83 protein-coding genes and 1 pseudogene (1 of these 84 running past the window's edge) are annotated in these 115343 nt (G+C 73.2%); 47 read left to right on the top strand and 37 right to left on the bottom strand.

From position 1 onward, the window contains the following. Together ABZS58_RS10685 and ABZS58_RS10680 are read left to right on the top strand one after the other, a co-directional pair. On the top strand, positions 1–688 hold the final stretch of the coding sequence (locus ABZS58_RS10685; protein WP_354779877.1) for a long-chain fatty acid--CoA ligase. The gene continues 797 nt to the left of window position 1, outside the view; only the last 688 of its 1485 coding nucleotides appear in the window; the start codon falls outside the window, past its left edge; the stop codon is at positions 686–688. A 700-nt stretch (positions 689–1388) separates the two neighbouring features. Beyond that, on the top strand, positions 1389–4115 hold the full coding sequence (locus ABZS58_RS10680; protein ID WP_354779875.1) for a LuxR C-terminal-related transcriptional regulator: 2727 nt from the start codon (positions 1389–1391) through the stop codon (positions 4113–4115). Positions 4116–4165: 50 nt separating this feature from the next. Here the strand turns inward: ABZS58_RS10680 and ABZS58_RS10675 are convergent, their stop codons facing one another. The 4 genes from ABZS58_RS10675 to ABZS58_RS10660 all read right to left on the bottom strand — a co-directional run bounded on the left by ABZS58_RS10675 (position 4166) and on the right by ABZS58_RS10660 (position 6652). Continuing rightward, a complete protein-coding gene (locus ABZS58_RS10675) occupies positions 4166–4384 on the bottom strand; it encodes a hypothetical protein (protein ID WP_354779873.1) in 219 nt (72 codons plus the stop codon). 140 nt (positions 4385–4524) lie between these two features. Next, the gene (locus ABZS58_RS10670; protein WP_354780167.1) at positions 4525–4746 is read right to left on the bottom strand and encodes a hypothetical protein; all 222 of its coding nucleotides are present in this window, start codon (positions 4744–4746) and stop codon (positions 4525–4527) included. A gap of 526 nt (positions 4747–5272) precedes the next feature. Then, positions 5273–5665, bottom strand: a complete 393-nt coding sequence (locus tag ABZS58_RS10665) for a DUF2267 domain-containing protein (protein WP_354779871.1) — start codon at positions 5663–5665, stop codon at positions 5273–5275. 147 nt (positions 5666–5812) lie between these two features. Then, complete coding sequence (locus ABZS58_RS10660) at positions 5813–6652, bottom strand: alpha/beta hydrolase (RefSeq protein WP_354779869.1); 840 nt, start codon at positions 6650–6652, stop codon at positions 5813–5815. Between the two features lie 138 nt (positions 6653–6790). On the opposite strand from ABZS58_RS10660, the gene ABZS58_RS10655 reads away from it, so the two are divergent. The 4 genes from ABZS58_RS10655 (at position 6791) to ABZS58_RS10640 (ending at position 12612) form a co-directional block, all read left to right on the top strand. After that, the gene (locus ABZS58_RS10655) at positions 6791–7960 is read left to right on the top strand and encodes a hypothetical protein (protein WP_354779867.1); all 1170 of its coding nucleotides are present in this window, start codon (positions 6791–6793) and stop codon (positions 7958–7960) included. A 307-nt stretch (positions 7961–8267) separates the two neighbouring features. Beyond that, positions 8268–9458: an FAD-dependent oxidoreductase gene (locus ABZS58_RS10650; protein ID WP_354779865.1), complete on the top strand. Its 1191-nt coding sequence runs from the start codon at positions 8268–8270 to the stop codon at positions 9456–9458. Then, complete coding sequence (gene sigJ, locus ABZS58_RS10645; RefSeq protein WP_354779863.1) at positions 9455–10351, top strand: RNA polymerase sigma factor SigJ; 897 nt, start codon at positions 9455–9457, stop codon at positions 10349–10351. The genes ABZS58_RS10650 and sigJ overlap by 4 nt, the downstream gene beginning before the upstream one ends. Before the next feature lie 200 nt (positions 10352–10551). Continuing rightward, positions 10552–12612 carry an MMPL family transporter gene (locus ABZS58_RS10640; RefSeq protein ID WP_354779861.1) on the top strand — a complete coding sequence of 687 codons (2061 nt, stop codon included), beginning with the start codon at positions 10552–10554 and terminating at the stop codon, positions 12610–12612. Between the two features lie 106 nt (positions 12613–12718). Here ABZS58_RS10640 and ABZS58_RS10635 read toward each other — a convergent pair whose 3' ends face one another. Then, the gene (locus ABZS58_RS10635; protein ID WP_354779859.1) at positions 12719–12973 is read right to left on the bottom strand and encodes an acyl-CoA-binding protein; all 255 of its coding nucleotides are present in this window, start codon (positions 12971–12973) and stop codon (positions 12719–12721) included. Positions 12974–12983: 10 nt separating this feature from the next. Continuing rightward, positions 12984–13331 (bottom strand): MmcQ/YjbR family DNA-binding protein, encoded by a 348-nt coding sequence (locus ABZS58_RS10630; protein ID WP_354779857.1) that lies wholly within the window; start codon positions 13329–13331, stop codon positions 12984–12986. Between the two features lie 128 nt (positions 13332–13459). Between ABZS58_RS10630 and yicI the strand changes: the two genes are divergently transcribed. After that, positions 13460–15796: an alpha-xylosidase gene (gene yicI / locus ABZS58_RS10625; RefSeq protein ID WP_354779855.1), complete on the top strand. Its 2337-nt coding sequence runs from the start codon at positions 13460–13462 to the stop codon at positions 15794–15796. Between the two features lie 103 nt (positions 15797–15899). Here yicI and ABZS58_RS10620 read toward each other — a convergent pair whose 3' ends face one another. Then, a complete protein-coding gene (locus ABZS58_RS10620) occupies positions 15900–16943 on the bottom strand; it encodes a LacI family DNA-binding transcriptional regulator (RefSeq protein WP_354779853.1) in 1044 nt (347 codons plus the stop codon). Between the two features lie 338 nt (positions 16944–17281). Here ABZS58_RS10620 and ABZS58_RS10615 point away from each other — a divergent pair, with 338 nt between their 5' ends. The 7 genes from ABZS58_RS10615 (at position 17282) to ABZS58_RS10585 (ending at position 26064) form a co-directional block, all read left to right on the top strand. Then, the gene (locus ABZS58_RS10615; RefSeq protein ID WP_354779851.1) at positions 17282–18622 is read left to right on the top strand and encodes a condensation domain-containing protein; all 1341 of its coding nucleotides are present in this window, start codon (positions 17282–17284) and stop codon (positions 18620–18622) included. Between the two features lie 105 nt (positions 18623–18727). Then, on the top strand, positions 18728–20380 hold the full coding sequence (locus ABZS58_RS10610; RefSeq protein ID WP_354779849.1) for a methyl-accepting chemotaxis protein: 1653 nt from the start codon (positions 18728–18730) through the stop codon (positions 20378–20380). Positions 20381–20598: 218 nt separating this feature from the next. Beyond that, complete coding sequence (locus ABZS58_RS10605; protein WP_354779847.1) at positions 20599–20940, top strand: PadR family transcriptional regulator; 342 nt, start codon at positions 20599–20601, stop codon at positions 20938–20940. Further along, positions 20930–21814, top strand: a complete 885-nt coding sequence (locus ABZS58_RS10600) for a hypothetical protein (protein WP_354779845.1) — start codon at positions 20930–20932, stop codon at positions 21812–21814. The genes ABZS58_RS10605 and ABZS58_RS10600 overlap by 11 nt, the downstream gene beginning before the upstream one ends. Before the next feature lie 104 nt (positions 21815–21918). Then, on the top strand, positions 21919–23166 hold the full coding sequence (locus tag ABZS58_RS10595) for a family 16 glycosylhydrolase (protein ID WP_354779843.1): 1248 nt from the start codon (positions 21919–21921) through the stop codon (positions 23164–23166). 259 nt (positions 23167–23425) lie between these two features. Further along, entirely contained in the window at positions 23426–24898 is a 1473-nt protein-coding gene (locus tag ABZS58_RS10590) for an NAD(P)/FAD-dependent oxidoreductase (protein ID WP_354779842.1), read from the top strand. Between the two features lie 62 nt (positions 24899–24960). After that, entirely contained in the window at positions 24961–26064 is a 1104-nt protein-coding gene (locus tag ABZS58_RS10585; protein WP_354779841.1) for an alpha/beta fold hydrolase, read from the top strand. Here the strand turns inward: ABZS58_RS10585 and ABZS58_RS10580 are convergent. Continuing rightward, positions 26031–26894, bottom strand: coding sequence for a glycosyltransferase (locus ABZS58_RS10580; RefSeq protein WP_354779839.1), 864 nt, complete (start codon positions 26892–26894; stop codon positions 26031–26033). The genes ABZS58_RS10585 and ABZS58_RS10580 overlap by 34 nt on opposite strands. A 45-nt stretch (positions 26895–26939) precedes the next feature. On the opposite strand from ABZS58_RS10580, the gene ABZS58_RS10575 reads away from it, so the two are divergent. Next, positions 26940–28205 (top strand): MFS transporter, encoded by a 1266-nt coding sequence (locus tag ABZS58_RS10575; RefSeq protein WP_354779837.1) that lies wholly within the window; start codon positions 26940–26942, stop codon positions 28203–28205. Between the two features lie 170 nt (positions 28206–28375). Here the strand turns inward: ABZS58_RS10575 and ABZS58_RS10570 are convergent, their stop codons facing one another. From ABZS58_RS10570 to ABZS58_RS10560, 3 genes are all read right to left on the bottom strand, one after another. Further along, positions 28376–29419 carry a glycosyltransferase family A protein gene (locus ABZS58_RS10570; RefSeq protein ID WP_354779835.1) on the bottom strand — a complete coding sequence of 348 codons (1044 nt, stop codon included), beginning with the start codon at positions 29417–29419 and terminating at the stop codon, positions 28376–28378. Continuing rightward, complete coding sequence (locus ABZS58_RS10565) at positions 29413–30513, bottom strand: hypothetical protein (RefSeq protein WP_354779833.1); 1101 nt, start codon at positions 30511–30513, stop codon at positions 29413–29415. The genes ABZS58_RS10570 and ABZS58_RS10565 overlap by 7 nt, the downstream gene beginning before the upstream one ends. 91 nt (positions 30514–30604) lie before the next feature. Continuing rightward, positions 30605–32182: a DUF4139 domain-containing protein gene (locus ABZS58_RS10560; protein WP_354779831.1), complete on the bottom strand. Its 1578-nt coding sequence runs from the start codon at positions 32180–32182 to the stop codon at positions 30605–30607. 194 nt (positions 32183–32376) lie between these two features. On the opposite strand from ABZS58_RS10560, the gene ABZS58_RS10555 reads away from it, so the two are divergent. Then, a complete protein-coding gene (locus ABZS58_RS10555) occupies positions 32377–34170 on the top strand; it encodes a TerD family protein (protein WP_354779829.1) in 1794 nt (597 codons plus the stop codon). Between the two features lie 18 nt (positions 34171–34188). Here the strand turns inward: ABZS58_RS10555 and ABZS58_RS10550 are convergent, their stop codons facing one another. Continuing rightward, positions 34189–34791, bottom strand: a complete 603-nt coding sequence (locus tag ABZS58_RS10550; RefSeq protein WP_354779827.1) for a TetR family transcriptional regulator — start codon at positions 34789–34791, stop codon at positions 34189–34191. 111 nt (positions 34792–34902) lie between these two features. Between ABZS58_RS10550 and ABZS58_RS10545 the strand changes: the two genes are divergently transcribed. From ABZS58_RS10545 to ABZS58_RS10535, 3 genes are all read left to right on the top strand, one after another. Then, positions 34903–36393, top strand: a complete 1491-nt coding sequence (locus tag ABZS58_RS10545; RefSeq protein ID WP_354779825.1) for an MFS transporter — start codon at positions 34903–34905, stop codon at positions 36391–36393. 119 nt (positions 36394–36512) lie between these two features. Next, positions 36513–36926: a membrane protein insertion efficiency factor YidD gene (gene yidD, locus ABZS58_RS10540; protein WP_354779823.1), complete on the top strand. Its 414-nt coding sequence runs from the start codon at positions 36513–36515 to the stop codon at positions 36924–36926. Positions 36927–37211: 285 nt separating this feature from the next. Continuing rightward, positions 37212–38312, top strand: a complete 1101-nt coding sequence (locus tag ABZS58_RS10535; RefSeq protein WP_354779821.1) for an RNA ligase RtcB family protein — start codon at positions 37212–37214, stop codon at positions 38310–38312. Here the strand turns inward: ABZS58_RS10535 and ABZS58_RS10530 are convergent. Further along, entirely contained in the window at positions 38302–38661 is a 360-nt protein-coding gene (locus tag ABZS58_RS10530; protein WP_354779819.1) for a hypothetical protein, read from the bottom strand. The two genes, ABZS58_RS10535 and ABZS58_RS10530, sit on opposite strands and share 11 nt — an antisense overlap. 49 nt (positions 38662–38710) lie before the next feature. Then, positions 38711–39505, bottom strand: coding sequence for a sterol desaturase family protein (locus tag ABZS58_RS10525; RefSeq protein ID WP_354779817.1), 795 nt, complete (start codon positions 39503–39505; stop codon positions 38711–38713). An 85-nt stretch (positions 39506–39590) separates the two neighbouring features. Between ABZS58_RS10525 and ABZS58_RS10520 the strand changes: the two genes are divergently transcribed. The 5 genes from ABZS58_RS10520 (at position 39591) to ABZS58_RS10500 (ending at position 45096) form a co-directional block, all read left to right on the top strand. Then, positions 39591–40085 (top strand): hypothetical protein, encoded by a 495-nt coding sequence (locus tag ABZS58_RS10520; protein ID WP_354779815.1) that lies wholly within the window; start codon positions 39591–39593, stop codon positions 40083–40085. Positions 40086–40184: 99 nt separating this feature from the next. Then, a complete protein-coding gene (locus ABZS58_RS10515; RefSeq protein WP_354779813.1) occupies positions 40185–41525 on the top strand; it encodes a condensation domain-containing protein in 1341 nt (446 codons plus the stop codon). A 63-nt stretch (positions 41526–41588) separates the two neighbouring features. Next, the gene (locus tag ABZS58_RS10510; RefSeq protein WP_354779812.1) at positions 41589–42440 is read left to right on the top strand and encodes an alpha/beta hydrolase; all 852 of its coding nucleotides are present in this window, start codon (positions 41589–41591) and stop codon (positions 42438–42440) included. A gap of 72 nt (positions 42441–42512) precedes the next feature. Further along, positions 42513–43775, top strand: coding sequence for an Nramp family divalent metal transporter (locus tag ABZS58_RS10505; protein WP_354779810.1), 1263 nt, complete (start codon positions 42513–42515; stop codon positions 43773–43775). Between the two features lie 184 nt (positions 43776–43959). Further along, positions 43960–45096 (top strand): cupin domain-containing protein, encoded by a 1137-nt coding sequence (locus ABZS58_RS10500; RefSeq protein WP_354779808.1) that lies wholly within the window; start codon positions 43960–43962, stop codon positions 45094–45096. Positions 45097–45145: 49 nt separating this feature from the next. Here the strand turns inward: ABZS58_RS10500 and ABZS58_RS10495 are convergent, their stop codons facing one another. Together ABZS58_RS10495 and ABZS58_RS10490 are read right to left on the bottom strand one after the other, a co-directional pair. After that, the gene (locus tag ABZS58_RS10495; RefSeq protein ID WP_354779806.1) at positions 45146–47728 is read right to left on the bottom strand and encodes a glycosyl hydrolase family 18 protein; all 2583 of its coding nucleotides are present in this window, start codon (positions 47726–47728) and stop codon (positions 45146–45148) included. A 110-nt stretch (positions 47729–47838) separates the two neighbouring features. Beyond that, complete coding sequence (locus ABZS58_RS10490) at positions 47839–48792, bottom strand: hypothetical protein (RefSeq protein WP_354779804.1); 954 nt, start codon at positions 48790–48792, stop codon at positions 47839–47841. Positions 48793–48855: 63 nt separating this feature from the next. Between ABZS58_RS10490 and ABZS58_RS10485 the strand changes: the two genes are divergently transcribed. Then, entirely contained in the window at positions 48856–49188 is a 333-nt protein-coding gene (locus ABZS58_RS10485) for a putative quinol monooxygenase (protein WP_354779802.1), read from the top strand. Positions 49189–49266: 78 nt separating this feature from the next. Further along, complete coding sequence (locus ABZS58_RS10480; RefSeq protein WP_354779800.1) at positions 49267–50868, top strand: TerD family protein; 1602 nt, start codon at positions 49267–49269, stop codon at positions 50866–50868. Here ABZS58_RS10480 and ABZS58_RS10475 read toward each other — a convergent pair. The 3 genes from ABZS58_RS10475 to ABZS58_RS10465 form a co-directional block, all read right to left on the bottom strand. After that, on the bottom strand, positions 50865–51959 hold the full coding sequence (locus ABZS58_RS10475) for a crosslink repair DNA glycosylase YcaQ family protein (RefSeq protein WP_354779798.1): 1095 nt from the start codon (positions 51957–51959) through the stop codon (positions 50865–50867). The genes ABZS58_RS10480 and ABZS58_RS10475 overlap by 4 nt on opposite strands. A gap of 109 nt (positions 51960–52068) precedes the next feature. After that, positions 52069–57564 carry a biotin carboxylase N-terminal domain-containing protein gene (locus ABZS58_RS10470; protein WP_354779796.1) on the bottom strand — a complete coding sequence of 1832 codons (5496 nt, stop codon included), beginning with the start codon at positions 57562–57564 and terminating at the stop codon, positions 52069–52071. 283 nt (positions 57565–57847) lie between these two features. Beyond that, entirely contained in the window at positions 57848–58315 is a 468-nt protein-coding gene (locus ABZS58_RS10465; protein WP_354779794.1) for an Lrp/AsnC family transcriptional regulator, read from the bottom strand. Positions 58316–58446: 131 nt separating this feature from the next. Here ABZS58_RS10465 and pdhA point away from each other — a divergent pair, with 131 nt between their 5' ends. From pdhA to ABZS58_RS10445, 4 genes are read left to right on the top strand one after another with little or no spacing between them, the layout of a single operon-like run. Then, positions 58447–59541, top strand: a complete 1095-nt coding sequence (gene pdhA / locus ABZS58_RS10460) for a pyruvate dehydrogenase (acetyl-transferring) E1 component subunit alpha (RefSeq protein WP_354779792.1) — start codon at positions 58447–58449, stop codon at positions 59539–59541. A 23-nt stretch (positions 59542–59564) separates the two neighbouring features. Then, a complete protein-coding gene (locus ABZS58_RS10455) occupies positions 59565–60539 on the top strand; it encodes an alpha-ketoacid dehydrogenase subunit beta (RefSeq protein ID WP_354780153.1) in 975 nt (324 codons plus the stop codon). Next, positions 60539–61777, top strand: coding sequence for a dihydrolipoamide acetyltransferase family protein (locus ABZS58_RS10450; RefSeq protein WP_354779790.1), 1239 nt, complete (start codon positions 60539–60541; stop codon positions 61775–61777). Before ABZS58_RS10455 ends, ABZS58_RS10450 begins: the two co-directional genes overlap by 1 nt. Further along, a complete protein-coding gene (locus ABZS58_RS10445) occupies positions 61774–62433 on the top strand; it encodes a hypothetical protein (RefSeq protein ID WP_354779788.1) in 660 nt (219 codons plus the stop codon). The genes ABZS58_RS10450 and ABZS58_RS10445 overlap by 4 nt, the downstream gene beginning before the upstream one ends. Here ABZS58_RS10445 and ABZS58_RS10440 read toward each other — a convergent pair. Then, positions 62412–63164 (bottom strand): IclR family transcriptional regulator, encoded by a 753-nt coding sequence (locus tag ABZS58_RS10440; protein WP_354779786.1) that lies wholly within the window; start codon positions 63162–63164, stop codon positions 62412–62414. The two genes, ABZS58_RS10445 and ABZS58_RS10440, sit on opposite strands and share 22 nt — an antisense overlap. Positions 63165–63210: 46 nt before the next feature. Between ABZS58_RS10440 and eda the strand changes: the two genes are divergently transcribed. Next, positions 63211–63840: a bifunctional 4-hydroxy-2-oxoglutarate aldolase/2-dehydro-3-deoxy-phosphogluconate aldolase gene (gene eda, locus ABZS58_RS10435; protein WP_354779784.1), complete on the top strand. Its 630-nt coding sequence runs from the start codon at positions 63211–63213 to the stop codon at positions 63838–63840. Next, positions 63837–64937, top strand: a complete 1101-nt coding sequence (locus ABZS58_RS10430) for a sugar kinase (RefSeq protein ID WP_354779782.1) — start codon at positions 63837–63839, stop codon at positions 64935–64937. Before eda ends, ABZS58_RS10430 begins: the two co-directional genes overlap by 4 nt. A 146-nt stretch (positions 64938–65083) precedes the next feature. On the opposite strand, the gene ABZS58_RS10425 is transcribed toward ABZS58_RS10430, so the two are convergent. The 11 genes from ABZS58_RS10425 to ABZS58_RS10375 all read right to left on the bottom strand — a co-directional run bounded on the left by ABZS58_RS10425 (position 65084) and on the right by ABZS58_RS10375 (position 76969). Then, positions 65084–66121 (bottom strand): hypothetical protein, encoded by a 1038-nt coding sequence (locus tag ABZS58_RS10425; RefSeq protein WP_354779780.1) that lies wholly within the window; start codon positions 66119–66121, stop codon positions 65084–65086. Next, complete coding sequence (locus tag ABZS58_RS10420; RefSeq protein ID WP_354779778.1) at positions 66121–66609, bottom strand: SigE family RNA polymerase sigma factor; 489 nt, start codon at positions 66607–66609, stop codon at positions 66121–66123. The genes ABZS58_RS10425 and ABZS58_RS10420 overlap by 1 nt, the downstream gene beginning before the upstream one ends. 65 nt (positions 66610–66674) lie before the next feature. Beyond that, positions 66675–68528: a M14 family zinc carboxypeptidase gene (locus ABZS58_RS10415; protein ID WP_354779776.1), complete on the bottom strand. Its 1854-nt coding sequence runs from the start codon at positions 68526–68528 to the stop codon at positions 66675–66677. A gap of 133 nt (positions 68529–68661) precedes the next feature. Further along, a complete protein-coding gene (locus ABZS58_RS10410) occupies positions 68662–70095 on the bottom strand; it encodes an MFS transporter (RefSeq protein ID WP_354779774.1) in 1434 nt (477 codons plus the stop codon). Between the two features lie 32 nt (positions 70096–70127). Continuing rightward, a complete protein-coding gene (locus ABZS58_RS10405) occupies positions 70128–70544 on the bottom strand; it encodes a hypothetical protein (RefSeq protein ID WP_354779772.1) in 417 nt (138 codons plus the stop codon). A 290-nt stretch (positions 70545–70834) separates the two neighbouring features. After that, the gene (locus ABZS58_RS10400; RefSeq protein WP_354779770.1) at positions 70835–71836 is read right to left on the bottom strand and encodes a sulfate ABC transporter ATP-binding protein; all 1002 of its coding nucleotides are present in this window, start codon (positions 71834–71836) and stop codon (positions 70835–70837) included. Continuing rightward, positions 71833–72693 carry a sulfate ABC transporter permease subunit gene (locus ABZS58_RS10395; protein ID WP_354779768.1) on the bottom strand — a complete coding sequence of 287 codons (861 nt, stop codon included), beginning with the start codon at positions 72691–72693 and terminating at the stop codon, positions 71833–71835. The genes ABZS58_RS10400 and ABZS58_RS10395 overlap by 4 nt, the downstream gene beginning before the upstream one ends. After that, positions 72686–73543, bottom strand: a complete 858-nt coding sequence (gene cysT, locus ABZS58_RS10390; RefSeq protein WP_354779766.1) for a sulfate ABC transporter permease subunit CysT — start codon at positions 73541–73543, stop codon at positions 72686–72688. The genes ABZS58_RS10395 and cysT overlap by 8 nt, the downstream gene beginning before the upstream one ends. Beyond that, a complete protein-coding gene (locus ABZS58_RS10385; RefSeq protein ID WP_354779764.1) occupies positions 73540–74577 on the bottom strand; it encodes a sulfate ABC transporter substrate-binding protein in 1038 nt (345 codons plus the stop codon). Before ABZS58_RS10385 ends, cysT begins: the two co-directional genes overlap by 4 nt. Further along, positions 74574–75038, bottom strand: a complete 465-nt coding sequence (locus ABZS58_RS10380; RefSeq protein ID WP_354779762.1) for an Rrf2 family transcriptional regulator — start codon at positions 75036–75038, stop codon at positions 74574–74576. The genes ABZS58_RS10385 and ABZS58_RS10380 overlap by 4 nt, the downstream gene beginning before the upstream one ends. Positions 75039–75157: 119 nt before the next feature. Then, positions 75158–76969, bottom strand: a complete 1812-nt coding sequence (locus ABZS58_RS10375; protein ID WP_354779760.1) for a serine/threonine-protein kinase — start codon at positions 76967–76969, stop codon at positions 75158–75160. A 417-nt stretch (positions 76970–77386) separates the two neighbouring features. Between ABZS58_RS10375 and ABZS58_RS10370 the strand changes: the two genes are divergently transcribed. From ABZS58_RS10370 to ABZS58_RS10325, 10 genes are all read left to right on the top strand, one after another. Next, positions 77387–78436 (top strand): hypothetical protein, encoded by a 1050-nt coding sequence (locus ABZS58_RS10370; protein WP_354779758.1) that lies wholly within the window; start codon positions 77387–77389, stop codon positions 78434–78436. Positions 78437–78494: 58 nt separating this feature from the next. Continuing rightward, positions 78495–80213 (top strand): Ig-like domain-containing protein, encoded by a 1719-nt coding sequence (locus ABZS58_RS10365; RefSeq protein WP_354779756.1) that lies wholly within the window; start codon positions 78495–78497, stop codon positions 80211–80213. Between the two features lie 98 nt (positions 80214–80311). Continuing rightward, positions 80312–81394 carry a DUF916 domain-containing protein gene (locus ABZS58_RS10360; protein WP_354779754.1) on the top strand — a complete coding sequence of 361 codons (1083 nt, stop codon included), beginning with the start codon at positions 80312–80314 and terminating at the stop codon, positions 81392–81394. After that, on the top strand, positions 81391–82218 hold the full coding sequence (locus ABZS58_RS10355; RefSeq protein ID WP_354779752.1) for an LPXTG cell wall anchor domain-containing protein: 828 nt from the start codon (positions 81391–81393) through the stop codon (positions 82216–82218). The genes ABZS58_RS10360 and ABZS58_RS10355 overlap by 4 nt, the downstream gene beginning before the upstream one ends. Then, positions 82215–83177 (top strand): phosphate ABC transporter ATP-binding protein, encoded by a 963-nt coding sequence (locus ABZS58_RS10350; RefSeq protein WP_354779750.1) that lies wholly within the window; start codon positions 82215–82217, stop codon positions 83175–83177. Before ABZS58_RS10355 ends, ABZS58_RS10350 begins: the two co-directional genes overlap by 4 nt. A gap of 5 nt (positions 83178–83182) precedes the next feature. After that, positions 83183–84184: a phosphate ABC transporter permease subunit PstC gene (gene pstC / locus ABZS58_RS10345; protein ID WP_354779748.1), complete on the top strand. Its 1002-nt coding sequence runs from the start codon at positions 83183–83185 to the stop codon at positions 84182–84184. Positions 84185–84219: 35 nt separating this feature from the next. Further along, positions 84220–85332: a phosphate ABC transporter permease PstA gene (pstA, locus tag ABZS58_RS10340; RefSeq protein ID WP_354779746.1), complete on the top strand. Its 1113-nt coding sequence runs from the start codon at positions 84220–84222 to the stop codon at positions 85330–85332. A 50-nt stretch (positions 85333–85382) separates the two neighbouring features. Continuing rightward, on the top strand, positions 85383–87038 hold the full coding sequence (locus ABZS58_RS10335) for a substrate-binding domain-containing protein (protein ID WP_354779745.1): 1656 nt from the start codon (positions 85383–85385) through the stop codon (positions 87036–87038). Then, entirely contained in the window at positions 87035–89803 is a 2769-nt protein-coding gene (locus tag ABZS58_RS10330; protein WP_354779743.1) for a hypothetical protein, read from the top strand. Before ABZS58_RS10335 ends, ABZS58_RS10330 begins: the two co-directional genes overlap by 4 nt. After that, complete coding sequence (locus tag ABZS58_RS10325; protein WP_354779741.1) at positions 89800–90750, top strand: sortase; 951 nt, start codon at positions 89800–89802, stop codon at positions 90748–90750. Before ABZS58_RS10330 ends, ABZS58_RS10325 begins: the two co-directional genes overlap by 4 nt. A 270-nt stretch (positions 90751–91020) precedes the next feature. Here the strand turns inward: ABZS58_RS10325 and ABZS58_RS10320 are convergent, their stop codons facing one another. Then, positions 91021–91245 (bottom strand): hypothetical protein, encoded by a 225-nt coding sequence (locus ABZS58_RS10320; protein ID WP_354779739.1) that lies wholly within the window; start codon positions 91243–91245, stop codon positions 91021–91023. Positions 91246–91451: 206 nt separating this feature from the next. Here ABZS58_RS10320 and ABZS58_RS10315 point away from each other — a divergent pair, with 206 nt between their 5' ends. From ABZS58_RS10315 to ABZS58_RS10305, 3 genes are read left to right on the top strand one after another with little or no spacing between them, the layout of a single operon-like run. Then, complete coding sequence (locus tag ABZS58_RS10315; RefSeq protein ID WP_354779737.1) at positions 91452–96095, top strand: amino acid adenylation domain-containing protein; 4644 nt, start codon at positions 91452–91454, stop codon at positions 96093–96095. Then, the gene (locus ABZS58_RS10310; protein ID WP_354779735.1) at positions 96088–99369 is read left to right on the top strand and encodes an amino acid adenylation domain-containing protein; all 3282 of its coding nucleotides are present in this window, start codon (positions 96088–96090) and stop codon (positions 99367–99369) included. The genes ABZS58_RS10315 and ABZS58_RS10310 overlap by 8 nt, the downstream gene beginning before the upstream one ends. Beyond that, positions 99366–104627 carry an amino acid adenylation domain-containing protein gene (locus ABZS58_RS10305; protein WP_354779733.1) on the top strand — a complete coding sequence of 1754 codons (5262 nt, stop codon included), beginning with the start codon at positions 99366–99368 and terminating at the stop codon, positions 104625–104627. The genes ABZS58_RS10310 and ABZS58_RS10305 overlap by 4 nt, the downstream gene beginning before the upstream one ends. Positions 104628–104651: 24 nt before the next feature. Here ABZS58_RS10305 and ABZS58_RS10300 read toward each other — a convergent pair whose 3' ends face one another. Further along, a complete protein-coding gene (locus ABZS58_RS10300; protein ID WP_354779731.1) occupies positions 104652–108374 on the bottom strand; it encodes a hypothetical protein in 3723 nt (1240 codons plus the stop codon). A gap of 406 nt (positions 108375–108780) precedes the next feature. Here ABZS58_RS10300 and ABZS58_RS10295 point away from each other — a divergent pair, with 406 nt between their 5' ends. After that, positions 108781–109584 carry an SDR family NAD(P)-dependent oxidoreductase gene (locus tag ABZS58_RS10295; protein WP_354779729.1) on the top strand — a complete coding sequence of 268 codons (804 nt, stop codon included), beginning with the start codon at positions 108781–108783 and terminating at the stop codon, positions 109582–109584. A gap of 17 nt (positions 109585–109601) precedes the next feature. Here ABZS58_RS10295 and ABZS58_RS10290 read toward each other — a convergent pair whose 3' ends face one another. Further along, positions 109602–110150, bottom strand: a complete 549-nt coding sequence (locus ABZS58_RS10290; RefSeq protein ID WP_354779727.1) for an NUDIX domain-containing protein — start codon at positions 110148–110150, stop codon at positions 109602–109604. 115 nt (positions 110151–110265) lie between these two features. Continuing rightward, entirely contained in the window at positions 110266–112458 is a 2193-nt protein-coding gene (locus ABZS58_RS10285; protein WP_354779725.1) for an esterase-like activity of phytase family protein, read from the bottom strand. Between the two features lie 269 nt (positions 112459–112727). Here ABZS58_RS10285 and ABZS58_RS10280 point away from each other — a divergent pair, with 269 nt between their 5' ends. After that, a complete protein-coding gene (locus tag ABZS58_RS10280; RefSeq protein ID WP_354780165.1) occupies positions 112728–112949 on the top strand; it encodes a hypothetical protein in 222 nt (73 codons plus the stop codon). Here the strand turns inward: ABZS58_RS10280 and ABZS58_RS10275 are convergent. Beyond that, positions 112924–113136 (bottom strand): annotated as a pseudogene (locus ABZS58_RS10275) (response regulator); the annotation flags it as partial. The gene ABZS58_RS10280 and the pseudogene ABZS58_RS10275 overlap by 26 nt on opposite strands. After that, the coding region (locus ABZS58_RS10270; RefSeq protein WP_354779723.1) for an ATP-binding protein at positions 113133–115343 on the bottom strand (2211 nt) is incomplete at its 5' end. The gene ABZS58_RS10270 and the pseudogene ABZS58_RS10275, both read right to left, overlap by 4 nt.

Below are 115343 nucleotides of genomic sequence, written 5' to 3'. Positions count from 1 at the left end.
CTCCGGCGGCGCCTCGCTGCCCGTCGCCGTCCTGGAGCGGTTCAACGCGGCCTTCTCGACGTCGATCTACGAGGGGTACGGCCTGTCCGAGACCTCACCGACCGCCACCACCAACCAGCCGCACTTCGGCACCCGCCCCGGCACCGTCGGCCACCCCGTCTGGGGCGTCGAGGTGTCGGTCGCGGACGCCGCCGTGGACGAGCGGATCGCGCTGCTGCCGCCCGGCGTCCTGGGCGAGATCGTCGTCCGCGGGCACAACGTCTTCGCCGGCTACCTGAACCGCCCCGCGGACACCGCGCTCGCGGTGGTGGACGGCTGGTTCCGCACCGGCGACCTCGGCACGATCGACCCGGACGGCTTCGTCACGATCGTCGACCGGAAGAAGGACCTCGTGATCCGGGGCGGCTTCAACGTGTACCCCCGGGAGGTCGAGGAGGTCCTGGCCCGCCACCCCGGGGTCGCGCAGGTCGCGGTGATCGGCGTCCCCGACCCGGTGCACGGCGAGGAGATCTGCGCGGTGGTGGTGCCGTCCGGGTCGCCTTCGGCGGAGGAGCTCATCGCCTGGTCGAAGGAGCGCCTCGGGCGGCACAAGTACCCGCGCCAGGTCCGGTTCGTCGACGCCTTGCCGCTCGGCCCGAGCCACAAGGTGCTGAAGCGTGAGCTGCGAAGGACCGTCATGTCACCCTGAACCCCTTCCATTGGTGTTACCGACGCGTAACACTGGCGACATGGTTAGTGCATCGACCGTGCAGAAAGTTTCGTTGCGAGGCCGCGACGCCGACCGTGCCGCCATCGCCACCCTGCTCACCGCCGCCGCGACCGGCCACGGCGGCGCCCTCGTCGTCACCGGCCCGGTCGGCATCGGCAGGACCACCCTGCTCACCGCCGCCCCGCACGACACCGCCGGCCCCGCTCCGGCCCGCGCCGCCGTGCCCGTCGCCACTGGCCGGCACCCCGCTGAACCCGCAGCCGCCGGCCGGGACCCTGCAGCGGCTGCCGCTTCGGGTCGGGGCCCTGTGGGGGTTGTCGCTTCGGGTCGGGGCCCTGTGGGGGTTGTCGCTTCGGGACGGGACCCTGTGGGGGTTGCCGCTTCGGGACGGGTCGGGACGGGGGTTGTCGCTTCGGGTCGGGACGGGACGGGGGTTGCCGCTTCGGAACGGGATGCTGCGGCGGCCACTGCTTCGGGCCGGGACGCTGCGAGGTTCGGCGCTTCGGGGCGGAATGGTGCGGGGGTTGCCGGTCCTGGGCGGGACGCGGTGGAGGTTGCCGCTCCGGATCGCGGCGCCGCGCCCGCCGCTCCGGGCCGGAGCGCCGCGGGGCTCGCCGGTCCGGGCCGGGACGCCGCGGGCCGGAGCGGTTCGGCCGCCGCCGCGGGGCGGAGCGCGGCCGTGTGCGCCGGTCCGGGGCGGGACGCCGGCGTCGAGCTGACGGTGAGCGGCTGCCCGGCGGAGGCCGGACTGCCGTACGCCGCGCTGCATCGCCTGCTGCCGCACCTCGACGACCTGCCGTTGGGCGGCGGTCACGGCGGTGCGGTGCCCGACCGGCTCGCCGCGGGGCTTGCCGTCCTCGGTGCCCTGCGCGCCCTGGCCCGGAAGTCCCGCGGGCCGGTGGTGTGCCGCATCGACGACGCGCAGTGGCTGGACCGGCCCTCCCTGGACGCCCTGGCCCTCGCCGCCCGGCGGATCGGCGGCGACCGGATCGCGATGCTGTTCGCACTGCGCGACACGCCCGCCTGCCCGGGCAGCGAGGAGGCCCTGGCCGGCCTGCCGGTGCTCAGGCTCGCGCCGCTCGACCTGCGCGACAGCCGCGACCTGCTCACCGCCGTCGTGCCCGACCTCGCCGGCGACGTCGCCGGGGTCCTCGCCGGCATGGCGGGCGGCAACCCGCGCGCCCTCGTCGAACTCGCCGCCGCCCTCACCGCCGAGCAGCGCCACGGCCAGGCCGCCCCGCCGGTGACCCTGCCCCGCGACAGTCCGCTGCGCCGCGACTACCGCGCCGTGCTGTGCTCCCTGCCCGCCCCGACCCGCGGCGCCCTGCTCCTCGCCGCGACCGCCGCCCTCACCGCCACCCACGACCTGGACGGCGGCGCACCAGGCTGCCCGGCCGCCGTGCTCCTCCGCGCCGGCCACCCCGCCACCGAACTCACCCCCGCCGAACAGGCCGAGCTGATCCACGTCGACGACGACCAGGTCCGCTTCGTCCCGCCACTGTTCGCCCCGGTCCTCTACGCGGAGGCCCCACTCGCCGACCGCCGTGCCGCCCACCGCCTCCTCGCCACCCCACCCTCCCGGTCCGAGCACAAGTGCGTGCCAGGCGACGAGGCCGTGCCAGGCAACGCCGGGTCTCCGTCATGCCCGACACGCTATCGCCGGGGTACGACACTTCCCGGCCCGTCGGCCGCGCCGCCGAGCCGGGAGCCCAGGGCAGTGCTGACCGCCGCGCTGCACCGGGCCGCTGTCGCGGACGGGCCTGACGACGGGCTCGCCGGGACGCTCGCCGCGGCGGCGGACGGTGTGCCGCCCGCGCTGGCGGCGACCGCCCTGCGGCAGGCCGCGGCGCTGACCAGCGAGCCCGTCCTGGCCGCGGACCGGACACTCGCCGCGGCCAGGCTCGCGTGGCGGGGTGGGGAGCCGCACCAGGCGAGGATGCTGCTGCGGTCGGTGTTCGCGCCCGGCGTACCGGAGCATCTGCACGCGGAGCGGGAACTGCTGCTCGGCGAGATCGACCTGCGGACCGGCGCGAGCGGCGGGGAGCAGCACACGCTCATCGCGGCCGCCGGGCGGCTGATCGTCAAGGACCGGCAGCGCAGCCTCGGGGCGCTCACGCTCGCCGGGGAGGCGCTGCTCGCGACCGGGCGGCACGACCAGTTCGTCGCGCTCGCCGGGCGGGCGCTGCGGCTGCGCAGACCCGGCGACACAGCCGGCGCGGTGCTGCTGTTCGAGCATCTCACCGGGCTGAGGGCGCTGTTCTCCGGGGAGCCGTCCCGGGCGGGCGAGCCGATGCGGCGGGTCCTGCGTCTCGCGGCGGGCATCGACGACCCGCAGGCGCTCGTCCGGGCCGCCGGCGCCGCGATCCTCATCGGCGAGGACCAGCAGGCGTACCGCCTCGCGGTCCGCGCCGCACGGCTCGCCGGTGGGGAAGGCGACCGGGCCACCGTGCCGCGCGCCCTCGACCTCGCCGCGACGGCCGCGTTCGCGCTCGGCGACCTGGACCTCGCCGTCGCGACCGCCACCGAGGGGCAGCGCCTGGCCGCGGCGACCGGGCAGGACGCGGTCGCCGACAACTGCCGCGGCATGCTCGCCGTCGTCCTCGGCATGCTCGGCGACGGGCCCGCCAGCCAGGCGTGGGCGCGCCGGTGCCGGGCGAGGGCCGGCGTCGACGTCGACAGCCAGGCCCGCGCCATGTGCGTGTGGGCCGCCGCGCTGCTCGACGTCGCCGAGGGCCGCAACGCAGACGCGGCCGGCCGGCTGTGGGGCGTGATGCGCACGGCCGGCGGGCGCGGGCACCTCGGGGTACAGATCCCCGCGACGCCGACCCTGGTCGAGGCCGTCGCCCGGTGCGGGGACCGGGCACCCGCCCGGGAGATCCTGGGGGCGTACGACGTCTGGGCGTCCAGCACCGCCAACCCGACGTGGCTCGCCCTGTCCGCCCGGTGCCATGCGCTGCTCGCCGACACCGAGGACGAGGCAGACGCCCGCTTCCGGGAGGCGATCCGGCTGCATCTCGCCGGGGACTCACCGTTCGCCCGGGCCCGCACCGAGCTGCTCTACGGCGAGGAGCTGCGCCGCCGCCGGCACCCGGCCGCCGCCCGCGAGCACCTGCGCCGCGCCCTCGCCACGTTCGAGCAGTTCGGTGCGGCACCATGGGCGCAGCGCACCGCCGCGGAGCTGCGGGCCGCCGGCGACCACGTGAGCCCGACCCCCGTCGAGGAGGCCCGGCCCGCGTTGACCGCGCAGCAGGCCCGCATCGCGGAGCTCGTCGCCGGCGGCGCCACCAACCGTGAGGTCGCCGAGGTCCTGTTCCTCAGCCCCCGCACCGTCGATCACCACCTGCGCAACATCTTCACCCGCCTCGGCGTCCGCTCCCGTACCGAGCTGGCGAAGGTCGTGTCATGACCGGACTGGAGCGCAGCGGAGGGGCCGGTCATCATGGGCTCAGTGTTTGGTCAGGTCGGCGCCGGAGCGTAGCGGAGGTGACGGCATGACCGGCACATGACGTCGTCGACGAGCCGCATGACCCGGCCGTCCAGCGCGTCGCCCGAGGTGAGCCCCGTGGTGCGGTACACCACGACGGCCTTCGAACCGGAGTCGTCGACGCCGTTGAAGGTGCTCGTGCCGGGCACGTCGCCGGGGTGGCCCCAGTATCCGCCGCAGCGGTTCGGCACGTGGAAGACGCCCAGCCCGTACGCGATGCTGGCCCTAACCCCCTACACCGGTGATTCCGCCGATGCGTGCAGCGTGCCCCGGGCGGCAGGCTGACGGTCGCGGCCGGGGTGCGCACATCGAGGTGCGCGCCCGGACCGTTTCACGGGACGGTGCGTTCGATCGCCGCCGGTCCGAGCTCCTCCAGGGCCCGCCGGCTGCGCTCGACGTTGCGCGGGGTCGGGTCGCGGCCCTCCGCCACGGCCAGGTCCTCGGGGTCCCATGGCTGGTCCGCCCCGGTGCGGACGATGACGGGCCGCCCGTCGCCCGGCTCGGCGTTGCGCGCGGCGGCCGGCACGCCTGAGATGATCGGGTCGTCATTCATGCGCCACCCCTACCCTCCGATGCCGCCCTCACACGACCTGGTGAGCACGGCTTGCGCGGCGCCGGATCCGCGGCAGGACCGGACCGGTCGACGGGCCGCGCTCCGGCGGGCCGGGAGATCCGTCACGGCGACGGGATGGCGATCGTGCGGGACCTGCCGGCTGTCCCCTCCGTCCGGGGTGCGGACGCCGCCATGATCCGCGTGGTGCCCCCGGCCCACCTGCGGCCGCCGCCGAGGGCCGGCGGTGAGATCACCGGGCGCCTCGTCATCGCCGCCGTCGAGGCACGCTGTGCCGATGCCGCGTGGCACCGCCCGCGACCGGACCGGCGGCAGCAGGCGTCCGTCCACCTGGACGCCGCGAGAAGGACGGGTCCCCGGACGCGCCGCCGGCGGACGACAAGTCCCGGGACGCGCCGCCGGCGGACGACGGGTCCCCGGACGCGCCGCCGGCGGACGACAAGTCCCGGGACGCGCCGCGGGCGGACGACGGGTGCCGGGACAAGGGTCGCCCGCGGTGCGGGGACCGCTACTGACCCTCGGGGCGCCGGCCGGCGGCTGAGAACGCCCGGTACTCCGCCGGCAGCTGCGTCAGCGCGTGCTGCACGTGCGGGCTGTCCACCGCGCGGCCGAGCGTGCTCAGGACCGCCCGGGTGCCGCGGGTCGCCTCCGCCGGGTTCAGGCCCGTGCGCTCGCGGACCTGGTGGATGAACTCCCGCAACGGCACCGGACGCGCCCCGCCCGCCCGCTGCGGCAGGCTCGCCGCGAGCCCCTCCGGCAGGTCGGTCGCGAGGTCGCGCACCTCACCGCCGCTGAGCTGGTTGCCCAGCGCCTCCAAGGTCGCGCGGGTGAGATCGGCGGCCTCCTCCTTGCCCAGGCCGGCCTGCTCCGCGACCGCCGCGGCGAACGCGCGTTCCTCCATCGTGATCCCCCAACCGTCGTGGCGACCCGGCACCCGGAAGACCCGGCACCCCATCCTGGCCGCCGCACGGGCGTGTCCCCGTCGCTCGCACGGGGTGACCGCACGAGCGCCGGGGACCCGGCCTTCAGCAAGCGACCCGCGGCGGGATCAGCAGGAGTTGGACCGGAAGTCCGACACCGCCACGCCCGAGAAGCCGCAGGTGAACGGCGTGAACCGGGAGTCCTGGTTGAGCCAGCGCTTGAACCAGGAGACCAGCGCGCGGGACGTGGTGGCGTTCGTCGTCTGCGGGAAGAAGTGGCTCGCCCCGGCCAGCTCGACGTAGGCCTTCGGCCCGGCGAGGGTGTTGTAGAACGGGATCGAGTGCGAGGAGACCGGCGCGACGGTGTCGGCCTGGCCGCCCACGATCAGGACCGGCTCACTGACGTTGTTCCAGGACTTGTCGCTGTTCCACGGTGCGAGCGGCACACCCGCCTTGACGAGACCGCTGGTGTCGGCCGCGAGGGCCTCCAGGGTGCCGCCACCGCCCATCGAGTGGCCGGCCACGCCGCGGCGGCTGCCGTCGACCTTGGACCGCACGGCGGTGGGGGAGGAGCTGACGGCCCAGTTGAGCGCGGCGAGGAGCTGGTTGCCGCGACTGCCGGGCTGGTCGTAGATGCTGTTCGTCTCGATGCCGACGACCACGAAACCCCACGAGGACAGGCGCGGGCCGATCCACGAGAGGCTCGACCAGGTGGCGGTGAAGCCGGGCGAGATCGCGATCACGGGGTAGGAGCCCGCGGCCGTCGGGTAGTACACCCGGCCGCCACCGAAGCCGGTGACCAGGCTGGAGATGCTGGCTGACGTGGTCGCGAAGCTCCCGTTACCGGTGATGTTGGCGGCGGTGGGGGCCTGGCCGATCTGGTCGGCGAGCGCCGGGGCGGCGGCCACGGCGACCCCGCCGCCCATGAACGTGAGGACGACGGCCAGCCTGAGCAGGATTTTTCGCAACGCTGCACTCCTCTCGAAACACCTTCGTAACTTCGATGGCTGTCAGTGTGTGCAGGTGGCGGCCGCTTCCGTATCGGCGAAATCACCGGTGTTCGCGGGCGTCCCGGGATTTGGCGCACGCCTGCGTATCGTGCGGGGATGCTCAGCGTCGGATCCGCGGTCGACCTGCTCGTCGTCGTCGCCGTCCTGGCCGGCGTGCCGCTCACCTGGAGCGCGACGCTCGCGCCGCCGGCCGGCACCGGGCGCGGTCCGGGCCCGTGGCTGGCCGGCGTGGTCGCCGCCGTCTACCTCAACCAGGTGCTGTTCAGCGTGTACGTCCTGCGCGTGCACGACGGCGACCCGGGGTTCATCGCGCGGTACCTGCCGCCCGGCTGGTTCGCCCTGGCCGACGGCGCCGGGATGCGGGCCGTCGCCGCCGCCTTCGGAGCCCCCGAGCTGCTCGAGTTCAGCGTGCTGCGGGCGCAGGCGTTCCTGGAGCTGCCGTTCGTGGTGCTCGCCTACCTGTGCGTGTGCCGCTGGCTCGACCCGGTCCGGGCCAGGGCGCTCACGGCGCCGGCGGTGCTGCTGCCCGCCTGCGTCGCCTGGACGGTGGTGTTCGGGCTCGTCGAGTGGGGGCTGCGCAACCCGTACACCGGCGACGACCTCGTGCTGAGAGGTGTCTCCTGCGTCGTGACGGCCGTCCTGGCGGGACGCCTGCGGCCGCACCCGACCGGCGGCGCGCCCGGGTCGGGGATCGACGTGCTGATCGCCGTCGGGTCCGCCGCGTCGCTCGGTGTCCTGGTGCTGCTGGTGTACGACACCGCGCTGCTCTACAACCTCGGCCACGTGCCCGGGCTGCTGCCGGTGGCGGCGGTCGCCGGCGGCGTCCTGCTCCTCGCCCGGCTCGCCGCCCGCCGCCGGGCGGCCGGGGTCCGCGGGCCCGGACCCGGGATCCGGGCGGTGGCGTCGGGGCTGGCCTGGTTCGCGGCGCTGTTCTTCGTGCCCGCGCTGCCCATCCGGTACGCCATGGACCTCGGCACCCCGTGGATCACCGTCGCCGGGGCGGTCGTGGTCGCCGGGGCGGCGGTCGTGCTGACCGTGCGGGACGTCGTCCCCGGCGAGCGTGCCGCCGTCGTCGCGCGGATGTCGGTGGCCGTGGTCGCCGGTGTGGTCGCGGCCGGCGCGGCGCTGCTCCCGCCGCCGACCTACCCGGAGGTCCGCATCCTCCTGGCCGCGGCGCTGTTCCTGGTCACGGTGACGGGCGTGTGCGCCGCCACGGACGCGCTGCTGCCACGGGCGCCGGAACGGGACAGGGCCGCCGCGGGGTGATCCCTGCACGACGGCCCTGAGCTTCCCGGCGGTTCCGCGGCAGACCTGCCGCGCACGACGGACCTGGGGAATCTCGCAGCAGAGCCCCCGGCTCGGCAACGCACGCGTTTCAGACGGAACCGGTGCATATGAGCGCAGGGCGTATCGGTCACCCGGCAGGTCTGACCGAAAGTATGATCATGAGGTCAACGCAGCGTGGCCGGCCTGGGCGTGATCCGTTCGCCCGGTCGGCGTGTCCGGCGTACTACTGTGGGGTGATGCGCGTCACGTCGTGTCAGGTCTCGGCGCTCCCCGGTGTCTTGGGGGCATGACTGAGCACAACGACACACGCCACAGGGTCGTCGTCATCGGCGGTGGTTACGCAGGAACGCTCGCGGCCAATCATCTGCGGATGCGGGCCGGCGTCGGCATCACCCTGGTCAATCCCCGGCCGGACTTCGTCGAACGAGTGCGGCTGCACCAGTTCGTGGCCGGCACCGCCGACGCCACGGTCGGCTACGGCAGGCTGCTCGGCGACGGCATCGAGCTGGTTGTGGACAGCGCCGCGCGCATCGATACCGCCGCGCGCGTAGTGCTGCTGGCGTCGGGCCGGACGCTGAAGTACGACTATGTCCTCTACGCGGTCGGTAGCACCGCAGCGATACCGCCATCGGTGCGTGGCGCGGCCGAGTTCGCGCACCCCATCGCCGAGTTCGAGTCCGCGCGGCGGCTGCGCGCCAGGCTGGAGGAGTTGCCCGTAGGGGCTCCGGTCACCGTGGTCGGCGGCGGACTGACCGGCGTCGAGACGGCCGCCGAACTGGCCGAGCAAGGACGGACGGTCACCCTGGTGTGTGGCGGCACCCTGGTGTCGTCATGGAGTGCGTCGGGTCGCCGATACGCCGCCAAGTGGCTGTCGCGGCACGGTGTCACCGTGCTCGAAGCTGACGTGGTGACCGAGGTTCGGCCGGATGCGATCGTCCTTGCCGACGGTACGGCGCGTTCGAGCGCAGTGACCGTCTGGGCGACCGGTTTCGGTGTGCCGGAGTTGGCGGCCGCGAGCGGGCTGCGTACTGACACGCTCGGGCGGCTACTCACGGATGAGACGTTGACCAGCATCGATGATGACCGCGTGGTTGCCGCCGGGGACGCCGCAGCGCCGTCCGGCCAGCCGCTGCGGATGAGCTGTCAGGCCGCAGGGCCGTTGGGGGTTCAGGCCGCCGACACTGTGCTGAGCCGCATCGCGGGGACCGAACCGGCGGTGATCGACCAGGCACTCACGGGATCGTGCGTCAGCCTCGGCCGGCACACCGCCATGCGCCAGCTCGCCCGCAGGGACGACACCGCGGTGAACATCTACATCGGCGGCCGTCTGGGTGCCGCGATCAAGGAGCTGACCTGCAAGGTCGCGGTGTCGAGGATCCGTCGCGAGGCCCGCGAGCCGGGTTCCGCCGGCTGGGTCAAGGGCGGTCGCCGGCTGCAGCAGCCGGCCTCCGTTGCGTCGGTGGGCACGTCTCAATGACCACGGACGAGCATGCCGAGCGATTCACCCTGTTGCGGCCGTTACTGTTCACGATCGTCTACGAGATACTCGGCTCGGCCACCGAATCCGACGACGTGCTGCAGGACAGCTACCTGCGGTGGGCCGAGGTGGACCTTTCGACGGTGCGGGACACCAGGTCGTATCTGGCACGGCTGGTGACCCGTCAGACGCTCAACGCACTGCGGGCAAGTGCGCGCCGTCGCGAGGACTACGTAGGCCCGTGGCTGCCCGAACCGCTGCTGCTCGACGACACCGACCCCTCGGCCGATGTGGTGCTCGCCGAGTCGGTGTCGATGGCGATGCTCGTGCTGCTCGAAACGCTCACCCCCGATGAGCGTGCGGTGTTCGTGCTGCGCGAGGTGTTCGGCTTCGGCTACGACGAGATCGCCGCAGCGGTGGGCAAATCCGTGGCGACGGTGCATCAGGTGGCGCACCGCTCCCGCGAGCACGTGCAGGCGCGACGCAGGCGGTTCCAGCCCGTCGACGCCGCGGAGACCATGCAGATCACCGAGCGGTTCAGGACCGCGTCGGTCACCGGGGACATGGCCGGGCTGCTGTCCCTGCTCGCGCCGAACGTCACCTGGACCGCCGACAGCGGTGGCAAGGCCACTGCGGCGCGTTCGCCGGTGGTGGGCGCGCAGAAGGTGGCCGGCCTCCTCATCGACCTCTTCCGCACAGGCGGGCGGATGCCGGGTATGCGGATCCAGATGGTCAACTGCAACAACGGTCCCGCGATGGTCGCGCACATCGGCGACCGTCCCGAAGGTGTCCTCCTGATCGAGATCATCGACGGGAAGATCACCAACTTCTACGCCGTCCGCAATCCAGACAAACTCGTCGCGATGACGGTCCGGCGTCAGATCAGCCGGTAAGGGGCCCGCAGGTCCTGGCGCCATCGGCGGCACCCTTCGCCGTCGTCGTTCTCGCCCTCAATTCGGGCGGCAGCCAGGTGTGCGGATCTACGCCGTCATCAATCCCGGCAAGCTTTCCCACCTCGACTGGACACTGAGGAATCTCCATGTTGCGAAAAGTCATGACCTTGCCCAGTGGCAGGATTGCGAAATGGGCCATCTTGGCCGTCTGGATCATCCTGATGGTGCCGGCTCTCATGCTGGCCGGCAAGCTGGGCGATGTCGAGAAGAACGACAATTCGGCCTGGCTGCCCAGCAACGCGGAGGCGACCAAGGTCATCGACCAGGCCAAGAAGTTCCAGCCCGCCGAGACCCTGCCAGCGATCGTGATCTACGACCGACCTGAGGGTGTCACACCTGCCGACATGGCCAAGGCACAGGCTGACGTCGAAGCCTTCAAGGGCATCGACAAGGTCGTGGGGCAGCCGCAGGGCCCGTTGCGGGCCCAGGACGGCAAGGCCATCCAGACTGTGGTCCAGGTCGACGACGGTAACGAGGGCTGGGCCGGGGCTCACAAGGTCGTCGACGCGATGACCAGGATCGGCGAACAGAACGCCGACGGTCTCGGGTTCCACGTCACTGGACCGGCCGGTTATGCATCCGACTCGATCACGGCCTTCGGAGGAGGTGGTGCCCTCGGGATGATCACCGCATTGGTGGTGGTCGTCATCCTGCTGCTCACCTACCGCAGCCCACTGCTGCCACTGCTGCCGCTGCTGTCCGCGGGTGGCGCCCTGGTCATGGCGGAAGCGGTGATCTACCTGCTGGCGAAGAACGCCGGGCTCACCGTCAACACGCAGACCAGCCTCGTTCTGACCGTCCTGGTGTTCGGCGCCGCCACCGACTACGCGCTCCTGCTCATCTCGCGGTACCGGGAGGAGCTGCGGCGCCACGAGGACCGGCACGAGGCGATGGCGGAGGCCTTGTACCGCTCCAGCCCAGCGATCATCGCCAGCGCCGCGACCGTCGCTGTCAGCCTGCTGGTGCTGCTGCTGGCCACGCTCAACTCCACCAAAGGGCTCGGGCCGGCCTGTGCCATCGGCATTCTCGTCGGGCTGCTCGCCATGGTCACGCTGATGCCGGCTCTGCTGGTCATTTGCGGCCGCTGGATCTTCTGGCCCGCGAAGCCGTCGTACGGCTCGGTGGGCACAGTCAAGGACAGCATCTGGACGCGGGTCGGCACCGTCATCGCCGGCCGGCCGCGGATCGTGTGGGTCGGCACCGCGCTCGCCCTCGGCGTCCTGACACTCGGGGTGACGGGACTCAAGGCCGATGGGATTCCGGGCAAGGGCCAGTTCACCAGCGCGCCACAGGCGGTCGTCGGCGAGGAGATCCAGTCCAGGCACTTCCCGGCCGGGTCGGGCGACCCTGTCTACGTCGTGGCCAAGGCCGCCTCGGCGGAGCAGGTCAAGAGCGTGCTGTCAGGCGTTCCAGGGATCGCCGACGTCGCGGCGCCGATGATCAAGGATGGTGAGGTCCTCGTTCTCGGGACGCTCAAGGACGCTCCCGGCAGCGAGGCCGCGATGCGCACCGTCGAGCAGGCCAGAACCGCGATCCACAAGATCGAGGGCGCGGATGCCCGGCTCGGCGGCAGCACGGCGATCGCATTCGATACGCAACAGGCAGCCGCCCGCGACACCAAGGTGATCATCCCCGTCGTGCTGATCGTGGTCTTTGGCATCCTCGCGCTGCTGCTGCGGGCGATCGTCGCCCCGCTGCTGCTCATGGCGACGGTGGTGCTGTCATTCGGAGCGGCCCTCGGCGTGAGCGCTCTGATGTTCAATCACGTGTTCGACTTCGCCGGGGCGGACGCGAACTTCCCGCTCCTGGTGTTCGTGTTCCTGGTCGCCCTGGGCATCGACTACAACATCTTCCTGGTGACCCGGGTGCGGGAAGAGGCCCTGCTGCACGGCACCCGGCGCGGCGCGCGGACCGGGCTGTCCGCCACCGGCGGCGTGATCACGTCGGCGGGTCTGGTACTGGCCGGCACCTTCGCGGCGCTGGGATCGCTGCCGTTGGTGTTCGCGGCGCAGCTAGGGTTCGCGGTGGCGTTCGGCGTGCTGCTTGACACCATGATCGTCCGCTCGGTGCTGGTCACCGCGCTCACCCTGGACGTGGGTCGATGGATGTGGTGGCCCAGCAAGCTCTTCAAGCACCACGACCCCCAGCCGCCCGCGGGCAGGTCCGACCCCGAACCCGCGGTCGTGAGCGCCGGCACATGACAGGCTTTCGCCGCGGCCGCTCTGGCACCTGCGGAAGGCCGCCTCGGTTCTGAGCTGGTCGCGGCGAAAGCGGGTCAACTATGAGTCACAGATCTTGAAACACGCCTTAGGCGCGCAGGTCGGTGACGAGGGCGACGTACTGGCGCTGGGCGTCTTCCCGGGCGGTGCCGGCGACGGACTTCCAGGCGTCATACTTGGCGCGGCCGACCAGGTCGAAGACGCCCGGGCGCTTGCCGTCGGCGTCGCCGTGGGTGCCCTGCTTGTACAGGGCGTACAGGCGGAGCAGGACGTTGTTGGCGGGGCGGCTGGGCAGCTGCTTGACGTCGGTCTGGGCCTGCTCGAAATCCGCGGCGAGGGACATGCCCGCCAGCCTACGTGAAGGTCGGTGGGTGATCCTCGACGAGTGACCCGGGCGCGGTGAGCTGCCACGCCTCGTAGAGCAGCTCGCGCAGCTCGTCGGCGGCGATCTTCCGCAGGTACACGACGACCCAGCCGAAACCGCCGGAGGTGAACTGCACCTCGAACACGTCGGGGCGCTCGGCGACGAGGGCGATCTGCTCCGAGATCGTCTGCTTCAGGCCGGTGGTGTGCGTGCGGGGCCAGAAGTAGCCGAACCGTTTGCCGTGCACGCTGAACGACGTGTAGTCGGCGGCGTGCGCCAGCGAGACCTCGGCGAGCCCGTCCACCATCGCCAGGAACTGTGCGTCCGATACTGCCACCCGCGCATTGTCGCGCACGTGGAAGTTTCACGCCCGTGCCTGGCCGCACGGGCCGGACGGTTGACACTCCCAGGGCTGGTGGCGCACTGTCGAAGCGCTTCGACAGCGGATCGGCAGATGGGGCGTGCATGAAGTTCAGCGACGGATACTGGCAGCTGCGCGACGGGGTGCACGCGCTGTACCCCGTGCACGTCCGCGACGTGGCCGTCGGCGCGCGCAGCCTGTCGGTGTACGCGCCGGCCAGACGGGTCACCGGCCGCGGCGACACCCTCAACACGCCGCTGTTCACGGTCGACTGCAGCACCCCCGCGCCCGACGTCGTCGCCGTCAGGGTCAGCCGGCACACCGGCGGGCGGCGGCGCGGGCCCAGCTTCCGCATCGACGCCGACCCGGCCGCCGACGCGAAGGTGACCCGCGACGAGGAGTCCGTCACGTTCACCGCCGGCGCGCTCAGCGCACGCTTCGCCCTCGGCGACCGGTGGCGCCTCGACTTCCTCGCCGAGGGCCGCGTCCTCACCGGCAGCGCGCCGAAGGCCCTCGCCGCGCTGCGCACCGGCGACGGGCACTTCCTGCGCGAGCAGCTCGACCTCGGCGTCGGCGAGGTGGTGTACGGCCTGGGTGAGCGCTTCGGCCCCCTGGTGAAGAACGGCCAGACCGTCGACGTCTGGAACGCCGACGGCGGCACCAGCAGCGAGCAGGCGTACAAGAACGTGCCGTTCTACCTGACCAGCGCCGGCTACGGGGTCTTCGTCAACGACCCGGGGCCCGTGTCGTTCGAGGTCGGCTCCGAGGCCGTCTCACGGGTGCAGTTCAGCGTGCCCGGGCAGGTCCTGGAATACCTCGTCATCTACGGCCCGGCCCCGCGCGACGTCCTGCGCAAGTACACGGCGCTGACCGGGCGCCCGGCGCTGCCGCCCGCGTGGTCGTTCGGCCTGTGGCTGTCCACGTCCTTCACCACCTCGTACGACGAGGCGACGGTGACGGACATCGTGGACGGCATGGCGGAGCGGGGGCTGCCGCTGTCGGTGTTCCACTTCGACACGTTCTGGATGCGCGAGTTCCACTGGTGCGACTTCGAGTGGGACCCGGTGACGTTCCCCGACCCGGCCGGCATGCTGGCCCGGCTCAAGGCGAAGGGGCTGCGGATCTGCGTGTGGATCAACCCGTACATCGCGCAGCGCTCGGCCCTGTTCGCCGAGGGCGCCGCGCGGGGCTACCTGGTGCGGCGCGAGGACGGCGACGTGTGGCAGTGGGACCAGTGGCAGGCCGGGATGGGCCTTGTCGACTTCACGGACCCGGCGGCGAAGGCCTGGTTCCAGGACAAGCTGCGCCGGCTGCTGGACCTCGGCGTCGACTGCTTCAAGTCCGACTTCGGCGAGCGCATCCCCACCGACGTCGTGTGGGCCGACGGCGCCGACCCGCTGCGGATGCACAACTACTACACGCACCTCTACAACGAGGCGGTCTTCGAGGTCCTGCGCGAGCACCGCGGCGAGGGTGAGGCGGTCCTCTTCGCCCGGTCCGCGACCGCCGGCGGCCAGCAGTTCCCCGTGCACTGGGGCGGCGACTGCAGCGCCACCTTCGCCTCGATGGCCGAGAGCCTGCGCGGCGGGCTGTCGCTGGCGATGACCGGGTTCGGGTTCTGGAGCCACGACATCGGCGGCTTCGAAGGCACCCCCGACGCCGCCGTCTTCACGCGGTGGATCCCGTTCGGGCTGCTGTCGTCGCACAGCCGGCTGCACGGCAACGAGTCCTACCGGGTGCCGTGGCACTTCGGCGACGACGCGGTCGCCGTGCTGCGCGAGTACACCCGGCTCAAGGCGCGGCTCATGCCGTACCTGTACGGCGCCGCCGTCGCCGCGCACCGCGAAGGGCTGCCGGTGCTGCGACCGATGGCCCTGGAGTTCCCCGACGACCCGGCGTGCGCGCACCTGGACCGGCAGTACATGCTGGGCGGCGGCATCCTCGTCGCGCCCGTGTTCAGCGCCGACGGCGACGTCACCTTCTACCTGCCGGCGGGGCGGTGGACCGACCTGCGCGGCGGGGAGGTGCTGACCGGGCCCGGCTGGATCCGCCGCCGGTACGGGATCGGCGACCTGCCGGTGCTGGTGCGGCCCGGCTCGGTCGTGCCGCTCGGCGCGCGCGACGACCGCCCCGACTACCCATACGCCGACGGCGTCACCCTGCGGGTCCACGAACTGCCCGACGGCGCGGGCACGACCGTGGACATCCCTTCGCCGCAGGGCGGTCCCAGTGCAACCTTCACGGTGCGCCGGGCCGGGCCGACCGTCGAGGTGCGTCGCGACGACGGAAGCGCGGCGCCCTGGCGGGTGCAGCTGGCCGGTATCGACACGGTGGCGGCCGTCGATACCGGCCGGCTCACCCACACCGTCACGCCCGACCCCGCCGGGGTGATCGTCGCCGCCGGCGCCGAGGTCGAGCGGCTCACCATCACGCTTTCCTAGGGTGAACCGGCATCCGCCGCGGCCCGGACATGGTGTTCCGGACCGCGGCGGCCCTGCCGTCCCCGAGCCACCCGCGCGCCGGATCCGCCGGCGCCCGCGCCCGCTACGACGTCGCGGGACGGCGCCGGGACCCGGGCCCGACGGCGCGTGCGGCGGCGGCGCTGTCCCGGACCACCAGCGCGGGCGGCAGCAGGGTCGCCTCCGGGACGGGCCGGCCGTCGAGCTTCGCCATGACCAGCTCCACCGCGCGGCGCCCGATCTCCTCCGCCGGGATGCGCACCGACGTGAGCCGCGGCTTGCCGCGGTCGGCGACCTCGTCCGGGCAGATCGCCACCACCGACACGTCCCGCGGCACCCGCCGGCCGAGCGCGGCGAACGCGTCCAGCAGCGGCGGCACCGTCGGCTCGTTGTGCACCACCACACCGGTCAGGTCCGGGTGGCGCTCCAGCAGCCCCCGGACCGTCGCCAGGACCGCGTCGGGGGTCGGCTCGCACGGCACGGTGGTCCCGCGCAGCCCCCGGCGGCGCAGCGCCTCGTCGAACCCCGCCGCGGTGCGGCTGGCGAAGCCGAGCTCACGCTCGTACACCTCGGGCGGCGAACCGACAAGGGCGACGCACTCGTGACCGAGGTCGGCGAGATGCTCGGCGCACGCCGCGCCGGCCGCCGCGAAGTCCAGGTCGATGCAGGTGAGCCCGTCCGCGTCGGCGGGGAACCCGATGAGCACCGACGGCCGGCTCAGCGCCCGCAGCCGCGGCAGCCGCCGGTCGTGCAGCTCGACATCCATCACGATGAGCGCGTCGGCGAGCGCGCTCGCGGCGACCCGCTCCAGGCCCTGCTCGCCCTCGTCCTGGGTGAGCAGCAGCACGTCGTGGTCGAAGCGGCGGGCCGCCGTCACGACCGAGATCACGAACTGCATCAGCACCGGCACGTACAGGCCGGTGTAGAGCGGCATGATCAGCGCGATGACGTTGGAGCGGTTGCTGGCCAGGGCGCGCGCGCCGGCGTGCGGGTGGTAGCCCAGGACGTCGATGGCGGCGAGCACCCGCCGGCGGGTCTCCTCGGAGATCGTCCGCTTGCCGCTCAGGACATACGACACGGTGCTCGGGGACACCCCCGCCTGCCGCGCCACGTCACCGATCGTCGCCATGCCAACCATTCCTGTCCGCCCCGGGCCTGCCCGCACGACAGTATGCGACGCACGGCGTCTTTGTCGCGGTGGGTACGAAATTTCCGGACCCATGTAAATTGACGACGATAATGCGAGCATCAATGAATTTCCGCTGATTGGACTACCCTTTCACCACCCCTAACGAGTGCTCGTCCCTTCCCCTTCCAGCGGCTCGGAAGCTACGCTCCCGGCACCGCTCATCATCGCTTTTTGATCGATGGGTGAATATGCGGAAAGGAGATCGCCATGAAGGCTGTCCGTTCTCTCTAAATCGTTGCCGGGACTCGATGCCGCTGCTACGACGTTTGGGGGCCGCTGTGCCGCACCGGATCACCGTGCCCTTCGAAGGCGAGGGCAGCGGCGTCGGGGAACTCACCTGGGGACAGTTCGCCGCGTGGCGGTCGATGGGGGTGGTCGAGGCCACCGAATGGGCCGGCGGCACGATGGCCCTCGCCGCCGGCACGACCGTCAGGGACGTCGCGACGACGCTCGGGTTCATCATGAGCCGGCACCAGTCGCTGCGGACCCGCCTGCTCGCCTCGGGCTCCGCCGCGCCGCCCCGGCAGATCCTGGCCTCCTCCGGCTCCGTCACGCTGGAGGTGTACGACGACGACGGTGACCCTTCGCGGCTCGCCGCAACGGTCCGGGCCCGGTACGAGGCGGCGCCGTGGGATCCGTATACGGATTGGCCGGTGCGAATGGCGGTCGTCGCTTCGCCCGGCGGCGACGCGCTGTGGTTCGTCGCGCTGTACTGCCATATGGTCATCGACGGGTACGGCTTCGAGGCGCTCATCGCGGACCTCGCCAACCTCGACCCGGTGACCGGCCGCCACCTCGCGCCCGTCGCCGGCGTCCAGCCCCTGGCGCTCGCCGCCGCCCAGCAGGGTGCGTCCGCGCGCCGGCAGCATCAGGCGTCGCTGCGGTACTGGGAGAAGCAGCTGCGGTCGATCGAGCCGCGCCGCTTCCCGGTGCCGCTCGCACCACAGCCAGAGCGGTGGTGCGAGGCGACGCTCACCTCGCCCGCGCTGCGGCTCGCCCTCACCGCGGTGGCCGCCCGCACCCAGGTGCACTCCGGCACGGTGCTGCTCGCGGCGTACGCCGTGATGGTCGGCCGCCTCTCGGGCCTGCCGGCCGGGGCGTTCCGGATCGTGGTCAGCAACCGCTTCCGGCCGGGGTTCGCCGAGTCGGTCAGCAACCTGGCGCAGGCGGGGCTCGCGGTCATCGACACCGCCGGGGCGGACTTCTCCGAGGTGGTCGCCCGGACGTTCAAGAGCCAGCTGACCGCCGGGATGTACGCCTACTACCATCCTCGCGACCTGTGGGCGCTCGTCGACCGGGTCGCCGCCGAGCGCGGCGTGGACCTGGACACCGGCTGCTACTTCAACGACCGCCGCCGTTCCGCCGCCGGTTCGTCGTCTTCGCCGGTTTCGCCGTCCGGGATCGCCGCCGCGGTGGCGGACAGCGCGCTGCGGTGGGGGCCGGGCTCCAACGAGTGGGACGCGACCTGCTTCCTGCACGTGGACGCCGCCCCTGACGCGGTCGACCTCACCTGGCGGGTCGACACGGCGGCCGTCTCGCCCTCGATGCTGGAGACCTGCCTGCGCGGCATCGAGTCCCTGGTCGTGTCCGCCGCCCTCGACCAGCCCGCAATGGTCTGACATCAGCGCTTTTCCTCAGTCCCGGCGCGACACTGCCGATGCGGCCAATGCGTTTCCCGGTCACCGCTTTCCCGGTCACCGCCCTTGTCGCCGCTAGGACGTCACATGAGCACAGACACCACCCCCGTCGAGGTGACGGTCCGTCGCAGCCCCCTCGCCGGCTGGGTCGCCGACCGGTCGGTCGGGACGAAGAACCTCATCGGCATCGCGCTCGTGGCGCTCGTCGCGATCGGCGTCAGCATCCTGTCGATCACGAACATGTCGCAGCTCAACGACCGGCTCGGGCAGCTCAAGACGCGGCACCTGGAGAGCGTCGAGCAACTCGTCGTGATCCGGCAGGGCGTCAGCGAGAACTACCGCGGCCAGTCCCTCGTCTCGTGGTCGGCCTACGACCCGTCCCTCGGCCCGCGCGGCACCCAGGCGATCGACGGCGGCGACACGATGATCGACGAGGCGATCGCGAAGTACCGCACCCGGCTGGCCGGCTCCGCCGTGCGGGAGGCCGCCCTGAACGACTTCGCGAAGGCGTACACCGACTACAGCAACCTCCGCGACGTGGTCGTGCTCAACAAGACCCCCGCGGCCGGCGTCACCGTGCCCACCGACCCGGCCGCCCGCAACACCCTGTGGCAGGGCCTCGAGGCGCAGATGAACACCGCGCTGGCGAAGCTCCAGCAGCAGGAGACCACCGAGTCCGACACGATGGCGGCCGCGGCCCGCGCCGACTACGCGAGCGCCCGCAACTGGACGATCGGCTCGCTCGTCGCCGGCCTGCTCCTCGCCCTCGCGCTCGCGCTCGGCATCGCCCGGCGGATGAACCTGCAGCTGCGCTCGGTCTCCCACACGCTGCGCGGCGTCGCCGACGGCGACCTGACCCTGCGCGCCGACGTGTACGCCCGCGACGAGCTCGGCGCGATGGCCGCCGCGATGAACCGGGCCAACGAGAGCGTCGGCCGCACCGTCCAGACCCTCGCCGCCGCGGCCGGCACCCTCGGCGCGAGCACCGGCCGGCTGACGAGCGTCACGACCCGCATCGCCGACAGCGCCAAGGCCGCCGCGGCCCGCGCGAACGTCGTGGCGGGCGACGCCGGCACCGTGTCGCACAACGTCCAGACCGTCGCCGCCGGCTCCGAGGAGATGGGCGCGTCGATCCGCGAGATCGCCCAGAACGCCAACGACGCCGCCCGCGTCGCCTCCGAGGCGGTCGGCGTCGCCGAGTCCACGAACCGCACCGTGTCGAAGCTCGGCGACTCCTCCGCCGAGATCGGCAACGTCGTCAAGGTGATCACGTCGATCGCCGAGCAGACGAACCTCCTCGCCCTCAACGCCACCATCGAGGCGGCCCGCGCCGGCGCGGCCGGCAAGGGCTTCGCGGTCGTGGCGAGCGAGGTGAAGGACCTCGCACAGGAGACCGCCCGCGCCACCGAGGACATCTCCCGCCGCGTCGAGGCGATCCAGTCCGACACCGCCAACGCCGTCGGCGCCATCGGCGAGATCAGCCGGATCATCGCCCGCATCAACGACTACCAGCTCACCATCGCCTCCGCCGTCGAGGAGCAGACCGCCACCACGAGCGAGATGAGCCGCAGCGTCGGCGACGCCGCCCACGGCGCCGCGAACATCGCCGGCAACATCGCCGGCGTCGCGGACGCAGCCGACACCACCACGTCCACCCTCACCGAGGTCGACGCCACGGTCGCCGAACTCAACACCCTCGCCGCCGACCTCCAGCACGCCGTCGGCAGGTTCCGCATCTGACCGCGTGACGTGGCGACGCCGGCAGGATGACCGGGCGCCGTTGCCGTGGACCGCGGTGGAAAGCGGCTGCCCGGCGCCGTCCTGGTGCGGTCTCCCGCTCCGCCGGACGGGCGGGCCCTGGCGTGTGACGCGGGCGTGTGACGCGGGCGGTGCGGTGGGGCGGGCACCGGAAATTCGGGGATGCCTGAAGCTGTGTGGCACATGGTACTGTGTGGCGCATGGTAGGCGGGGCCGGCGAGAAGCTGGAGCAGGAGCTGCGGCGTGGTGTCGTCGTCCTCGCGGTGCTGTCCCAGCTGCGGACGCTGCGGTATGGGTATGAGCTGCGCCAGTCCCTCGTGGAGCGGGGGATGCCGATCGAGGAGGGCACCCTCTATCCGTTGCTGCGCCGGCTCGAGGCGCAGGGGGTGCTGCGCAGCGAGTGGCGCACGGCCGAGGGGCCGCCCCGGCGCTACTACGCGCTCAGCGACGACGGGGCGAAGCTCTTCGAAGGGCTGACCGCCACCTGGCGCGGCCTCAACACGGCGATGGACGACCTCCTGGAAGGCGAACATGACCGCTGACGAGCTCATCGACAACTATGTGGCCGACGTGGTCGGTCTCCTGCCGCGCGCCCAGCGCCGGGACGTGGCGCTGGAGCTGCGGGCGCTGCTGGCCGAGGAGGTCGCCGCGGCCGGGGACGACAGGGCCCGCGAGCTTTTGGAGGCGTTCGGCCGCCCGGCGGAGGTCGCCGCGCGGTATGGCCCGCCGGTGACCCTGATCGATCCCGCGGACACCCGGCGGTTCCTGACCCTCGCGGGTGGGGGAGCGGCGCTGATCGCGTACGCGGCGGTGCTGCACGAGCTGACCGAGCGGACCGGGCCGCAGCGCGACGTGGAGCGGGCGGTGCAGCAGTCGCTGCCCGTCATGCTCGCATGGCTGGGGCTGCTCCTGGCCGGCTTCGCCATCGCCGCGTGGAGGCGCCGTCGCCGGCCGGACAAGGGCTGGCGGCCGAGGAGCGTGCCCACCGACCGGATCAACCGGGCCGGGCACGCGGCCGCGCTCGCCTTCTTCGTCCTCGGCACGCTCGTCCTGCTGGATCCCGCGCGGGCCGTCGGAGCGATCGCCCCTGCCGCGCGGGAGGGGTTCGTCTACGACGAGGGGTTCCTGCGCGTCCGCGGGCCGGTCGTGCTCGCGGTGCTGGTCGTCTCGCTGCTCATCGAGGCGGTCCTGGTGTGGCAGGGGCGGTGGCGGCGGCTGCTGCACCGGGTCGACGTCGTGCACGGCCTGGTCATGTGCGCCGTGCTCACCTGGGTCCTCGGCGCCGGGCCGGTCTTCGCCGCGGCCGTGACCGACGAGGCCGCCAAGGGCTGGGTGGGCCTCCTCGTCCTCGTCGCCGCGGTCGACCTCGCCGTCAAGACCCACCGGCTGAGCGTCAGGCATGCCATGGGCCACTGAGAGCGCTCTCTTGACGGGGCGGCCTGCGGCTTTGTAGGTTCGACGAAAGTCAATCCGGAAAGGTTGTTTACGGACACCGCCATGTCCTGTAGGAGGTTCGCTCAATGCACGTCTCCGTCAAGGCTCGCTCCCTGCTCATGCTGGGTGCGACCGTTCTGACGTTCCTCACCGCGGTCGCGGTGCGGGACGCGAGCACCAATGCGGCCGACGCCGCCATCGGCGGGCTCACGTGGTCCGACGAGTTCGACGGCGCGGCCGGCAGTGCCCCCGACGCCGGCAAGTGGAAGCGTGACATCGGCGGGGGAGGCTGGGGCAACAACGAGCAGCAGTACTACACGAACAGCACGAGCAACGCCTCGCTCAACGGTGCCGGGCAGCTGGTGATCACCGCCCGCCGGGAGAACCCGGCGAACTACCAGTGTCACTACGGCACCTGCCAGTACACGTCGGCCCGCCTGCTCACGCAGGACAAGTTCACCCAGGCGTACGGGCGCTTCGAGGCCCGGATGAAGCTGCCGCGCGGGCAGGGGATCTGGCCGGCGTTCTGGATGCTCGGCGCCGACATCGGCAGCAACCCGTGGCCGAACAGCGGCGAGATCGACATCATGGAGAACATCGGCAAGGAGCCGAACACCGTGCACGGCACCATCCACGGCCCGGGCTACTCCGGCGCCGAGGGCATCGGGGCCGGGTACACGATCGGGCAGCCGTTCGCCGACGCGTTCCACACGTTCTCGGTCGAGTGGGAGCCCAACGTCCTGCGCTGGTACGTGGACGGCAACCTCTACCAGACCCGCACCCCCGCGGACCTGGGCGGCGACCGGTGGGTCTTCGACCACCCGTTCTTCATGCTGCTGAACCTCGCGGTCGGCGGCTACTGGCCGGGCTACCCCGACGGCACCACCCAGTTCCCGCAGACGCTCACCGTCGACTACGTGCGGGTGTACGCGTACACCAGCGGTGGCGGCGGGGGCGCCGGGCCGATCATCGGCCAGGGCAGCAACCGGTGCATCGACATCCCGTCGTCCAACGCGGCCGACGGCAACCGGCTGCAGATCTGGGACTGCAACGGCACGGGCGCGCAGCAGTGGACGTTCAACGCGGACGGCTCGGTGCGGGCGCTCGGCAAGTGCATGGACGTGTCCGGCGGCGGCACCGCCGACGGCACGGTCGTGCAGCTGTGGACCTGCAACGGGTCCGGCGCCCAGAGGTTCACCCTCAGCGGTGCGGGCGACCTGGTGAACATCCAGGCGAACAAGTGCGTGGACGTGCAGAACGTGGCCACCGCCAACGGCTCGAAGCTGCACATCTGGACCTGCAACGGCGCCAGCAACCAGAAGTGGCGCAGATAGCGGGTTCATGAGCACCGCTGACGGCGCCGGCAACCAGAAACGGCGCCGCTGACGGAAACGACGGTGGCGCCGGATCTGGAACCGTCAGGTCCGGCGCCACCGCAGCGAGGGCGATCTCCGCGCCGCGCCGGAACAGCTCGGCGACCTGCGGCGACAGCGGTACGTCCGCAGCGTTCTGCACCATGCGGGTCCGGAACCGCGAGTATTTCGGTGCAGGTTGGACTGGCGCGAGGCGGCGGCGGTGGCGCATCGTCGAGTCATGAGCGAGCATCTCGACGTCATCGTCGTCGGGGCGGGCATCTCCGGTATCGGCGCCGGCCGGTACCTGCGCACGATGCTGCCCGGGAAGACGTTCGCGATCCTGGAGGGCCGCGCCGCGTCCGGCGGCACCTGGGACCTGTTCCGGTATCCGGGTATCCGCTCCGACTCGGACCTGCACACGTTCGGCTACGAGTTCAAGCCGTGGCGCGACGAGGAGTCCATCGCCACGGCGCCGCGGATCCTGGCGTACCTGCGCGAGACGGCGACCGAGAACGGCCTCGACGCGCACATCCGCTACCACCACCGGGTGCGCGGCGCGCGGTGGTCGACCGCGGAGGCCCGCTGGAGCGTCGACGTGGAGCGCGCGGACACCGGCGAACGCGTGCGGCTGACCGCCGGGTGGCTCTTCTGCGCGGGCGGCTACTACCGGTACGACGAGGGCTACACCCCGCACTTCGAGGGCCGGGACCGCTTCCCGGGGCCGATCGTGCACCCGCAGCAGTGGCCCGGGGACCTCGACCACGCGGGGAAACGGGTCGTGGTCATCGGCAGCGGCGCGACCGCGGTCACGCTCGTCCCGGCCCTCGCCGCCACCGCCGCGCACGTGACGATGCTGCAGCGCACGCCGTCCTACGTGATGCCCGTCGCGAAGAAGGACCCCGTGGCGAGGGTGCTGCGGCGGTGGCTGGGCGAGGAGCGCGGCTACCGGGCGACCCGCCGCAAGAACATCGCCCAGCAGCGCGCGATCTGGCGGTTCTGCCGGCGGTTCCCGAAGGCGGCGCGGCGGCTGATCCGGTGGGTCAACGCGAAGCAGCTGCCGGCCGGCTATCCGGTCGACGAGCACTTCAACCCGCCCTACGGCCCGTGGGACCAGCGGCTGTGCGCCGTTCCCGACGGTGACCTGTTCAGGGCCATCCGCCGGGGTACCGCCACCGTCGTCACCGACCGGGTCACGACCTTCACCGAGCGCGGGGTGCTCCTGGCATCGGGCCGCGAGCTGGCGGCGGACGTCATCGTCACCGCGACCGGTCTCCAGGTGCAGGCGATGGCGGGGCTGTCGCTCGCCGTCGACGGTGTCCCGGTGCGGCTGCCGGACACGGTGGCGTACAAGGGGATGATGCTGTCGGGGGTGCCGAACCTCGCGTTCGCGATCGGCTACACCAACTCGTCGTGGACGTTGAAGATCGGGCTGCTCTGTGAGCATTTCTGCCGGATCCTGGCGCACATGGACGCCGCGGGCGCCGACGTGTGCCGGCCCGAGCTGAGCGACCCCGCGATGCCGACCCGCCCGTTCCTCGACTTCGCCGCCGGCTACGTCCAGCGCGTCGTCGACCAGCTGCCCCGAGCCGGGGACCGCATGCCCTGGCGCACCTCGATGGACTACCACTCCGACGTGAAACTGCTGCGCGCCGGCCGGGTCGACGACCCGGAGCTGCGCTTCACCCGCAGCGACGCGACGGTGGCGGCATGATGGGACCGGAGCATGGCGGAGGTGGCGGTGTGAGCGGGCCGGAGCGTGGCGGAGGTGGCGGTGTGAGCGAGGATCGATTTGTCGAGGTGCCCGGCGGACGGCGGATCTGCTACCGGGTCGACGGGCCGGACGACGGGCCGCCGCTGCTGCTCATCGCCGGGCTCGGCCTGGACCTGACGTCGTGGCCGCGGCGGATGCTCGACGGGTTCACCGGCCATGGGCTGCGCGTCATCCGGCTCGACAACCGTGACGCCGGTCGCTCGACCCGCGTCCAGGCGCGGCCGCCGAGCATGCTGCGGCAGCTGTTCGCCCGTCCGGTCCCCGGCGCGTACGACCTGGGCGACATGGCTGGCGACGTGGACGCGCTCCTGGAGGACCTCGGCACCGGGCCGGTGCACGTGCTCGGCATGTCGATGGGCGGGATGATCGCGCAGACCCTCGCCGCCCGGCATCCCGGCCGGGTCGCGACGCTCACGTCGGTCTTCTCCACGACCGGCGACCGGAAGGTCGGCCAGCCGGCGCCGTCCACGATGCTGCGGATGGCGAAGCGCCCCGCCCGCACGGTGGAGCAGGCCGTCGAGCGGCACCTGTCGCTGCTGCGGCACATCGGGTCGGCCGAGTTCCCGCCGGACGACGCGGAGGAACGCGCCTGGGTCGCCGGGATGTGGGACCGCGGGTCGGGCCGGCCGAACGCCGCCGGGGTCGGCCGGCAGATCGGCGCGATCCAGGCGTCCGGCGACCGGACCGCGCAGCTGCGCGCGATCACCGCGCCGACGCTCGTCATCCACGGCGACGCCGACTTCATGGTGCACCCGAGCGGCGGCCGGGCGACGGCGGCGGCGATCCCGGGCGCCAGACACGTCGAGATCCCCGGCATGCGCCACCACTTCGCCCCGGGTGTCGTGGACCGCGTCGTCGCCCTCACCACCGACCACATCACCACGACCGCCGGCGCTCCGTCGCAACCGGCGGGGGCGGCCGCGGGGCTCGCGGACCGCCCTGCGGGCGGTGCAGCGGTCGCGGGAGTCCCGGCCCGGACCGCAGACGCGGGCGTCGCGGGCGGGGCGGTTCCGGACCGGACCGCGGGCGCCGGAGTCGCGGGCGGGGCGGCGGCCGCAGTCGCCGCGACCGTTCAGGACCGGGCCGCGCGTTCGACGTCGACGTAGCGGCCGATGCCGTCGGCCACGGTGACGTCCGGGTTGAGCGTGTCGTCGAGAAGGCGGAGCGCCGCGACGTCCGGGCCGGGGTGCTTGGCCGTGAAGCGGGCGAGGTTGCGACGCCAGTCGGCGTAGCGGCGGGCCGTCATGCCGCCCCGCTCCCACGTGTACAGCACCGCCTCCGGGTCGAAGGCGAAGGCGAGGCCGTGGCGGCGCAACCGGTACCCGAGCTCCGAGTCCTCCAGGCCCCACCCGGTGAACCCTTCGTCGAACCCGCCGACCGCCAGGAGGTGCTCGCGGCGCACCGACAGGTTGCAGCTGAACGCGTACAGCCAGCAGGTCTCCAGGGCGTCCAGATCGCCGCCGAGCCGGTCCAGGACCCACACCCGGATGTCGCGGACCGCGGCCGGCTGTCCCGCGAACGACCAGTCCCGCAGGAACGCCTCCAGGGGGAGCTCCCCGTCGCCGAGGCGGTGGCGCGGGCCGGTGAGCACCAGGTCCGGCCGGCGCTCGTGGTGGTGGACGTGCCGGGCGAGGAGGTCCGGCGGGAACACGTGATCGGGGTCGATCATGACGACGAGGTCGCCGGACGCCCGCCCGATCCCCGTGTTGCGCGCGGCCGAGCGCCCGGAGGCGGCCGTTCGCGGCTTGTGGACGTACACCAGCCGCAGACCCTCGTCGATGGTGCCGATCAGCGACCGGGTGCCGTCGTCGGACCCGTCGTCGACGACCACGACCTCCAGGGTGTGGCCGCCGAGCTCCTGCCGCCGCAGTGCGGTCAGGCAGCGGCCGAGCGCCGCGCCCGCGTTGTAGCACGGCAGGACCACGCTCACACGCATCGACAAACCTCCAAATAGATGGGTGCCAGGCTCTAAGCTGGCGGCATGGCTGTGACGAGCCGCCGCGTGCGACGCATCTACCTCACACTGGTGCTGCTCAACACCCTTGCCGTCACGTTCATCTGGGGCATCAACTCGCTGCTGCTGTTCGAGGCGGGCCTCACCAACACGGAGGCGCTGTCCGCCAACGCGTGCTTCACGCTCGGCTACGCCGTGTTCGAGATCCCGACCGGCTCGATCGCCGACACGTGGGGCCGTCGCGCGTCCTACCTGCTCGGCGGCTGCACGTTGACGCTGACGACGCTGCTGTACTGGCTGGCCTGGCGCCTGCACGCGGACGTGTGGGCGTGGGCGGCGGTGTCCGTCGTCCTCGCGATCGGGTTCACGTTCTTCTCCGGCGCCACCGAGGCGTGGCTCGTCGACGCGCTGCACTTCCTGGAGTACGACGGCAAGCTGGAGCAGGTCTTCGCCCGGGCGCAGGTCGTGACCGGCATCGGCACCCTCGCCGGGTCGCTCGGCGGCGCGTACGTCGCGCAGCTCACCGACGTCGGCGTGCCGTTCCTCATCCGGGCGGCGCTGCTGATGACGCTCACCGTCGTGGCCTGGCGGGTGATGCACGACATCGGTTTCACACCCAGGCGGGCCGCCGGCCCGCTGCAGGACGTCCGCCGCGTGCTCACCGAGTCCGTCCGGCACGGATGGGGCCGGCCGGCGGTCCGCTGGGTGATGCTCGGTGCGGTCGTCGCCGCCGGGGTCAGCTACTACGTGGCGTTCACGATGAAGCCCTACCTGCTGCAACTCGTCGGCGACCCGCACGCCTACGGCCTGCTCGGCATCGCCGCCGCGGTCAACGCCGCCGCACAGACCGTCGGCGGCCTCCTCGCGATGGCGTTCCAGCGGCTGTTCCGCTGGCGGATGTCGGTGGTCATCGCCGGGGTCGTGCTCAACGGCGCGCTGCTCGTCGTGTTCGGTCTCGCCGGTGGTGTACCCCTCGCGATGGCCATGCTGGCCTGCTACAGCATGGTGTCCGCGGCGATCCTGCCGTCGCGCCAGGCGTACCTCAACGGGCTGCTGCCCTCGGACCGGCGCGCGACCGTCCTGTCCTTCGACTCCCTCGTCGCCAGCAGCGGCGGCGTCGTGACACAACCCGCCCTGGGCCGGGCCGCGGACCTGTGGGGCTATCCCGTCTCGTTCGTCCTGGGCGGCCTGCTCCAGGCCGTCGCCCTGCCGATCCTGTTCCTGGCCCGCCGCTACGAGGTCAGCGCCGCCACCCCGGCGGAGCCCGGGGTCGCCGTCCCCCAGCGGACGTAGCGCCGCGGTGGTGCGGGGGCCTCGGCCGGCACGACGTCGCGGCGGTCCCGCAGACGCGCCGCGGCGTGCGCCGGCGTGATGCGGTGACGGTCCGGGGACGGGGGTGGCATGAGCTCGCGGTGGATCCGGGGGCGGGCGCCGGCGCGAGGTCACCGCGGGCGCGTCGCGGCTCACCCGGCCGGAGCGGGTGGGCGCGGGGCGGCGGCGCCGGTGAACGGGCGCTTGGTGCCGTCCACGACGGGCCACACCTCGCACGGGCGCAGCGGGACGCCGAGGCGGACCAGGGTCAGGCCGGCCCTGAGGCGCAGGGCGGCGAGGCGGCCCGACAGGGCGTACAGCAGCAGATAGAGCCGGCACTGGAGGCGTTGGACCGGACGGAGGCGGGCGTGGGCGGCCGCGTCGATCTCGCGGCGGAAGTGGCGGCGGCGGACGCCGCGCCATTCGGGGAACAGCAGGTCGAGGCGGTGCGCCTCGTAGGACTTGCGGCGCTGGGCACGGGTGAAGTCGCGCAGGCGCGGGATCGGCTGGAACACCACGCGGGCGGTGGCCGCGTGGTGGATCGCGCCGGGGCCGTGCCGGTCGATGATGGCCCGGGACAGGAACGAGTCGTCGCTGATCGGGCCGCGGTCCAGGCTCAGATACGCGGCGGTGCGCGGGTCGACGTCCGTCACCGGCCGGTGCGGGGCGTGCCACGCGACGTCGTAGTGCCGCACGGCGAACGCCCGCCCGCACAGGTGCCGGCCGCGGCGGATCACGTCGGGGTGGTAGTCGGCGAAGTTGAACACCGGCCGCCAGAAGCCGGGCCGGCCGTGCAGGTCGGCGGGGACCATGGTGGCCCACGCCGCCTCCGCCTCCGGGTGCTCGGCCATCGCCGCGACCAGGTCGCGCAGGCAGCCGGGGTCCAGGACGCAGTCGGCGTCGACGAGGATGAGGTGCTCCCCGGAGCGCGCCAGCCCGGCGATCACCCGCTGCGCCTCGATGAGCCCCGGCGGGGACCCGACGACGCGCACCGTGACGCCGTCGCGCGGCGCACCGGCGAACGCGGCGGCGTAGGCGGCGGCGATCTCGCGGGTCCGGTCGGTGGAGCCGTTGACCGCGACGATGATCTCCGCCGGTGCCGGCGGATCCAGCGCCGCGAGGGCCACCTCGATCGACCGGAGCGTCTGGGCGAGGGTCGCCTTCTCGTTGCGGGCGGCGACCCCGACGCTCAGCACGTGGGCGACACGACACCGCGGACGTAGTCGTCGAACTCCGCCACGGAGTCGCCCGTCCACACCATGCCGTGCTCGCGGATGATGAACCAGTTCGTCGACTTCTGCCGCAGCTCGCGGAAGAAGTGCCGGCCGGCGGCGAAGCGGCCGCCCTCGATCCTCGCGTCGGAGACGAGGTCGCGGAAGCGCGGGCCGCGGGTCAGCTCCCGGTGGTGGAAGTGCACGATGAGCCGTGGCCGCCGCTCGTGCATGCCGAGCAGGCCGCTCAGCATCAGGAACTCGGGCGCGTCGGAGCTCGGCAGCCGCTCCCCGGTGTAGGTGAGGCTCTGCAGCCCCTCGTCGAACGACGTGATCAGGTCGTAGTCGGCGGAGGTCATCCGCGACTTGTCGGTGACGGTCTGCGAGACGAGCCAGTGCCCGTCGTGCGTGAACATGATCGAGCCGTCGGTGTAGGGCTGGCGCTGCCACAGGTGGTGGTCGCGGTGGATGCGGGCGAGCTCGGCGACCTCGCCGGCGTGCTCGAGCCGCAGCCGGTCCAGGACGGTCCGGTCGCCGGGGTCGGAGCTCTGCGTCGGGTGGTACTTGACGCGGACCGTCTCACCGATCGCGTTGACGTAGACGTCCTGCCACGTGTTGGTCCGCAGCCGCATCGTCAGGTCGAGATGGTCGGGGTAGATCGCGTTGACGTCGAGCGCGTCGCACAGCTCGGGCACGGCGGTGCGGGCCGCCGCGTAGCCGGGCCCGTCCTCGTTGCCGTCGGTCAGCGGATACGCCGAGATGACGTTCGTCCTGGCGCCGGTCGCGGCGAGCGCCGCCAGGTAGTGCCGCTCCTCGTCGGGCATCAGCAGCGGGTTCGTCGGGCCGTAGATGACGTAGGTGACGCCGCCCGGGTGGTGCTCGGGCAGGTCCCCGTAGGCGAGGGGCTCGGCGGTGACGCCGTAGTCGCGGTGCAGGGCCCGGAACGCGGGCTCGATGATCTCGCGCAGCGCCCAGGCGCTGTGCGGTGAGGCCGGATTCAGGACATAGCAGTAGCGCAGTTCCGCGATGTTGCGCTTGTACCGGTAGTCGTAGGCCTGCAGGTTCCCCGTGGAAGTCATCGAAGTGACCACCTGGAGACTCTACATTGACCGCCCTCGACCCACCGTTCCTCGCGCTACTCCACCTGGCCGCCGCGAGTGCTGAATCGTGTTACTCCCGCCAGCCGGACATCTCCACGCCCTTGCCGGTGTCGACGCGGTAGCCGAGCCGCACCGTCTGGCTCTGCCCTTCCGGCACGACGAGCCGCCAGGTGAGCACGCCGAGGTCGGTGCGCTCCGCCGGCTGCGGCTCCAGCGCGGTCTCCTTGACGGCGATCGTGTCGTGCCGACTGACCGGCAGCTGGTCCAGGACCGTGATCCGCACCGGGCGGCCCGTGTAGTTGCCGACGGTGGTGCGGTATTCGACCTCCCGGCGCCGGCTGGAGCCCAGGGTCGCGCGGGTCGCGGTGCGGCGGGTCAGCTCCCGCTCCACCCGGACCCGGTCGTCGAGGCCGAGCGCCAGCTCGAGCTCCTCGCCGGGCGCCCACGTCGACAGGGCGGTCCTGCTGACGAAGTCGGCCTCGTGGAAGACGGCGGCCTGCCCGGGCGGCAGCGTGTGCTGCGACGTGTTCGTCACCGTGGCCCGCAGGTGCACGTCCGTGGACCGCGCCGGCGCGACGACGTGGTCGAGCTGGGTGGCGAGGTCCAGGATCAGCACCGTCGCCCGTGAGGTGGTGCCGTCGGCGGGCACCGGGACGGCGCGGGCAGGGCGGTACGTCGCCGCGACCGGGCCCTCCTCGACCGTCGCCTGCGCGACCTCGACCTCGGCGAACCCCTCGAGGTCCTCCTTCGCCATCCGGCGCGGCGACGGGGCCATCGCGGCGGCGGGGGCGGGCATCGCGCCGGGCGCGCCGCCGTACGCGCCGAACGACTGCATCGGCGGTGGCGGCAGCAGCAGGTCGAGATACCACGGCTGCAGCTCGGGGATCGCGACGGCGCCGGACGGACGGGCCGTCGACAGCGCCAGCTCGCACTCCGGCCAGTCCTCGCCGGTGCGCTGCTCGACCAGCCCGAACCAGGTCAGGCGCAGGGTCTCGCCGGTCAGCCGCACGTCGTACGTCGAGCGCCAGCCGGCGTCGGGCACCTGGTACGACACGTCGAGCTCGACCGGTCCCGGCTCCGACACGGCGAGCGCGACGACCGCGTAGCGCGCGTCGGGCTCGCGCTTGCCGGACAGGTCGATCAGCCGCCGGTCCAGCGCCGCCGCCCGCTGCGTGACCTCGGTGCGCCGCCGCTGCAGATCGCGGATGCCGGCCAGCACCGTGGTCAGCTCGCCGCCCATCGTGGCGGTGAACGCGGTGACCGTCTCGGCGGCCGCGTCGCCGGTCGCGAGGGCCCGCGCATACGCGCCGCCGGCCCGCTCGCCGAGCGTGGTCAGGAACGCCTGCCGCTGCCGCAGGACCGTCTCCGTGTCCGCGATCTCGGCGAGCTCCTCGTCGAGGGTCCGGCGCTCCCGCTGGACGGCGGTGACGGTGTCGTCGGACGGGGTCGTGTGGCGGCGCAGCACCACGTCGACGCCGAGGACCGTCGCCGGGCCGCGGCCGCTGACCCGGATCGAGTCGCCGTCCATGCTCAGCGGCAGCGGGCCGATCTCGGCGACCTGCTCGCCGGCCTCGAGGGTGGCCCGGCCGCGCCGGGTGACCCTGGCCTGCCGGGGGTAGACGGTGACCGCGACGATCGAGTTCTGCACGTCCCGCACCGTAACGCATGCCGTCACCCCCGCCGGTGCGCGTCCGGCCACCGTTCGGGGCATGTCCCATGGACCGTTCCGCCCGCCGGCCCCCGCCGGTCGGCCGCTTTGCGCGACACGCCGTGCGCCGTGTCCGTCACGCGTAGCTCGGCGGCACGAGAATCGCCTTCCCCCGAGAACGGACGGAGCTCGATGTGACGGTCCTGCTGACACTGCCCGCCTCCGCGGCGACGCGGTACCCGCTGCGGTACGCCGTCGTCGACGTGGAGACCACCGGCCTGCACGCGCCCAGGGACAGGGTCGTGCAGGTCGCGGTCGCGCAGATGGAGCCCGACGGCACCCTGGGCACGGTGTGGTCCACGCTCGTCGACCCAGGCTGCGACCCGGGACCCGTGCACATCCACGGGATCACCAGGGAGCGCCTCGCCGGCGCGCCCCGCTTCGACGCCGTCGTCGCGCACCTCGCCGAGCTCCTCGAAGGGCGGGTCCTCGTCGCGCACAACGCCGCGTTCGACTGGCGGTTCCTCGCCGCGGAGGCGCACCGTGCCGTCCACCGCCTGCCGGTCAGCAGCCGCCTGTGCACCCTCGCGCTGAGCCGGCGCCTCGACCTGCCGACGGCGAGCCTGTCCCTGGCGGCGCTCGCCGCGCACTGGGGCGTCGCGCAGGCCCGCCCCCACGACGCGGAGGACGACACCCGGGTCCTCACCGAGATCCTCCGGCACAGCCTCGCCGCCGCCGACACCCTCGCCGTTGAGCTGCCGCTCAGCGACTGCGACGCGCAGGAGTCCGAGCGGGTGTACCCGGCCAGGCTGCCGCGGCCCGTCTGCCCGTGGGCGTGGCCGGGCAGGTGGACGCCCGGCCGCCGCCTCGTCCAGGGCGCGAAGGTCGCCATCACCGGCAGCACCGCCACCGCCCGGGACGCGCTCGCGGCCCGCGCCACCGACGCGGGGCTGGACGTGATGAACACCGTCAGCGGCCGGACCGGCCTGCTCGTCACCAACGACCCCGCGGCCGCGACCTCGAAGCTGAAGGCCGCCGCCCTGTACGCCGTGCCCGTCGTCGACGAGGCGGCCTTCGCGGCGCTGCTCGGCGACGTGGCGGCCGGCACGCCCAAGGGGGAGAGCCGCGGGTCCGGTCCGGCGGTGCCGTCGCCGCGCCGGTCTGCCGGGCCACTGTCCGGGCCACCGTCCGGGCCACTGTCCGGGCGGTGCCTGCTCGTCCTCGGCGGGACCCACGCCGAGGCGGCGGAGGCCCGCAACCGGATCGCGGACCTCGGCGGGATCGCCGCGGTCAACCTCACCACCCGGGTCACCGACGTCGTCGCCCTGCCGGGCGCCGCGCAGGACCGCCGCTGGGCGACCGTGACCTCGCTCGGCCTGCCGGTCACCACCCCGGACGCGCTGTCACCCGCCGCCCCCCTGCCCGCCCCGGCCGCCGCGCCTTCGCCGGTCGCCGCCGAGGCCGTCGCGGTCCTGTCCCGCGGCGCGGTCATCGACCTGCCGGACGACGTGGCGGACTGGTCGGTGTCGGTGACGTGGCCGGCCGGCGCCGACGCGGAGGTCGACGTGGTCGCGTTCCTCACCGACCAGGACGAGCAGGTCCGCGCCGACGCCGACTTCGTCTTCTACAACCAGCCCGCCGCCGCCGACGGGTCCGTGGAGCTGACCCTGGACGTGCCGCACGAGACGCTCGTCGACGTCCGCCTCGGCAGGATTCCCGGGGACGTCAGCCGGATCGTGATCGCCGCCGCCATCACCGGCACCCACTCGTTCGGCGATCTCGGGCCGGTCGAGTTCGTCGCTCGTACCGGCGCGGGAGCCACCCACGCCAGGGCCACCCTCGACGCCGCGACCACCGAACGCAGCCTGCTGCTCGCCACCGTCTACCGGCGCGACGGGCACTGGCGGCTCCGCGCGATCGGCCAGGGCTACGACCACGGCCTCGCCGAGCTCGCCACCCTGCACGGCGTCACCGTCGACGGGGACTAGCGGCGGACCGGCGGCGGACTAGCGGTCCGGCGCCAGCAACGCCGAGAACATGTCGCGCAGCGGCTCGGCGAGCTCGTCCTGGTCCGCCGAGGCGAGCGGCTCCAGGGCCGTGGAGGCGCGCAGCAGCGCGATCCCGATCGCCGAGGCCAGGGTCATCTGCGCCCGCAACATCCGGCGGTCCGCGTCGGCGTCCCCGGGCTGCCAGCCGGCCGCCGTCGCCATGCGGTCGGCGAAGCGGCGCAGGATGTCGACCCGGATCCGCTCGGCCTTCTCGTCGCCGGAGGAGCGCAACAGCAGCAGCAGCTGGGTGCGGTGCCGGGCGGCGTGCGGGCCGGCGAGCCGGACCGCGAGGTCGTGCGGGATCCGCTCCAGGGGCAGCTGGTCGTCGACGGTGCGGCCGAGCTCGTCGCCGACCTCCGCCAGGCACGCCTCGAACAGGCCCTCCTTCGACGTGAAGTACCGGTTGATGAGCGCGACGTTGACCCCGGCGTCGGTGGCGATGTCCCGGACGGTGGCGGCCGTGTACCCGTCCGCGGCGAAACGCCGGCGGGCCGCGTCGAGCAGCAGCTGACGGGTCCCGGCGGCGTCCCGGCGCCGCGTGCCTGCGGTGTTGGTCGTCACGCCACCAGCGTAGACGCACCCGGGTGTGACGTAAACGATTGTTGACTTACGTCCGTGGCGGGGACATGGTGGACAAGTCAGCAATCGTTTACATAGCGCCTCGGGGACCTCATGACGCAAACCCTGCAACCACCGGCCGTCGCCACCCGGCACGTCAACGGCACCCTGCTGGTGGTGTACCTGTCGCTGGGCGGCCTGGCCTTCGCGGTCCTGCAGTCCCTGGTGGCGCCCGCGATGTCCACCATCGCCCACGACCTGAACGCCTCGACCGCGGACATCAGCTGGATCCTGACCGCCTACCTGCTGTCGGCCTCGGTGCTCACGCCGATCCTCGGCCGCCTCGGCGACATGGCCGGCAAGCGCAAGGTCCTCATCGGCGTCCTCGCGGTCCTCGCCGCCGGCACGCTCCTCGCGGCCCTCGCCCCGAACCTCGCCGTGCTGATCGTGGCCCGCGCCATGCAGGGCGCCGCCGGGGCGATCCTGCCGCTGTCGATCGGCATCGTCCGCGACGAGCTGCCCCGGGAGAAGGTCGCCGTCACCGTCGGCCTGCTCTCCGCGATCTTCGGCGTCGGCGCGGGCGTCGGCATCGTCGGCGCCGGCCCGATCGTGGAGCACCTGTCCTGGCACTGGCTGTTCTGGCTGCCGCTGGTCCTGGTCGTGATCGCCCTGCTCGGCGCGATCTTCGGCATGCAGGAGTCGCCGGTGCGCACCCCGGGCCGCCTCGACGTGCTCGGCGCCGGCATCCTGTCGGTCGCCCTCGTCTCGCTGCTGCTCGCCATCAGCAAGGGCCAGGCATGGGGCTGGACCGACGCCGCGACCGTCGGCCTGCTCGCGCTCGGCGTCGTCGCCCTCGTCGTCTTCGTCGTGGTCGAGCTGCGGGTCGGCGAGCCGCTCGTCGACATGCGCCTGATGTCGATCCGCGGCGTGTGGGCCACCGACCTCGTCGCCCTCATCCTCGGCTTCGCGATGTTCGGGACGTTCCTGCTGGTGCCGACGCTGCTGCAGCTGCCCGCGGCCACCGGCTACGGCTTCGGCAAGTCGGTGTCGGAGTCCGGCCTGTTCCTGCTGCCGACGGTGCTCATGATGGTCGTCTTCGGCCCCATCGCCGGCATCCTCAACCGGCGTTTCGGCCCGAAGCTGCCGATGTTCCTCGGCGCGGTGTCCGTCGTCGCCGCGTTCGCCCTGCCCGCGATCGGCCACGGCGCCGTCTGGCAGGTCCTCGCCTCCGGCATCCTCACCGGCGCCGGCATCGGTCTGTCCTTCGCCGCCATGTCCAACGCCATCATCGAGAGCGTCCCCGCCGCCCAGACCGGCGAGGCCAGCAGCGTCAACACCATCGCCCGCACCATCGGCAGCAGCATCGGCACCGCCGTCGTCGCCGCCGTCATCACGTCCAAGAGCACCCCGCAGGGCCTGCCGACGGACGCCGCGTTCACCACCGGCTTCTGGGTCTGCACCGGCGTCGCCGTCCTCGCGGTCGTCGCCTCCCTCGCGCTGCCCTCGGCGCACCGCCGCCACGAGCAGGCGGTCGCCGCCGGCGTCAAGGACCTCCCGCCGGAGCCCGAGGAGCTGCACCTGCCCCACCTGCACGCCCGGGGTTGACCCCGCAGAGCGCCGCAGAGTCCGACAGAGCCCCCGGCCGACCGGCCGGGGGCTCTGTCGCGACGGACAGCGGACAGCACCCTTGATCGGGTTTGCGGCGTGCCGCCACAATGCCGATCGTGGAGACAGAGGACGAGCAGCGGCGCAAGAAGGACGGCTGCGACTGGGGTCCGGACTGCGACCTGCCCAGTTGTGACCTGCCCGGGTGCGACGGGTGCGACCTGCCCAGCTGCGGGTGCGACTTCATGCTGGGCACGATGCTGCTCGGCACGATGGCGATCGGCGCGCCGACGAGAAAGCCCCGGACGACCGCCAGCGGGCCCGGACGGGCCGGGATGGCGGTGATCCGCGGATACCAGCGCTGGATCTCGCCGCACCTGGGGACGCGGTGCAGGCAGATCCCGTCGTGCAGCAACTACGGCATGGAGGCGGTCCGCCGGTACGGGCTCGTCGTCGGCTCGCGGCTGACCGCGGCCCGGATCCGCCGGTGCAACCCCTCGACGCCGCACGGGACGCGCGACCTGGTCCCGTAGCCGACGCTGGTTGCGCTCACACAGGGCCTGCCAGAGGTTGACAGACAAAGATGTGGGCGCAAACGACGCCACCGGCCGCGCCGACGCCACCGGCCGCGCCGACGCCACCGGCCGCGCCGACGCCACGTTCACCCTGGACTGACCGGAGCGCGCGGGGCCGGACAGGGCCGTCCGGCCCCGCGATATTCGGTTGCCGTGACGGCACGGGGTCCGCGATCGTGGGCGCATGACGCGCTGACCGTTGCCCCTGCCCCCTGTCTCCCGAGCAGCCGAAGTGAGCGTCCCGTGCCCCACCCGAAGGCGACCGTCACCGTGTTCGCCGGTCCGTCCAGCTGGATCGAGTCCGACGCCGTCGCGCAGTGCCACCAGGTGGCCGCGCTGGACGGCATGCTCCACGTCGCCGGCATGCCGGACCTGCACCCCGGCAAGGGCGCCCCGATCGGCGCCGCGATGTCCTCGACGGTCCTGTACCCGTTCCTCGTCGGCTCCGACATCGGCTGCGGCATCGCCGTGTTCCCGATCCGCCTCAAGCGGGCGGTCCCGGAGAAGCTGGCCGCGAAGTTCCCGGACCTGGACGTCCCGCTCGATCCCGCCGGCGGGCTGGTCGAGGACGAGATCCCCGGCGGGCACACCGAAGGCCTCGGCACCGTGGGCCGCGGCAACCACTTCGTCGAGCTGGCGAAGGTCGGCACCGTGTTCGACGACGGGCACGCGGCCCGGCTCGGGCTGGCCGCCGGCGACCTCGTCCTCGTCGTCCACAGTGGATCCCGCGGTTTCGGCGAGCGGATCCTGCGCGCCCACACCGAGGTCCACGGCGCGGGACCGGCCGCCGACCCCGCCGCCTACCTGGCGGCGCACGACGACGCGGTCCGCTGGGGCTCGCTCAACCGGCGGCTCCTCGCCGCCCGCGTCGCCGACGCCCTCGGCGCGCAACGCGCCGAGCCGGTCGTCGACCAGTGCCACAACCTCGTCGAGGTCCGCGACGGCGGCTACCTGCACCGCAAGGGCGCCGCGCCGGGCGACGGCCGGGACGTGCTCGTCGCCGGGACCCGCGGCACCCCGTCGTATCTCGTCGCCGCGCACGCCGGCGCCGCCGCGAACCACTCGGTGGCGCACGGCGCCGGCCGCAAGATGTCCCGCGCCGACGCCCTGCGCCGCGGCAAGGTCAAGCACACCGTCGAGGAGCTGCGCCGCACCCCGGTCGGCTCGTACGTCGTCTGCGGCGACCGGCAGCTGCTGTTCGAGGAGGCGCCGACCGCGTACAAGCGCATCGAACAGGTCATCGGCGACCTCGTCGACCATGACCTGGCCACGCGGGTGCTGACGACGGTCCCGCTGGTGACCTACAAGACGGCGGCCGGCAAAGAACGGCGGGTCAGCACCTGACGCCCTGCTTGGCGAGCTCCGAGATCAGCGCGGACGCGGTGAGGTTCGAGAAGTTGACGTCCTTGCCCGCGGCGACCTCGATGACGTAGTCGTGGTCGCCGGAGTCCTGCTCGATCTCGACGTCGCAGCTGCCGGCCTTCGCGTCGGCCTCGTAGTCGTCGAGCTTCTTCACGTTCTTCTTCTTTTTCTTGTCGTACACCTGGTCGTAGTCGGCCTCGGCGGACACGTTGGTGTAGCCGGCCTTGGTCAGCTGCTTCTCCAGGTCGTCGGCCTGCGACGAGCAACCGGCGAGCCCCACGCCGAGCAGCAGCATGGTCGTGGCGGCGATGACGGATCGAGTGGCACGCATGGCTATTCGCACTACTTTCGTCGCAGGGGGCGGAGTCATCAATTCTGGATCATCCAGCCGATGGCGCTGTCGGGATGCCGATGCTCGTGGTGTCGACAAACGGCTCGGCGCCGGTGCGGCGGCTGTCGTACTGCGGGTCGAGCGTGCCGAACAGCCGGTCCCACACGGTGGAGTAGAAGCCGAGGTTGAACCGCGGCGCCGCGTGGTGCCCGGCGTGCATCCCCGGCGTCGCCACCCACTTGAAGACCGCGGACGCCCGCACCCTGAGCGGCAGCGGCTCCACCCCGAGGTGCCCGAGGATCCCGAAGAGCAGGTTGACGCCGGTGTACGCGGCGAGCGCCCACACCGAGAACGGGTGGACGGCCAGGACGAGCAGCCACGCGCCGCCGAACCCGATCACCTCGACGGGGTGCAGGGCGAACAGGGTGACCGGCCGCGGGTCGGCGAAGACGTGGTGCAGCCGGTGCGCGAGCGGGAACAGCCACCGCACGTGCGCCGCCGCGTGCCCGGCGTACAGGATGACGTCCATCACCACGACCAGCACCACGAAGTCGAGCAGCGCCCGCCAGGTCAGCGGCAGCGTGAGGGTGATGGTTCCGGCTTGCCACAGCCACCACCCGGCGACGGTGACGCCCGCGTTGAGGACGGTCGCGGACGCCACGAGTCCCAGCTCCAGGCGGCTGACCGGGCCCGCGGGCGCGGTGACCCGGTCCGCGCCCGGCCACCGCAGCACCCAGTGCCCGAGGACGACGGTGACCCCGACGAGGGCCGCGTTCTCGGCGAGGGCGAGCACCGCGAACCAGCCGGCGGGCAGCTCGCGCAGCCAGGTGACGATGTCGTGCACGGGATGCACTGTGCCACCCGCCCGCAAGCCCTCGCACGGAGCAGCGGGGACGGTCCCACGGGCGGCGGATGGCTACAGTCGTGGCATGGGGACGGACTGGGGGACGGAAGCGCCTGCGGCACCATCGCAGGACGAGGTCGTGGGCACCGGCGGGAGCCGGGGCGCCGACGGTGACGGCTGGCGGCCCAGGTCGCGGGTCGGGGCGGTGGTCGTGGCCCTGCTCGCGGGGGACCAGGACGCGGCCGAGCAGGTCGCCGACGAGCCGGAGGCCAGCGAGAAGGAGCCGCAGGTCCTCGCGGCGGCGATCCGGCTCGCCGTGCAGAGCCTGTTCGACGAGGACACCCCGCCCGACGCGATCGCCGGCTCCGTGGCCGAGATGGCCCGCGACGTCGAGGTCGACCAGGACGCGGCGGTGGCCCTCATCCGCGCGCAGCTGGGCGAGGAGCACCTCCTGGAAGCGTTCCCGGAGCAGGTGGTGATCGACACCACATGGTCGGTGTTCGGGTATCTCTGCGAGCAGCGACTCGGCCGTGAGGACTCCCTCGAGCTCATCGCCCAGGCAGAGGCCGAGACGCTGTAACAGGCCGGTCGACCAACAGTCACCGAACGGTTGATCTCAATGCGCGCGGCGTGTGCGAGCATCCACGCCAGCGGATACCTCTGCGCTGGGAGCGACCGAGTGACTGAGCTGGTGGAGCGGATCGTCGTCCCGTTCGAGGGCCCCGGCGCCGGTGCCGGGCCCCTCACCTGGGGTCAGCGGCAGGTGTGGGCGGCGATGGTCGAGATCGACTCGTCGATGAGCATGGGCGGCGCGGTGGCCGCCACCGGCGGGAGGACCGTCGAGGACTACGCCGCCGAGCTGCGCTTCTTCATGTGCCGGTACGCGGCGATGCGGACCCTGCTGCGCTTCGCCGGCGACGGCACCGTGACGCAGGAGGTGTTCGGCTCCGGTGAGACCAGCCTCGTCGTCATCGACACCGCCGACGGCGACGACCCGGCCACGGTCGCCGAGGCACTGGCGGCCGAGTGGCGGGACCGCAAGTTCGACTACGCCACCGAGTGGCCGCTGCGGATGGGCGTCGTCCGCCGCCGCGGCGACGTCACCCACGTCGTCGCCCTGATGTGCCACATCGCCGCGGACCTCGGCGGGGTCGCGGTGATGATGCGCGACCTCGCCCAGCGGGACCCGGTCACCGGTGAGCCGGCCGCCTCGTACGACGCGCCGCAGCCCCTCGACCTGGTGCGCCTGCAGCAGGAGCCGGCGATGACCCGGCAGACCGCCACCGCGATGCGCTACTGGGAGACCCACCTGCGGGCCATCCCCGCGTCGCTGTTCGACCCTCCGGCCGACCCTCCGGCCGATCAGGGCCAGCCGCCGTACTGCCGGCTGCGGTGGCAGTCCCGCGCGATGCACCTGGCGTCCGGCGAGGTGTCGACGCGGTTCGGCGCGGACCCGGCGTGGGTGCTGCTGGCCGCGTTCGCCGCCGGCCTCGAACGGCTGCGGCCGGGCCGCGGGCCGTTCGTCGCGATCAACATCATCGGCAACCGGTTCCGGACCGCGCTGCGCGACGTGGTCAGCCCGGTCACCCAGGACGGGCTGTGCGTCCTTGACGTCGCCGGGGTCGGCGCCGAGGAGGCCATCGCCCGCGCCCGCGCGGCGTCGATGAGCGCGTCGAAGCACGCCTACTACGACCCGGCGGCCCGGGCGGCGCTCACCGATCGGGTCAGCCGCGAACGCGGCGAACACCTCGACCTCACCGTCCTGTACAACGACCGCCGCACCCACCAGGCGGCCGGTGGGCGCGACGCGGCGCCCGCGCAGACCCGGGTCCTGTCGGAGGAGCCGCTGCGGTCCCTCGGGCCGAAGCTCATGATCGTCGTCGAGGACGTGCCGGACGTGGTGCGGCTGAGCGTCGACGTCAAGACCGCGTTCCTGCCGCTGCCGGACCTGCGGGCGCTGCTGGGGGAGATGGAGGCGTTCGTGCTGGAGGCCGCGACGCGACGCCAGCCGGTGGCGTAATCGGCGCGATGGCGGGCACTCACGGCCGGAAACGTCCGCGACTTCCGGCCGGAGGAGGCCACCATGCCCTACATCACCGTCGGGACGGAGAACAACGGCCCGATCGACGTGTACTACGAGGACCACGGCTCGGGGCAGCCGGTGGTGCTGATCCACGGATTCCCGTTCAACGGCGCCACCTGGGAGAAGCTCACGATCCCGCTGCTCGCCGCCGGGCGCCGGGTGATCACGTACGACCGGCGCGGCTTCGGCAACTCGTCGCAGCCGTCGACGGGCTACGACTACGACACGCTCACCGCGGACCTCGACGCGCTGATGACGAAGCTCGACCTGCGCGACGCCGTCCTCGTCGGGCACTCCATGGGCACCGGCGAGGTCACCCGGTACCTCGGCACCCGCGGCTCGCGGCGGGTGAGCCGGGCGGTGCTGCTCGCGCCGCTCGCCCCGTTCCTGCTCAAGACGTCCGACAACCCTGAGGGCGTCGAGGGGAGCCTGTTCGAGGGCTTCCAGGCGGCGATCCTCGACGACCGGTTCGCCTATCTCACCCAGTTCTGCAAGGCGTTCTTCAACTGGGACGAGAACAAGGGCACGAGGGTGAGCGAGGAGGCGTTCCGCGGGCACTGGGACATCGGCGCGCGCGGCTCCGCGAAGGGCACCCACGACTGCGTCAGCGCCTGGCTCACCGACTTCCGGCCCGACCTGCCGCGCATCGACGTGCCGGTGCTCATCGTGCAGGGCGACCAGGACAACGTGCTGCCCTACGCGAAGACCGGCGCCCGGCTCCAGCCGATGCTGCCGGACGCGCGGCTGGTCACCCTGAAGGGCGCGCCGCACGGCATCCCGTGGACCCACCCGCGCGAGGTGGCCCGGGCGACGATGGAGTTCATCGGCGCGACCGCGATGTCGCGCGCCTGACCGTCGCACCGGGGCGGTTTCATGCCTGCGGCGTGAGGCCGCCCCGCCCGCGCCGCCCGGACGCTCGACACCATGGCGGACCGCACGCACGTCGTCGTCACCGATCGCCCGGCGCCCGGTGTCAGGGCCGCCGGGCCGGCCAGGCTGGCGCCGATGATGGGACCGGCCCTCGTCGCCGCCATCGCCTACGTCGACCCCGGCAACGTCGCCACCAACCTGACCGCCGGCGCCACCTCCGGGTACCGCCTCGTCTGGGTCGTCGTCGCCGCCAGCGCGGTCGCGATCCTCGTGCAGTACCAGGCGGCGAAGCTCGGCGTGGCGACCGGCCGGTCCCTGCCGGAGCTGTGCCGGGACCGGTTCCCGCGGTGGGGGCGGCGGGTCCTGTGGCTGCAGGCCGAACTCGTCGTCCTCGCCACCGACCTCGCCGAGTTCGTCGGCGCCGCGATCGGCCTGCGGCTGCTGTTCGGGATGCCGGTCGCCGTGTCCGCGGTCGTCACCGCCGTCGTCTCGCTGCTGCTCCTCGCCCTGCGCCGGCGCGGCCGGACCCGATGGTTCGAGTCGGCGACGGCGGCGGCGCTGCTCCTGATCGGCGCCGGCATCATGTACGACCTCCTCACCGCCGGGCACCAGTCGGCGGGCGGCTTCGCCGCCGGGCTGGTCCCGCGGCTGGACGGCGCCGGGTCGGTGGTCCTGGCCATGGGCATCGTCGGCGCGACCGTCATGCCGCACGCCGTCTACCTGCACTCGGCGCTGTCGAAGCCCGGTGCCCGCGCGAAAGCCGACCCGCGGACCGTCCGGCGGGCGCTCAAGCTCGACTGCGGGATCGCGCTGAGCGCCGCCGCGACCGTCAACGTGTCGATGATCGCGCTCGGCGCCGGCCTCGGCGCGCTGACCGCCGGGGTCTGGACCGGCGACCTGTTCGACGCGCACACCGTTCTCGCCGAGCGGGTCTCCGGGTTCGCGGCGCTCGCGTTCGCGGTGGCGCTGCTGTCGTCCGGGTTCGCGTCCTCCGGCGTCGGCACCCTCGCCGGGGACGTCGTCATGGGCGGGTTCCTCGGCCGGCGCGTCCCCGTGTACCTGCGCCGGCTCGTCACCATGGCGCCGGCGGTGGCGCTGCTGACCGCCGGCACGTCCCTGACGACGCTGCTCGTCGCCAGCCAGGTGGTGCTGTCGTTCGGGGTGCCGGTCGCGCTGTTCCTGCTCATCCACTTCTGCCGCGACCGGGCGCTGATGGGCCCGCTCGTCAACGCCCGCGGCACGACGGCCGCCGCGGCGGTGGCCGCCTCGATCGTCGCCGCCGTCGGCCTGGCCCTGCCGGTGCTGCTGCTCGCCTGACCGGCGAGACCTGACCGGCGACTCGGCCGGCGAGACCCGACCGGCGACTCGGCCGGCGAGACCCGGCCGGCGACTCGGCCGGCGAGACCCGGCCGGCGACTCGGCCGGCGAGACCCGGCCGGCGAAACCGACCGACCCGTCCCGAGCACCGACCACCCGTCACCCGACCAGGAAGGCCTCATCCATGACGCAGACGTTGCCCCAGCCGAAGCGCGGCATCCGCGGCGGCACCGACACCGGACCCCGCAACATCGAGCTCGACCTGCAGAACCCGGACCTGCTCACGCCACCGGCGGAGGACGCGGGCACGATCCCCAACCTGAAGTTCTCGATGTCCATGGCGCACACCAGGATGGAGGAGGGCGGCTGGACCCGCGAGGTCACGCAACGGGAGCTGCCGGTCGCCACCCAGCTCGCCGGCGTCGACATGAAGCTCAACCCGGGCGCGTACCGCGAGATGCACTGGCACAAGCAGTCCGAATGGGCGTACGTGCTGGACGGCAGCTGCCGCATCGGCGCCGTCGACCAGGAGGGCCGCACGTTCCTCGACGACGTCCAGCGCGGCGACCTGTGGTTCTTCCCGAAGGGCGTCCCGCACCACATCCAGGCGCTCGGCGAGGGCGTGGAGTTCCTGCTCGTCTTCGACGACGGCATGTTCTCGGAGAACTCGACGTTCATGATCAGCGACTACTTCGCGCACACGCCGCGCAGCGTCCTGGCGAAGAACTTCGGCTGGTCGCCGGAGCAGCTGGCGAAGCTGCCCGAGCGGGAGAAGTACATCTTCGACGGGCAGGTCCCGTCGGCCCTCGAATCCGACAAGCTGGTCAGCCCGACCGGCGACGTGCCGCGCACGTTCAAGCACCGGATGCTGGCCGAGACCCCGGAACGCTTCAAGGGCGGCTCCGCGCGGGTCGTGGACTCGACCAGGTTCGCGGCGTCGAACGCGATCAGCGCCGCGCTCGTGGAGATCGACCCGGGCGGGATGCGCGAGCTGCACTGGCACACGACCGACGACGAGTGGCAGTACTACATCGCGGGCACCGGCCGGATGGGCGTCTTCGCCGGCTCCGGCATGAACCGCACGTTCAACTACCAGGCCGGCGACGTCGGCTACGTGCCGTTCGCGTACGGGCACTACATCGAGAACACCGGCAAGGAACCGCTGGTGTTCCTGGAGATGTTCCGCAACCCGCGCTTCGAGGACATCTCCGTCAGCCAGTGGATGGCGAACACGCCGCCGGAGGTCGCCGCCGCCACCCTCAACCAGGACCGGGCGACGATCGAGGCGCTGCCGCACACGAAGCCGCGCATCACCCGCTGAGGACGGCCGTGGCGGGCCTTACCGAAGGGCCCGCCACGGCCGGGTCAGATCAGCAGGCGCCCTGGTCCTCCCAGACGCCCCACTGGCCGGTGGTCGTCGGGTTCTCGCCCTGCGTCCACCACTTGGCCCGGTACTTCCGGCCGAGGTGCTGCACGACCGCGTTGCCGCTGTACGCCGTTGCCGCGTTCCACACCGGCAGCGACCCGCAGCCGGTGCCGGTGGAGGTGGACGGCGACGTGGACCGGCTCGGCGACGGTGACGTCGACGGCGACCTCGACGCCGACGGCGAGACGGAGACCGACGTCGACGGGGACGGGCCGGAGCAGACGCCCTGGTCGACCCAGACCGCGTTGGTGCCCGGGGTGTCGCCCTGCGTCCACCACTGCGCCTTCCACGTGTGCCCGTTGTGCGACACCAGGTTCCCGCCGGTGTACACCGTGCCCGCCGCCCACGCCGGGGCGGTGCAGCCGCCCGTCGACGGGTTCGTCGACACGGTGGGGGAGGCGGTCGGCACGGTGCCGCCGCGGGCGTAGTCGGCCGACAGCGCGTAGGTCTGCCCGCCGATGGTGAGCGTGAAGTTCGACGGGCCGGAGATCGGCAGCTGGTAGTTGAGGGTGACCTCGGCCCACGCGCCCGCCGCGATCGCCGGAACCGTCAGCCGGACCCGGTTGTAGTCGCCCTTGAGGCCGCCGACGTTGCTGCCGGTGTGCCCGGTCGACACGGTGGTCAGCGCCCACCCGGACTGCTGGCTGAGGTTGCCCGGCGCGGTGGTCGGGTAGTCGAACTCCAGCGTCGAGCCGGCCGGGATCGCCGCGCCGGTGTTGTTGGTCAGCCGCAGTTCGGGGTTGATCGGGTAGTTGTTGTCGCCGAGCGCGAACCCGCCCATCGACACCCCGACGTTGAGCGTCGCCGTGGGCATCGTGATGTTCGCCTTGCGGGCGCCGTACGGGGCCGCGGTCTTGAACTTGTCGTACAGCAGGTTCGTCAGGGTGTTGCCGATGTAGTACTCGTTGCGGGCCGCGTCCCACGCGTAGTCGCCGGCGAGCTCCCAGATCATGACGCCGCCGATGCCCTTGTTCACCACGTAGTCGGCCTTGGTGCCCAGCGACTGGTCGTCCTCCGTGGACAGGAACACCTGCTTCTGCGCGTTCCACAGCCACGGCGCGACGAGCGCGCTGGAGTAGTTGCGGGTGTAGGTGCCGGTGATCCGGTCCTCCGGGTCGGTCGCCGGGGTCAGCCCGTACGCCTCCAGGTAGTCACCGGTGCGGCCCTCCTGCAGGTTCTTCGCGTGCCACATCGGGTTGGCGCCGGCCGGGACCTCGGCGTTGAGCTCGACGTCGTGCCAGAGGTTGTCGATGCCGACCGCGCCGTTGCCGCACGGGGTGGTCGAGCCGATCGCCCCGCCGGTGCCGGCCGGGCACTTCGTCTGGTCCGGCAGCGCCGCGCGTCCCCAGAGTCCGTTGGTACCGCCGGTGACGCCGCGCCAGCCGCGGGTGTAGTACGGCACGCCGATGTTGATCCGGCCGGACTGCATCGCGCCGCGGAAGTAGTGGTACGCCCAGTCGGTGTTGAGGTAGCCGATGTTGGAGTACGCGCCGTACACGCCGCCCTGGGACAGCTCCGCGTCGTCGCCGTTGTCGTACAGCGCCGCATTCGGCCCGACGAAGTGGTTCCAGGAGCCGTGCAGGTCGTACGACATGATGTTGACGTAGTCGAGGTACTGCAGCGCCTGGTAGGACTCCAGGCCGCGCAGCAGCCACCCGGACGCGGGCGCGGCGACGGTCACCATGTAGTACTTGCCGTCGCTGGCCGCGGCGGCGTCGAGCTTCTCCCGCAGCGTCTTCATCAGCAGGTGGTACGAGGCGTTGAGCCCGGCCCGCTTCGCGTCCGCCTGCGCGAAGTCCAGCGGGTTGCCGGCCTTCGCGTTCGACGTCGGGTACTCGTAGTCGATGTCGACGCCGTCGAAGCCGTACGTGCGCAGGAACGTGACGACCGAGTCGGCGAAGGTGTTGATGCCGGCGACGTTGACGCTGTTGTCGCTGTTGGTCGTCATCCGGTAGAAGCCGCCGGAGTCCATGCGGTCGCCGTTGTCGGCGAAGTAGCCGCCGGTCTCGGCCCAGCCGCCGACGCTGATCAGCGTCTTGACCGCCGGGTGCTGCTTCTTGAACTTGTTGAGCAGGTTGAAGTGGCCGGTGTACGAGTACGCCGGGTCCATCTCCGCGCCGGCGACGCCGGGCCACGTCATGTTCGTCGCCGCGTTGTTCGCCGCCGTGGGGGTGCCGACGGAGATCTTGTTGGCGCCGTCGACGTGCGCGAACGCGTAGTTGACGTGGGTGATCTTGTCCCACGGGATCTGGTTGGCCAGGTACGCGGGCGCGCCGTTCTTGCCCGTACGCCAGCTGGTGAAGTAGCCGATGATCCGCCGGCCGTGGTCGGAGCCCAGGCTCTCCCGGCCGTTGGTGTCGTAGACCTTGCAGTAGGGCACCGTGACGCCCGGGGTCGGGTAGAGCCCGTCCGGACGGCAGGCGGCGTGGTCGACCTCCGCGTTGGCGGTGGTCACGAAGAACGCCGCTGAGGCGGCCACGAGCGCGGCCGTCGCGGCGGACAGGAGATGCAGGGTGCGTCGACGCATGGAACCCTCCGCCAACCGTTAATAAAGTTAACAGTAAAGTGTCCTAGATGTATAGCGGCCATCGACGAGGATGCGCAAGAGCCAGGCTTAACGGCGCCTTAGTACGCGACTTATTTCTGGAAAGCCTGGTAGAGGTTGCGCATCGCGATGATCGAGGACCGGACCTCCTGGAGGAGTTCGGTGGTCGCGAGGGGGCGTCCCCACTCGGTCGTCGCGAGCTCGTCCATGCCGATCGTCTCGATGCCGCAGCCGTAAACCTGCCCCAGGAGCCGGATGGCGTCGCAGTGCTGGAACCGCACGTACGGGTCGTTGGTGACCAGCAGGATCCGGTCCGCCGGGGCAGGGGTGTGGACGTGCTCCACCCAGCCCAGCAGGGAGCAGGCGGTGCTCGCGCGCAGCGGTGGCCGGGTCGACGCGGCGGCGAGCACGTGGACCGCGGGCCGCGGCAAGGACTGCGGCAAGGACTGCGGCCAGATCTGGTGCCACCAGCCGTCGCCGGTGCGCGTCTGCACGGGCTCGGGCAGGTTCAGGAAGCGGCGCAGCGCGGCCGTCATCATGTCGGCCTCGGTCTCCAGGGCGCCGAGGCCGAGGCGGATGCCCTCGCGGTGCTCCCGGTCGTCGCGGTGCCGCAGGCTGCCCAGTCCGGCGACCGTCCCGGCGCTCAGGCCGCCTTCGAGCAGCCGGGCGGTGTAGCCGGCCCGGCCGAGGGTGACCCGGATGCCGCCGCCGAGGATCACCACGTGGTCGTAGCGGTCACGCGCCGGCGCGGTGCCGCCGAGGCCGAGGGTGTGGATGAGCGCCCGGATCCGCGCGTCGTCGGCGCCGTAGCCGACGCGGGCGGTGTCGAACCGTTCCTTCGTCCCGGCGCGGAAGTCCCAGACCTTGGAGAACTCCGCCACCTGGTCCAGCGTCGCGTGCACGGGTCCGGCGGGCACCTCGCCGCCGAAATGCCCGACAAGGTCGCGCATGGCCGCGGAGGTGATCCACGCGGCGATCGAGGCGGTCACGGCTCCCGGGTCCGGCCCGCCGGGCTCGCACGGCGGCAGCGCCAGGGGTTCCGTCACCTTCGGCAGCCTACAAGAGCGGCCCGTCGGTACTGTGAGGTGACGCGACGGTTAAGGAGAACGATGATCTTCATCACGGCGAAGTTCCAGGTCAAGCCCGAGCACGCCGAGCGGTGGCCGGAGATCGCGGCGGACTTCACCACGGCGACCCGCGCCGAGCCGGGCTGCCTGTGGTTCGACTGGTCCCGCAGCCTCGACGACGCCTGCGAGTACGTCCTCGTCGAGGCGTTCCGCGACGGTGACGCCGGCGGGGCGCACGTGCGGTCGGCGCACTTCAAGGAGGCGCAGCGGACCCTGCCGCAGTATCTCGCCGCGACGCCGCGGATCGTCAACGCCACCGTCGAGCAGGACGACTGGTCGCTGCTCGGCGAGCTGGCGGTGCCGTCAGCTCCATAGTGGACGGTCCAGGGTGCGCCGCGTTGATCGACTGCGAGATATCGTGTCGATACGCTCACACCCCGGAGGTGCCCCCGCATGACGACCGCAGCGCTCGCCCGCGGTGCGAACATCACGCTCGACGAGACGTCGGTCCAGGCCCTCGTGGCCTGGCGGGCCGACGTCACCGTCGACCCGTGCGCGCTGCTGGTCGACGAGGGCGGCAAGGTGCGCGGCGACGCGGACTTCGTGTTCTACAACCAGCCGCGGGACGCCTCCGGCGCGGTCGAGCTGCGCACCGACGGCCCGCGCGCGGCGACCTTGGTCGTCGATCTGGCGAAGGTGCCCGCGGACATCGGCAGCGTCGTCATCGCCGGGTCGATGGACGCCGGGACGTTCGACACCGTGCCGGGCCTCGAGATCACCGTGCGGGGGCGGCGCGGGCGGGTCCTCGCGACGTTCCCGGTGCGCGACGTCGAGGCGGTCACCGCGATGGTGTTCGGCGAGTTCTACCGGCGGCAGGGCCGCTGGAAGTTCCGCGCCATCGGGCAGGGCTGGGACTCCGGCCTGGAGGGCCTGGCGACGGCCTACGGCGTGACCGTCTCGTCGGACGACCCCGCTCCGGACCCGGTGCCGGCGCAGCGGGTGCGGGCCGACTGGTATCTCGCGCCCGGCGACCCTTCCCTGCTGCGGTGGTGGAACGGCACCGAATGGACGGTGCAGACAGTGCCGCTGCGCCACGACACGCCCACGGCCTGCGGACGGTGCGGCGGGCCGAAGTACCGCAGCTACGCGGGCGTGCCGTCCACCTGCCGCAGGTGCGCGCCGGAGATCGACGGAGTCCTCACCGTGTGGCGGACCAAGGCGGCCAGGGTCCTGGCGGCCACCGGCACCACCGGCGCGGCCTGGGACGACCTGTGGGCGGAGCTGCGCTACTACCGGGTCCGCGAGGAGGCCGGACGGGAGGCGCTGCGCCCGTCGGCGGTGCACCACCTGCACCGGCTCCTGACGTTCGCCTTCGCCGACGGGATCATCGAGCAGCACGAGATGGACGCGTTCGACGAGGCGGTCCGCGCGCTCGGCGTCGTCGACCCGGCGATCAGCCAGATGCGCCGCAGGCTGCGCCGCGGACTCGAGCTGGGGCTGATCAGCAACGGTGAGGTGCCCCGGGTCACCTCCAGCACCCTGCACCTCGACGCGGACGAGATCCTGCACCTGGAGCTGCCGGCGACGCGGCTGCAGCAGCAGGCGAGGGGCACCAAGCGCAGCAGCGGCCGGCTGATCGTGACGAACGCCAAGCTGCGCTTCGTCGGCGACAGCGCCGGCTCCGACCTCGCCTGGGCCAAGGTCGTCGAGGCGCGCCCCGAATACGGCACGGTCGTCGTCGCGGCCACCACCTCCCGCGGCGGCGGCACCTACGAGGTCGGCGACGCCGAGTACGTCGCCGCCGTCCTCACCGGCGTGCTGAAGATCGCGAAACGCCTCGCCACGGTGCCGACCCAGCGCGACTCCCGCGCGGTCCCGCCGGCCGTGCGGGCCGAGGTGTGGCGCCGCGACGGCGGGGCGTGCGTGGAGTGCCAGGCGACGGAGTATCTGGAGTTCGACCACGTCATCCCGTGGAGCCGCGGCGGCGCGACCAGCGCCGGCAACCTGCAGCTGCTGTGCCGCCGCTGCAACCTCGCCAAGGGCGCCCGGATCTAGACCTTCAGATCGAGCCACGCGGCGAGTTCGCTGATCTCCTGCTTGACGGCCGCTGCTGTCGTTCTTGTGAACGGCTCGTCCTCGTGGACCGCGTTGATCTTCAGGATGCCGGCCTTGCGGTCGGCGGCCGCGTCGAGCTTCCCGACGAGCCGGTCGCCGTGCAGGATCGGCAGCGCGTAGTAGCCCCAGCGCCGTTTCGCGACGGGCTTGTACATCTCCAGGCCGTAGTCGAACCCGAACAGCTCCAGGGCCCGCTTCCGGTCGTGGATCAGCCGGTCGAACGGCGACAGCAGTGCGGTCCTGCCTGTCTCTCCTAGCTGGTCGAGATATGCCGGGTCGACCCGCCACGTGCCCTTCACGCCTTCGACCACCGCCGGCTCGCCGACGTCGCCGACACCCCACGGCTCGATCGGCACCTCCGTCGTCTTCGCCCTGGCGATCCCGAGGGCCCGCAGCCGCCGCTCGGCCCTGCGCTTCGGCGCCTCGTCCGCCGGCACCGGCGGGTCGGCCGGATACACGCGTTCCGCGAGGTCCCACAGCCGGTCGCGGCCCTGCCGCCCGGCGACGGCGACCTCACCCATCGCCGCCATCAGGTCCAGGAGCCGGATGACGTTCTGGTCGTTGGTCCACCCGGTCGACGCCCACGGCACCGCGCACGTGTCCGGGATCGCCCGCGACGGCTGCGCCCCCTCGGCCGCCAGCCGCGCCAGGATGTCCCGCCGGCACGCGTCGTTGGCCCGGATCCACTCCTGATGCCGCGAATACTTGAACGCCCCGGGCGCGTTTTCCCGGCGCAGCGTCATCTCCGCCGTGTACAGCGCCAGGTCCTCCGCCGGCCGGACCGTCGCCGCCAGCTCCACCAGGTCCCGCCGCTTGAGCGCCTCGACGAGGTCGGCCGGCGCGTAGGCGACCCCGATCCGGCTCCACGCCACGAGATCCGCGGTCGGCGCGACGGCCGCCGTCGGGTCGATCTGCAGCAACGTCAGATGCCGCACCACGTCGAGCAGCCCGGTGGGCCGTTCCTGATCGAGCAGCTGCGCCCGGACGGCGATGCGCCGCGCGTCGACGATCGAGAGCCGGTGCGTGGTCATCACCCGAGGCTAACCCTCCCGTCCGGGCAAGGGGATGTGAGGCCCCGGTCCCATCGGTGCGCCAGACCCGTCGAACCGGTCCGGCGCACCGCTGGGACGCGAGCAGGGATCAGCGTTTCATGCCGTGTTCGATGGCTTCGATGATGCGGGGGCGGAGTTCGGCGGCGCTGATGATGTCGTCGACCGAGCCGACCGTGACGGCGCGCTGGATGTTGTGGACGCGGTCGAACTCGGCGGCCACCTCGCCCAGCTTCTCCGCGCGGACCGCGGAGTGGACCTCGGCGAGCTGGGCGTTCAGGGCGGCCCTCTCCGCGCCCGTGGCGGCCGTGACCCGGGACTGCAGGTCCGTGACCCGCGGGTCGGTGGCGGTGCGGTTGTTGACGTCGCCGGTGAAGACGACCGCGGCCGCCGGGGCGCCGCCCAGGACCGACGCGAACGAGCCTTCCAGGGCGAGGACCGTCATGTTCGGGTTGAGGGCCTTGGAGAAGACGACGAACGCGCCGCCGTGGTAGCGGGAGATGACGCAGAAGACGATCGGGCCTTCGAAGTTGACGATGGCGCGGCCGATCTCGGCGCCGTACTCCAGCTGGAGTTTGCGCATCGACTCGGGGGAGCCGTCGAAGCCCGACAGGTTCGCCAGGACGACGAGGGGGCGGTTGCCGGAGGCGGCGTTGATGGCGCGGGCGGTCTTCTTCGAGGAGCGGGGGAAGAGGGTGCCGGCGGTGTACGTGTCGGGGCCGTCGGTGGGAGGGAAACCGCGCCGCGGCACGGAGCGGGACTCGATGCCGATGAGGCAGACGGGCCAGCCGCCGATGTGCACGTCCTGCACGGCGGAGGTCTCGGCGTCGGCCATGCCGGCCCAGCGCTCCAGGACGGGGTGGTCCTGGTCGGACAGGGCGCGCATGACGGACCGGATGTCGAAGGCCTTCTTGCGGTCCGGGTTGTGGGTCGCGGAGAAGATCTGGCCGACGGTGGTGAAGTCGCTGCCGACGATCGCGTGCGGGAAGTCCGACACGTCCCGGTCGAAGGGATCGGCGGTGGCGGCCCTGCGCGGGCCGGTCTCGCCGGGCACGACGTACGTGTGGTCGTAGTGCGCCATGAGGACGTCCCGGGCGGCCGGCAGGTCACGGGCCCAGTACTGCGCCTGGCCGTTGGGTCCCATGACGCGGTCGTAGCCGCCGATGCCGTAGTTGTCCTCGGCGGACACACCGCCGGAGAAGTCCAGGGACTGCTTGCCGGTGAGGACCATCGCCGAGTCGGGGGTCATGACGAGGATGCCCTTGGTGTGCATGAGCATCGTCGCTTCGGCGTTCCAGTACGGCTGGGCGCCGACGTTGATCCCGGCGACCACGATGTTGATCTCGCCGCCGGCCTGGGTGAACGTGACGATCCGCTTGAGGGCGGCGGCGACCCAGTCCATGTTCTCGGTGCCGGAGCTCATCGAGATCTTCGCGCCGGCGGACAGCGCGAACCATTCGAGGGGCACCTGCAGCGCGGCGGCGAGGTCGAGCGCGGCGATGATGCGGGAGCACTCGGGCTCGGCGAGGGCGCCGAGCGCCTTCGTCGGGTCGCCGAGCAGGACGACGCGGGTGACGCCCTCGGGGTGCCGCTCGGTCGGGGTGGTGACGACACCGGCGACGATCGCCGCCGTGTTGCGCCCCCTCGGCCGGTCGACCGGCACGAGCGCGCCGTCGACGAGGTCGTGCTCGACGAACGTGCCGTCCGCGCCGGACAGGAACCCGGTCAGCTCGTACGGGTAGATGTTCCCCCGGCGGGCGGCGCGCAGCACCTTCTGCCGGTAGTCGTCGAGCGGCTGCAACGGCTCCGTCGACGGCTTGTCGACCGACAGCTGCACGCCGCGGCCGTGGTCGAGGGTGATGCGGACCGCGACCTCGCTGAGGTCGCCGGCCGAGTTGCGCTGCCGGGCGATGAACTGGACCTCTTCGAGGCCGGCGCCCGCGGTCGTCGGCAGGATGCGCTGGACGAGCGCGTTGAGCTCGTCGCCGGTCAGCTCGGTCGACGGCCACACGTACATCAGGATCCGGTTGGTGTCGAAGCGCTTGTTCTGCGGGCGCTGCGCCTGGATGTTGCGGATCGCGTCGAGCCCGGCGGTGACCGCGTCCTCGACGGCGGGCAGCGCGACGAGCCGGCCGTCGGCCTCGCGCAGCGGCGTCAGGTCGCGGACCTGGCCCATCGCGATGAGCCGCTCGTCGGCCGGGTTGCTGCGCGCGACCGCCTTGAACAGGTAGATCTCCTCGTCGGCGGACGGCAGCCGGGTGAGGTCGAACTCGCGCAGCCGGTGCAGCTGCAGCCGCTGCGCGATCTGCGGGTGCAGCCCCCGGATGAGCCGGTCCTCGGCGAACGCGCCGTCCGGGTCCGGGCGGAAGGTGAAGTGGTGGTGCATCACGGCGCCGCTGGTGCCCGCGACGGTCGTCGTGATCCGGCGGACCCCGGCCGGCAGCGGCCGCTGCGTCAGCAGCTGCTGCAGGCGCACCGCCATCGCGTCGGCGTCCGGCTGGTCCTCCCAGGTCACGTACAGGTCGGCGACGAGCCCGCTCTCGGCGACCCCGGCCGCGAAGCCGCCGACCGCTTCGAGCGCCGCGGGCAGGGCGGCGATGTCGGCGGCGGTGGTGACGACCCGGACGACCCCGGAGGCGTCGGTGCGGTCCGCGGTGACGAAGCGGCAGCCGGCCGCCTCCCGGGCGGTGACCCCGGACAGGGCGCGGTTGCCGTAGTACCGGCGGGTGAGGACCTCCAGCAGCGCCGTGTGGTCCACGCCGGGCCGGCCGATCCGCTGGCCGATGAGCCGGACGAGCGGTTCGGCGCTGGCGACCATCGCCTGGATGCGCTCGGCGCGGTCCGGCGCGTCCGGGTGCCGGTCGAGGTGGTTCAGGTCGGCGCGGACCGCGGCGTAGACCTTGGCGCGGTTGCGGCGCAGCAGGGGCTGGGCGAACCAGCGGAACACGATACCGCGGGCCAGGTCGGACACGGCGGGGAAGCGGACCTGGGTGGCCTCGATGAGGTGCTCGAGGGCGAGACCGGCGCGCTCGCTGAGCGACCCGGTGGGCGGCCCGAGGGGCGGCGGGCCGGCCAGCCACTGCCGCAGCAGCTCCGACACGACGGCGACGTCGGTGCTCATCCGCTGCTGGGCGAGGAAGATGCGGAAGACCGCGGCCTCCAGCTCCGGGGTGCGGTCGAGCTCGGTGACGCCGTAGTGGCCGAGCGCCTTGCGCAGCTTCGCCTGGAAACCGTCGGTGAGGCCGGCGCGCTCGACGTCGAGGCTCTGCAGATAGCTGTGGAAGTATTCGCGCGGGCTGTGCACGGGGCTGCCGGGCTCGTCCTCGAACTCGCCGCCGGGCTTGTTGCGGCTCAGCTCGGACAGGTCGGCGAACGTGGTGAGCAGGTCGACCTCGCCGGGCAGCGGCCGGCCGCCGAGCTCGGTGCGGGCGGCCACGTAACCGGACAGCAGGCGCCGGCCGTCCTGCGGGTCGACGTCGAAGCCGAGCAGCAGGCTGTGCAGGTCCTGCAGGCCGCGGTGCACCCGGTCGACGGCGGACACGTCGGCAGGCTCCAGCGGCAGGTCGATCTCGACGATCGCGGTCTCGGTGGCCTCGGCGGCGGCGTCGCCGTCGGCGAGGGGCTCCAGGCGCATCAGCGGCGCGCCGGTCTCGACCTGGCTGCCGACCGACACGGGGCATTCGCGGACCCGGGCGCGGAACGGCGCGCGGAGCACCGTCTCCATCTTCATGCTCTCCAGCACGAGGATGGGCGCGCCGGCCTCGACCTCGTCGCCGACGGTGAGCGGGGTCGCGACGACCAGCGCCGGCGCGGGGGAGCGGACGACACCGCCCTCGTCGCGGCTGATCCGGTGGGTGGTGCCCTCGACCTCGACGAGGTGGATCGGGCCGTGGGTGGCGGTGACCAGCCGGAAGCGGTGGCCGTTGACGACGATGCGGCCGCTGTGCGCGTCGAAGCGTTCGATCTCGACGTCGACGGGGTGCACGTCGCCGCCGCCGGAGACGCCGACCCGGTAGCGCCGCTGCCCGATGCGGGCGACGCTCACCCGGTACGCGGCGCCGCGCAGCTTCAGGTCGAGGGGCCGGCCGGTCTCGTGCTGGACCTGGGGGCGCCCGCCGTGCGCGGTGGACAGCAGCCGGTGCCGGCTGATCTCCTCCTCGTCCTGGTAGGCCTCGATCGCGGCGGCGGCGAGGGCGACCGCGGAGTGGCGGTGGCTGACGAGGCGGCCCTCGGCGCGGACCCGGTCGATCCAGCCGGTGTCGGCGCTCGCGTCGATCACCTCGGGCTGGTCGAGCAGGTCGAGCACGAAGCTCTTGTTGGTGGTGCCGCCCTCGATGATGACGGTGGTCTCGGCCATGGCGCGGCGCAGGCGGCCGAGGGCCTCGTCGCGGTTCCGCCCGTACGCGATGATCTTCGCGATCATGGAGTCGAAGTCGGCGGGGATGGTGTCGCCCTCGCTGACGCCGGTGTCGACGCGGATGCCGGGCCCGGCGGGCAGCGCGAGCCGGGCGATGCGGCCGGGTGACGGCGCGAAGTCGCGGTCGGGGTCCTCGGCGTTGAGCCGGGCCTCGACGGCGTGGCCGATCTCGGCCGGCTGCGGGCCTTCGAGGCGGCCGCCGCCGGCGACGTGCAGCTGCAGCTTGACCAGGTCGGTGCCGGTGGTGATCTCGGTGATCGGGTGCTCGACCTGCAGCCGGGTGTTGACCTCGAGGAACGCGAAGAGCCGCTCGCCCGGGTGGTAGAGGAACTCGACGGTGCACGCGCCCCGGTAGCCGACGGCGATGGCGAGCCGCTCCGCGGACGCCTTCAGCTCATCGACCTGCGCGGCGGCCAGGACCGGCGACGCGGACTCCTCGATGATCTTCTGGTTGCGCCGCTGGACGGAGCAGTCGCGGACGCCGAGCGCCCACGCGGTGCCCTGCCCGTCGGCGATGACCTGGACCTCGACGTGCCGGGCGCCGGTGACCAGGCGCTCCAGGAAGACGACGCCGGAGCCGAAGGCGCGCAGCGCTTCCTGGCTGGTGCGCTCGTACGCGTCGGTGAGGTCCTCGGCGGAGGCGACCATGCGGATGCCGCGCCCGCCGCCGCCGGCGGTCGCCTTGAGCATCAGCGGGTAGCCGATCTGCTCACCCGCGCGCAGCGCGTCGTCGAGGGTGGCGACCGCGCCGCGGCTCCACGGCGCGACCGGGACGCCGACCTCCTCGGCGACGAGCTTCGAGCCGATCTTGTCGCCGAGCTTGCGCATCGCCTCGGCGCTCGGGCCGACGAACGTCACGCCGAGCTTTTCGCACAGCTCCGCGAACGTGGGGTCCTCGGCGACGAACCCCCAGCCGACCCAGGCCGCGTCGGCGCGGGTCTCGACGAGGGCCCGCTCCAGGACGGCGTGGTCCAGGTACGGCCGTGCCGACGCGGGACCGAGCGGGTAGGCGATGTCCGCCTCCCGGACGAACGTCGCGGCGCGGTCGGCGTCGGTGTAGAGGGCGACCGTCTCGATCCGCGCCCCGGTTTCGGCGGAGAGATCCCGGACGGCGTGGATGAGCCGCATCGCGGCCTCTCCACGGTTGACGATGGCGACACGCTTGAACACCGGTTGAGCCTCCCAAGAACCAACGGCCCACGCCGCAGAGCGGCCGTGCCGACACACAGCAGGCGACGTCCGGGTCCCGGAGCGCCGCCTGCACCTTGCTACACCCTGCGTGATTACCGCCGAGTACGCCACTGTGCCGCCTCACGCATCCCGGACCCCACGCGTTGTCAGAATCCTACAAACAGACGCTGCGCCAACTCCTAGGAGGAGGGTGACCGGCGTCACTCAAGTATCGCTCGAATGAACGGAGGGTGACCCGGCGTGGTCGTGCGGTCTCCGCCGGCTAGTGGTGCTCCCACATCGCCGCCGACGTCGGGGGTTCGAACTCCTCGAAGACCAGCAGGGTGCGGGTGCTCACCACGCCCGGCATACCCTGGATGACGTCGAGGACCAGGCGGCGCAGGTCCGCGTTGTCCTTGGCGCGCACGAGCAGGATCACGTCGAACTCGCCGCCGACGAGGGCGATGTGCACGACGCCCGGCAGGGCGCGCAGCCGCTCGCCGACCACCCGCCACTCGGCCTGGCGCAGGTTGACCGTCACGTACGCCGACGTGCCCATGCCGGCGGCCACGTGGTCGACGTCGGCGCGGAACCCGCGGATGACGTCCGTGTCCCGCAGCCGCTGCACCCGGGCGTAGGCGTTCGCGCGGGAGATGTGCAGCAGCTCGGCGAGGGTGCGCATCGACATGCGCCCGTCCCGGCTGAGCTCCACCAGGATGCGCCGGTCGATGTCGTCGAGCGGGGCGGCCACCTGTCCAAGCCCCCTTCCTGAACGAGCCTTAAGTCTGGACGTTTGGCATCGTACGGCGGCGGTAACGACTCCATCTTCTCGGTTTGTGCGCGACAGTGGAACGCGAATGGCGCGGGGCCCAGGATTGCGGCATGACGCGTGACCCGAGTCACCTGCTGCCGGGCGACCAACCGGTCGCCCTCATCGACGCGCGCGGCCGGGCCCTCGACCCCGGGGCCTACGCCATGCCCGAAGCCGGAGCCCTCGTCAGGGCGCTGGGCGCGCTGCTCACCGCGCGCCGGCTCAACGACCAGGCGTACGCGCTCGTGCGGCAGGGGCGGCTCGCCGTGTACCCGTCGTCGCACGGGCAGGAGGCGTGCCAGGTCGCCGCGGCACAGGTCCTCGACGACGGCGACTGGCTCTTCCCCACGTACCGCGACACCGTCGCCGCCGTCGGCCGGGGCGTCGACCCCGTCGAGGCGCTCAGCCTGCTCAAGGGCGACTGGCACTGCGGCTACGACCCGTACGAGCACCACGTCGCCCCGCACGCCACGCCCCTGGCGACGCAGCTGCCGCACGCCGTCGGGGTCGCGCACGCCGCCCGCCTGCGCGGCGAGCCGACGGTCGTCATGGCCATGTGCGGCGACGGCGGCACCAGCGAGGGCGACTTCCACGAGGCGCTCAACTTCGCGGCCGTGTTCCGGGCGCCGGTCGTGTTCTTCGTCCAGAACAACGAATACGCGATCAGTGTCCCGCTGTCCCGGCAGACCGCCGCGCCGTCCCTCGCGCACAAGGGCATCGGCTACGGGGTGCCCGGCGAACGCGTCGACGGCAACGACGTCGCCGCCCTGCTGTCGGTCCTCGGCGCCGCCGTCGAGCGGGCCCGCACCGGTGGCGGCCCGCAGCTCGTCGAGGCGCACACGTACCGGATGCAGGCGCACACCAACGCCGACGACGCCACCCGCTACCGGGCCGACGCCGAGGTCGCGGCGTGGGTCGAGCGGGACCCGATCACCCGGCTGCGCGCCCACCTGCTCGACCGGGGCCTCATCGGCGACGAGCAGCTCACGACGTTCACGGAGGAGGCCGAGCGGGTCGCCGCGCACCTGCGCGACGGCCTCAACCGCGACGTCGAACCCGACCCCGCCGACCTGTTCGCGCACGTGTACGCCACGCCGACGCCGCAGCTGCGGGAGCAGGCGGCGCTGGTCGCCGACGAGCTCAGCCGAGAAGGAGCCCCCCGATGACCGCCGTGCGGGAGACGACGCACATGAAGCTGTCGATGGCCCAGGCACTGAACCGGGCGATGCGCGACGCCATGGCCGAGGACCCCACGGTCGTCGTGTTCGGCGAGGACGTCGGCGCGCTCGGCGGCGTCTTCCGCATCACCGACGGCCTCACCGCCGACTTCGGCGAGACCCGCTGCTTCGACACGCCCCTCGCAGAGTCCGGCATCGTCGGCATGGCCGTCGGCATGGCGATGAACGGCATGCGTCCCGTCGTCGAGATGCAGTTCGACGCGTTCGCGTACCCGGCGTTCGAGCAGATCGTCAGCCACGTCGCGAAGATGCGCAACCGCACCCGCGGACGGGTCGCGCTGCCGATGGTCATCCGGGTCCCGTACGCGGGCGGCATCGGCGGCGTCGAGCACCACTGCGACTCGTCGGAGGCCTACTACGCGCACACGCCTGGCCTGCACGTGCTCGCCCCGTCGACGCCGTCGGACGCGTACGCGCTGCTGCGCGCCGCCATCGCCTCGCCCGACCCGGTGATCTTCCTCGAGCCGAAGAAGCTCTACTGGAGCAAGGAGGAGGTGGAGCTGCCGTCCCGGGCGCCGGGCATCGGCACGGCCGTCGTGCGCCGCGACGGCACCGACGCCACCCTCATCGCCTACGGCCCCGCCGTGCCGGTCGCCCTCGAAGCCGCGGAGACCGCCGCGCAGGAGGGCCGCAGCCTGCAGGTGGTCGACGTGCGCTCGATCGTGCCGTTCGACGACGAGACCGTCTGCGCCGCGGTCCGCTCCACCGGGCGGGCCGTCGTCGTCGCCGAGGCCGCCGGGTTCGCCGGGGTCTCCGCGGAGATCGTCGCCCGGGTCACGGAGCGCTGCTTCAACGCCCTCGCCGCCCCGATCCGCCGCGTCGGGGGGTTCGACATCCCGTACCCGCCGCCGAAGCTGGAGCACTTCCAGCTGCCCGGCGTCGACCGGGTCCTCGACGCCGTCGACGACCTGCAGTGGGAGCAGTGATGGCCACGTTCCTGCTGCCCGACCTCGGCGAAGGGCTCACCGAGGCGGAGGTCGTGCGGTGGCTCGTCGCGGAGGGTGACACGGTCGCCGTCGACCAGAGCATCGCCGAGGTGGAGACCGCGAAGTCCCTCGTCGAGGTGCCGTCGCCGTACGCGGGCCGGGTCCAGACCCTGCACGCCGCCCCCGGCACCACCGTCCAGGTCGGCAGCCCCCTCATCTCGATCGCGGCCGAGGACAGGGCACCCGCGGCACCCGCGGCGGTCGCGGCACGGGAGACGTACCGGGAGGAGGAGCGGGCCGGATCGGGCAACGTCCTCATCGGCTACGGCACCTCCGGCGGCCCCGCCACCGGCCGGCACCGCAGGCCCCGCGCCAACGTCCGGCCCGCCGCGCCCGCGTCCCCCGCCGTCGCCGCCCGGCGGGTCCCGCTGGTGATCTCGCCGCTGGTGCGCAACCTCGCCCGCGCCAAGGGCGTGGACCTGCGCACCGTCGACGGCACCGGCGCCGGAGGCGTCATCGTCCGCGCCGACGTCGAGCGGGCCACGACCGTCGCGGTACCGGGGGAGCGGCGCACCGCGCTGAACGGCTTCCGCAGGACCGTGGCGGCGGCGCTGACCCGCAGCCGGGCGGAGATCCCCGAGGCGACCGTCTGGGTCGACGTCGACGCGACGCCCCTGTGGCAGCTGCGGGCGGGCAACCCCGCCGGGCCCGGGCTGATCGCCTACGTGGCGCGGTTCGTGGTCGCCGCCCTGCGCGAGTACCCGGTGTTCAACGCGCGCCTGGACACCGCACGGCAGGAGATCGTCGAGTTCGACCGGATCGACCTCGGCATCGCCGTGCAGGGCGCCCGCGGGCTCGTCGTCCCCGCCGTCGCCGGCGCGGACGCGATGACCACCGCGGAGCTCGACGAGGAGATCCGCGCGCTCACCGCCAGGGCCCGCGAGGGCCGCACCGGTGCGGCGGAGCTGGCGGCGGGGACGTTCACGCTCAACAACTACGGCGCGTTCCGGGTCGACGGCAGCGCCGCCATCATCAACCACCCGCAGGTCGCGATCCTCGGCCTCGGCCGGATCATCGACCGGCCGTGGGTCGTCGACGGCGAGATCCGCGTCCGGAAGATCGCGCAGATGAGCTTCGTGTTCGACCACCGCGTGTGCGACGGCGGGACCGCCGCCGGGTTCATGCGCAGCGTCGCCGACGCCATCGAGGACCCGGCCTCCGTCATCGCCAGGCTGTGACCGCGGTCCTGCTCGACCCGGGGCCGCTGCCCGGCGGTCCCGCGGCCGACGTCGAGCTCGGCCCGCGGCTGCTGCGCGAGGGCACGGCGCCGGAGCTGCTGCGGATCTTCACGCCCGCGCCGACGGCGGCGTTCAGCCGGCGCGACACGCTGCGGCCCGGCTACGCGGCGGCCGTGGAGGCGGTCCGCGCGGCGGGGTTCACGCCGGTGGTCCGGCCCCAGGGCGGCAGCCTGGCGCTGTACCACCGGGGCAGCGTCGTCGTCGACCACGTGTGCCGCACCCCCGGCGCGTCCCTCGGCACGGTCGAACGGTTCCGGCGGTTCGCGGCCCTGCACGTCGCCGTGCTCACCGGCCTCGGCGCGGACGCCAGGATCGGCGCCGTCCCGGGCGAGTACTGCCCCGGTGAGTACAGCGTCAACCTCGGCGGGACCGTCAAGGTCGTCGGCTCCGCGCAGCGTGTCACCAGGGACGGCTGGCTGTTCAGCTCCGTGTTCCAGGTGACCGGCGGGCAGGCGCTGCGGGCGCCGCTGACGGCCGCGTACGCCGCGCTCGGCTACGACTTCGACCCGGCCACCGTGGGTGCCGTCGAGGGCGGTCTGACCGTCGGGGCGCTCACCGCGGCCCTGACGGACGCCTACAGCATGCTGCGGGCCTGACCCAGCGGCCGGACCAGGTCGGTGAGGGCGTCCACGACGCGCCGCTCGACGTCGGCGCTCATCCGGGTGGTCGGCACCGACACGGAGACGGCGTCGGTGGCCGGCGTCGTCAGCGGCACCGCCATCGCGAAGCACATGATGCCCTCCGCGTTCTCCTCCCGGTCGACCGCGTAACCGGTCTCGCGGACCGCGGCGAGGGCCCGGCGCAGGTCGCCGCGGTCGGTGAGGGTGCCCGGCGTGAGCCGCTCCAGGGGCCAGGACAGCATCGCCTCGACATCCGCGTCGGTGTGCTGGGCGAGCAGCGCCTTGCCCAGCGCCGTCGCGTGCGCGGGCAGCCGCCGGCCGACGGCGCTGAACAGCCGCAGCCGGTGCGTCGAGTCGCGCTTCGCGAGATACACGATCCGGTCGCCGTCGATCCGGCCCAGGTGCACGGTCTCGCCCAGCCGCCGGGACAGCTCGTCCAGCACGCCGGCCAGCACCGTGACGCTGTCGTCGCCGTCGAGATAGGCGGCGCCGACCTGCAGGGCGCGCATCCCGAGCCGGAAACGGGTGCCGGTCTCGTCGGCGCGGACCCAGCCGCGGGCGGTCATCGTCCGCAGCAGCCCGTGCAGGCTGCTCTTCGGGATGTCGAGGGCGCGGGCGAGGTCGACGAGCGTCCAGGCGCGCGGCTCGCCGGCGAGGACCTCGAGCACGTCAAGGGTCCGCGCCGAAGACTTGACCGGGGACTGCACGGCGCCACTGTAGCGAACCGCCCCGGCTTCCACTATGTTCACCCACGTGACTGACGTTCAGAATGATGAACAACTCGCCATAGGTCGCGTGGTGCCGGTCGTCGTCCTGGAGGACGCCACCCACGCCGGCGCACTCGGCGACGCCCTGGTCAAGGGCGGCCTGAGGTCCGCCGAGATCACCCTGCGCACCGCCGCCGGACTCGACGCGATCGAGGCCCTCGCCGGCCGCGACGACCTCGTCGTCGGCGCCGGGACGGTGCTCACCGCGCAGCAGGCGGAGCGCGCCATCGCCGCCGGCGCCAGGTTCGTGGTGACGCCCGGGTTCGCGCCCGCGGTCGTCGCCGCCTGCCAGGACGCCGGCGTCCTCGTCGTGCCCGGCGTCGCCACCGCCACCGAGATCCAGATGGCCCTCGACGCGGGCCTGGACCTGGTGAAGTTCTTCCCGGCGCAGCAGCTCGGCGGCGCACCGATGATCAAGGCGCTGTCGGCGCCGTTCCGCGGGGTGCGGTTCATCCCGACGGGCGGCATCACGCCCGAGGTGATGCCCGGCTATCTGGCGCTGCCGTCGGTCCTCGCCGTCGGCGCCAGCTGGATCGTCGCGCCCGAGCTGCTGTCCGAGCGGCGCTGGGACGAGGTCACCGCCCGGGCCGCCGCCGCGGTGGAGGTGGCCGGATGACCCTCACGCCGCGCCCGGCCGCCGACTGCCGCTACGACCTGGTCTCGCTCGGCGAGGTGATGCTGCGCCTCGACCCCGGCGCCGGCCGGGTCCGCACCGCCCGCACCTTCCAGGCGTGGGAGGGCGGAGGGGAATACAACGTCGCCCGCGGCCTGCGCCGCTGCTTCGGCCTGCGGACCGCGGTCGTCACCGCGTTCGCCGACAACGAGATCGGTCGCCTCATCGAGGATCTGATCCTGCAGGGCGGCGTCGACACGTCGCTGGTCCGCTGGGTGCCGTATGACGGGATCGGCCGCGCCGCGCGCAACGGGCTCAACTTCACCGAGCGCGGCTTCGGGGTGCGCGGCGCCGTCGGCACGTCGGACCGGGGTCACACCGCGGCCGGCCAGCTGCGCCCCGACGACGTCGACTGGGACCACCTGTTCGGCACGCTCGGCGTCCGGTGGCTGCACACCGGCGGCATCTACGCCGCGCTGTCGCAGACCGCACCGGAGACCGTCGAGGCCGCGATGACCGCCGCCCGCCGGCACGGCACGATCGTCTCCTACGACCTCAACTACCGGCCGTCGCTGTGGAAGGCGGTCGGCGGCAAGGCGCGTGCCCAGGAGGTGAACCGCCGCCTCGCCGGCCTCGTCGACGTGATGATCGGCAACGAGGAGGACTTCACGGCCTGCCTCGGCTTCGCGGTCCCGGACACCGACATCCACGCGGGCGCCCTCGACGCGGGCAAGTTCAAGTCGATGATCACGGCGGTCGTCGAGGAGTACCCGAACTTCCAGGTGGTCGCGACCACGCTGCGCGCCGTGCACAGCGCCACGGTCAACGACTGGGGCGCGGTGGCCTGGGCGGGCGGCGAGTTCGCGGAGGCGACGCACCGGCCGGCGCTGGAGATCCTCGACCGGGTCGGCGGCGGCGACAGCTTCGCCTCGGGCCTGATCTTCGCCCTGCTCGAACGCGACGGGGGCATCGCCACCGCAGTCGAGTACGGCGCCGCCCACGGCGCCCTCGCCATGACCACCCCGGGCGACACGTCGATGGCCAGCCTCGCCGAGGTCGAGTCCCTCGTCCGCGGCGGCGGCGCCAGAGTCCAGCGCTGAGGTCCAGCGCTGAAGGGTTTCCGACCCCGGCGGGACGGCTCCGCACAGCCGCCCGCCGGGGTTTGCCGGGTGGGCGAGGTCGGTGACCGGGCGGTAGCCGCCCAGGACGGTCAGGGCGTCCCGCCCGGCGTAGCCGTCGCAAAGGCTCACCAGGTGTCCGGGCGGTCGATGTCCTGGACCGGCAGGTAGCCGCCGAGGACCCGCAGGCCGTCCTGCTCGGTGTAGCCGTTGCCCCGGTCGGTGAGGAACAGGTCGACGAGGCACGGCCGCACGAGCATCTCCAGCAGGCCGTCGCCGGTGCGCGCCGCCTGGTAGGGGCCTGCGGCCAGGTCGCCGGTGACCTGCTCCATGCCCGGCGGGGTGCGCTCGGCCCGGACCGTGAGCCACCGGCCGGCGCCGTCGCCGACGATCAGGGTGCCCTCGGCGAAGCCGTCGTGCTCCGGGGTGCCGAGCACCACCGAGCAGCCCAGCACCCGCGCGCCGGCGGGCAGCGCCCGCAGGCTGAAGGGCACCACGCAGCGGCGGGCCTCGTCGAACGTCACCCGGGCCGCCGCCGCGACCGCCTCGCCCTGGTCCGCGGCGTACAGGTCGAGCTGCGCCCACAGGCCGTCGCCGGGCTGCCAGCGCACCGACCACAGCCGCCCCAGGCCGTCGGGTTTCAGGTCGGACCACGCGGTCCCCGGGCGGTCGCCGACGCGCGCGTCGACCGGCGTCGTCGGGCTGCCCGCCACCGGCAGGCGCAGCGGGGCCGCCTGCAGCGCCTCGACGCTGGCGGCGAGCACGATCCTGGCCCGGTTGAGGTATTCGACGCTCTCGGTGCCGTAGCCGGAGCTCCAGGTGGCGTAGTCGGCGCCGCCGATCGCGTCGTCGGCGGCGAAGTGCACGACGCCGGGGTCGGCGCCGACGGCGTCGGGGCGCTCCAGCGCGCCGGGCACCCCGGGGGCCAGGGGCAGGGCGAGCGCGACCGCCGGTGCGGCCGGCACGGCAGGGGGCCGCTGCCACGGCACCGTGGCGGCGAGCGCGACCAGCACGGCGCACACCGCGGCCCCGGCCACCACCCTGCGCCGCAACCGGATCCGCCGTCCGTGGCGGCGGGCGTGGGCGACGATCGGGGCGGGGTCGACGTCGTCGCCGGACCGGGCGTGCAGTGTCGCGGCGAGCCGCCGGTCGAGGTCGGTGCGCATCAGAACCCTCCCGTGAGTGACGCCGACGGCGCGGCGCGGAGCGTTTCGAGGGCCCGTTTCGCATGGGTACGCACGGTGCCCGTGGAGCAGTCGAGGATCTCGGCGATGCGCGCGTCGTCCATGTCCTCGTAGTAGCGCAGCACGATGACGGTGCGCTGCCGGGCGGGCAGCCGCAGGACGAGCCGCCACAGCGCGTCACGGTCGGCGACCTCGGCGGCCTCGTCGGCGGTCGCGGGCCGCTCGGCGACGGTCTCCACGGTGACCTCCCGGCTGCTGCGCCGCCGCCACCACGAGTGGTGGGCGTTGACCAGCATCCGGCGGACGTAGAAGTCCGGCCGGTCGGTGCGGGAGATCCGGCCCCAGCGGGCGTAGGCCTTGGCGAGGACGTCCTGGACCAGGTCCTCGGCCCGGTGCTCGTCGCCGGTGAGCAGCCTGGCGAAGCGGAACAGCGCCGGGGTGCGGGCGAACGCGTACTCCTCGAACGTCACGTCCTAGTAGACGCCGCGAGCCGCCCGCCCCGTAGACACGGGACGGGCGGCTCTTGAAAAGGCGTCTATGCCTGCCGGACGACGACGTTGTCGACGCCGGCCTCGACCAGGCTGGCCGTGGAGGCGTCGGCGGCCTGGACGAGGATCTGGACGCTCTGCCCCGCGAACGGGGTGAGGTCGACGCTGCCGGTCGCCCAGGCCGCGTCCCGGTCGGTGGCGGCGCCCGCGGCGGTGAACAGCACGGTGGTGCCGCTGCCGGTGACCACGCTGACCCGGAAGAAGTCCGCCGACGACGCGTTGCTGCCGTGGCCGAGGTACCACGAGTAGCTCAGCGTCAGCGTCCCGGTGGCCGGCAGCGCGATGCTCGGCGAGCGGACGCTGGTCGTGCCGCCGTCGACGTCGTTCGCACCGGCGCTGGACCCGGCCAGGCGTCCCGTCACCAGGTCGTTGCTGCCGCTGACCGTGGTGCCGAGCTGCTTCGGGCCGCTGGAGTCGGTGGCCTCGGGGTCACCGCGCTCCCACGCGCCGCTGGTCGCCGTGTCGGTCCCGGACGGGTTCACCGTCCAGCCCTTGTTCGTCTCGAAGTCGTCGGACCAGACCGTGGTGCCGGGGCTCGCGCCGCAGTACTGGGCCTCCTTGCCGATGACGCGGTACGGGCAGTCGGCGTACTCGGCGATCTGCAGGCTCGACTCCCGGTTCAGCGCGGTCTGCGCCGCGATGACCTCGTCGGGCGGGTAGAAGCCGCCGCCGCCGCTGCCCGGGTACATCTCGAACGTGTAGGACCAGATGCGCTGGTCGCCCCACATCCAGTCGTCGATCGACCCGTCGGTGATGTACAGGTCGCTGGCCTGCTCCGGGGTGTACCCGTTGGTGCCGGCCATCTGGACGCCGAGCGTGCGGAACGTCGCCTCCTGGTCGGCGTCCAGCCCCGGTGCCGTGTTGGCGGTGGTGTAGCCGAACGGCCAGAGCACGAGCTTGCCGTAGGTGTGGAAGTCGATGTGCGTCTTGATCTGCTGCACCCCGCCGACCCGCCGGCTGAGGACGAAGTCGCGGACCCGCTGGGTCTCCGGCGCGGAGAACGCCGACGGGCCGCGGTAGGTCTCGGAGCTGGTGGTGCCCGACGACCCGCCGCAGCAGCCGAAGTTGTACGACCAGTTGCGGTTGAGGTCGGTGCCGACGTTGCTGCTGCCGGCGTTCGGCTGGCGGTTCTTGCGCCACGACCGGTAGGCGCCGGTGGCGATGTCGTACTCGCCGCCGTCGGGGTTCATGTCCGGCACGATCCAGATCTCGCGCGAGTTGACGACGTTCGTGATCCGCGCGTCGGTGCCGTAGCTGTCGGTGAGCTGCTTGACCAGGTACAGCGCCATCTCGACGGTGAGGTGCTCCCGGGCGTGCTGGTGCGCGGTGTAGATGACCTCGGGCTCGTCCTCGTCGGTCGCGACGTTGTCGGAGATCTTGATGACCGGGATGTCCCGGCCCTCGTAGGACGTGCCGAGGCTGGTCTTGCGCAGGATCGCCGGGTGGTCGGCGACGGCCTGGTTGAGCTCGGCGGTCATCTCCGCGTAGTTGTGGTACATCGAGTCCGCGGACGGGAAGTCGAGGATCGTCGCGGGGCCGCCCGGGGTCGCGGGCCGCAGCGCCCGGGTGACGGTGAAGCCCAGCTGCCGCAGCTTCGCGACCTCCGACGGGGTCGCGGTGATGTCGGCGACGCCGTGGTCGATGCCGTCGATCGCCGCGCCGGTCGCGGCGACCTGGTTGCGCTGGTCGAGGGTGCCGACCCCGCTCACCAGGTAGGGAGCGGACGTCTCGGCCGGCGCCGCGTCGGTCGGCGCGGCGCCGGCCGGGCTGATCGCGGCGAGCACGAGTGCGGCGGTCACCGCGATCGTGAGGGGGATGGTGCGCCTACGGGGGTGGCTCATCAAGCCTCCTTGGGTGGTGGAGGTGAACGAGCTACCAGGTGACCATCCAACCCAAGGTCATATCAACATACGTCTTTTCAATAACGCGGTTCCGCGTTTCGCCGCGTTCCGGCGTTTTGCCGCGCTTCAGCGTTTACCGGCCGCCCACGCCGCCCCGGTCCGGCGGACCTGGCTGCCGGGCCGTCGGGCCGGGCTCGCCGGGAGACGCACCGCCGCCGGCGGCGCGGCGGATGTCGGCGTCGAAGGTGCGGCCGCCGCGCCGGATGATCCAGGCACCGGCGCCGAGGGGCAGCAGCAGCACCGTGAACGCGCCGCGCAGCGACCCCGGCCCGCCGCCGCCGCTGAGCGCGTCGGAGGCGACCCCGACGAGGAACGGCCCGGCCGCGCCGCCGAGGGTCACGACCGCGTTGAGGACCGCGAAGCCCAGGCCGCGCCGGTGTGCGGGGACGACGTCGGCGTTGGCGGCGGTCAGGTTCGGGATCGCCGCGGCGAACCCGGCGTTGGCGATGAAGTACCCGGCGATCTGCACGGGCAGCACCGGCACGAGCGCGGCGACGGCCAGGCCGAGCGCGCCGGCGAACAGGGCGGTGCCGGCGAGGACCATCCGCCAGCCGGGCCGCCGTCCGTGGTAACGGTCGCCGTACCGGCCGCCGACGATCACGCCGAGCACGATGCCGACGCCGCCGACCCCGCCGGCGATCCCGGTCGCGGCCGCCTCCTGCAGGCCGAACTGCCGCTGGTAGAACGTCGGCATCCAGAAGAACAGGCCGCCGAGGCCGAAGAACATGATGGTCAGCCCCGCGACGACCGACCGCAGCGTCGGGATCCGCGCGAGTTGCCGCAGCTGCCGGTGTACGGGCAACGCCTCCTCCGCCGCGCTCGGGGCGACCGGCGGCGCGGTCCCGGCGGCGAGGGCCCCGATCCGGTCGCCGAGCCCGCGGACCGGCTCGCGGACGGTGAGACACAGCACGGCGATGACCGCACCGGGCACGGCGACGAACAGGAACGCGTGCCGCCAGCCGACCGCCTGCGCGAGCGCCCCGCCGACGAGGACCCCGACCGGGAGCCCGACGAAGTACCCGAGGCGTTCCAGGCCGTACGCGCGGGCCCGTCCGCCGGGCGGGAAATAGTCGGCGAGGAGGCTGGACGCGGGCGGGTTGTAGAGCTGCCCCGCCGCCCCGAGCAGCACCCGGATGCCGAACAGCAGCGCGTACGACGTGGCCAGCCCCGTGCCGAGGGTCAGCAGCGCCCACGTGCCGACGACCGCGGCGATGATCCAGTTGCGCCGGCCGGTGTCGGCGAGCCGCCCCGCCGGCAGCAGCAGCACGACGCCCGCGATCGCGCCGGCGGTCGGGATCGCGCCGACCGCCTTGTCGCTGAGCCCGAACTCCTCCTGGATCTGCGGCACGACCCCGGCGAGGAGGTTGTACTCGACCCGGTCGACGAACGCGACGAGCGCCACGCAGATCGCCGGCCACCACCCGAGCGGCGCGGTCCTGCCCGGGTCGACGGCGACCGGAGGCCGCCCGGCGAACGCCTCCACCCGCACGGTCTCGCTCTTGCCCACGGCCGCCTCCTCATTGGGAAACAGTGTTTCCCTTAGGGTCGTGGCGCCACGATATGCGCCGGGCCCGTCCCACCACAAGATCGGCGCTCGCTCGCGTAGTAGCGGTAGAGGAGGTAGACGGACACGGCGCACAGCAGGTGCCAGGCCGCGTGCCCCTGGATCAGCGAGTCCGGGTCGCACAGCCACGCCTTCGCCGCGTTCCAGATCGCGAACGCGGCCAGGATCGACGCGATCGCGCCGTACACGTACGCACGCCGGCCGTCACCGCCGCGCCGCATGAGGCTCACCTCGACGGCCACGGCGGCGACGAGCAGCAGCCCGAACGCGGCGTTGCCCGGGTGCATGACGACGGGCAGCCGCACGTCCCACGCCCCGGCCGCCTCGCAGCAGGCGACCCCGCCCAGGAACACCGCCGCCAGGGTCGGCGTGCCGCCCCGGGTCCGGCGCATCACGGCGTCACCCGCGCCACGATCCCACGTCGGCCGGTGCGGGAGCAGGTCACGCCCGGCGGGTGGACAGCAGTGGCGGCCGGTCTTCAGGCCAGGGCGGGGAACCCGCCGCGGGTCACGGTGACGACGTCGTCGCCGGGGCCTGCGGGTGCGGTGCCGATGTGCAGGTCGTGCGGGCGCGTCAGGTGGTCGCCGTCGCGCCGTCACGGCCGCCGGACGGCGAGGGCGACGGCGAACACGAGGAGCCCGGGCCGGGCGGCGGGTCGCCGCGCGGCCCGGGTGCCCAGGTCCTAGACGCCGGCCTTGGCCAGGTCCGCGGGGGGAGCGGCGGCGACGGCGGTGGTGGGGCTGCCGGGGGCGATCCGCAGGTGCACGGTGGCGCCGGCTTCCAGGCCCAGGGCGAGGAACTCGTTGCGGGTCACGGTGACGATGACCTCCTGACCGGAGGCGGTGGTCACGTCGATGCGGATCTCGAAGCCGATCCGGGTGATGCGCGAGACCGTGCCGGTCACGTCGTCCGGGCCGGCCGGGGTGGTGCCGATCTGCAGGTCGTGCGGGCGGACCAGGTGGTCGCCGAGCTGGGTGACCGGGCCGAGGAAGCGCATGACGAAGTCGTTGGCCGGGCGGTCGTACAGGTCGTCGGGGGAGCCGATCTGCTCGATGCGGCCGTCGTTGATGACGACGATCTCGTCGGCGACCTCGAGGGCCTCCTCCTGGTCGTGGGTGACGAAGACGGTGGTGACCTCGACCTCGTCGTGCAGGCGGCGCAGCCAGTCGCGCAGCTCCTTGCGGACCTTGGCGTCCAGGGCGCCGAACGGCTCGTCGAGCAGCAGCACCGTCGGCTTGATCGCCAGGGCGCGGGCGAGGGCCATGCGCTGTCGCTGGCCGCCGGAGAGCTGGGCGGGCAGCCGGTCGGCGAACTGGGACAGGTGCACGAGCTTGAGCAGCTCGTCGACGCGGGCCGCGATCTCGTCCTTGGGCCGCTTGCGGATCTGCAGGCCGAAGGCGACGTTGCGGCGCACCGACATGTGCTTGAACGCGGCGTAGTGCTGGAACACGAAGCCGACGTTGCGCTTCTGCGGCGGCAGGTCGGTGGCGTCGACGCCCTCGATCTCGATCCGGCCGGTGTCGGCGCGCTCCAGGCCGGCGATGATGCGCAGCAGTGTGGACTTGCCGCCGCCGGACGGGCCGAGCAGCGCCGTGAGGCGGCCCGACGGGATGCTCACCGACACGTTGTCGAGCGCGACGAAGTCCCCGAAGCGCTTGCCGACCCCTGCGATTTCGATGCTCAACGGTCTTCCTTCGGCCGGAGGACGGATACGACGATGATGCTGGCCACGGCGACGAGCGCGAGGAGGAACGCGGTCGCGTAGGCGCCGCCCTTGTCGAAGTTGAGGTACTTCTCCTCGACGACGAGCGGTGCGGTGCGGGTGAGCCCGAGCACGTTGCCCGACACGATCTTCACCGCGCCGAACTCGCCGAGCGCGCGGGCGAGGCTCAGCACGACGCCGTAGATGATGCCCCACTTGATCGACGGCAGGGTGATGCGGGCGAAGGTCTGCCACGCGTTGGCGCCGAGGCTGCGGGCGGCCTGCTCCTGCTCCTCGCCGACCTCTTCGAGGACCGGCACGACCTCGCGGATGACCAGCGGCAGGGCGACGAAGACGGTGGCCATGACCATGCCGGCCTCGGCGAAGATGATCTGCAGGCCCCAGCTCTCCAGGGTCGGGCCGAACCAGCCGTTGCGGCCGCCGTAGACCAGCACCAGCGACAGGCCGACGACGACCGGCGACACCGACAGCGGCACGTCGAGCAGGGCGTTGAGCAGGCGCTTGCCGGGGAAGCGGTAGCGCACGAGCAGGATCGAGATGCCGACGCCGAAGACGGTGTTGATGATCACGGCGATGATCGCGATCTCCACCGACAGGTGCAGGGCGTGCACGACGTCGGGGTCGGTGAGGATGCCGCGCAGGTCCTCGAAGCCGTTCTTGAACGTGTTCTGGCCGACGAGGTACACCGGCCAGGCCACCAAAAAGAAGAGGTAGGTGACGACGATCAGCCGGACGAGGTAAGCGACCGGGCCGCGCCTGCGGGTCCAGGCCTTGCCGGTGGCCTGCTTCGGGGCCGGTTTTACCAGGGTGTCAGCCACGGCGGACCGTCCTTCGCTGGATCACGTCGAGGATCACGATGACGGCGAACGAGATGACCAGCAGGACCGTGGCGACCGCCGCCGCGTTCTCCAGGTGGTCGTTCTCGATGCTGCTGAAGATGCGCACGGAGGTGACCTCGGTGCGCATCGGGAGGTTGCCCGACAGCAGCACGAGGGAGCCGTACTCGCTGACGCCGCGGGCGAAGGACAGCGCGGCCCCGGCGGTGATGGCCGGGGTGAGGCTGGGCAGGATGATCCGCCAGAAGATCGTGAACCGGCTGGCGCCGAGCGAGGCGGCGGCCTCCTCGACGTCACGGTCGATCTCGGCGAGGACCGGCTGCACGGTCCGCACGATGAACGGCAGCGTGACGAACAGGAAGGCGACGAAGACCGCGACCCGGGTGTTGGCGATGTTGACGCCGAGCGGGCTGGTCGGCCCGTACAGCGACAGCAGCACCAGACCGGCGACGATCGTCGGCAGCGCGAACGGGATGTCGACCAGCACCTCCAGGACACGCTTGCCGAAGAACCGGTCCCGGACCAGCACCCAGGCGATGAGCGTGCCCATGACGACGTTGACCAGCGTGACGCCGATGGAGGTGAACACGGTCAGCTCGATCGACGCGAGGGTCTGCTCGGCGGTGACCGCCTCCCAGAAGCCGCCCCATCCCTCGGATCCGGCGACGGCCACCACCGCGGCGAGGGGGATGAGCACCAGGAGGCTGAACCACAGCATCGCGACCCCGAGCCCGAGGCCGGAGACGCGTGTGAGGGGGTGGCCGGACGCGGCCGACCGGGCCGGCCGGCGGTTGCCCGCCGGCCGGCCCGGTTCGATGGTCGCTGAGGTCACTTGGCTTTGCCCGACGCGGCGATGATCTTGACGATCAGGCCCTCCTTCTCGTCGAAGAACTTCTTGGAGAGCTTCGACCAGCTCTCGAAGTCCTTGTCGACGGTGAGCAGCTTCGTCGGGGCCGGGAAGGGGTTGTTCGGGTCGACCGCGCCCTCGACGCCCTTGGTGTCCACGCCCTGGACGATCGGGCGGAAGCCCTTGAGCGCGAACTGGCGCTGACCGGCCGGGCTCAGCACGAACTCCAGCCACTCCTTCGCCTTCGGGTCGGCGTTGGTGAGGATCGCGCCCGGGTTCTCGATGAGGATGGTGGTGTCCGGGTAGACCCAGTCGAGCTTCTCGCCGCTCTGCCGGGCCAGGATCGCCTCGTTCTCGTAGGCGAGCAGGACGTCGCCGGTGCCGCCGATGAAGGCGGTGGTGGCGTCGCGGCCGCTGCCGGGCAGCGCGACGACGTTGGCGAAGAGCTTGGCGAGGTATTCGCCGGCCTGCGCGTCGGTGCCGCCGTTGGCGGCGATGTGGCCCCACGCGGCCAGGGCGTTCCAGCGGGCCGCGCCGGAGGAGGCCGGGTTCGGGGTGACGATGCCGACGCCGGGCTTGATCAGGTCGTCCCAGCCCTTGATGTTCTTCGGGTTGCCGGGGCGCACCGCGAGGACCACGACGGAGGAGGACACGATGCCCTTGTTCGGGCCCTGGTTCCAGCTCGGGTCGACCAGCTTGGCGTCGACCAGGCGGGTCACGTCGCTGGACACCGAGAAGTGCACGTAGTCGGCCTTGAGGCCGGCGACGACCGCGCGGCTCTGGTCGCCGGAGGCGCCGTAGGAGGTCTGGAACTTCACGCCCTTGCCGGCGGGGGTCTTGTTCCACTCCGCGGCGATGGCCTTGTTGGCGGCCTCAGGCACCGCGAAGCCGACGATGTTGAGCGTGGTCGACGAGCCGCCGGCACCGGCGTCGTCCTTCTTGGTGGTCCCCGCGCACGCCGACAGCACCAGGCCGGCGGCGAGCATGAGAGCGGCGGTCGCTCTGATGGGGTGCTTCATGGGGAACCTGTCCTCCTGGGGTCGGCAGTGCGCATAGGGGTCGTGCGTTCGGTGTCGATGTCGAGGTCGGCGAGCAGGTCGGCGAGGGTGGCCTTGTCGACGATCGTGTTGACCGCGGTGTCGACGGACAGCCAGACCTTGCGCAACCCGCGCCCCACCCCGTCGTACGTGGCCTGGTCGGTGGGCAGGCCCCGCACGGTGGTCAGTGCGCCGTTCATGGCGCGGAGGATCTCGCCGACCGTGATGGCTGACGCCGGTCGGGCGAGGCCGTATCCCCGCTCCGTGCCGCGGTGGCTGTGCACGAGCCCGACGCGGCGAAGTTCGAGAAGGACCGTCTGCAGTGAGCCGATGGACATCCGTTCGTTCTGCGCCAGCTCCGAGGCCGTGATCCGGCCCGGCTCCGCCGCGGCGATCGCGAGCATCGCCCGGATCGCGTAGTCGGCGCGGACAGAGATGTGCACTCGGATCAGGTCCCCCGCTGTGCTGGCATTGCCTATCTTGTCTAGTTAGTAGGTAGGATTAGAATAGTTGCGGGACGCCCGGTGTCAAGACGTGTGGGTTGCGTTACATCGACCGGGGGTCAGGGGCGCTGGGCGCGCTCGCCGGCCATCCGCACCAGGACAGGGTCGATGACCTGCGGATCGGCGCCGGCCAGCTGCCGCACGAGCGCCGCCCCGGTGTCCCGCGCCACGACGACGGTCAGCCCCGTCGACGCGAACTGCGCGGGCGCGAGCCGGATGCCGTCGGAGCGCACCCCGTCGGTGGTGAGCACCACGACACAGCCCACGCCGACGCCGGCGGTGCCCCAGCCGGTCGCGTCGACCCTGCGGGCGAGCTCCTTGAGCCGGATGTCGACCGAGGTGTTGGGCCGCCCGTCGGCGAACACCCGGCAGGGGTGCCCGTCGGCGGGGTTCAGCTCGTACGTGCCGGGGCGCACACCGTCGAGCACGGCGAGCAGCACCACGCTGCGGTCGCACACCACCACGAATCGCACGGCCCCGCCCTGCCCGCCCTCCTGCCCGCCCTGCTGCCAGGGCATCGCCCGGGCGGCGGGCAGCGGGCCGAGCACGTCGTCGAGCCAGTCCGGCGGGTGGCTGTCGTCGAGCCAGTACCGGTCGCGGAACCGCTCGAACAGCTGCCCGCGCTCCTGGTTGGCCCGCGCGGTCTCCGACTGGGCCATGTCCTGCCGGGCGTAGCGCTCGATCTCGTGCGTCGCGGTGACCTGCCCGCCGAACGCGACGAGGGTGAACAGGAGCATCACGATCCCGGTGAACGGATGCTCGCCGATGCGCGACAGCGCGAACAGGCACGGCACCGCGTAGCAGACGAGGGTCGCCGCGGCGGCCGGGCCGAACAGCTTCGCCGTGCCCAGCGCCCGGCGCACCACCACGGCCGCGCCGAGCGGCACCGCGAGGAGCAGCGCGCTGCCCCACCAGGGCCAGTCCACCAGCGCCAGCACGCCGAGGCCGCCGGCGAGCGCGGCCAGCCCCGCGGCGATGTTGCGGCCCAGGTCCGGGTCGGTGGCCGGCGGCTCGATCAGCCGCGGCCGGACCGCCGCGGAGCCGGCGGAGGGCGGCAGCCGTTTCGTCGGGGGCGGCGCCTGCGCCGCGAACGCGGAGGTGATGAGGTCCGCGGCGCGCAGCAGGTCATCGCGCAGCCGCCGGGCGGACTCCTGCCGGTCCGCCGGGTCGGGCGACAGGGCCCGCCGCAGCACCGCGGCGACCGGCTCGGGGACGGCGTCCAGGTCGTGGTCCTGCCGGGGCGGCGCGCCGGTCAGCAGCGTGTGCAGCGTCGCGCCCAGGGAGTAGAGATCCGAGGCGACGCTCTCCGGCTGCCCGGCGTGGACCTCCGGCGCCGTGTACCCGAGGGTGCCCAGCCGGGCCGTGGCGGTGAAGCGGCCGTCGTCGCGGTAGATCGCGGAGATGCCGAAATCGGAGAGGACCGCGGTGCCGTCGGTGGTGAGCAGGATGTTGCCCGGCTTGATGTCGCGGTGCAGGATGCGCACCGCGGCCTCGTGCGTGTGGGTGAGCGCCTCGGCGACCTCCGCGCCGATGCGCAGCGCGTCGCGCACCGGCAGCGTCCGGTCCACCGCGAGGCGGTCCGCGACCGAGCCGGCGTAGAGGTCCATGACGACATATCCGGGGCCGTCGGCGGTGAAGTCGGCCTCCAGCAGGCGCGCCACGTGCGGGCGGCCCTGCAGCGCCTGCAGTGCCTGGACCTCGCGCAGGAACCGCCGCCGGTCGGCGTCGTCGAGGTCCCGCCGGTAGACCTTGATGGCGACGGCGGAACCGTCCATGGTCGCCTTGCGCGCCCGATACACGTGCGCCTGACCGCCCCGCGCGCTGATCACGGTGAGGTCGCGGTAACCACGGATCTGCGGGGCGGTGACCATGGGGCCTCCCGGATGGCAGGACTGCGGCGAGTCTAACCGCCGCCCCATCGACCGCCGGCGGTTTTGCCGACCGTCCTCACACGATCTGCCACCCTCGGCCCCGTTGTGCGGCCTGCGCCCGATTGGCCGGGAAGCGGCCCGCTGTTCATCTGTTGCATGTCTGGCGCAGCCATTTCGCGATGCAATTCTTCATTCGCCGGTAAAAAGCTCACTGTTTCGCAGTGGCGCAGGTCAAATCGGTGAATTACGTCGTTCGGCGAACATGCAATGGGCCGAATGGTCACCCATTGCTCAGGTAATGAGTATTGCGCCGGCACGATTCATCCGTCGTTCATTGATGTACTACTCGGCAGTAGTTCATAACTGCGAAAGTCGGCGCCGCATTCAACTTCGAGTGCAAGGCGGAAAGGTCACGGAATGCAGATCAGCAAGGTCGGGCTGGGGGTGGCGGGGGTAGCGGTGCTCCTGCTCACCCAGGCCACCGCAGCGCACGCGGATGTCGCCGCACAAGGCGCTGACATCGTGGGTATCGGTTCCGACACCATCCAGTACGCGGCCGACTTCCTCGCCGACGGCGACTACCAGGGCAACCCCGGCTTCAACGCCGCGGGCGCCCGGGTGTTCAGCTTCGACGCGACCGGCGACGCCAGCGGCAAGCTCACGGCGGGTGCCACCGTCGTGCTGCGTGGCGGCAACTTCCCGGTCACCCGGCCCAACGGCTCCGGCGGTGGTCTGACGTACTTCACGCAGACCGACACCGGCGCCACCAAGAAGGTCCAGTTCGTCCGCAGCTCCCGCAAGCCCTCCAAGGCCGAGGACGACCGCGCGGTCGCCAACGGCTGGGGTGGCCTGCGCTGCTACCAGCTCGGCCTCGACGGTCTGAAGATCGCCGTGTCCAAGCTGACCGCGACGAACGCCGGCACCAGCGGCATCAGCGCCGCCGACCTCAAGAAGATCTACAGCAGCCCGCCGCAGATCACCACCTGGGGTCAGGTCGCCGGGTACAACGGTCCGAACCCGGGCGCCACGATCGTCCCGATCCTGCCGCCCGCCACGTCCGGCACCGAGCAGTTCTTCATCGCCCAGATCGGTCTGACCGAGGCCCAGGTGCGCACCACCGCCGAGGGTCTCGTCCGCGCCGAGGAGCACGACCCGTCGGTCGTCCAGAGCAACGCGAATGCCATCGCGCCGTTCTCGACCGCCCGCCTGGTCATGATCCACAACGGGTACTTCAACAACGGCACCGCGCAGGACCCGATCACCCTGCAGTCCGGCGGTTCCGCGTTCGACGTGACCCGCCCGGTCTACTTCATCGTGCGCAACAGCGAGATCAACAGCTCGTGGAACAAGGCGCTGTTCGCACCGGGTGGCTTCCTGTCGCAGTCCTTCCTCGCTCAGCCCCTGATCGAGGACGCGGCCGGCTTCACGTACCAGTACGCCGACGCGGGTCTCTGCCACACCGCCTGATCCGGGCTCACCGGGTCAGGCGAGCACCACATCATCTCCTTCGAAATTGGAGTCCCAGTTGAAGATTCGCTCAAGGTCCCTGACGGTCGGGGCGGCAGCCCTGGCTGTCGCGGCCAGCGTTCTGGTGGGGGGAGGTGTCGCCCACGCGGCGGTGACCCCGGGCTTCGAGCCCGACCCCAACGCGATCGGCGCCATCACCCTGTACAACGCCAGCGGCGCCGTCATCACCGGCGGTAGCCTCACCGCCAGCCCGATGGTGGCGTTCGCGGCGGCCTCCGGCGCGGGTCGGACCGGGGACACGAGGGCCTTCCTCCGGGTAGCTACCCCGAAGGCGGCCACGCCGACCGACCAGTTCCTCTCGGCCGTCGTCACCAACACCACCAATTTCCCGAACACGGGCGCCCCGGCGCCGCTCAACGCCCTGACGACCCCGCTCGTCAGCGCCACGGCCGGCACCTCCCTGGCGTCGTACATCGCGAGCAACCCCAACACCGAGACGGCCGCGAACCTGGCGAACATCTACCAGCTCCGCCTGATCACGACCGCTCCCGGCCAGTCCCCGGACGTGAACTACTTCCGCGTGGACATCCAGGTCGACACCGCCGCCGGCACGTGGACGGTCGTCCACCCGGCTTCGGCGACGGCCACCACGACCACGCTGACCGCCAGCCCGGTCAGCCCGGTCAACAGTGGCACCGCGGTCACCCTGACCGCGAAGGTCACCCCGGCCAACACCGCCGGTTCCGTGCGCTTCTTCGACGGCGCCACGGACCTCGGTGCGGGCACGTACAACCCGGCGACCGGCAACGCGACCATCAGCGTCACGCCGACCGTCGGCAGTCACTCGCTCACCGCGGTGTTCTCCCCGAGTGACACCTCCGCCTTCACCGGTTCCACCTCCACGGCGCTGCCCTTCACCGTGAACGCTCCGGGCACGCCGACCACCACCACGCTGACCACGAACCCGCCCAGCGGGACCGCGGCCGGCAGCGGTGGCTCCCTCGACGTGACACTCTCGGCGAGCGTGGCCCCGGTCGGCACCGCCGGCTCGGTCCACTTCTTCGACGGCGCCACCGACCTGGGCGCGGGCACCTACGACGCCGCCACCGGTGTGGCGACGCTCGTGAAGTCCCTGGCCACGGGCAACCACCTGCTCATCGCGACGTTCACCCCGAGCGTCGGCGGCTTCCAGTCGTCGTCCTCGGCGATCCTGAACTACGCGGTGGTCGGTGCGAACTCGGCGGCCGTGCCGCTCGACGCGCAGAACGACACCGACCCGTTCGCGGGTGCTCTGGTCCTCCAGGTCGCGGCGGGCACCGCCGTGCACCTGACCCAGATCCCGGTGAACGACCCGAACGGTCACCCCGCGCAGGCGACCGACCCGACGGGTCACCGTCACGCCTGGGTGTTCACGGGCAACTTGACCGGTGTTTCGGTCAACGACACCCGTCCCACCCAGGACGGCTGGACGCTCAACGGGCAGGCCGCCGACTTCCACAACGGCCCGACCGTGGTGCCCGCCGCCAACCTCGGCTGGATCCCGGCTGCCAGCGGCGGCGACGCCGAGGGCACCGTGGCCGCCGGCACGGCGGTCGACTCGAAGCTCAAGACGGCCACCAGCAACGGTCTGCAGACCAGCAGCCAGTTCGCGAAGGCCGCCGCGGGCAACGGTCTCGGCACGAAGAACCTCACGTCCGCTCTGGAGCTCCGGATCCCGGACACGTCCCCGACCGGTCTCTACACCAGCACCCTCACGCTGACCCTGGTCAGCCCCTGACGGTGCGATAACCGCAAACGCCAGGTCGGCCCGGGCGAACCCGGGCCGGCCTGCGCCATCTGCCGAAGACGATGACGAAGACGGACGGAAACCAGCTCATGAGACGCTTTTTCGCACTGGTCGCGGCAGCCGCCGTCGCCGCGGTGCTCACCCCCGCCGCCGCGCACGCCGAGCCCGTCCAGCCGGTGGACGACGGCAACCGCGCCTGGTCGCTGCGGCCCGGCACACCCGAGGGCAAGCCGGACAAGCGCACCCACTACACGCTGCAGGGCACGCCCGGCGCGGCAGTGGAAGAGAAGGTGCTGGTCACCAACAGCAGCAAGGTCACCGCCTCGTTCGTCATCTACGGCACCGACGCGTTCAACACCGCGACCGGCGCGTTCGACCTGCTGCCGGCCGCGCAGAAGCCCACCGACATCGGCTCGTGGATGCAGTTCCCGGCCTCGACGATCACCATCGACGCCGGCGCCACCGTCGCCGTGCCGTTCAAGATCGCGGTCCCGGCGAACGCGACCCCCGGTGACCACGCCGGCGGCGTCGTGGTGTCCCTCGCCACCGGCACCGACGTGAAGGTCGACACCCGCGTCGCTGTCCGGCTCTACCTCAGGATCGCCGGGCTGCTGCGTCCCATCCTCGCAGTGACCAAGGTCGAGGCCGACTACGCGGGCGTGACCGACCCGTTCGGCACCGGCACGGTGTCCGTCACCTACACGGCCGAGAACACCGGCAACATCCGGCTGCAGAGCCGCGCGAAGCTGGTCGTGAAGTCCGCGCTCACCGGCATCACCCTCGCCGAGCGGAAGCTGCCCGACCTGGCCGAGCTCCTGCCCGGTCAGCGGGTGCCGCACGAGGCCGACGTCACCGGCGTGTTCCCCGCCGGACCGCTGACCGTGCGGATCGAGCTCGAGCCGTTCGGCGACCCGGAGCAGCCCGTCGGCCAGGCCGTGCCCCGGGCCGAGGGGCACACGACGATCTGGGCGTTCCCGTGGCTGCTGCTGCTCGCGATCCTCATCCTCGGCACCGGCGCAGGCTTCCTGGTGCGCCGCTGGCTGATCCGCCGCCGGCAGGCCCGCGCCGACGCCGCCGCGCTGGAGCGCCGCCGCGAGCGCAAGGCCGCCGCGAAGGACGCCGCGGCCAAGGAGGCCGCCGCGAAGGAGTCGAAGGCCGGAGCGTCCGCATGACCCGGGCACCACGGCTCCTCCGGTCGCTGTTCGCCGCGTCGGTACTGGCGGCGACGACCACCGCCTGCACGGCCGCGCACGCCGAGACGGTGCCGTACACCGACAGCCGCTCGACGGGCGGGATCGTGTTCTACGACAAGGACGGCAAGGCGGTCACGTCCGGCAGCACCACCGACAGGCCGTTCGTGGCGAAGGCCGTCGGGCAGGCCAGGGCGCCCGAGCCCTACGACAGGGACGGCCGCAAGGCGACGCTGCTGGCGTTCCTGCCGCGCAAGGACGCCGACCCGACGCAGTGGCACGGCCGGTTCATGACCGGCGCCAGCGCCTACCCCGACGCCGCCCACCCGACCGTCGTGTCGCCCGCGGAGGCCGGCTCCCTCGCGGAGTTCCTCGAGGTGTACCCGACCCAGTGGAACGGCCTCGTCCAGCTGCGCATCTACCTCGGCGTCCCCGGCGAGGCGACGCTGACGACCAGCTACACCAGCGCCGACATCAAGGTCACCGGCGGCACCTGGACCGTGGTCCGGGCCGGCACGACCGGCGCGCTCGGTGCGGCGGGCGCGTTCGGCGCGGCCGCGATGGCCCGCGAGGACGGCTCGGCCGGGGTGCCGATCGAGGTGCGGGTCGGCGGCAGCAACAGCCCCAGCCCGTCGCCGACCGGTGGTGGCGGCGGCGGTCCGCTGCCGCGCACCGGCACCGACGTGATGACTCTCGCCGCCGGCGGCCTGCTGCTGGTCGGCGCGGGCGTCGCCGCGGTCCTGCTCGGCCGGCGCCGCCGCGCTGTCACCACCACCGCCGCCCGCACCGAGGAAGTGGCCGAATGACCACCACGCCGACCGAGGAGTCCTACCCCTACGGGCAGGAGCCGCCGCCGCAGTACGCGCCGGGATGGGCGAAACCGGAGCCGGACACGCTGACCCAGGACACCGTGCCGCAGTACCACGGGCTCATCCCCGCGCCGAGGCATCCGGGCCACGAGGGGCCGCGGGCCACGCCGCCGGCCCTGCCGCTCGCCACGCTCGACGCGCGGGCGATCTCCGCCTGGTTCGGCGCCCGCAAGGTCCTGGACCGGGTGTCGCTGACGATGCAGCCCGGCCGGGTCACCGCGCTCATCGGCCCGTCCGGCTGCGGCAAGTCGACGTTCCTGCGGATCCTCAACCGGATGCACGAGCTGGTGCCGTCGGCGCAGCTCGCCGGCGAGGTGCTGCTCGACGGCGTCGACATCTACGACACCGGCCGCCGCCTCACCGACGCCCGCCGCCAGATCGGCATGGTGTTCCAGAAGCCGAACCCCTTCCCCACGATGAGCATCTACGACAACGTCGTCGCCGGGCTCAAGCTCACCGGCGTGAAGGTCCGCCGGTCCGACAAGGACGACCTGGTCGAGGAGTGCCTGATCAAGGGCGGCCTGTGGCGGGAGGTCAAGGACCGGCTGCGCTCGCCCGGCGGCGCGCTGTCCGGCGGCCAGCAGCAGCGGCTGTGCATCGCCCGCTCACTCGCCATCCGCCCGCGGGTGCTGCTGATGGACGAGCCGTGCTCCGCGCTCGACCCGACCTCCACCCGGGTCATCGAGGAGACGATCGCCGAGCTCGCCGCCGAGGTCACGATCGTCATCGTCACGCACAACATGCAGCAGGCGCACCGCGTCTCGCAGCAGTGCGCGTTCTTCCTCGCCGAGCACGGCACGCCCGGCGCGATCGTGGAGAGCGGCGAGACCGAGCAGATGTTCGGCGCGCCCGTCGACCAGCGCACCTCCGACTACGTCAACGGCCGGTTCGGATGAGCGGCGTGAGCGGGCCTGCGGTACAGGAGCAGGAGGACACACCGCGGTCCCTGGCGTCGGCGCGGTCGGTGCAGGACCAGGTCTTCCGTGGCGGGTCGCGGGGCGTCGCCATCCTGGTGACCGTCATCTTCGGCGCGATCGGCTTCTTCCTGGCGCTGCAGTCGGTCCCGACGCTGGAGCACTACGGCTGGGCGTTCTTCACCGAGAACGACTGGCTGCCCGAGCGCGACACCGTCGGCTTGTCGGCGGTGCTGCTCGGCACGCTGCTGGTGAGCCTGATCGCGATGTTCACCGCGTTCCCGCTCGCCCTGTCGTGCGCGCTGTACATCACCGAGTACGCCACGCCGGGGCTGCGCAAGTCCCTGGTGGCGATGGTCGACCTGATGGCGGCCGTGCCGAGCATCATCTACGGGCTGTGGGGCGTCTTCCTGTTCGGCCCGCAGCTGATCCCGGTCGCGCACTGGCTGCACCAGAACCTGGGGTTCATCCCGTTCTTCGAGGTGCGCACGGACCCGGACGCGCCGGTCTGGGCGCAGTCGCAGTACACCCAGTCCGCGTTCACCGCCGGGCTGGTCGTCGCGATGATGGTCATCCCGATCGCGTCCGCGGTGATGCAGGACGTGTTCGCCCAGGCGCCCGTCGGCGAGCGGGAGGCGGCCCTCGCGCTCGGCGCGACCCGCTGGGGCATGATCCGCACCGTCGTGCTGCCGTTCGGCCGGGGCGGCATCGTCGGCGGCACGATGCTCGGGCTCGGCCGCGCGCTCGGCGAGACCGTCGCCGTGCTGATGACCATCAGCTTCGCGTTCGACCTCAAGATCCGGGTGCTGGAGAACGGCACGATCACCGTGTCGTCGCTCATCGCCAACCGCTTCGGCGAGGCGACCTCGGCCCAGCTCGCGGCGCTGCTGGCGGCGGGCTTCGTCCTCTTCGTCATCACGGTGGTCGTCAACACGATCGCCGCGATCATCGTCAGCCGCGGCCGCAGCGGCGCGTCGACCGAGATCTAGCCCACCGAGATCCAGCCACAGGGAGGAGCGTGACCATGACGAGCACGACCGCGACCCGTACACCGGCCGCCGCGACCACCACGAGAGCTCCTGCCCCGCCGGAGACACCCGCTCCTGAGCGCCCCCGCCGGTTGCGGGGACGCACGCTGGACGACAAGCTCAGCCTCATCGGCGCGGCGGCCGGCTCGCTCGCGCTGACCTGGGTCCTCTACGGCAAGATCCTGCCGTTCTCCGGGACGCTCGGGTTCATCATCGTCTGGTACATCGTGTTCCTGCTGATGTACGCGACCGTCACCAGCCTGTCGAGCCCGCGGCCCGTCGTCGTCGACCGGCTCGCCGGCGCCATGGTCCAGGCGGGCGCGGCCGTCGTCGCCGTCGCGCTGCTGTCGACCGTGTTCTACACCTACATCCGCGGCCTGCCGGTGGCGCTGCACCTGAACTTCCTGGTCAAGGACATGAGCGGGGTGCGGCCGACCGCGCCGCTGGACGAGGGCGGCATCCTGCACGCGCTCGTCGGCTCGTTCATCGAGGTCGGCATCGCGCTCGTGATCTCCCTGCCGCTCGGCCTGGTGACCGCGGTCTACATGGTCGAGGTCGGCGGGCGGCTGTCCAGGGTCGTGCGGACGATCGTCGAGGCGATGACCGCGGTGCCGGACATCCTCGCCGGCCTGTTCGTCTACACCGCGCTCGTGGTCGCCTTCGGGTTCCCGAAGTCCGGTTTCGCCGCGGGCCTGGCGATCGCCGTGACCATGGTGCCGATCATCGCCCGGACGTCCGACGTGGTGCTGCGGGTCGTCCCCGGTGGCCTGCGCGAGGCCGGTCTGGCGCTCGGCGCGTCGCAGTGGCAGGTGGTCCGCCACGTCGTGCTGCCGACGGCCCGCCCGGGTCTGGCCACCGCGGTCATCCTCGGCGTCGCCCGCGGCATCGGCGAGACCGCGCCCGTGCTGATCGTCTCCGGCGCCTCGACGTTCCTCAACTTCAACCCGATCGAGAACACGATGAACTCGCTGCCGCTGTACATCTTCGTCGGCGTCCGAAGTGGACAGGAGACGTTCATCGACCGTGGGTTCGGCGCCGCGGCCGTCCTGCTCACGGTGGTGCTGATCCTCTTCGCCGTGGCCCGCTGGCTCGCCCGGCCGAAGGTGTGATCCCGATGCGACCGACCACCGACCGTCACAGAATCAGACGAGGAACAATCGTGCAGACTCCCGCCACCGTTGGTCAGCGGACCGCCATCGCGGCCGTGCTGGCGCTGGTCCTGAGCATGATCGCGCCGGCCACCCCGGCCGCGGCCGCCGGCCACGCCCGCATCACCGGCACCGGATCGTCCTGGAGCGCCAACGCCCTCAACCAGTGGGTGGCCGACGTCCGGAAGCAGAACCTGCAGGTCGACTTCACCGCGACCGGCTCGGCGACCGGCCGGAAGGACTTCGCCGCGGTCGCCAACGACTTCGCGATCTCCGACATCGGCTTCCGCGGCACCGACCCGACGACCGGGCAGCGCGACGACGCGCAGGGCCGGCCGTTCGCCTACCTGCCGATCGTCGCCGGCGGCACCGCGTTCGTCTACCAGGTGCGGGTCGGTGGCCAGCTGGTGCGCAACATCCGGCTGTCGGGGCTGACCCTCGCCAAGATCTTCCTGGGCCAGATCACCAACTGGAACGACGCGCAGATCACCGCCGACAACAACGGCCGGAAGCTGCCGTCCCTGCCGATCATCGTCGTCGTGCACTCCGAGGGCTCCGGCTCCACGGCGCAGTTCACGTCCTACCTCGCCAAGCAGTACCCGGACCTGTGGCGCACCTACAGCGGCCTGTCGGAGTTCACCGAGTACTTCCCGCCCAAGCCCGTGAGCGGCGACCGCAAGCCGGTCGTCTCGGTCAACGGCTCCGACTCGGTCATCAACACCGTCACGGCCGGCTCCAGCAACGGCGCCATCGGCTACGACGAGTACTCCTACGCCCTGGGCGCCGGCTACCCGGTCGTCGAGCTGGAGAACCAGGCCGGCTACTTCACCAAGCCGACCGACTTCAACGTCGCCGTCGCGCTGCGCGCCGCCGACATCAACATGGACAGTTCGGACCCGCTGAAGTACCTGCTGCAGAAGCTGGACAGGGTGTACGTGAACCCGGACAAGCGCACGTACGCGATGTCGTCCTACTCGTACATGATCCTTCCCGTCGGCAACGACGCGAAGATGAACAGCGAGAAGCGCCAGACCCTGGTCGACTTCATGAAGTACTCGATCTGCACCGGTCAGGCCTCGATGGGCGTCGCCGGCTACTCGCCGCTGCCGATCAACCTGGTGAAGGCGGGCTTCGACCAGCTGAAGAAGCTCAAGGACATCGACCCGGCGGTCACCTTCTCCGCGCAGCCGGTCGACACGTGCAACAACCCGACGTTCAAGGCCGGCGACCCGAACGGCAACCACCTGGCGGACATCGCGCCGAACCCGCCGGACTGCGCGAAGCGCGGCAACGGCCCCTGCACCGGCAACGGCTCCCCGACGGGCAACACCGGCACGGGGACCGGCACGGGCACCGGCAACACCGGCGGCACCGGCACCGGCACCGGCACCGGGACCGGCACGGCGGCGAACCCGTCGGCGTCGGGCTCCGCGCCGGCTGGGGCCGTGATCGACCCCGACACGGGCGAGGTCATCAGCGGCGGCACCGGCGGCGGCGCGGGCGGCGGGGACGTCAACGCCGTCGGCGTCCCGAACGACCTGGCGGCGTTCAAGACGGGCAAGCACATGAAGGTGCTCGGCCCGGCCGCGGCGCTGCTGCTGCTGTTCGTCGTCTTCGGCCCCACCGTCTTCGGCCGCTGGCTGCGCCGCCGCCGGGAGGAGTCGTGAACCGCCGCCGCGTCGCCGCGTTCGTCGTGGTGCTCGTCTGCGCGGGCCTCGTCCTGCCCGCGTCCGGGTTCTCGGCGCCGACGGGCGAGGTCGAGCCCGAGTTCACCGGGTCCAGGACGATGGCCCGCACGCACATCGACGCCGACGGCACGCCCACCACGCTCAAGTCCTACACCGTCACCGCGAAGGTCACCCAGGTCAGCAACCTGCGCAACCGGCAGCAGATCGGGGTGAGCTGGACCGGGGCGCACCCGACGCTCGCCACGTCGAGTAACCCCAACAGCGTGCAGGCGCCGCTGCAGGAGTACCCGGTCGTCGTCATGCAGTGCCGGGGCGCCGACACCCGCGAACGCCCGCTCGACCCGTCGACGTGCTGGACGCAGAGCGTCGAGGAGCGCCGGTACACCGACCCGACGCTGCAGTTCCCGCCGTGGCGGCTGGACCAGTACGAGAGCCCGGCCAACCGGAAGGCGAGCGTCGGCGTGCCGGCGTCGGTGCCGCCGAAGTGCGACCTGTCCGACGTCACGCCACCGTCGCGGTTCGTGCCGTTCGTGGGCCCGGCGCCGCAGAACACCGTCTACTACCCGCTCAACCGGCGGGAGAACGAGTCCTGCGGCCCGGTCCTCGCCCCCGACATGGTCAACGTGGAGGACAAGGACGCCACGCCCAACAACACCACGTACGCGTCGAGCAACAAGGACGGCGCCGGCAGCATCAAGTTCGTGGTCACCACCGACGAGTACAACCAGTCGCTCGGCTGCTCGATGACCGTCGTGTGCACCCTGGTCGTGCTGCCCATCATCGGCATGAGCTGCGACCTGCAGGGCAAGGACCTGCCCGCCGCCGACCGGCCGACGGCCGCCGACGTCCGGCTCTCGGGAGAGAAGTGCAAGAAGAACGGCCGCAAGGGTGTGGGGGAGTTCTACGACAACAACGACCCCGACCAGGTCGACGTCGCGGTGACCGCGAAGTTCTGGTGGAGCGAGTCCAACTGGCGCAACCGGATCACGGTGCCGCTGAGCTTCGGGCCGCCCGGGAACCTGTGCGACCTCGCGGACGCGAGCATCCCCCTGGACCTGTTCGGCTCCGAACTGATGATCCAGGCGACCGACCAGTGGTCGACGGCGTTCTGCACCGACCCGAACCGCTTCAAGTTCCGGCACGTGCGGCTCGGCGAGCCGCAGGCGAAGTCCGCGCTGGTCGCCAGCGGCGCCAAGGCGGCACTGGTCAGCATCCCACCGGAGGAGCCGTATCCGATCCCGACGGTCAGCGCGCCGATCGGGGTCACCGGCTTCGCGATCAGCTACGTCATGGACGACGCGGCCGGCAACGAGTACAAGGACCTCAAGCTCAACGCGCGGCTGCTGGCGAAGATGCTCAGCGAGTCCTACCCGACGAAGAGCGACCTGCGCGGCGCCTACGGCAAGGCGCCGGACACCGACCCGTACAAGGCGATGGCGGGCAACCCGCTGACCGTGTCGCTGGACCCGGAGTTCAAGGCGCTCAACCCGGCCGTCGGTGACGCGTTCGCCAGCGTGCTGAGCTCCTCGGCGCTGCTCGCGCTGTCCGGCAACTCCGACGTCATGTACGCGCTGTCGGCCTACCTCAACGCCGACCCGGAGGCGCGGGCGTTCCTCAACGGCACGCCCGACCCGTGGAAGATGGTGGTGAACCCGCAGTACAAGGGCATCGCGCTGCCGAGGACGAGCTGGCCGCTGCTGGACTCGTTCGTGTCGGAGAACTTCACGCCCTACACCGGCTGCTCGGAGCCGGAGTTCACCGGCGAGCTGGCGCAGATCCCGTATCTGCCGCTGCTGTCCGCGCCGGTGCAGGACATGGGCAACATCGCCCAGCGGGTGCAGTACGCGCTGTCCAACGCGCACGTCAACTGCGTGCTGCTGCGCGGCGACAACGGCCTGCCGATCGGCGTCAACATGGGCGCGATCGGCCGGCAGGAGTACCGCGCCCGCTTCATGCTCGGCGTGACCAGCCTCGCCGACGCGGACTTCTTCCAGCTCAACAAGGCCGCGCTGCAGTCGCACTCGACGGTGCCGGCGGGTGAGCAGTTCACCGGGCGGCAGGGCCGCACCTTCGTCGAGCCGACCGAGGACTCGATGCGGCTGGCGATGAGGTACGCCAAGCAGGACGCCACCTCCAACACGTGGCTGATGCAGTACGACAAGCTGGTCGGCGCCGACGCCGCGGGCGCGTACCCGGGCACCCTGCCCGTCTTCGCCACCGTCCCGACCACGAACATCGGCGCGGAGGAGGGCAGGAAGCTCGCCCAGCTGCTGCGGTTCGCCGCCACCGACGGGCAGATCCAGGGGCTCGGCAACGGGCAGCTGCCGCCCGGCTACCTGCCGCTGACCGCCGCGAACGGGCTGGGCGACCTCGTCGCCTACACGCTGCGCGCGGCCGACGCGGTGCAGGCGCAGGCCGGCACCGTGCCGCTGGTCGGGGGCGGCAACGCGCCCACGACCCCGGCGCCCACCAACGGCGGCACCGGCGGCACGGGCGGCACCGGCACGGGCAGCGGCGCGACCGTGCCCGCCGCCGGCTCGCGCCCGTCCGGCGCCGTGCCGTCCACGTCCGCGTCGGCGCCGCCGGCGGCGGAGCCGCGGGCGTCCGGCTTCACCGCCGGGCTGTCGTCCGCGCTCGCCGCGTGGGCGCTGCCGATCGCCGTGGTGATCTCCCTCGCCGCCCTGCTGATCGGCTCGCTGACCCGCGCCGTGACGTTCGTCGTGACCTGGTGGAAGGCGACATGACCGCTGTAGTGCAACCGAAACCGCGGCACCTCGCCGACGACGATGACGACGACGACCTCGACGATCTGGAGGACCTGCCCGAGCGGGTCCCGCTGACGAAGCTGCCGGTGCCGGCCGCGGTCACGATCGTCTTCCGGTCGCTGCTGACCCTGGCGCTGCTGTCCGGGTGGCTCGTCGCGTACGCGCTCGGCGTCAGCGCCGTGCAGCAGTCCCGCACCCAGGAGCAGCTGTACAACGGCTTCCGGGAGAAGGTGGCCCTGGCGACCGCGCCGATCGGCGGCGAGATCGAGGCCGGCACCGCGGTCGCGTTCATCGAGGCGCCCGGCATCGGCCTGCGCCAGGTCGTCGTCGAGGGCACCTCGTCGGGGGTGATGCGCGACGGTCCCGGGCACCGCCGGGACACCGCCCTGCCCGGCCAGCCCGGCACGTCCGTCATCTACGGGCACGCGGCCTCGTTCGGCGGGCCGTTCCGGCGGATCACCGCGCTGCAGCCCGGCGAGAAGCTCACCGTCACCACCGGTCTCGGCGTCATGCAGTACGAGGTGACCGGCGTCCGCCGGGAGAAGGACCCGCTCCCGGCGCCACTGGCCGCGGGCGGCGCCCGCCTCACCCTGGTGACGGCGGAGGCCGACGGGTGGCGCAGCGGCTGGTCGCCGAACCGGGTCGTGTACGTCGACGCGGTCCTCAAGAGCGGCGACCTCCAGCCGGGACTGCCGGGCCGGCCCGGCTCGGTCCCGGTCGCCGAGAAGGCGATGCAGGCCGACCCGGACGCCCTGGTGCCGCTGGTGTTCTGGCTGCAGCTGTTCCTGTTCGCGGCCCTCGGCCTCACCTGGGCCCGCCAGCGCTGGGGCGGCCTGCAGGCGTGGTTCGTCGGCCTGCCGGTCCTGCTCGCCTGCCTGTGGGGGACCGTGGAGACCCTCTCCCTGTTCCTGCCGAACCTGTCCTGAGCGGTCTGTGCCCGCTGCCCGCACGCACCGCCGAACGCCTCCACGCCCTCAGGCTGACGCTCCGCCGCTGCGCCGCGGCGGGTCCGCGCGGACCCGCCGCACCGCGCCGCGACCCGGTGGCGTCCCGGGCCGGCCGTCGAGGCGGTTGCCGCGCTCCGGTCTGAGCCGGTCTGAGCCGGTCTGAGCCGGTCTGAGCCGGTCTGAGCCGGTCTGAGCCGGTCTGAGCCGGTCTGAGCCGGTCTGAGCCGGTCTGAGCCGGCCTGAGCCGGCTCAGGCCGCGCGGAGCTCCGGTTCGAACGCGCCGGCCCGCAGCGCCGGGTGCGTCTCGAGGCCGAGGTAGCTGCAGGACCCGAAGTGCACCATGGGCGCGCCGCCGAGGGTGATCGTGCGGCCGTCGAGCGTGTGGTCCTGAGCGACGTTGTGCACCAGTCCGCGCCGTACGCCGTCCGAGATGAGCTCGTCGAACGTCCGCAGCATGTCGTCGGCCTTCGCCATGGGGGTCCTTTCCGGCAGTGCTGTCCGACCGGGTTCACGCGGCCGTGTCCGGTCGGGTTCATCGGTGCCTCCGCCGGACCCATGAGGCGTTTCCGGGGTGAGCCGGCACACGCCGGACAAAACAGATGATCGTAGATGCGGTTTCGCCCCGGAGATAGATGCGGCATGATTTCCTGAACGAACGTTTACCGGGGGAGGGCCTGCGCGTGTCCGATCGTGTGCATGTCGCGTTCGAGGAGCAGGCACGACGGACCCCGGACCGGGTCGCGGTGATCGCCGGGCGGGTCAGGCTGCGGTACGCGGACCTCGACGCCCGCGCGAACCGGGTCGCCCGGTGGCTGCGCGGGCGCGGCGTCGGTCGCGGCGACCTCGTCGGGGTGTGTGCCGGCCGCGACGAGCACCTGCTGCCCAAGCTGCTCGGCGTGCTGAAGTCCGGCGCCGCGTACGTCCCGATGGACCCCGCGTACCCGGCGGAGCGACTCGCGTACATCGCCGCCGACGCCGGGACGAAACTCGTCGTCGGCACCCAGGACATCCCCCCGCAGCGCACCGGGAGCCCGGACGTGGAAGGGGACGGCACCGACCCGGCGTACGTCATCTACACGTCCGGCTCGACCGGTCGGCCGAAGGGTGTCGTCGTCGAGCACCGCAACACGATGAACCTGCTGCGCTGGGAGGCGGCCGCGTACACCGCCGAGGAGCTCGGCGGGATGCTCGCCTCCGCGTCGATCTGCTTCGACCCGTCGATCAGCCAGTTGTTCCTGCCGATCGTCACCGGCGGCACCGTGATCCTCGCCGAGAACCTTCTCGCCCTGCCGGCGCTGCCGGCCCGCGACGAGGTGACGACGGTGTACGGGGTGCCGTCCGCGCTCGCCGCCCTGCTCCGCGAGCCGCTGCCGCCGGGCGTGCGGGCGGTGTTCGCCGGCGGTGAGCCGCTGACCCGGGCGCTCGTCGACCGCATCTACGCGAACCCGGGGGTCCGCCGGGTGCTCAACCTGTACGGCCCGACCGAGTGCACCACCACCTGCGCGATCGCCGAGGTCGGCCGCGACGACGAGGGTGAGCCGCCGATCGGCCGCCCGATCGCCGGTGCGGTGCTGGAGGTCCGCGACGCCGCCGGCGCCCGGGTGCCCGACGGTGACCTCGGCGAGCTGTGGATCGGCGGCCCGGTCGTGGCCCGCGGCTACCTGCACATGCGCGACGGCGGGTTCGGCGACGGCTGGTACCGCTCCGGCGACCTCGTCCGCAGCCGCGGTGGCGTGCTGCGCTTCGCCGGCCGCGCCGACGACCAGGTGAAGATCCGCGGCTACCGGGTCGAGCCCGGCGAGGTCGAGGCGGTCCTGGCCCGCCACCCGTCGGTCCGCCGCGCGTGCGTGCTCGCGGCGGACGACCCCGACGGCGGGTCGTACCTGGTCGGGCACGTCGAGGCGACCGGCGTCGACGAGCGGGCCCTGCGCGCCTGGCTGCGCGACCGGGTGCCGGAGCACCTGGTCCCGACCCGGTTCGGCATCACGGAGGGGCTGCCGCTCGGCCCGAACGGCAAGGTCGACCGCGGGGCCCTGCCCCCGCTGCCGGCCCGCCGTGCGACGGGGGCCGGCTATGCGGCGCCGCGCACCCCCGTGGAGGCCAGGCTCGCCGTGATCGTCGGCGACGTCCTGGGCGTCGCGGCGGTGGGCGTCGACGACCACTTCGCCGACCTGGGCGGACACTCCCTCGCCGCGGCCCGCGTCTGCGCCCTCGCCGGCCGCGAGTTCGGCACCACCGTCACCCTCGCCGGGTTCCTGGCCGCGCCGACCGTCGCCGCCCTCGCCGCCCTCGTCGGGCAGGGGGCGGCACCCGTCCACCGCGCGCCGGTCCGGCACGAGGGGGCGACCGGGTATCCGCTGACCCCGACCCAGCGGGAACTCTGGACCTTGCGGCAGGTCAGCCCCGTGCCGGCCGTGACGACGGTGGCGTTCCGGGTCCGGCTCACCGGCCCGGTCGGGACCGTAGCGCTGCGGGAGGCCCTGACCGCGATGGTCGAGCGGCACGAGGTGCTGCGGAGCCGGATCGTGGAGCGCGGCGGCGTCGCGGTGTCGGTCGTCTGCGCGGGCACCGCGGTGCCGGTCGCCGAACACGGTGCCGCCGGGCGGCACGCGTTCGACCTGACGGGCGACGGGCCGCTGCTGCGCGTGGAGTTGGTCCGCCTCGCGCCGGACGTGTCGGAGCTGACCGTCGTCACCGACCACGTGGCGTTCGACGGCTGGTCCACCGGCATCTTCCTCACCGAGCTGGCCGCGGATCTCGCCGCACCCGGTTCGGTGGCGCCACCGCCGGTACAGGTCGGCGACATCGCCCTCATGAGCGGCGGCGACGCCGGCCAGGCGTGGGCGCAGGAGCTGGCGGGCGCGTCACCGCCGAACGAGCTGTTCACCGGCACCGCCGGGTTCCGCGGCGAGCGCCTCACCCGCCGGGTGCCGCCGGACCTCGCCACCGTGCCGTTCGCGGGCTGGCTGACCGCCCTGGGCCTGCTCCTCGCCGGGTACACGGCCCGCGCGGACGTCCTCGTCGGCGCGGTCGTCGCCCGCCGCGCCGCACCCGAGCTCGACTCGGTCATCGGCCCGCTCGTCGACGTCCTCCCGGTCCGGCTGCGCCTCGACCCCGGGGCCACGGTCCGCGACACGATCGCCGCCGCCGCGGCCGCCACGGCGAGCGCGCAGGACCGGCCCCGTCCGTCCACGGAGGACCTGTTCCGGGCGGTCGGCACGCAGCCGCGCGGCGCGATGCTCACGCCGGTGGTGCTGTCCGCGCAGCCCGCCGGCATGCCGGTGCGGGTCGAGCGCGGCGGGGTGTGCCTGGAGCTGCTCGGCGAGCTCGGCTGCGGCGGCGCCCAGAACCCGCTCACCGTCTTCGTCAACGAGACCGCCGCCGGCGTCGAGCTGCAGCTGGAGTACGACCTGGACCTCGTCGACCCGGCGTGGGCGGCCGGGTTCGCCGACCGGCTCCTGCTGGTCCTCGCCGAGGTGACCGCCGACCCGGACCGGCCCCTGTCGCGGGTGCCCCTGGTCACCGCGGCCGAGGCGGCGGAACTCCTGCGGCTCGCCGCCGGCCCGCCACTGCCCGCGTCCGCCCCCGCCACCGTCGTCGACGCCGTCCTGCGGCAGCGCCCGGACGACGTCGCCGTGATCGGCGACGGCGGGCGGATGACGTACCGGCAGCTGTGGGACGCCTCGGCCGCCGTCGCCGCGGTGCTGGTCGCGCAGGGCACGCGCCGCGGTGACGTGGTCGGCGTGTGCCTGCCCCGCGACCACCGGGTCCCCGCGACCCTGCTCGGCGTGTGGCGGGCCGGCGCGGCGTACCTGCCCCTCGAGCCGGAGCTGCCCGCGGAACGCCTCGCGTGGCTCGCCGCCGACGGCGGGGTCACGACCGTCCTGTGCCGCACCGGGACCGCGGCCGTGGCGGGCGGTCTCAACCTCGACCTCGCCGCCGGGCAGACGGCCGACCTGCCGGCGGTCGGCCCTGACGACCTGGCGTACCTGCTGTATACGTCCGGCTCGACCGGTACCCCCAAGGGTGTCGCGGTCTCCCAGGCGGGTCTGGCGTCGCTCACGGAGGCGCTGCGCCTGGAGCCCGGCATCGGGCCGGGGGACAGGATGCTCGCGGTCGCCACGCTGAGCTTCGACACCTCCTGCGCCGAGATCTGGGCCGGCCTCGCCGCCGGCGCCTGCTGCGTCGTCGTCGACCGGGACGCCGCCGTCGACGGGCACCGCCTCGGTGAGCGGATCGCCGCGCACGACGTCACCGTGATGAACGTGCCGCCGACGATGCTGCGGACCCTCCTCGCGTCCGGCTGGACGGGCAAGGGCGACCTGCGGGTCTGGGCCGGTGGCGAGGCCCTCGACGCGGCCCTCGCCGGCGAGCTGCTGGCCGGGGTCGGGCAGGTGTGGAACGTGTACGGCCCGACCGAGGCCACCGTCCTGTCCACCGCCCACCGGGTCCACGACGTGTCCGCGGCGGACGGTGGCGTGCCGATCGGGCATCCGCTGCCGGGGGAGCGGCTCTACGTGATGGACCCCCTGCACCGCCTCGTCCCGCCCGGCGTCACCGGCGAGCTGTGGATCGGCGGCGCCGGACCCGCGCTCGGCTACCACCGCCGGCCGGAGCTGACCGCGGCCGCGTTCGTCGCCGACCCGTTCGTGCCCGGCGGCCGCTGCTACCGCACCGGCGACCTCGTCCACCGGCGACCCGGCGGGGACCTCGTCTTCCGGGGGAGGCGCGACCAGCAGCTGAAGATCCGCGGGTACCGCGTCGAGCCCGGCGAGATCGAGGCCGTGCTGCGCGGTCACCCGGCCGTCGGGCATGCCGTCGTCACCGTGCGCGGTGCCGGCGCGCAGGCGCACCTCGTCGGGTACCTCACCGGGCAGGTCACCGCCGAGGACGCCGCCGCGTACCTGCGGGACCGGCTCCCCGGGCACCTGGTGCCGCACCGCTGGGTGGTCCTCGACGCGCTGCCGGCCCTGCCCAGCGGCAAGGTCGACCTGGCCGCGCTGCCCGATCCCGGCGACGACCGGCCGCACCGGCCGGTCGGGTCGGTGATGGAGGAGCTCGTCGCCGACGTGTGGGCGCAGATCCTCGGCACGGAGCGGATCGGCGCCGGTGACAGCTTCTTCGGCCTCGGCGGGCACTCCCTCGCCGCGACCCGGGTCGCCGGCCGGCTCCGCGACACGCTCGGCTGCGCCGTGCCGGTGCGGCTGCTGTTCGACCACCCGGTCCTCGCCGACTTCGCCGAACACCTGGAACGCCTTGTCATGGACGACATCGTGGCCGCACCCGGCCACAACCATCCGGGGAATGACTATGACCTTGTCTGACCGAGACACCGCCGCCCGGGACACCCTCCGGGAGCTCATGCGGCGGCGGGTCGCCGCCGCCCGCGCCGCCGCCCGGGAAGGGACCGACGCGGAGATCCCGCGCCGGGCCGACCCGTCGGCGCCGCAGCCGCTGTCGCCGTCGCAGCGCCGGCTGTGGTTCAACGCCCAGTTCGAGACCAACACGTCGATCTACCACGTGCCCGCCGTCCTGCGCCTCACCGGCCCGCTCGACGCGGACGCGCTGCTCGCGGCGCTCCGCGACGTCTGCGCCGCCCACGAGGTCCTGCGCAGCGTCATCGTGCCGCCCGGAGCGAACGCGGAACCGGTCGCCGTCGCCCTTGCCGCCGACCGGGTCAAACTGTCCATTGTGGACCTCGCCGGGCAGCAGCTCGCCGGGCACGACGTCGCCGGGCAGGGCCTCGCCGGGACGGACCCCGCCGGAGAGCGCCTGGCCGAGGCGTTACGGGCGGAGGTGCACCGGCCGTTCGACCTGGAGACCGAGCCGCCGGCGCGGGCCGTGCTGTTCCGCGTCGCACCCGACGTGCACGTGCTCGCGCTGACCGTGCACCACATCGCCACCGACGCGTGGTCGCAGGACCTGATGCTCGACGAGCTCGGCCGCCGGTACGCCGCCCGCCTCGGCCTGGCCGCGCCGCCCGCGCCGCCGCGGCTGCAGTACGCCGACGTCACCGAATGGCAGGCCGGCCGGCCCGCCGGCGACCACGTCGGCTGGTGGGTGCGGCGGCTCGCCGGGCTCGCCCCGGCCCTCGCGCTGCCCGTCGACCGGCCCTACCCGGCGGTCGCCGACTGGACCGGCGGCACCGTGCCCGTCACCGTCCCGCCAGCCCTGGCGGCACGGATCCGCGACACCGCCCGCGCCGCGAACGCCACCCCGTTCATGGTGCTGTCGGCGGCCTGGCAGGCGCTGCTCGGGCGGCTCTGCGGCAGCGACGACGTCGCCGTCGGCGTCCCCGAGTCCGGCCGCCACCACCGCGCGACCGAGGACGTCGTCGGCTGCTGCATCAACACCCTCGTCATGCGCACCGACCTGTCCGGCGACCCCACCGGCCGGCAGCTCCTCGACCGGGTCCGCGACAGCACCCTCGAAGCGTTCGCGCACGCCGCCGCGCCCTTCGAAGCGGTCGTCGAGGCCCTCGCACCGCAACGGTCCACGGCGACGACCCCGGTCTTCCAGTCGATGCTGTTCCTCCTCGAGACACCCCAGCGCGACCCGGTCCTGCCCGGCGTCCGCGCCGAACGCCTCGACTCGCCGCTGGACTCGAACAAGTTCGACGTCAGCCTGTCCCTGACCGGCCGCGCCGGCGGGTACGACGGCTGCATCAGCTACCGCAGGGACCTCTTCGACGCCTCGACGGTGCGGCGGTGGGCGCGCTGGCTGCTCACCCTCCTCGACGGCGTCCTCGCCGAACCCGACCTGCCCCTGTCCCGGCTCGACCTGCTCGACGCCGGCGAGCGGGCCGAGCTGCTCGCCCGGGGCACCGGCCCGGACCTGCCCGCAGACGCCTCCGCCACGGTCCTCGACGCGGTCCTCGCCCGGGCCGCCGCCCGCCCCGACGCGGTCGCCGTCGACGCCCGCGACGGCACCCTCAGCTACGCCGGGCTGACCTCCGCCGCCGCCCGGATCGCGACCGCGCTGCGCAGCCACGGCGCGGGGCCCGACGCGCCCGTCGGGATCTGCCTGCCCCGGGAACGGCACCTGCCCGCCGCGCTCCTCGGCGTGTGGCGGGCCGGATCCGCGTACGTGCCCCTCGAGGCCGACCATCCGGTGGAGCGGCTCCGCCACCAGCTCGGCGACAGCGGCGCCCGGGTCGTCCTCGCCGCCGCCGGCACCCTCGACGTGGCGCGCCGCGTCGCCGACGGCACCGGCGCCACCGTCGTCGACCTCCGCGACGCGCTGTCAACGACGGCGGGGGAGCTGCCGGCGGTCGGTGCGGGCGACCTCGCGTACATCATCTACACGTCGGGCTCGACCGGCCGTCCCAAGGGTGTCGAGCTCACCCACGGCAGCCTCGCCGCGTTCACCGCCGCCCACTGCGCGCTGATGCCGGTCACCCCGGGCGACGTGATGCTCGGCCTCACCGCCCTGTCCTTCGACGTCGCCGGCCTGGAACTGTGGACCGGCCTCGGGCAGGGGCTGCGGCTCGCGCTGCTCGACCGGGACGTCGCCGTCGACGGGCACCTCGTCGCGCGGCGGATCGCCGATGCCGGGGTGACCGTGATGACCGCGACGCCGACCACGTTCCGGATGCTCGTCGCCGCCGGCTGGCGGGCGCCGCACGTGCGGGCCGTCGCGATCGGCGAGGCCGTCGACCCGCCCCTCGCCCGGGAGCTCACGGCCCGGCTCGCCGAGTTCTGGAACGGCTACGGCCCCACCGAGACCGCGGTCACGTCCACCATGCACCGCGTCACCCCTCCGGTCGGTGACGCCGTCCCGATCGGCACCCCGATGGCCGGCGAACGGGTGTACGTCATGGACGGCGACGGCCGGCTCGCCCTGCCCGGGACCGTCGGTGAGCTGTGGATCGGCGGTGCCGGCGTCGCCCGCGGCTACCACGGCCGGCCCGACCTGACCGACGCCGCGTTCGTCGCGGATCCGGTGCGGCCCGGGGAACGCTGCTACCGCACCGGTGACCTGGTCCGCTGGTGTACCGGCGGAACCCTCGAATTCCTGGGCCGCCGCGACCATCAGGTGAAGGTGCGCGGCCACCGCATCGAGCTCGGCGAGATCGAGTCCCGCCTGCGGACCGTGCCCGGCGTCGCCGAAGCCGTGGTCGCCGTCCGGTGGGAACCCGGCGGTGACGCGCACCTCGTCGGCTACGTGGTGCCGCAGCCGGGGACGGTCCTGCGGCCACCGGACCTGGAGACCCGGCTGCGGGCCGCGCTGCCCGGGCACATGGTGCCGCGCCGGTGGATGACGCTGCCGGCGTTGCCCGTCAACGGATCCGGCAAGGTCGACCGCGCCGCTCTGCCGGAGCCGGGCGACGACGAGCGGGAGCGGGTCGCGCCGCGCAGCGAGGCGGAGCAGCTCGTCGCCGAGGTGTGGGGCGCCGTCCTGCACCGCGACGACCTGTCCGTGCACGACAACTTCTTCGCCCTCGGCGGGCACTCGCTGTCCGCGACCCTCGTCGTCGGCAGGCTCCGCGACGCCCTCGACCTGCCGGTGCCGGTGCGGCTGCAGTTCGAGCAGCCGGTCCTCGCCGGGTTCGCCGTCGCCCTCGAAGCGCTGCTGCTGGCCGAGGTGACGCAGGCGTGACGGTCACCGACAGTCAGCGGTCGCTGATCCAGCAGCGCCTCGCCGGGGCGCGCCGCGCCGCCGCGGGCGCCGCCGCCGGCATCCCCACCGGCGACCCGGACGCGCCGGCGCCGCTGTCGCCGGCGCAGGCCCGGCTGTGGTTCATGCACCACCTCGAACCGGACAGCGCCGCCTACCACGTGACCGTCGCCGTCCGGCTCACCGGCGACCTCGACGTCGCCGCGCTCACCGCCGCGGTCCGTGACCTGGCCACCCGCCACCACGTGCTGCGCAGCCGGTTCACCGACCACGACGGCGTCCCCGTGGCCGTGCTCGGCGCCGCCGCGGACGTGCCCGTCGAGACCGGGGGATCCCTGGACGCGTTCCGGGAGCGGCCGTTCCGGCTCGCCGAGGAGCCGCCGATGCGGGCGCTCATCCACCGCACCGGCCCCGGCGTGCACGTGCTGCTGCTCGTCGTGCACCACATCGCGTTCGACGCCTGGTCCGTCGGCCTCGCCCTGCGCGACCTCGCCGACCTGTACACCGCCCGGGCCGGGGGACGGCCGGCGCCCGCGGCGCCCGTGGTGCAGTACGCCGACCACGCCCGCTGGCAGACCGGCCGCGAGCCGTCCACAGTGGACCTCGACCGGTGGGTGGAGGGGCTGCGCGGGCTCGCGCCGGTCCTGGACCTGCCGACCGACCGGCCGCGGCCCGCGATCGCCGGCGCGCGGGCCGGGCAGGTCCCGGTGACCGTGCCCGCCGGCCTCACCGCCCGGATCGCGGCCCTCGCCGCCGGGTGCGGCGCCACGCCGTTCATGGTGCTGCTCACCGCCTGGCAGGCGCTGCTCGCCAGGGTCTGCGGCACCGGCGACATCGCCGTCGGGGTGCCCGCGGCGGGCCGGCACCATCCCGACGCCGAACGGATGGTCGGCTGCTTCGTCGGTACGCTCGTCCTGCGCACCGACTGCTCCGGCGACCCCACCGGCCGGGAGCTCCTCGCCAGGGCCCGGGAGACGGCGATCGACGCCCTCGCGCACGCCGAGGTGCCGTTCGAGCGGATCGTGGAGCGGCTGCGGCCGGAGCGGAACCTCGCGACCACCCCGATCTTCCAGGTGCTGCTCAACGTCCTGGAGCAGCAGGACGACCCGGCGTGGCAGCCGCACCTCACCGCCGAGGTGGTGGACCTGCCGATCCGCACCACCAAGTACGACCTCAACCTCGGACTGTCCCGGCACGGCGACGGCTACCGCGGATCGCTCGTGTACCGGACGGAGCTGTTCGACGACGACACCGCCCGGCGACTGGCCGGGTGGTTCCTGGCGCTGCTGACCGGGCTCGCCACCGAACCGGACCGGCCCGTCGGCGAGCTGCCCCTCGAACCCGGCATCCGGCCCGGACCCGGCGGCCCGCGGGCGTCGTACACCCTGGACCGGCCGCTGCACGAGCTGATCTCCCGGCACGCGGTGCTGACCCCGGACGCGCCGGCCGTCGTCGCCGCCGACGGCCGGCTGACCTACGCGGACCTGGACCGGCGCGCCGCGGTCGTCGCCGCGCGGCTCCTGGCGGCCGGGGTGCGGCCCGAGGAGCCCGTCGCCGTCCTCACCGAACGCGGCACCGCCCTGCCGGTCGCGTTGCTCGGCGTGCTGCGGGCCGGTGCGGCCTACCTCCCGATCGACCCCGGCTACCCCGACGGGCGGATCGCGGACATCCTCGACGCCGCCGGGGCCCGGGTCGTGCTCACCGAGGCCGCGTTCGCGCACCGGGTCCCGGGACGGGAGGCGATCGTCGTCGCGGACGTCACCGGTACACCCGCCGCGCCGATATCCGTGCCGATGACCCACCTCGCGTATGTGATCTTCACGTCGGGGTCGACCGGCCGGCCGAAGGGCGTCGCCGTCGAGCACCGGCACATCGCGCACTACCTGCACGCCGCCGCCGACCGGACCGGGCGGCACGCCTCCTACGCGCTCGTGTCCACGCACGCCGCTGACCTCGGCATGACGAACCTGTTCGGGGCGCTGACCACCGGCGGCACCGTGCACCTCGTCGACCGGGAGACCGCCACCGACCCGGACGCCTTCGCCGCCTACCTGGCCGCGCATCCGGTCGACGCGATGAAGCTCGTGCCGAGCCACCTGGAGCTCCTCGCCGCCCACGGCGACCTCGCCGCGCTCCTGCCGCGGAAGCTGCTCGTCCTCGCCGGCGAGCCGTGCCCGTGGGAGCTGATCGACCGCGTCGAACGGGTGCGGCCCTCGCTGGACGTCCAGGTCCACTACGGGCCGACCGAGACCACGGTCTCCGTCTTCGGCTGCGACGTCCGCGAGATCCCCGCCGGCCGCCGCCACGGCAACGCCCCCATCGGGCGGCCGTTCGCGAACGTCGAATGCGTGGTCACCGACCAGGCCGGCCGCCCGGTGCCGGCGGGTGTCCCCGGTGAGCTGCGCATCGGCGGGCCGAGCGTCGCCCGCGGCTACCTGCACGGCCGCGACGACCGGTTCACCGGCGGCTGGTACCGGTCCGGGGACCGGGTCCGGGTCGACGCGCACGGGCTCGTCCACGTCCTCGGCCGCGTCGACGACCAGGTGAAGATCCGCGGCTTCCGGGTCGAGCTCAACGAGGTCGCCACCGCCGTCCGCGCCGCCGGCGGCGTCGCCGAGGCCGTCGTCCTGCCCGTCGGCGAGGCGCACACGCGGCGGCTCGCCGCCTGGATCACCCCCGCCTCCGCCGACCCCGCGCAGGTCCGGGCGGCGCTGCGGGAGCGGCTGCCCGACTACATGGTCCCGTCCGCGTTCGTCGTCCTCGACCGGCTGCCGCTGACCGCCAACGGCAAGGTCGACCGGGCCGCCCTCCCCGCACCCGCCCCGCCGGGCGCCGCCACCCGCGTCGCGCCCGGGACACCGGCTCAGGAGCGGGTCGCCGCCGCCTGGACCGAGGTCCTCGACGGCGTGGAGGTCGGGCTCGACGACGACTTCTTCGCCCTCGGCGGCGACTCGTTCAAGGCCGTCCGCGCCGTCCGCGCCATCGACCCGGGGTTGCGGGTCATCGACCTGTTCACCCGCCCCACGGTCCGCGAGCTCGCCGCGTTCCTCGACGGCGGCACCGGATCGGCGGGCATCCTGCACCGGCTCGCCGGTCCCGCCACCGCCACGTTGCAGGTCGTCTGCATCCCGTACGGCGGAGGCTCCGCCGCCGCGTACGGGCCCCTCGCGACCGAGCTCGCGCAGCGGTTGCCGGGCGCCGCGGTCCTCGCCGTGGAGCTGCCCGGGCACGACCCGGCCAGGCCCGGCGAGCCGGCGCTGCCCCTGGCGGAACTCGCCGGCCGGATCGTCGCCGACCTGCCCGCCGGGCCGGTCCTCGTCTACGGGCACTGCGTCGGCTCCGCCGCCGCCACCGAGGTCGCGCTGCGCCTGGAGGCGGAGGGCCGCGACGTCGCCGGGCTCGTCGTCGGCGGCAGCTTCCCCGCCGCCCGCCTCCCCGGCCGGGTCACCGCCTGGCTGCACCGGCGGATCCCGGCGACCTGGTGGACGTCCGATCGGGCGTACCGCGACTTCCTCCGTACCCTCGGCGGCCTCGACGACGAGACCGGCGTCGACACGGACGTGATCCTGCGCGGGCTGCGGCACGACGTCGACGAGGCACAGACCTGGTTCACCCACGAGCTCACCGCCCCCGACCGGCGGCGGCTCCGCGCACCCGTGCTGTGCCTCATCGGCGCCCGGGACCGGTCCACGGAGCTGTACGAGGAGCGGTACACGGAATGGGGCGCGTTCGCCGACCGGGTCGCCCTCGCCGTCCTCCCGCGCGCCGGGCACTACTTCCTCAAACATCAGGCAGCGGCCGCCGCCGGGCACATCGCCGGCGCGGTCCGCGACTGGCGGGCGGGGCGGCCGCCGGCCCCGGTCAGCACCGCCGTCACCGGCGGGCGGGCCCGCCGCGACCTGCGCGACTTCGCCCTCATGGCGGCCGGGCAGACCGCGTCGCTGATCGGCGCGGCGCTCAGCTCGTTCGCCCTCGGCGTGTGGGCCTACCAGCAGCACGGCCGGGTCGCCGACTACGCGCTCGTCACCATGCTGGCGCTGCTGCCCGCGATCGTCGTCCTGCCGCTCGGCGGCGCCGTCGCCGACCGCTTCGACCGCCGGCGCGTCATGCTCGCCTGCAACGGCGCCGGCGCCGCCGTCATGACCGCCGTCGTCGCCCTCCTGACCCTCGGCAGGCTGGAGATCTGGAGCGTCGGGCTCCTCGCGGGCCTGCTGTCCACCATCACCGCGTTCCACCGGCCCGCGTACCTCGCCGCCGTCGCCCAGCTGGTGCCCAAGCCGTACCTGGGCCAGGCGAACGCGGTCGCCGGCCTCGGCCCCGGCATCGGCATGCTCATCGCCCCGCTCGCCGGCGGCGCCCTGATCACCGCGCTCGGCATGCCGTGGGTCGTCGCCGTCGACGTCGTGTCGCTGCTCGCCGGCGTCGGCACGCTCCTCGCCGTGCGCCTGCCCGACCGGCTGTTCCGCCGCCGCGAGGAGACGTTCACCCGCGCCATCGCCGGCGGCTGGCGGTTCCTGACCCGCCGCCGCCCCCTCATGATCATGATCGGGTTCTTCGTCGTGGAGAACTTCCTGGCGATGCTCGCCCTCGCGGTCACCGTCCCGACCGTGTACGGCTTCGGCGGCACCACCGCGGTCAGCGTCGTCACCACGTGCAGCGGCGTCGGCGCGGGCCTCGGCGCCCTCGCCATGCTCCTGTGGGGCGGCGCCGAACGCCGCGCCACCGGCATGGTCGGCTTCGTCATCGGCGTCGGCGCCGGCGCGGCCCTCGTCGGGCTGCGGCCGTCGACCGCGGTCGCCGCCGCCGGCAGCCTCGTCTGGTACGCGTCGCTGACCGTCCTCAACGCGCACTGGCTCGCCATCATCCAGGTCAAGGTCGGCCTGGACCTGCAGGGCCGGGTCCTCGCCACCAACCAGATGCTCGCGGTCGCGATGACCCCGCTCGCGTTCCTGGCCGCCCCGCCCCTCACCGATGCCGTCACCCCCCTCGCGTCGTCCTTGCGCTGGGTCGTGGGCGGCGGCGCGGGCAGGGGCACCGCGCTGATCCTGGTCGCGTGCGGGCTGCTCCTCGTGGTCTGGGGCGCGCTCGGCCTTGCCTACCGCCCCCTGCACCGGATGGAGGACGACCTGCCGGACGCCTCGGCCGGCGCCGAGATCCCGGACACGCTCGACGAGATCCAGGCTCTGGCCCTCGGAAAGGACCTTTCGGACGATCGACCCGGGGTCCGGACGGATCGATGAATTCGGAACCGGCCTGCGCGGCGCCTATCGGGGTGTCGTGCAGGCCGGGCGGTAGGGGCGGTCGCCGAGGTTCGCGGACCACTCCGCCCGGGTGAGGACCCTGCCGGCCGCGCAGATGCGCCGCTCGGCGGCCTGCCCATCGAGGGTCCAGGCGATCAGGCGGCCGTCGTCGCCACCGGAGATCAGCCCGCCGGTGGTGAAGCCGAGGCCGCGGACCCGGGCGGCGTGGCCGCTGAGCCGGGCCACCGGGCGGCGCCCGGCGACGTCCCAGACGATGACGGTCCGGTCGTCGCCGGCGGACGCGAGGAGCCGCCCGTCCCGGCTGAACGCGACCACCTGCACGGGTGCGGTGTGCCCGGCGAGCTCGGCGACCTGCTGCCCGGTGGCCGCGTCCCACAGCTTCACGGTCCGGCTGTCGCCGGCGGTGGCGTAGCGCGAGCCGTCGGGGGTGACGGCGATCGACTGCACCGCCCGCTGGCCGGTGTTGAACCGGGCGAGCTGCTCGCCGGTGGCCGCGTCCCACGTGTTGACGTAGCCGCCGACGCTCGCGCCGAGCAGCCGCCGCCCGTCGGGGGTGAAGGCGAGGGAGGTGACGATGCGGCTCGGGAACTTCGCCGTCACGTCCACCGGCCGCTCCGGTTGCCGCACGTCCCACACGACCGGCGCGAACGTGGCGGTGGCGAGCAGCCCGCCGTCGGGGGCGAACGCGACGTCGGTCGTCGGGCCGGCGGGCCGGGCCGCGAACGGTGGTGCGGCGTGCCCGCCGCCGGCGACGTCCCAGACGGTGACGACGCTGGTCCGGGTCACCGCCGCGAGCCGCCGGCCGGTCGGGTCGAAGGCGACGGCGGCGACCTCGTCGGGGTGCCCGGCGAGCGCGGCGAGGGGCCGGCCGTCGGCGTGCCAGAGCCGGACCACGCCGTCGCCGCCGGCCGCCGCGACCGTGCCGCCGTCGGGGCTGACGGCGAGGTCCCGGACGGGTGCGGTGGCGCCGCCGAACGCGGCGGCGGTCAGGTCCCGCACGACGATGACGCCGTTGAACCCGGCGGACGCGAGCATCGTCCCGTCGGCGCTCAACGCCACCGACACGGTTTCGGTGCGGCCCCGGTCCTGGAACGTGCGCAGCGGCAGGCGGGTGCCGAGGTCCCAGACGGTGACGGCGCCGTTCTCGTCGGCGACGGCGAGCCGGCCGGCCGAAGGGGCGGAGATCGTCCACGCGGTGCGGCCGTCGGCGGGCAGCGGCGGCAGTGGTTTCGGGGTGCCGCCGGCGACGTCCCAGAGGCGCACGCCGTCGGTCTCGGCGGAGCCGGCCAGGACGGTGCCGGTCGTGGCGAAGGCGAGCTGGGCGACGGGCCCGCCCGGCAGGTCGACCGCGACGGGTGTGCCGTCGAGGTCCCAGAGCCGGCCGGTGCCGTCGGTCGCGGCGAGCCACCGTCCGTCGGCGCTGAAGCTGAGCGACGCCACCCCCGCCGACCGTCCACCGAGGACGGTGCGTTGTGCGGTGCGCAGGTCGTGGACGGCGATGCCGCCCGGCACGCCGACCGCCACCCGGCCGCCGTCGGGGCTGAACGCGAGCGCGGAGGTCATCCCCTCCTCGCCGAACCTGGCCACCTCCTGCCGGGTCGAGGTGTCCCAGACGGCGACGGATCCGCCGGTACCGTCGAAGCCCGCCGTCGCGAGCCTGGACCCGTCGGCGTTGAAGGCGATCCCCGCGGCCCGCGCCGAATGCCCGGCCAGGGTCGCGACGCGTTGCCCGGCGACGGGATCCCAGAGCCCGATGGTGCCGTCGTTGGCGGACGCGGCGAGCAGCGGCCGGGTGGGGGCGAAGGCGACGGCGGCGATGGGCGGGCCGCCGGTGTTGAGCTCGGTCCGGCGGGGTGCGGCGGCGGCGCTGAGCACGCTGCCCCGGGTCTCCACGTCCGGGTGCAGCCGCGCCGCCTCGACGGCGAGGAGCCCGGCGAGCTCGGGGTCGGTGTCCAGCAGCGACCGGGCCCGCAGCGCCAGCTCCCCGGCCAGCGCCGCCGCCTCGTGCCGCCGGGCGTCCTGCCGTTGCCGCACGGCGATGCCACCGCCGAGCAGTGCGAGGACCAGCAGCGCCGCGACCCCGGCGACGAGCCGGCGCAGCAGCCCGGCCCTGCTCCGGGCGGTGCGCTGCTCGGCCTCGGCCCACACGTTGCTGGCGCGCAGGAACTGCTGCTCGAGGCGGTTCAGTTCGCCGGCCCGGTCCTCGGCGAGCCCGCGGGCGGCGACGAGCTGCGCCCCGCGGTAGAGGGCCCCGGTGTCGCCTGCCAGCGCCGACCAGGTCTGTGCGGCGTCCGTCAGCCGCCGGTGCACGGCCAGGTCGGCGCGATCGTCGGTGAGCCAGCGGTGCAGCCGGGGCCAGCCCCGGATGAGCGCTTCGTGGGCGACCTCGACGGTGCCGTCGCCGAGGACCACCAGCCGGGCTTCGGCGAGGTCCTGCAGGACCCGGCCGGTGACCGCCTCCTCGGCGATCCCTTCCAGCTCGTCCCGGCCGATCCGCCGCCGGGTGTCCTCGGTGCCGTCGCCGAGCGCGGTCAGCCGCACGAAGATCCGCCGGGCGGCGCGCCGTTCGGTGTCGTCGAAGGCGGCGTGGACCCGCTCGGCGGTCTGCGCGATCGCGCCGTGGACGCCGCCGCTCGCCTGGTATTCCCGCAGCGTCAACGCCGGCCCGGTGCGCCGCTGCCAGGTGGCCAGCAGCGCGTGCGACAGCAGCGGCAGCGTGCCCGGCTCGTCGCCGACGTCGGCGAGGACCGTCGCGAGGAGGTCCGGGTCGACGGTCAGCCCGGCCCGCGCCGCCGGCCGGGTCACGATCTCGCGCAGGTCCGCGCCGCCGACGGGCCCGACGAGGACGGTGCCCTCGTCGCCGAGCGCGGCGAGGAGGCCGGCGTGCTGGGCGAGGTGGCCGAGGAAGTCGGCGCGCAGCCCGAGCACGACCGTGGTCCGCCGGTCCGGCCCGTGGCTCACGTCGAGGAGCGTGTCGACGAACGCCCGCCGGGCGTCGCGGTCGGTGCAGGTGGTGTACAGCTCCTCGAACTGGTCGACGACGAGCAGCGCCCGCGCGCCGGGCGGCCCGGCGGTGAGCGCGCCCCGGATGGCGGCGTCGGCCGCGGCCGGGTCCCGGTCGAGGTCGTCGCGGAGCCGGTGCCGGTCGGCGCCGGACAGCTTCGCGACCTCGCCGGACAACGCGTCGAGGGGCTGCGCGCCGGGGGTGAGCAGCATCGTCCGCCACCCCGGGTCGTCGGTGAGGGCCCCGATGAGCCCGGCGCCGAGCAGCGACGACTTGCCGCTGCCGGACGCCCCGAGGACCGCGACGAGCGGCGCCCGGCGCACCTTGGCGAGGAGGCGGTCGGCGAGCGCGTCCCGGCCGAAGAACCAGCCGGCCTCCTCCGCCCGGTACGCGGTGAGCCCGAGGTACGGCACCGGTCCGGTGGGCGCTTCGGCGGGCGCCGCGGTCCGGGCGAGGGCCTCCTCGGCCGCGCCCCAGCGGGCCGCCCATTCCCCGGCGTCCCCGCCGCACGCGACGGCGTAGGCGACGGTGACGTCCCGTGACGGCAGCCGGTCGCCTTTCGCCGCCTCGGCGAGGGTGCTCGCGGAGAAGTGCGCCCGCCGCGCCAGGACCCGGTAGCCGGGGCTGCCCGCCTGCTCCCGCAGCTGCCGCAACTGCCACGCGAGCCGCTGCACCGGTCCCGCCTGCGGATCGACGGGCTTCTCCGGCCGCCCCACGGTCACCCCATCACTGCTTGCTCGTCGATTGTCCGGCGTTGTTTGTCCGGCGCCGCACAACCTACCGGTCAACCCGCCGGTGGCCCAGCGTGGTCTTTCACGGAAGAGAGGAAACCCGACCGGACGCGCGGCACCGCACCGCCATCGCGCACATGGCCTGGGGGTGGCCCCGATGGCGGCCCGGCGGTCCCGGCCGGGCAACGCCCCGGTTCCCGCGGGACCGGCGTTCGCGGTGCCGGCGTCCGGTCGTCCGTCCGGCCACCGGGCTGAACGGGGGGAGCCGCCGCCGGCGTGGGCGCCGGCGGCGGCTCCAGCAGCCCGGTGGCCGGGTAGGGCACGCGGGTCGCCGCGGTGCCCCGGGCGCGGCAACCCGCGATCAGCCGGATGCCGGGCGCGGTGGAATACTGCGTCGATGGGTCGCACTGTGGTGGTCACCGGGGCGAGTTCCGGCGTGGGGTTGGCGGCGGCGGAGCGGTTCGCCGCGCAGGGCGACCAGGTGGTGGTCGTCGGGCGGACCGAGGAGCGCCTCGACGCGGCGGTGGAGCGGGTGCGGGCCGCCGGCGGTGGCCGTGAGCCGGGCAGGTTCCGGGCCGACTTCGAGCGGCTCGCCGAGGTGCGCGACCTCGCCGGATACCTCGCGGACACGTATCCGGCGATCGACGTGCTGGCGAGCAACGCCGGCGGCATGATCGGCGGATACCGGCGGACGGTGGACGGCTATGAGGCGACGGTCCAGGGCAACCACCTCGCCCCGTTCCTGCTCACCGGCCTCCTGCGGGATCGGCTCAAGCGGGTGGTGTCCACCGCGTCGCGGGTGCACACCCAGGGCCGGCCGGACCCGGACGACTTCACCGGCGACCCGGGCGCGTACCGGTGGGGCCGGGCGTACGGGGCCGCGAAGTCCGCCAACATCCTGTTCGCCGCGGAGGCCGCCCGCCGCTGGCCGGACGTCACCAGCGTCTCGTTCCACCCGGGCGTCGTGCGGACGAACTTCGGTGAGGGACCGGTCCGGCTCGTCTACCGGTTCGCGCCGTTCCTGACCACCCCGCAGAAGGCCGGCGCGCTGCTGGTCTGGCTCGCCACGGTGCCGGCGGCGGAGCTGACCAACGGCGGCTACTACGTCGGTCACAAGCTAACCAGGCCCGCGCCGCACGCCGCCGACCCGGCGGCGGCCGCCAGGCTCTGGGACGCGAGCGCCGCCGCCGTGGGTCTGTGAGGGAGACCCGCGACGCATCACCGGTCGCGGGAGCGCAGGAGCCGTTCCACCCGGTCGAGGGACCCGTGCATGTTGACCTCAGTCGTCAGGTCGTGCGCCTCGGGGATCGTCAGCCAGCGCAGCAGCGCCGCCGGGTTCTCCGGCCGGGCCTCGTCCGGGGTGCCGGTCGCCAGCACGTACCGGACGTCGGCGTGCTCGTGGGCGGGCTCGCGGTCGTTGGCGGTCACCGGCACCACGACGACGTGCAGGATCGCGGGGTCCGGCCACGGGGCCAGGTCGCGCAGGCCGGTCTCCTCGGCCGCCTCGCGCAGCGCGGTCACGAGGGGGTCGTCCTCGCCGGGGTCGACGTGGCCGCCGACGTGCAGCCACGCGGACTGGCGCACGTGCCAGCGCAGCAGGACCCGCCCGGACGGCGGGTGCACGACGAGGGCGGAGCCGGTGATGTGCAGCGGGACGGTGCGGCCGAACGCGTCGGCGGCGGTGCGCAGCGCGCGGACCCGGCCGAGGTCCGACGCCTCCTCGGCGTCGCCGGGCCGGTACTGCTCGAGCTCGGTGAAGATGGACACGAGACAGCAATCTACGTCGGACGGGGCACGGCCGTGACGCCGTGCCCCCGAAGTCGTGCGAATGTGCGGGTCGTGCCGGTCATGCGGGTCGTGCGGGTCGTGCGGGTCGTGCGGGTCAGAAGACCTTGCGGGCCGGGCCGAGGCGCAGCAGGACGGTCTCGCCGGTGGCGTCCTGGACGCCGTCGTTGTCGGTGATCGCGTAGACCTGGCCGTCGCCGCCGATGGTCAGGCCCTCGAGCTTCTCCTGGGTCCAGCCGTTGTCGGCGCGCAGCGCCGGCAGCACGTCGACCGCGAGGCGCTTGCGCAGCACCGGCAGCGTGCCCGCGGCCGGGTCCCGCCCCGGGACGGTCACCGTGTAGATCCGCTTGATCCTCGCGTTCGGGCCGTTGAGCTTGTCCCGCTCGATGACCGCGAGGGTGCGCTCGTCGACGGCGACGATCTCGGACAGGCCGATCCAGTCACCGGCCGTCGTCGTGGTCTCCAGCTGGTAGCCGAACCACGTCCAGGCCTTGCCGGCGACGTCGTACCGGCCGATGCGCACGATACCCTTCGGGTCGGTGCTCAGCTCCCGCTGCAGGGCGACCCAGACGTGCTCGCCGGCGCGGTCGGTGGTCGCCGAGACACCCTCGATGCCCTGCTTGGCGAGGCCCGCGGCGACCGCCGCCGGCAGCGGCACGGTCTCCACCGTGCGGCCCGCGGCGTCGAGGCGGACGAGCTTGTTGCCCTCGCCGGTGGCGCCCTCCACCCCGAGCCAGAAACCGCCCTGCGGCCGGGCGGAGATGCCCTCGGCGTCGTAGCCGACGGGGGCGCCGGCCGCGTCGGTGACCGTCAGCTCAGCGGTGATCCGGGCCGGCGTGTCGCGGGTGTCGAGGGTGAGGATCCGGGTCGGCGTGTAGGCCGCGTCCGTCACCGTGTACAGCTTCGACGGCTTGCCGGGCACCGGGGACAGCGCGCCGAGCGCGCCCCAGCCGATGCCGCCGGGGCTGGTCACGGTCGGGAAGCCGGGCTTGTCGCGGCCCAGCTCGAAGAGCGACACGGTGGAGCGGACGTTGACCGACGCGTCGTCCTCCTCGCTGGAGACGGCGAGGATGCCGCGCGACGGGATCGGCAGCAGCCCCTCGGGCCCGTTGGTCGTCGGCAGGATCTGCTTGAAGACCGGCCGGACCGGGTCGCTCAGGTCGTAGACGGCGACGAAGTTGCTGCGCTCCGAGCCGACGAACGCGTAGCGGGTGCCGCGGAACGTCGCGATGGCGAGCCCCTCCGGCTCGGTGCCCTTCTTGCCCGCGCGGTCCTCGTTGTGCAGCCCGTACGTGACGGCGAGCCGCTCGAACGTGTTGCCGGCGTCCCAGACGACCCGGCCGGTCCACGTGTCGAAGACCGTCCAGCCGCGGGTGCCGCCCTTCCAGTCGCCCTCGTTGGCGGTGGCGACGTACCGGTCGTCGACCCAGCCGACCGCGTCGGGCTCGCGCGGCTTGCCGGTGATCTGCCCGCTGAGGTCGATCCTGCCGTCGTCGGCGACGTCGATGCCCGTGACCGTGGCGGTGCCGGCGCTGAACGCCTTCACCAGCCGGCCGGTGCGCAGGTCGATGACGACCAGGCCGTTGTTCTCCTGCAGCGTCACGACCGCCTGGTCGCGGGAGTTGATCGAGACGTACTCCGGCTCCGGGTCCTCGGGCGCGGTGATCCCGGCGGCGGCGAGCACGTCCGCCGGCAGCGCCACCCTGCGCACCGACCACCGGGCCGGGTCGTCGGCCGGCAGGTCGACGATCTGCACGTACCCGCCGGGCGCCTGCGGCAGGTCCCCGTCGTTCACGTCCTCGTCGCGCTCGTTCTCGATGGCGATCGCCGCGTACCGCTTGGTCCTGCTGAGCGCGATCGAGTCGGGCTGCCCGCCGAGGTCGATGGCGCGCACGACCTTGCGGTCGGCGATCCGGACCACCTGCAGCACCCCGGACGGATCGGTGAAGCTCGCGCTGGTGTCGACGACGACGAGGGCGTACCCGCCGCGGACGGTCACCGACGTCGGCTCCCCGGCCACCGCGAGGGTGCCGAGACCCTTCGGCCGGTGCTCGTCGGCGATGTCGAGGAACCCGATCCGCTTGGCGAGCGCGTCGGTGTAGATCAGCGTCCGCCCGTCGTCGGTGACGGCGGAGATCTCGGCCGCGGTCGCTGCGGCGGCGTCCTCGCCGGCCGGCCGGTTCTGGAAGACGGGATACGTGGCCTGCCGGCTCCACGCGTCGGAACGGTTCGGGTGTGCGTCTGCGACGGTGCCGGGAACCAGCCCGGCGGCGGTCACCGCCAGCGTCACGAGCGCAGCGGAAATCTTGCGTTGGGACATGCGCCATGACGCTCGCAGGCCCCGGCGACGCCCACCGGTCGCCCGGGTGAACGCCCGGTGATCGCCGCCGTACCACCGGCCCGGCGGCGTGGCCGCACCCGTCGGTCCGGCGGGCGGCCCGGTGGGAGCACGCCGCCGGGCACGTCCGCGGGCCGGCGCGCACCGCGCGGGACGGCATCGCCGAGCACCTCGCGAAACGCAGGAACGGCGCCCGCCCCGCCCTCGCCGCGCTGGAGCTGGTGCGCGCCGACGCGGCCGGGGGCGGCCCGCTCACGTTCGAGCGCCTCGAGGCGTGGCAGCGGGAGGTGCTCGCCGTGGCCACGGCGCCGTTCCGCACGACCTCCGCCTGGGCGAGGGCCGGCAGGGAGCGGTACGCGTACCGCGACGAGCTGCCGGCGGCGTTCGAGGCGTGTCTCGCCGAGGCCACCGACCCGGCGTCCACGCACGCAGGGCCCGGATGACCTGGACGCCGTCGATGCCGGGCAGGCCGAGGTCGAGCACGACGACGTCCGGGTGCTCGGTCTCCACGGCGGTGATGGCCTGGGCACCGTCGGCGGCGGTGACGACGTCGTAGTGCCGGGCCTGCAGGTTGATCCGCAGGGCGCGCACGATCTGGGGTTCGTCGTCGATGATGAGGACGCGGGTCATGTGCTGCCTTCCGCCGTGCCGGGAGCGTGCGTGAACTCGTCCAGGCGTTTCAGCAGTGCCGGGTCGGCCTGCTCGTCGGGGGGCGGGGGACCCCGGTGCGTGTCGGGTTCGGCGGTGCGCAGGGTGAGGGTCATGGTGAGGCCGCCGCCGGGGGTGTTCTCGGGTTGGAGGTGGCCGTTCATGGCTTGGGCGAGGCCGCGGGCGAGGGCGAGGCCGAGGCCGACGCCGGTGGTGTTGTCGTGGTCGCCGAGGCGTTGGAAGGGTTGGAAGATGCGGTCCTGGTCGGTGGTTGGGACGCCGGGGCCGTGGTCGATGACGCGGATTTCGACGTGGCCGGCGTGTTCGCTGGCGGTGATGAGTGGTGGTTGTCCGGTGGGGCTGTGGCGGAGGGCGTTGGCGAGGATGTTGACGAGGATGCGTTCGAGCAGGGCCGGGTCGGCGTATACGTCCGGCAGCTCCTCCGGGATGTTGAGCCGCACACCGTCGGCGGGGGTGCCGAGTTCGTCGATGCTGCGGGGGATGGCGTCGGCGATGCTGGTTGGTTGTGGGTGCATGCCGAGTGCGCCGGCTTGGAGGCGGCTCATGTCGAGGAGGTTTTCGACGAGCCGGTTGAGTCTGTCGAGGGATTCTTCGGCGGTGGCGAGGAGTTCGTCGTGGTCTTCGGCGGAGAATTCGACGTCGTGGCTGCGGAGGCTGCCGACGGCGGCTTTGGCGGAGGCGAGTGGGGTGCGTAGGTCGTGGCTGACGGCGGACAGCAGCGCGGTGCGGACCTTGTCGATCTCGGCGAGGTTCCCGGCTTCGGCGGCTTGTTCGGTGAGTCGTTGCTGGCGCAGTGCGATGGCGGCGTGCGCGGCGAACGCCTCGATGAGGCGCCGGTCGGCGGCGGCGAGGGTGGGGCCGCGCAGGGCGAGGGTCAGTTCGTCGTCGATCGGCACTTCGGTGTCGCCGTCGGTGGGTGAGGTGCACGGTGGGTCGCCGACGTTCGCGGCGACCTGCCACGCGCCGGTGTCGCCGGGTGGGTCGGTGTGTTGCAGGAGGGTGACGGTGGTGAGCCCGAACGATTCACGGACGCGTTCGAGGAGGGCAGGGAGTGGCCGGTCGCCGTGCAGGACGCTGCCGGCGAGGGTGGACAGGGTCTGCGCCTCGGCGCGGGCCTGTGCTGCCTCCCTGGTCCGGCGGGCGGCGAGGTCGACGACGGTGGACACCGCGACAGCGACGAGGACGAACGCCAGCAACGCGAACAGGTTCTCCCGTTCGGCGACGGTGAAGAGGTGCAGCGGTGGGGTGAAGTAGTAGTTGAGGAGCAGGAAGCTGCTGACGGCGGCGAGCAGCGCGGGCCAGAGGCCGCCGGTGAGGGCGACGGCGACGGTCAGCATGAGGAAGGCGAGGATGTCGCTGGGTAGGGAGATGTCGGCTTGGACGGCGGTGAGGCCGGCGGTCAGCAGCGGCAGCCCGAGCACGGCGAGAGCGACACCGGCGAGGCGCCGGCGGAGGGTGAGTCCGCCGCCGGTGTTGAGGCGGAGGCGGCCGCGTCTGGCTTGTTCGTGGGTGACGAGGTGGACGTCGATGGTGCCGGATTCGGCGGTGGTGGTGACGCCGACGCCGGGGGAGAGGATCTGGGCGAGGCGGTGGCGTCGGCTGGCGCCGAGGACGAGTTGGGTGGCGTTGACGCCGCGGGCGAAGTCGAGGAGTGCGGTGGGGATGTTGTTGCCGACGACCTGGTGGTAGGTGCCGCCGAGGGTTTCGGTGAGGATGCGTTGGCGGGCGAGGTTGGCGGGGTCGGCGCCGGCGAGTCCGTCGCCGCGGATGATGTGGACGGCGAGGAGGTCGGTGGCTTTGGTGCGGGCGGCGATGCGGGCGGCGCGCCGGATGAGGGTGTCTCCCTCTGGGCCGCCGGTGAGGGCGACGACGACGCGTTCGCGGGTTTCCCAGGTGGTGTTGATGTGGTGTTGGGTGCGGTAGTGGTCGAGTTGGTCGTCGACTTTGTCGGCGAGCCAGAGGAGGGCGAGTTCGCGGAGGGCGGTGAGGTTGCCGACGCGGAAGTAATTGCCGAGGGCGGCGGTGATGTTGGCTGGTTGGTAGATGTTGCCGTGGGCCATGCGGCGGCGGAGCGCTTCGGGGGTCATGTCGACGAGTTCGATTTGTTCGGCGTGACGGACGGCGGCGTCGGGGATGGTTTCGCGTTGGGGGATGCCGGTGATCTGTTC

It is taken from the genome of Dactylosporangium sp. NPDC005555 (genome assembly GCF_040605635.1).
GTDB lineage: Bacteria > Actinomycetota > Actinomycetes > Mycobacteriales > Micromonosporaceae > Dactylosporangium.
The sequence above is the reverse complement of the archived record's forward strand: the minus strand, read 5'-3'. Positions and strand labels throughout refer to the sequence as shown.

Excerpts from the sequence above, each read along its gene's own strand:
- ABZS58_RS10670 (WP_354780167.1), bottom strand. The coding sequence starts at position 4,746 with ATGAATGACGACCCGATCATCTCAGGCGTGCCGGCCGCCGCGCGCAAC.
- ABZS58_RS10665 (WP_354779871.1), bottom strand. The coding sequence starts at position 5,665 with ATGGAGGAACGCGCGTTCGCCGCGGCGGTCGCGGAGCAGGCCGGCCTG.
- ABZS58_RS10655 (WP_354779867.1), top strand. The coding sequence starts at position 6,791 with ATGCTCAGCGTCGGATCCGCGGTCGACCTGCTCGTCGTCGTCGCCGTC.
- ABZS58_RS10650 (WP_354779865.1), top strand. The coding sequence starts at position 8,268 with ATGACTGAGCACAACGACACACGCCACAGGGTCGTCGTCATCGGCGGT.
- sigJ (WP_354779863.1), top strand. The coding sequence starts at position 9,455 with ATGACCACGGACGAGCATGCCGAGCGATTCACCCTGTTGCGGCCGTTA.
- ABZS58_RS10635 (WP_354779859.1), bottom strand. The coding sequence starts at position 12,973 with ATGTCCCTCGCCGCGGATTTCGAGCAGGCCCAGACCGACGTCAAGCAG.
- yicI (WP_354779855.1), top strand. The coding sequence starts at position 13,460 with ATGAAGTTCAGCGACGGATACTGGCAGCTGCGCGACGGGGTGCACGCG.
- ABZS58_RS10620 (WP_354779853.1), bottom strand. The coding sequence starts at position 16,943 with ATGGCGACGATCGGTGACGTGGCGCGGCAGGCGGGGGTGTCCCCGAGC.
- ABZS58_RS10610 (WP_354779849.1), top strand. The coding sequence starts at position 18,728 with ATGAGCACAGACACCACCCCCGTCGAGGTGACGGTCCGTCGCAGCCCC.
- ABZS58_RS10605 (WP_354779847.1), top strand. The coding sequence starts at position 20,599 with ATGGTAGGCGGGGCCGGCGAGAAGCTGGAGCAGGAGCTGCGGCGTGGT.
- ABZS58_RS10600 (WP_354779845.1), top strand. The coding sequence starts at position 20,930 with ATGACCGCTGACGAGCTCATCGACAACTATGTGGCCGACGTGGTCGGT.
- ABZS58_RS10595 (WP_354779843.1), top strand. The coding sequence starts at position 21,919 with ATGCACGTCTCCGTCAAGGCTCGCTCCCTGCTCATGCTGGGTGCGACC.
- ABZS58_RS10590 (WP_354779842.1), top strand. The coding sequence starts at position 23,426 with ATGAGCGAGCATCTCGACGTCATCGTCGTCGGGGCGGGCATCTCCGGT.
- ABZS58_RS10580 (WP_354779839.1), bottom strand. The coding sequence starts at position 26,894 with ATGCGTGTGAGCGTGGTCCTGCCGTGCTACAACGCGGGCGCGGCGCTC.
- ABZS58_RS10575 (WP_354779837.1), top strand. The coding sequence starts at position 26,940 with ATGGCTGTGACGAGCCGCCGCGTGCGACGCATCTACCTCACACTGGTG.
- ABZS58_RS10565 (WP_354779833.1), bottom strand. The coding sequence starts at position 30,513 with ATGACTTCCACGGGGAACCTGCAGGCCTACGACTACCGGTACAAGCGC.
- ABZS58_RS10545 (WP_354779825.1), top strand. The coding sequence starts at position 34,903 with ATGACGCAAACCCTGCAACCACCGGCCGTCGCCACCCGGCACGTCAAC.
- ABZS58_RS10530 (WP_354779819.1), bottom strand. The coding sequence starts at position 38,661 with ATGCGTGCCACTCGATCCGTCATCGCCGCCACGACCATGCTGCTGCTC.
- ABZS58_RS10520 (WP_354779815.1), top strand. The coding sequence starts at position 39,591 with ATGGGGACGGACTGGGGGACGGAAGCGCCTGCGGCACCATCGCAGGAC.
- ABZS58_RS10510 (WP_354779812.1), top strand. The coding sequence starts at position 41,589 with ATGCCCTACATCACCGTCGGGACGGAGAACAACGGCCCGATCGACGTG.
- ABZS58_RS10505 (WP_354779810.1), top strand. The coding sequence starts at position 42,513 with ATGGCGGACCGCACGCACGTCGTCGTCACCGATCGCCCGGCGCCCGGT.
- ABZS58_RS10500 (WP_354779808.1), top strand. The coding sequence starts at position 43,960 with ATGACGCAGACGTTGCCCCAGCCGAAGCGCGGCATCCGCGGCGGCACC.
- ABZS58_RS10495 (WP_354779806.1), bottom strand. The coding sequence starts at position 47,728 with ATGCGTCGACGCACCCTGCATCTCCTGTCCGCCGCGACGGCCGCGCTC.
- ABZS58_RS10485 (WP_354779802.1), top strand. The coding sequence starts at position 48,856 with ATGATCTTCATCACGGCGAAGTTCCAGGTCAAGCCCGAGCACGCCGAG.
- ABZS58_RS10480 (WP_354779800.1), top strand. The coding sequence starts at position 49,267 with ATGACGACCGCAGCGCTCGCCCGCGGTGCGAACATCACGCTCGACGAG.
- ABZS58_RS10475 (WP_354779798.1), bottom strand. The coding sequence starts at position 51,959 with ATGACCACGCACCGGCTCTCGATCGTCGACGCGCGGCGCATCGCCGTC.
- pdhA (WP_354779792.1), top strand. The coding sequence starts at position 58,447 with ATGACGCGTGACCCGAGTCACCTGCTGCCGGGCGACCAACCGGTCGCC.
- ABZS58_RS10455 (WP_354780153.1), top strand. The coding sequence starts at position 59,565 with ATGAAGCTGTCGATGGCCCAGGCACTGAACCGGGCGATGCGCGACGCC.
- ABZS58_RS10450 (WP_354779790.1), top strand. The coding sequence starts at position 60,539 with ATGGCCACGTTCCTGCTGCCCGACCTCGGCGAAGGGCTCACCGAGGCG.
- ABZS58_RS10430 (WP_354779782.1), top strand. The coding sequence starts at position 63,837 with ATGACCCTCACGCCGCGCCCGGCCGCCGACTGCCGCTACGACCTGGTC.
- ABZS58_RS10425 (WP_354779780.1), bottom strand. The coding sequence starts at position 66,121 with ATGCGCACCGACCTCGACCGGCGGCTCGCCGCGACACTGCACGCCCGG.
- ABZS58_RS10415 (WP_354779776.1), bottom strand. The coding sequence starts at position 68,528 with ATGAGCCACCCCCGTAGGCGCACCATCCCCCTCACGATCGCGGTGACC.
- ABZS58_RS10405 (WP_354779772.1), bottom strand. The coding sequence starts at position 70,544 with ATGCGCCGGACCCGGGGCGGCACGCCGACCCTGGCGGCGGTGTTCCTG.
- ABZS58_RS10385 (WP_354779764.1), bottom strand. The coding sequence starts at position 74,577 with ATGAAGCACCCCATCAGAGCGACCGCCGCTCTCATGCTCGCCGCCGGC.
- ABZS58_RS10375 (WP_354779760.1), bottom strand. The coding sequence starts at position 76,969 with ATGGTCACCGCCCCGCAGATCCGTGGTTACCGCGACCTCACCGTGATC.
- ABZS58_RS10370 (WP_354779758.1), top strand. The coding sequence starts at position 77,387 with ATGCAGATCAGCAAGGTCGGGCTGGGGGTGGCGGGGGTAGCGGTGCTC.
- ABZS58_RS10360 (WP_354779754.1), top strand. The coding sequence starts at position 80,312 with ATGAGACGCTTTTTCGCACTGGTCGCGGCAGCCGCCGTCGCCGCGGTG.
- ABZS58_RS10355 (WP_354779752.1), top strand. The coding sequence starts at position 81,391 with ATGACCCGGGCACCACGGCTCCTCCGGTCGCTGTTCGCCGCGTCGGTA.
- ABZS58_RS10350 (WP_354779750.1), top strand. The coding sequence starts at position 82,215 with ATGACCACCACGCCGACCGAGGAGTCCTACCCCTACGGGCAGGAGCCG.
- pstA (WP_354779746.1), top strand. The coding sequence starts at position 84,220 with ATGACGAGCACGACCGCGACCCGTACACCGGCCGCCGCGACCACCACG.
- ABZS58_RS10325 (WP_354779741.1), top strand. The coding sequence starts at position 89,800 with ATGACCGCTGTAGTGCAACCGAAACCGCGGCACCTCGCCGACGACGAT.
- ABZS58_RS10320 (WP_354779739.1), bottom strand. The coding sequence starts at position 91,245 with ATGGCGAAGGCCGACGACATGCTGCGGACGTTCGACGAGCTCATCTCG.
- ABZS58_RS10295 (WP_354779729.1), top strand. The coding sequence starts at position 108,781 with ATGGGTCGCACTGTGGTGGTCACCGGGGCGAGTTCCGGCGTGGGGTTG.